Raw genomic sequence first — 112,120 nt, 5'->3', positions numbered from 1 at the left:
AATCTTCCATGTCGGAATACTTTTTCACCGTCCGCCGATCTACCCCCATCTGCCGTGCTACTTCTGCATAGCTGCGACCTTTTGTATTCGTTTCGTATCTGATATAATTAACTTCAGCCATTGCTAACATCTCCTATACTACCTCCTGTAAAGATATGCCCAAACAGGAGTGTATGTATTTTTTCGGATGTTGGCAAGTGGCCTTTTTTATGTACATAAATTAGCTGCCGTTTCCTACATTTCTAGTGTGCCATAAACATATTACGGGTCGATATGAATTAGCAGATGGACTTGGTACAAGTTTTACGATTGAAAAGGATGGACAATTTATCATTTCATTTGAACATCAATTGTCTGTGCCACTTTATAAAATAGATGAGTCATATTATTGGGTACGCAATACAATGAGTTATGTAGATGTTGCGAATCATTTATTTATCGATGAAGGTATCGAAGTACCCTATCAAAAAGTCGATTGATATAGTCAGGAAAAACCATTTTGATCAATCTTTTTTCAAAATGGTTTCTTTTATTTAATTTCATTCAACTTACATTCACTTACTTTTTTTTCAAATAAAAACAGGTTGTCCCATCAAAATGAAATAGCCTGTAAAAGTTGGTAGGAATCGTGAATGATACGGTCTAAAATGGCTTCAGTGATGGTCCCATTTCCTAGCTTTAAGTGCTATCCACTTGGATCGATTTGAGAACAGTAATGGTTTGATCAAATTTTCCTGTAGTCGGAATAACGTGAAGCCCTTTGTAAAAGTGGATATAAATTATTGAATGTCATGATAAAAAGCTTTTCTTTAAAATCCTAAACTGTAATATTGAAGCAAGAAAAAGAAAACTACCTAAAAAGAAAAATACAAAACTACTTGATATGATACTATACAATCCAGTCAGCATGCCTCCAATTGTCATACCGAAATAACGGATAAAATTAAAAAGACCTAAAGCTGTTCCCCTATTTTCGATGTATTCATTACTTATAATAGTTGAAAAAAGCGGAGCAGAAAATCCAACTGTCATACCATAGCAAAATAAAATGATACTTAAACCAATGATGGATTTGGTGTGTAGTACACCAAATAATACCACTTGTAATGGCATGAAAAATAAAATAGCCATAAATAATACATTCAATGATATTTTTTTCTGTAAGTTTTTGAATAATGTACTTCCTAAAATCATACTAACAGTTAACGGTAAGTATAAGAGACCTACGATTTGCACAGATATGTGATAATAATCATGAAGTAATACTGGCAAGTACACAAGGATAGCAAAATAGATGAAAAACACAAAAAAACTTATAACCATTGTGCTTATACCTATATAATTTGAAAAAACAGCTATATAGTTTTTAACAAAGCAGCTTGTCTTTCTTCGAGAATTCTTTCTTTCATCGTTTGGAAGTATGTAAGCAATAAAAACAAACAATGCAGCAGAAATAACAGAGAGGAATAGGAAAATTCCTTGATAGCCATAATATTGCCCGAGTAATCCCCCTAAAATAGGAGCAATCGCTGGAGCAAGTGTAAGCAATATTTGATAAGTTCCCATTGCACTGCCTCTAGCTTGACCTTCAAATAATTGTGAAATCATGTTGATCGTTACTAAAGGGATAATTCCAGCACCAATAGCCTGAACTAATCTAGATATCATAAAGAGCATAAAATTAGTTGTAAAAGCGCAAATTATAGTTGAAATACTGATAAAAACGAAGCTGACCAATAATAATCTTTTTTGATTTTTAGCCTCAATAACCATTCCTAAAACGATTTGAATCATAGCAATAATAAAAATAAAACTACTCACTGTAAAATTTACCCAATTTATTGAGACGTTGAAAGAGTCCCGAATAAGAGGGATGGCGGGTGTGTAAATGTTCTGATTTAAAGAGGCAAAAAATGTGCATATACTTAATAAATACAACACAAATACTTTGATTTTAGATGTTCGACATTGCATATTCAACCTCCTTTTATAGATGGTCTTAATGGTGCTTCAGATTTTCCGTAAGGGCGTTTAAAAACCTAATAATAGTCTCCAATTCGACTGTGTTAAAATTATCCAAGATACGCAAATAGCTATTTCTTGCTTGTTCATGTAATCGGTCATGAATTAAAGCAAGCTCTTCCCCTGATTCTGTAAGAAGATAATAAACTTCTTTTTTATTATCTTCTTGTTTTGTTTTTACAAGGATATTATGGTGTAACAACTTCCTCACTGCTTTAGTAATAGCTGGTTTAGATAACTTTAGACATTCAGAGAGAGAAGTATTATTAGCCATTCCTTTCTCTTTGATTGTTGCAACAATGTGTAATTGAGTGAGTGTCCAATCTAAAGCGAGCGCTTCTTCCTGACCTACTTTATTGACTCTTCCCTTCTTCTGCGATGCTTCTCTTTCAGTAATAAAATGTTGTAGAGCCTTCAAGGCATCTTCTTTTTTATTCATATGATCCATTAATCTTTACACAACCTTACTTAATATTTCTTACAACATCCATATTGTTAACTAGTTAACAATATTATATGTCATTGATTTTTTGTATGTCAATCTAAATTTACAATGAAAGTGGATAAGGATTAAACGTCATGATAAATAGTGAATTTATATAGTATTCCAGTAGTGTCACAACTTCGCTTGTTATACGAGATCTTAGTCCCAACGAGCCTCGATCAAGTTTCTACAATAGAGGGATAACAATAAAGATGTTTAAACGATCCAGATCATTGAATAACATCCGGTATACAAGCAGGGTGTGATGACGTAAGGCTTAACAAGATACGATCTAGAGATCAAATAAAATTAGCAGTTTATAATTATACCAAGTTGTTTTTCCAAGTGTTCCGTAGCATCAGCTCATTTGCTTAAAATAAATTGAAAAGATTTGATTATTTGAGTTTAATGGAATATAGGAGCATATGATAAGGCTTAGCAAGCTAATAGATTGCATTTAGGCTGGTGAAGTAAATGAAGCAATTTCCTAACGGGATTAAATTTTGTTATCCTTGGCGAAGTTATCAACACGAAGTATTGGAACATTTGGATGGACATTTAGAAAACAATCATTTACACCTTGTCGCACCGCCAGGGTCAGGAAAGACGGTACTTGGTTTAGAGGTAATGCTACGGTTAAATAAACCAACGCTCATTGTGTCGCCGACGCTGGCGATACGAAACCAGTGGGTGGATCGTTTTACGGAGTTGTTCTTACAACAGTCAGAGCCACCAAATTGGATGTCAACCGATTTGAGGAATCCGAAGTTTGTAACGGTGACCACTTATCAAGGGTTACATGCTTTACTGGAAAGCAGAGTGAAGGAATTAGGTAGTGACTCCGATTTAGATGATATCGAACAAGAACAACATGAGTTTGATGCTTCTTCGAAAGAAGAGGCATTAGAAAAGTTGCTTCAACAAAATTTTCAAACGCTGATTTTAGATGAAGCACATCATTTAAGGACGAGCTGGTGGGAGACAACAATAACGTTTCGTGACCAATTGAATCATCCGGCTGTCGTTGCCTTAACCGCAACCCCGCCATATGATGTAGGTCAAGCAGAATGGGAAAAATATATTAAATTATGCGGGCCAATTGATGAAGAAATTGATATGGCTGCATTAGTCCGAGAAGGGGATCTGTGTCCGCATCAAGATTATGTCTGGATGTCTACACCCACCCCGAAGGAAGAAGGTCCAATTCGTGCATTTCGTGATGAGGTAAAGGCGTATATTCAAGCGTTAAAACAAAATAAAGACTTGATACGCCTATTAGAAAATCATCCGTGGATTAAATCGGAAGCATATCTTGAGGAAAGGTTGGCGAAATACGGTTATTTTATTTCAATTATTTTGTTTTTAAAAGAGGTTGGAAGCGACTGTTGGCAATTGCCATTTCAACAAATGGATGAAAAACATATTGATTTGCCGAAGTTTACTACTGAGTGGATGGAAGAATTGCTAGGTGGGCTCCTCTATCGTGATCCGCATATGAATGTGAAAGGCGAGCCGTTACAAAGTATCAGAAAAAAATTATCAGGAATCGGAGTACTTGAACGAAAGAATGTTCGTTTAACAGCAACGAAGGCGATGCAGCGAACTTTATTGCAGAGTGCTTCGAAGCTACAAAGTATAACGAATATCGTTTCCTTTGAAAAACAAGCGCAAGGGGATGATCTCCGACTTGTTGTATTGGCTGACTACATATATAAAGAAGATTTACCAAAAGCAGATCAAGATATGAAAATACTCAATCGGCTAGGTGTCATTCCAATCTTTGAAATGTTAAGAAGGCAATTAAAAAATCGTTGCCAGCTCGGTGTTTTAACCGGCTCTATCGTGATTATTCCAACTCATGCCGTTTCTCATTTGGATGCATTCGGTTTGAATTTTTCAGTTCAGCCATTACGGCATGATCCGGCATACAGTGAAGTGAATGTTGCTGGAGCATCTAGGCAAGAGATGGTTAAAGTCATAACAGCTATCTTTTCAGAAGGGCATATTGATACGCTAATAGGAACGACAGCTTTACTCGGAGAAGGTTGGGATGCGCCAAGCGTAAACACGCTTATTTTAGCGTCTTATGTCGGATCATTTATGTTAACTAATCAAATGAGAGGTAGAGCGATACGATCGGATAAAGCCAATCCCCAAAAGTGCGCAAATATTTGGCACTTAGTGTGTGTGGATGCAAACACGTGGGATGGAGGATATGATTATGCTTCATTATTTAGGCGGTTTCAATCATTGAGCGGATTAGATGAGGAATTGCCGATTATCGTCTCTGGAATAGAGCGTCTCCGCTTTACGTCTCCGCCATTTTCCTCTAGAAAAGTAGAAGACGTAAATCATCTCATGATGAAGCGGGCAACGCGTAAGGCAGACCTGTTCGAAAGGTGGCAAGAAGCAACAAATCTAGGAGAAAAGAAAAGAGAACAAGTGGATGTTGGAAAGGAATTTGTACCGAGACCATTTTTATTCGAGCATACATTGAAAACGCTGCTGATCATAACTGCATCAATCATCATAAGCATACTGTATGAAGCTGGAGTGCAAAGCAGCTATAAAGGGTTTGATAGCTTTTTGCCTCCGTTAATTTTTGCACTTGTTATCGGAGTGATCTTTTCTGCACCTTATTGGTGGAAGGCTCTCCGAATTTTTGTTGGCAACTCGTCGATTGAATCAAGTTTACAAACGGCGGGACAGATCATTTACGATGTTCTTTTTGAGATTGGGAGTATCGAAACACCGCCAAATCAAACCAAGGTCGTGGTAGAAGAATTATCAAACGGTATGGTCTGTTGTTCTCTTGAAAGAGGGACGCCCCACGAACAAAAGCTGTTTTTACAATCGTTACAGCAGTTTCTTGATCCGATAGATAATCCAAGATATATTCTTCATCGGACTTCTGGGAGAAGGTGGCATGTCCGCCATGATTACCATGCCATTCCTGATGAAATTGGACGCAAAAAAGAGTATGTGCAACTTTTTGAAAAAAAGTGGAAAAAGAAAATCGGGCGGGCATGCGCCATTTTTACAAGGAATGTTGAAGGCAGAAAGCTATTGTTAAAAGCACGGGTTAAGGCGATGTCGGGGAAGTTTGTCAAGCGCTCGGAACGAAAAAGTATCTGGAAGTAATAGTTGCCCTAAAAAAGCAGAATGGTTCATGGGAATATATAAGATGGTAAAAGAATATACATCTATTAAATAAAAGAACGTAAGAAGTACGGACTTAAAGGGCGTACGTCGTGCACCAAGTTCGAAGCGATAATCTTAATAAAAACATTGATATATCAACGTTTACAGGCTATCTCATTTTTGATAGGATAGCCTGTTTTTGTTTGGAAAAAGGTAAGTGAGTGTCATTTCTGTTTATGTTGGTATTTAGTATCGTGGTGTTGTCAGTTTTATTACTAATTGATAAGAGGGAAAATAAGTTATAAAAACATTTAGCTAATTAGCTAAATGTTTTTATAAAATTCAATGGCTTTCCGGATATATTTTTCCTCTCCCTCTGGCACTTCTTCTTCGTGATAAATTGCCTCAACAGGGCATACTGCTTGACATGCACCGCAATCAATACAAATGTCCGGGTCAATATAAAATTGGTCTGTTCCCTCGGCAATGCAATCCACAGGGCAGACATCTACACATTCTGCAGCTTTTTCTTGGATACAAGGAGATGTTATGACGAAGGACACTTGAAAAATACCCCTTTCTCATTAACACAGTCTCTATGCTCTTGTTTCCCATTATCAAGACCTTATACTAAGTAATACTTCATTCATCCGATTTAAGTTTTCCCGGATCTTTGCGGCACTTAAGTAATCAATTTTATTATGGTAGCTCTCGGTTTGCTCTAATTGCTCCTCAAGGGACATTTGTTCATATTGTTTAATATCATTTCCCGTTGAATGTTTATAATTCTCTATTAAGTTTGCCTCTAATTGTTGTACCAAGTTGTTTATTTTATTCAAATTTATAGTCATTGAAACAGCTTTATCTATCCGTTCCTCAACGGTGTTATTTGTAAACTCTGTAATTTTTGTATTTTCCTCATTTAACCCATTTTTTATATGCTGAAGCATTTGACTATGTTTCGGATCTACTTCCATGTGGTCAAGAATTTGTAATGTATCGCCCATTAATATTTGCAATCGTTTTAAGGCGTCTTGCATTATAGACTCCCACCTTTTTGAACATATGTCTTCATAATATGTATCAATTCATTGCATAATATACGGGAGATGAACAGTCTTCGTTGTCAACAGGGGTATTAACCAGCTCTACTGCCGCAAGATGATATCGGTAAATAGGCCTTGATATAACGAAGTTCACTAACTCTCCACCCGGCCAGAAGAAATTGCACATCTTGTCACCTTCTTAAGTAGTCCTCTTTCCTCGGCCATTAATGGTTCCTCGTTACGAATAGATGGGGGATTAGTACGTAGTGTGTTTTAAACAGCAAAAAATGTTAATATAATACATCAGCAAAGGGTAATGGCCCACTAATAAAAAATCACTCTCCATTTTCTACTTAAAATATCCAAATGAGTCTTGTTGTTATGAAAAAAATGAGAAACGATTATTTTGATCAAACTTCAATTTAAAGCTATGTTGGCAATTAATTTAATCTTAAAAAATTCAAAAGCGGAAGATATATTAAACGGTATAACTCCGTATAAAGAACAAGCCATTAAACTCAAAAACCTTATACTATTCATGGAAATATATTAGTAAAAAATACAGTCTTAAAGGCGCACGTCGTGAGAGCGTAAAATATTTTGTGTAAATGAATAAATAGAAAAAGGAAGACCTTTTCTTGTAGAATTAAGTCACCACAACCAATCCAAAGAAAAGAGGTCTTCCCTATGAACCAGTTTACAACAGATATTGTCGAGGCTCTAGTAAAAAAACAAGATATTACCGAGGTTTTTCGTTCACATTTAGAAACTGCGGTCAATTCGTTGCTCACGATGGAGCTGACTGCCTTTTTAGATTATGAAAAATATGACCGGATTGGCTTCAATTCAGGGAATTCACGAAATGGCTCGTATATACGCACGCTACACACAGAGTATGGCGATTTGAACATTTCGATTCCACGTGACCGCAATGGCGAATTCAAACAACAGACAGTGGCGCCTTACAAGCGCTCCAATGATACGCTAGAAGCCTTTGTCATTCATATGTTCCAAAAGGGTGTGACCATGTCCGAGATCTCGGATTTAATCGAAAAAATGTATGGACATCACTATACGCCACAAACGATTTCAAATATAACTCAAGCGATGAGTGAACAGGTGGAAGCCTTTCGGTCACGAAGACTTTCCTCTCGCTATGCTTGTGTGTATTTGGATGCGACATATATTGCCATAAAGCGCGAGACAGTTTCTAAAGAAGCTGTCTATATAGCTGTAGGTATACGGGAAGATGGATCAAAAGAGGTGCTTGCCTATACGATTGCACCAACAGAATCAGCTTTCGTCTGGAAAGAACTTCTGGAAGACATAAAAGAACGCGGTGTAGAAGATATTCTTTTATTCATCTCAGACGGCCTGAAAGGCATGACTGACAGTATTTCTTCAGTCTATCCAGAGGCTAAATATCAAGCGTGTTGTGTTCACATCTCACGTAACATTGCTCATAAAGTACGAGTCTCTGACCGGGCAGAAATCTGCGCGGATTTTAAATTAGTTTACCAGGCAGAAAGCCTTGAGATTGGACAGGAGGCTCTCCAATCATTTGTGGAAAAGTGGAAAGCATCATATCCTAAAGTGACAAAATCAATACTCGATAATCCCTATATATTCACTTTTTATGGCTTTCCCAAATCCATCTGGAGAAGTATTTATTCAACAAATTTAATAGAGTCCTTTAACAAACAAATCAAGAAGTATAGTAAACGCAAAGAACAATTTCCAAATGAAGAATCCCTTGAAAGATTTCTTGTTTCACAGTTTGAAAGCTATAATCAGCGATTCACTACGCGTTGCCATCGAGGATTCGATCAAGCACGTTCAGAACTGGCAGCAATGGTTTAAAGAGAAAAAATAAAGAGCGTTTATAAGAAAAGGAATTTCTTTATTTACACAAAATTATTGACGGTCCCCACGTCGTGCATCACAGTTCTCCAAGCAATCAATATTTAGAGAATAACTTAGCCCATTTACACTTATCGTAAATGGGTTTTTTTTATTAAAAACGGTTTTGAATCTTTTTTACTCGGTTATTGAGTTTTATTTATACCATTTAATATTTCTAGTTTGGAAGCTATTCCATCCGTTACTTCATGCATCTACTTAACAAATTTATCGGTTATTGTTTTCATTTGTGGTTTTTATAAAGTTTATAGAATGATTATTTAAAGTAAATAATCCATTTTATGAGCAGAAGACTTTAGCCCTTGCTACAATAGAATGGAATTGTCCAAACAACATTCTGAGAAAAAATCTAAAAATACCCTGGTTCTGTCCATAACTAAGCATACAGGAAACAAAGTAGCAGTCGCGTATCCAAGTATGTTCCGGGTTGTTTTACTTTTACGTAACTAGCAGCATTAAAACAAACGAACACAAAAGGACATGTTTCAACCTATCTCCAATACGACTTGCGTTCCCTGGTCCCATGAACAACTGCAACGCTGCACGGAGAATCCTTTCTTTTTTCCGTTCTTTCCGCTTTCTAATCCATTCATGATATACATCTCGAATTCAGCATGCTAAAAATTCTGTATCTATCAAAAAATCTCAAGGAGTGTGATAGAATGCCGACATGTGAAGTGAATAACGTGAAATTGTATTACGAAGTTCAAGGAAACGGTCAGCCGATTGTGTTCACGCATGGCGCTTCGTGGAATCACAAGCAATGGGAGCAACAGGTGGATTATTTCTCTTCGTTGTACCAGACGGTTGTATGGGATGTACGGGGTCATGGGTATTCAACTCTACCGGCTGGAGAAGTTGATTCGAACGAATTCAGTCAAGATTTGATTGGATTATTAGACCATTTAGGAATAAGATCAGCCGTATTATGTGGGTTGTCCATGGGCGGTCACATTTCATTGCAGACGGCGTTCACATATCCGGAGCGAGTAACAGGATTAATTTTGATTGGAACGCCGTTTACGAACACATTTAATTGGTATGAAAAACTGCTTGTTCCCTTTAACCGCTGGTCGTCGCGCTTAATTTCGATGAAACAGTCAGCTAAACTATCGGCCAAGATGTTGTCGAAATTCAACCCGGATAACCAAGCGTACATTGAAGAAGCGATGCAGATGATCCCGCACCATAACTGGGTACGCCTGTGGGATGCTATTACCAGAATGGAAAGCCGGGATGGCTTGCATAAGGTCGTCTGTCCAACTCTACTATTATGCGGCGATCACGATACGATGACTTTACGACAGCAATCGTACATGGAAACCCATATTCCTGGAGCTGAATTGAGGATAGTGAAAGACGCTCATCATGCTACCAATCTAGACAACCCTCAAGAAGTAAATAGGTTTGTGGAGCAGTTCCTTAAACAAGTCGGAAAGAATCTACTGTAAAGTTTTTTGAATGGTACTCCATTTTGATCCATCTTATTTCAAAATAGAGATTCTATATTTGCTGATAAAAGGTGGTTGCGATAAACCTTTTGATTCAAACTCTATTCTTTATTACTACAACAGGATAAGAGGTTTTATTCGATGATACGATGGGACAAACATTCTGTCTTTGGGAAAACTTCTGGAAAGTACTCGTAATACACTTAAGTGGCTTCAACCCTTTTTTACAATCCGTACCTCTTCGAAACGCTTGCATTGTAAGGCTCTTAACCATTTGGTTGGGAGCTTTTTATATTTAAGAGTAAGAAGTGAACTGGATGTATGAAATGAAAAGCAATAATATACAAGAATTCCTCAGATGTTTATTGTATTTTAGCTTGGATTATCGGTTGTAATTGCGAAATCAGTTATGTTGTTTTCCATTATAAAATATACAGGGGCGGCTTACTTGGTTTACTTAGGGATCCTCGCTTTTTTTACTAGGAATACACTTTCGATCGGGCAGATTCAAAAAGGGGATAAGCAATCATTTTCAACGAGAAAATCTTCAATATATAAAGAGGCTTATTTACAAGGAATGGTCAGTAACACGTTAAACCCGAAAACAGTTCTTGTCTATATTACGTTTATGCCGCAATTTATTCATTTAAGTGAAAATGTAAACAATCAGTTAATGATCCTTGGCCTGCTTTTAACGGGTATTGCAGTCAGTTGGTTTTTATTTGTTGTTTATTTATTGGATTATGTTAAAAAGTGGCTGCACAACTCACTTTTACAAAAGGTTTTCCATAAAGCAACGGGAGTACTTCTTATCGGGTTCGGTGTAAAAACTGCAGTTTAATGTTATCGAGGGGAATATAAGTTGAAAAAAGTGGGGGAGTCCGAAACAATCCAATTAAGGCTACACCTTGCTTTCTGAAGTTTTGGTAAAAAATCGAAAGTGATGGATGATTGGATGTACGATTATCCTTTTGTGATTTTTCTCTGGATAGCGATTTAGGTTCAGTGAGATATGATTGAATTGGGTGAAGGAGAACCTGATGAGGTTCCCAGCCTGAGTTGACGGAATTGGAAGGGGGAAAGACCATCGTCATATAGATGGTCTTTCCTGTGGGTTAGAGTTAGAGTACTAGCATTCTGGATTGGTCCTGATTAAAGCACTGATACTTATTCTTCATTTCACTTGCAGCAGACGAGGTGCCGTTGTGACAAGCAATGCAATCACAATAAAGCAAGTTAAGGAAGAGGCAATGCAAGAAGTGCCGTTTGCAATAAGTGAGTATAGAAAAGCTGATTGACCCGGAGGTGCGTATTGCCCCCAGAAAATGATTCCGGCTATGAAGTGCCAAATATACCTTGCAGCGCCGCCAATCAATATAGCCGCTAATAATAACAAGACCAGCATGACTTTTCCTTCAGATTTCAAAACATTTTTTATAGAAGGTGCAAGCAATCCTGCTGCACCAATAAAGCTGAATGCAATAAAATATTCAATTAACCCTTGAAGAGGGGTCAAAATTTGTCCAGCAGCATCCCCGGTTACAATTTGCAGCAGGCCCCACAAAAATCCTGAAGCAAACCCCGCCTTTATACCCCAGCGAAGCGATACGATAAAAATGGGTACCATGGAAACTGAGAACTTGATCGCTGGCGTTATTTGAATGGATGGAATCATATCAAGCATCATCGCAAATGCCGCAAAAATCGATACCTCCATCAGTGCACGTAATGACATCTTTTTACTTCCCATAAAAAAATCCCCCTGTGATGTGATGACCGATCGTAACCATAGGGGAACAACGGCAATGAAAATCTCATTGCCGTTTCATATACCATCCCTGCGCTAGCATTATCTAACAGGTTCAAAGGGTACGGAACGAATCCACTCTCAGCAAAAAGCTCCCCTTGGTACGCCGATTCAAATTTCTACCTTTTATTGTAGTAGATTTTGAAAAAAATGCAATCTCTATTATTGAAAGCTAGATACCTGGCCAATTATAAAAGGAGATATACTCGAAATATGAAATGGAGATAAGAAATGCAGATAAAGAGGGCCATTCTCTATTTCCCCATTGGAACCAAGATTAATCATTAGAGGGCTAACCGCTTACTAGAATGACTGAGGGATTGAAAAATAGACCGAAGGATTTCTTCTAGAGTTCCAGTAAAGTTTTGACCTATCACCACCTAAAGTTCTCTCTTTTGTTATAATAGATTAACAGAAAACTCGCACATTGGTGGAGGTAGGTAACCATGAGTTCGATCCAGTTTTTCAAGAACGGAAAGATTTTTCCGGCGGATGGGCAAAACAAGGAAGCGGATGCCATGATTGTCTGTAACGGCAAGGTTTCATGGATTGGAAAAGAGGAAAATATCCCTCCCGTTGAGGGAGTGAAGATTGATCTGGAAGGACGCCGAGTACTTCCGGGATTCATTGATGCCCACCTTCATCCATTGATGTTGGCGGAGACATCCAAGCAGATTTCATGCACGCCGCCAGGTGTGAAATCCATTGCAGACATGGTTCAAGCGTTGAAGAAGCTGATTAAAGGGCAAGGACCTGATTCATGGATGGAAGGCTGGGGGTATGATGAAGGGAAATTGGATGAAGGCAGGACGCCTGACAGGCATGATTTGGACCAGGCGGCAAAAGATGTTCCGATTGTTTTGACCCGGACATGCACCCATATTATTTCAGTAAACAGCAAGGCTTTGGAAATAGCAGGGATAACGAAAGCTACCCCGGATCCGCCAGGTGGAAAAATTGAACGTGACGAACAAGGAGAGCCGACGGGTGTACTGCGTGAAAGTGCAGCTGATTTGGTAAAAAGTAAAATCCCCGTAAAAAGCCTTGAAGGAAAGGCCGCATTGTTGGCGGAATACAGTGACACATTTCTTGCCAAGGGAATCACGGGAATTACTGAGATGATGGGAGACCATAACCCTATCGATTATTATGATATTTATAGAGCAGCTGTGAATAAGGGGATGAAGCAAAGAGCTGCCCTCTATTACAATTGGGGTGAGTTCCAACGGCTTGAGCTGAATGATCCATCCATCTTTGACAGCGAGCGGCCAGTTTATATTGCTGGAATTAAATTATTTGCGGACGGAAGCATTTCAGGCCAGACAGCTTGGGTCAATCCTGCGTTTGTAGGAGATGAAAAAAACTATGGAATTTCCACGACCAGTCGAGAGGAACTGCTGGCAGCGGGAAAAGCGGCGAAAAAATACGGTATTCAACTGGCTGTTCACGCAATGGGGGAACAGGCAATTGACCAGGTTGTTGACACTTTTTATAAAAAGGCTGACTGGTTGGCTGGCGCACCTTCTGTCCGGGTTGAACATGCCTCGCTTCCGACAGAGCGGGCACTCCGGCGTGCGGCTGAATCCGGAATTGCCTTTGTGACCCAGCCCATTTTTTTATATGCCGAAATAGAAAGCTACCTGAACCATTTGGGTGAAGAGCGCTCGAGAAAATCCTATCCGGTCAAAACAATTCTGGAGAAGGGGATTCAAGTGGCTTTTTCATCAGATGCGCCTGCAACTGCATGGGGTGATCCCGTGAACCCGTTTGTTGGTTTGGAAGCAGCTGTAAACAGGAAGGCTTATGACTGTACGGATATCGGGCGGGAACAGAGCATTCCAATAGAAACAGCGGTAGAGCTTTATACGAAAGCTGCACAGGCGGTCACCCGGATTCCTTGTGTTGGCCGACTTGCTCCGGGATACCATGCTGACTTCATTGTCCTTGAAAAAGATATCTTTGAGGCGGACAAAGCGGAGATTAGCAGCATGATTGTAGAAGAGACGTATATGGGCGGAAAAATGGTTTACAAGAAAACGAAAGTTTGAACAGGCTCCTTGCGATAGGGGGCTTTTTTCTGTATTTGGTCAAACATCATCGGACTTTCTTTTAAACCGATTCCCGGTATTTACATAAACAATAGCAAAAGTAACGATGATAATAAATAAAATAAGACCAATAATGAACAGCAACTCGTACTCCAATACTTCACTCAATCCCCACAACAAGATACTGAAACAAATGCCGTACATAATTTTGCCCATGAATTTGCACAGTGCTTTTTCATCATATTCGGCTTTTTCATGATCAGTCTTCGTATTATAGCCGGCAATCAAAAATGCGCCTTTCCCTTTTGACAGTATGACAGCAAAAATCAAAAATGGAATTAGAATAATAAAATTGACAATAGCTTCATTCATTACAGTGACCTTCTTTTCAAAAAAATAGACTTTAACCGATAAGTTTCATAGATTACTTTCGTAATATGATTATTATATCAACAATTGGCACAAGGTTGGGCTAACGGAGAAAAATGAATTGGGGAGATGTAGTAGAATCTGCAAGCTCTAAACAGTCGGGGAAAGAAAGACAGGACAATATCTTCAGTAATGACGTCAATTTACACAAGTGCTATGAACCAACACTTCTGCAATGATCCATATAGGGTTTTGATTGGTTTTTTCAATCTTCTATTATTGCGCTATATATATTCAATGAAATCCATGATGGCAGGTGGGGGATATTCTTCCATTCAGTTGAATGAAATGTGATATATTATGAGTATAAAAATAAAGTGGGAGATTAGAACCTCATGAAACACCAACTTTCTCAAGTGTCACCTTCCAGCACTCAAGTATTAGAAGAACATGCTGTACTGGCCGCTTTGGAACAAAGCTTGGCCATGATTGAATTTGACCCTCATGGGAAGGTGCTTTGGGCTAATGAAAACTTTGCACAGGCAATGGGGTATAGAACGGAAGAACTGCCAAATATGCATCATCGGAATTTTTGTACGCCAGATTTTGCTCAAGGTCCAGAATACCATGCTTTTTGGAGCAACTTTCGAAACGGACAATCTTTTCAAAGAAAGGTGCAAAGGGTGACCAAACAAGGGAGATTGATTTGGCTTGAAGCCACGTATACTCCAGTCTTTAATGACGAAGGGAAAGTCCAGGCAGTGGTTAAAGTAGCAACCGATATTACGGCTCGTGAAAATGCAGCTGCCAAGGTTACACATGACTTGCAGCATATGGCAGAAAGTTTGAAGTCGCGCGCGGAGGCAGGAATGACCCGAAGTTATGAAATTGCTTCTGCCATGAAAGAAATCACTGAAAAAATTAAAGCAAACATGGACATTTTGCAAACCCTTAATGTTCAAACGGAGGCTATTAGAAGTATAGTGGAAACTATCGGCAATATCTCTTCGCAAACTAAATTATTGGCCTTGAATGCGGCTATTCAGGCTGCCCATGCCGGTGATTATGGAAGAGGTTTTGACGTTATTGCGAAAGAAGTACAAAAGCTGGCGAATCAGGCAGAAAAGTCGACTCAGAAGGTCCATTCGAATGTGGAGGAAATAACAGGACAAGTGCACAATATCAGCTCTGGGACTATACAATTAGAGGAAATCATTTCTGAAAGCTATTTCCGTACTGAAAAAGCAGTTCATGAATTTAACGGCATTGATGAAGCGGCCCAGCAACTGGATAGACAAGCAAAAACTTTAGTAGAACAGCTGCAGGGAGATAATGTGAAAAGGGTTTAAAAATATACACCTCAGGTATAAAACTGATCTACTAAATCGTAAAAATTGTTGGTGGAATTCAATCAGGTTTACGTAAAAAAACAGAGGACATGGTCCTCTGTTACGGTTTATTTATTCTCCATTTCAAACACCTGTTGAACGTCCTTATCCCCGCGGCCGGAGAGGTTGACGATGATGATGTCATCCTTGTTCATTGTAGGCGCCAGCTTTAATGTTTGCGCTATAGCGTGGGCGCTTTCCAGTGCCGGTATAACCCCTTCTTTTTTGGACAGCAGTTTGAAGGCGTCCAGAACTTCTTCATTAGTCACTGTATAGTATTCTGCCCGCCCGGATTCCTTCAGATGGCTGTGTTCAGGGCCGATTCCGGGGTAGTCCAGGCCGGCTGCAATTGAATACGTCGGTTTCGGGTTTCCGTCTTCGTCAATGAGAGCAAGACACTTGAATCCGTGAAGTTCAGCGGGAACACCTTCCGTTAATGAGGGTGCTTGATCCGGTTCGACGCCGATCAGGCGGACATCAGGTTCATCGATATAATGGGCAAACGCCCCAATCGCATTGCTTCCTCCGCCGGTACAGGCGATGACGGCAGTAGGCAGTTTCCCTTCTTTTTCAATGATCTGCTTTTTAGATTCTTCACTGATCACCGACTGAAAATGTTTCACTATGGTCGGATAAGGGTGAGGGCCTACCGCCGAGCCAAGTAGATAAAAAGTGTTTTTATAATTCTGCACGAGGTCATTCAGTGCTTCATCCACGGCATCTTTCAAACGTCCCTGGCCTTTATCGACAGCAACGACCTTGGCACCTAACAATTCCATCCGGAATACGTTCAAAGCCTGCCTTCTTGTATCTTCAGCCCCCATATAAATGACGCATTCCATGTCGAACATGGCACAAGCGGTGGCAGTGGCCACGCCGTGCTGACCTGCTCCGGTTTCAGCGATTATCCGTTTTACTCCCATTCGTTTGGCTAGTAAAATTTGGCCGATGGCATTGTTGATTTTATGGGCGCCGGTATGGTTCAAATCCTCTCGTTTTAGATAGATCTTCGCACCACCAAGCTCCTTTGTCAGTCTTTCGGCAAAAGTTAACGGGTTTTCCCTGCCTATATATTCTTTTAAATAATAATTATATTCCTTAATAAATTCCTCGTCATGTTTATACTTCTCAAACTGCTCGTCTAAATGATCCAATACCTCTTGCAAGCCCGGAGGGACAAAGCTGCCTCCAAACTGTCCAAAATAACCTTTTTCCTGAACTATGCTCATCTCTTCTCAACTCTCCTTTATTCTTTTGGTAAATGTATGTAAAGTTTAACAGGAAGATGATGCGCATGTACAGAATAAAAAGCGGAAAGAGGGAATAGGTTCCTTCTCAATTGCTTACCGCGTCTTCTTTTACCCTTCCTAACAACAGGCGCTTACTCTGATAAATAAGCATTTTTGCAAATCTAAGACTTAGGGCCGAATATAATTTATGCTTTCGATGATATCATGAGTAATATTGTTTAGGATCAAGCAGCCTAGATGGGAAAGGTGGATAACATGAGAATTTTGACCAGATATTTTTTGCTCTTTATTTTGGTTGTGTCAGCGCTGGTTGGCTGTAATACATCTAATTCTTCTGAAGCGAAAGATACTGTAAATAGAGAGAAAAATCAGGAATCGGGTATGCAAGAGAATATTAAAGACATCGCAAAAGCTCAGAAAGTCGAGGTTCATTCTGCAGACAACGGCACCGTATTAAAGACCATGTCGGAAAAAGCGGATATCGAAGAGTTTATAGAGAGTCTAAAATTAGACGGATGGGAATATGCCTCTGATTTACCTAAAGATGCCGAAAAACAATATGAATATGTTTTTTCCATTGAAGATACCACCAAGCTGGGTGAGAGAAAAGAGAAAAAGCCCTCGTTACATGAAGTTGCACGGCTCATTACATTCAAAGATATACCTTATGTGACATTGAAGGTCTCTTTGATCAAAATAGACATGAAAGTCCCGGACGATGTTGCTGAACAATTGAATAGTTCATTTTCCAAGCAATAAGTAGAGGAATCTTAATACTCGCAGGTTGTATGGTGAGATTTAGTAATTAACATTCTTCTTATTGTTAGAGAGGGATTTTCAATGGAAGAGGAACGGCAGTAGAACATTCTGCCCATCAGTTGAGCTCTCTACAGTCCAGAGTATTTGATGACCGGCGAGATGCTTTAAAGTTACCAAAGATGTTTACAACTCAGTTCATTGTATTGTGATTTTACGTAGTTACAGTATCTGAATCTCGGAAATTTAAAGAAGCTGTTACGGAAACTTTCCGTAACAGCTTTTTGTGAGTTATTTCAGTTGAACAATGATATCTTCCAATACAAATGCTTCATTACCTTTACCAGACTTTGAAGGAATCTGGACCTCCGTCGTTTCCTCCGCTGTAACTTCTGACCCGCCAAAATTCTCAGAAGTATATTCATGCATCTCCACATGAGGTGTAATAATCAGCCTTGTTGCATTTGGATCGAGCTTTTCGAACGTCTTGTTCCAGTTCATATGATAGCCTTCGCTGTCACCTAATCCTCCATTCCTTTCACCGGAATAATGATTGCCTAGATCATCTTTTATGGTAATATCCGCGTCTACTGTATGCCATTTCTTTCTCATTTCTTCAGAAACTATCTGATCGTAATAAACGGTAAAGGATATTGGTGTGGCGGAAACTTTTCCTACACTTACCTTTACTCCATCTTGTTCAACGCTTTGACCGATAATTTGTGTGTCTTTTGCAAGAGCATCTAACGTAAGAGCAAAATTCCAATTGCCTTTTATATCTTTGTTAGTGGGAAGCAGGATACGATCAATCTCCCACTTTACCTTTATGTGATCTTTTTCCTCTTTGTCAAATATACTCGAGGTGATTAAACCTACATACTGATTTTCGTCCACCTTTGAAATTTGATAAGTTCCTGTACTGCCGGACGTTCCTTTTATATCGAGGGGGCCCTCCAGGAAAGGATCATCGCCCAGATCGCGGCCACTTTCCAGTGAAAAGGTTAATGACACTGTTTTTCCGTCATATACGGCATCATTGATGGTTACTTTAATGCCGTTGCTTTCCTGCGATAGGTTCATCTCGGTGGAGTACTCCTTATAATTTTCATAAAGGCCAGTTCTTCCATTATCCAAGAATCTGAAAATATCACCTATTACTGGAATGTTGCTAGCATAGGTAGGGAATGTCAATCCAAAAATTGTAACTGATAAAACGGTAACAATGGCAGCAGCCCCAACATCCCTTATCCACTTTTTCGTTTTTTTCTTTTGTCTAATGGATTGCTTAACGGCCTTTTTGATTCGAGCCTTTTCCCATTCACTGACTTCCATTTCCTCAAATTCATTTACATCTATATCGACATCATTCAATAATTCATAAATATCCTTCATACGGTACTACCTCCCAGGTTTAAATTGGCTGCTTTTGTATGAAGTTTCTTTTTCCCGCGATAAATCCGGTTATCAACTGCCGCTCTTGACAGGCCAAGTCTTTTGGAAATTTCATCTGTTTTGAAACCGAGGAAAAATTTCATGACAAAAATGTCTCGGTCTACAGGTTCCAATTGATCGATTAACTCAATTATTTCCTTTTTGTTTTCTGCTTCGATCAATTCGTCCTCAACGGATTTTTCCTTGTTCAAGTCCAAATGAGTGGAAGCAAACTCTTCTTTTTTTCGTGCTTTTCTGTAATAATCAATCGATTTATACTTGGAAATGGCACAGACCCATTTTTGGAAATCTGTTGCGTCTCCATGGAATTTCCCGGAATGACTCCATATCGACAGAATCACATCATTGATACATTCTTCCATGATTCCGTCGTTTCCAAGTGGAGAAAGAACGTTATAAGTGATCCCCTTTATTAATGGTAAATATTTATCAACTATAAACTCTAATGCATCTTCTTTTTGACGTTGCAATCTTCGGATGAAATTATTTTCATTTGACTTCATCTCTGATTCTCCTTACGTTTTTGTAAAAGCTTTTACACCTTATACAACGTATGTAAAATGATTTTCTCTCATTTTTAAATAATCTGCCATTAAATAAGTAAATCACACAAAAAAACGGACCCATTATTGGTCCGTTTCTCTAAAAACTCTCCACTTCCTTTTCTTTAATGGCGTCCGCCGCTTTTCCGCCTTGTTTATTTGGCTTTAAAATCATAAGCAATATGAATACACAGCAAACGAGCGCACTGGAAATCAAATAAATCGATTGATAGCCATTGGCTGCGGCGATGATTCCGAAAATGTACGATCCTAAAGCGATTCCGCCATCAAAGAAAGTATAAAACGTTGCTGTGGCATATCCGCTTCGTTCTATAATGGTGGACTGGATGGCAAGCGTCTGCATGCTCGGTACCAAAGAGCCGTATCCAAGCCCGATGAAGCCTCCGGCGATCAAAAATGTAGCAGCTGAATGAGTATATGCCAGAATGATTAACCCAACGATGAATAAAATCAATCCGGGATAAAGGACGTATTGAGGTCCTTTCAGATCAAACAATCTGCCTGTGAACGGCCTTGCAAGGAGCATGACAGCCGCAAAGACGAGGAAGAAGGCACTCGTCATACCTAATAGATTTTTTCCTTGGGCATAGATGGATAAATAAGATAAAATGCTCGCATATGAAAGTCCGGTCAGGCATGCGAGAATCCCGACAGGAACGGCTTTTTTTTCAAATAAGTCATTAAAAGATAATTTTCTCTTGGTTTTGTTTCCATTCTGTTGTTTATGGGCAGGCACCATCAAAGAAAAAAGTGCTCCTGTCACCATTAAAAAGCTAAGAATGATAAACAGTAAGTCGAAGGAGTAGGCCTGTATAAGCGAAAGGGCAATCAGCGGTCCAAGAACAACCCCAAGGTTTGTCGACATGGTAAAATAACCAAGACCTGTCCCTCGGCGTGCTGCCGGTACAAGATCGGCCGCAATAGCCCCACATGCTGTCGTCACGATACTGAATCCGATTCCGTGCAGAAAGCGGAGGACAAGAAGCCAGCTAAACGGATCGATAAAAAAATAAAGAATGGTGCAAAGCAAATATAAGACGAGGCTGATCCGAAGCATCCTTCTTTTTCCTGCCAAGTCCAATATCTTTCCTGTAAACGGGCGTATGATGATGGCCGAGAGCAGAAAGATCGACATCAGCAGGCCGGCTTCCTGATCTGTCTTGTTTAAGAGGCCTGTAGCATAAAGCGGTAAGGTTGCAGTTAATCCATAGAACACAATAAAAACGGATAAATTCGTACAAAACAAACTCATGAATGATTTCGTCCAAATTGGCTGCATTTTTTGCAACTATCATCATCCTTCCACATCTAGTTTCTTTAGCAGCTCCATTAAGAGAGTTTGCTCTTCTTCGGTCAAATTTTCCATTGACCTCTGTTCAAACCGTTCAATTGATACTTTAATATGAGGCAAGCGGGTTTCCGCATATTCGGAAAGCCGGACCATTTTCTCCCGGCGGTCTTTTCCTAAATCAGTTTTTAACCAGCCAAGCTCTTCCAACCGTTTCACTGTTCGCGTAATGGTCGGAGCCTCTACGTTCAAATATTTCCATATATCCGTCAGCGTCATTTCTCCATGTTGATGAACGCAATATAAAACTGTCCACTGGGATGTGAACAGGTCATGATCTTTTAATACGTTGTTCAACTGTTTGCTCAAAAGACGCGTCCTTTGAAAAATCTCGTGAATCACGGGATTCACCGAAATGCCCCCCTCTTTATTTACCTAGGTAATTAACTTAACCATTATACTTCGTAAGGCGAAATATGTAAAGGGCTCAGAAGGTGTTTCTCCGCTTTGTCAATTTTTTGAAACAAAAGTGGCAATCCAAAACGGATTGCCAGATCTCACGATAAGGATTTTATTTTCCAAGCCTGGAGTTCTGTACCATTTTCTTAAGATTTACGTTATTGGAATCTTGTTCTACTTGTGTAATCCGGAAGGGAAGGTGGTAGGGCTCAAGGGTTTGCTCAGAAACGGAAACAATTAAATTCTCAACCATATTCCTTAATTCCCGAACGTTTCCTGGCCAATGGTAGGCTGCCAAATATCTGATGGTTTCTATTCGCTTGTTCCGTAATACGATTGTCTGGTTCTTCTCAAAATCTGTATCGACGGCGAAGCGGTTCGAGTTTAACTCGGCTGTTTCCATTCCTTTTGTCAATTCACTCTTTATTTTACCGATTGATCTATAAATTCTTCCCCAACCTGCGAGGGTCTACATTAAAAAGACTCCCAACACTAGCTGTCAGTTTTCAGAGGTGAAGGTGTGCATTTTATTCAATAAAAAACAGACAGCGAGAACTTGAATCCTCGCTGTCTGTTTTATTGAAAAGGGGCTTATAGTACCCTTCTTGCTCCTGCATATTTGGATTTCCAATAATACGGATCATTGATGGATGTAATAGATACACCTTTTCCTGCAGAATGGATAAATTTATTTTTTCCTACGTAAATTCCAACGTGTGTAACTTTTTTCTTAGAAGTTGTTTTAAAGAATACCAGGTCTCCGGCTTTCAAGTTCTTTTTGCTGACAGATTTTCCTTTTTTAAATTGCTCAGCTGCCGTTCTTGGAAGTTTGACGTTCTTTTTCTTAAAAGTATAGGACGTAAAGCCTGAACAGTCGAACCCTTTTGGCGTCGTTCCACCATACTTGTATTTAACGCCCAAGTACTTTTTACCCTCTTTTACAATAGCTGCCCCTGATGGTTTGCTTGCTGCACTAGCGGTATCTATAGGTTGAGTGATCACTGCAGCGAATGTGATAACGGCGAATAATGAAATAATAGCTTTTTTTAACATCGTCATTCTAGCACTTTCCCCCTGGCACTCCAACATTTTCTTGTTTATGTAGATATAGCATATCACGACAAATTGTGACTTTGTTTTTCAGTTGTGTAACAAATGTATTACGAGATGTATCGAAATAGGTGGAGTGTATAAGAAATAAGACTTATTTGATTGAGTGACTATCGACGTTAGCAACTTTTGTTTCATTAAGCTGTATATTAAAAAAATATTGACTATTTGTTAATAAGTGTTAATATGTTGTTAATTAAAAACATTTTATATCATTAAAAATGTTTTTATATGTTTTTAAATGAAAAAGTTTAGTTATTTTGGATGAGTTTCCAAAGTGAAGGAGGTCATTGATAGTCAAAAAGTCTAATGAAGTCGGACAGATCATCACTATTCATATAATTGAGGGGGATAATTAGGTGAGGAAAAATTTCTTGTTATTTTTATTGTTGGTATTAGTGATAGCAGGCTGCGGCAGTAAAGAGAACACACAGTCCAAGCCAAAAGAAAAAATTGAAGGTGTACCGGAGAGTGTTCAGGGCGACGTTAAAGTAGCTGTAATCAGGAACCTTCCTTCAGATGACCATACAAAGCAATTCTTAGATGGAGCCAGAAGTGAAGGAGAAGGTTTAGGTTTTAAAGTAGACACATTTATTTCTGACGGAGATGATGCAAAGTTTCAAAATCTTGTTTCACAAGCCATTCAGAAAGGTTACGATGGGCTCGTTATTTCTCACGGTAAAGAATCGTATTCATACGACATGATTAAACCAGCCATAGACAAAGGCATAAAAGTAGTAACATTTGATACCGTTGCTGTTAAAAACGGTGAAAAATTGGAAGGGGTTACATACACTGCTCAAAATGACCATAAGCTGGCCGAGCTTAGCCTCGACGAGGTTGCCAATTATTCAAAAGATGGGAAGCCAGTTAATGTCATTAAATTATGGTTTGGAGGATTACCTCCTCTTGATAGCAGAGAAGAGATTTATAAAAAATATGAAAAAGAAGGCAAGATTAAAACGTTAGAAACGATTGGGCCGTCCAATATGCAAAATGTTCAAGGGGATATTGCCTCTGGTGTTAGCTCAATCTTAAGCAAGTACCCAGAAGGAAAAGTGGATGTTATTTGGGGATCTTGGGATGAAATGGCAAAAGGAGGATTCAAAGCGCTTAAAGATAATAAACGGTCTGATATTAAATTGGTCTCAATCGATATCTCCAATCAGGACATTAACATGATGTTGGAAGAGGGGAGCACGTGGGAATCTACAGCTGCTGTTGACCCCTACTTAATCGGTGTAATGAATATGCGTTTGTTAGCAAAGAAGATTGCAGATGAAGATACACCGGAAACATATGCGCTTGAACCGAAATTGATTAAAAAAGAAGATTTGTCGTCTGAAACGACGATGGATAGTTTGGCTGAAGTGATCGAAGGTTGGGGAGAGTCCGATGATTTCAACGAAGATTGGATGAAAAAGCTCAGAGAAAATTAATTATTGGAAAAGGAAGAATAAGCCATTCTTCCTTTTCTGCAGCCCACAGACTTAGAATCAAATCTGAATAGGTGAGTGTATGGCAAAAGCTGAAAAAATATTATTGAAAATGGAAGATATCAATATAGAGTTTCCAGGAGTAAAAGCATTAACAGATGTTCATTTTGAAATGGAAACAGGTTCCATCCGCGCATTAATTGGAGCAAATGGGGCAGGTAAATCAACCTTAATGAAAGTTTTGTCAGGTGCCTATAATCATTACACCGGTAAAATTTTCTTTAATAATGAAGAAGTCACTATTAAAACTCCAAAAGACGGAAAGGATCTTGGGATTGATATTGTTTATCAGGAAGTGGATACAGCCCTTATCCCCCATTTGACAGTGGGTGAAAATATAATGCTAGATATGATCGTTAATGACATGGGCAAAAGACAAATAGTCAATTGGAGAAACATACATTCTGAAGCCAATGAGATTTTAGAAAGGCTGAATATAAAGATTGATACGAAAATAACCGTATCCGAACTAGGTTTATCAGATAAGCAAATGGTTTTAATAGCAAGAGCTATTGTAAATGAAAGGAAATTTTTAATCCTTGATGAGCCGACAGCTCCTTTGAGCAATAGGGAAACAAAAGAACTTTTTAGGATTGTAAGGGACTTGGCTGAAAATCAGAATATTGGTGTAATATTCATCTCTCACAGGCTTCCCGAGCTTTTTGAAATCTGTGAAGACATTACCATTATGAAAGATGGAAAGGTTGTGACAAGCCAGCCTATTAGCAATTTAACGACCCAGCAAGTTGTTGAACTGATGTTAGGTAAGACATTTGAAGAAGAATTCACCAGGGCTGACAGACAAATAGGAAACGAGATTTTATTTGAGATAAATAGTTTGAATGATAAAGAAGGAAAAGTAAATGACGTAAGTCTCCATGTAAGGAAAGGTGAAATTGTCGGGATTGCCGGTCTAGTGGGCGCAGGAAAAACTGAGTTGTGCAAAACAATTTTTGGTGCCCGTCAAATAGAATCCGGATCTGTCAAGCTATATGGCAAGTCTTTGAACATAAAGGCACCCCATCATGCTGTAAAACAAGGACTAGCATTGGTTCCGGAAGAGCGGCGAAAGGAAGGGGTTCTTGTGGATGAGCCCGTCTACACGAATCTCACTGCGGCAAGCTTGAACAAATATACAAAGACCACGGGTGTTTTACAACCGATGTTAGAAAGAAACACGGCTCAGAAAATGATTGGATCGCTAGGTATTAAAACCCCGAATGAGAGACAGAAGGTATCTTTGCTCTCCGGAGGGAATCAGCAAAAGGTTGCTGTCGGTAAGTGGTTGTTATCGAATGCAGAAATCTATATTTTTGATGAACCGACAAAGGGGGTCGATGTGGGCGCCAAAAAAGAGATTTTTGATTTGATTAGTGACCTGGCAAATGATCAAAAAGGCGTGATATATGCTTCTAGTGAACTATCAGAAATAATGGCCATTACAGACAGAATCTATGTCATGTATGATAACCGTGTCGTTAAGGAATTAGAAACAAGGGAAACGACTGAAGAAGAAGTTATGTATTATTCAACTGGGGGAAATTAATCAATGGAAAAAAGTTTAAAGAAGAGACCCCTTTCCGTTCTTCAATCCATAAACAAATGGGGTACTATCATTGCCATTGTAGTTTTACTTGCCTTTTTTACGGTAATTATGCCGGATATATTTTTAACGAGTTCTAATATTATCAATATATTAAGAAGCATTTCTATCGTGACTATTATTGCGATCGGCTTGACCGTGTCATTATCAGTTGATGGTTTCGATCTATCGATAGGATCGTCTGCCACACTCTCCAGTTCCTTGATTGTTTCATTTTTTGTATGGTACAACTTACCGGCAGGTATTGCCATTCCTCTAGCCATTGTTCTTACATTGATCGTTGCACTGATTAATGTGTTGTTGATTGTAAAAATAAAAATTCCAGATCTGTTCGCTACATTGTCGACAATGTTCATTTTTGAAGGCGTTGCCATGACATATACTGGCGGCGGTTCCATCAGTGAGGGGATGCCAAGACTGGACGGCTCCCCAACGGAAGGGAAGCTTCCAGTTGTTTTTGACAAGATGGGCGAGACTCCGTGGATAATCATCATCATGATTTTGGTCGTCATGATTGTTCATGTGTTTTTGAACCATACAAAGCACGGCCGCTATATGTATATGATCGGAGGAAATATAGAAGCTGCACGGTTATCCGGAATTCCGGTCAATCGGTATAAAACTTTGGCATATGTCATCTCGACTTTATTTGCTGCTCTTGGAGGAATTATATTAGCTTCCTATCTTGGATCTGCACAAATTAACTCAGGGGCTGGATACTTGATGCCGGCAGTTGCTGCAGCATTTATTGGATCCTCTTTCGCCGGGAACGGGAAACCAAATGCTATTGGTACTTTTATAGGTGCTGCTTTGGTAGGGATTCTTGAAAATGGACTCGTTATGATGTCAGTCCCATATTATTCTCTCAACATAGTAAAAGGTATGGTATTGGCTCTTGCTCTTGCTTCAACTTATTACAATCGTAAATAAAACGAAGGGGAGGAACTGTGAGGATGTCCCGGTTCAATCAATATTTCTTAATGAAGGAAAAAGATGTAGTGGATTTTGTTTTAGAGAAAGTTGATTTTTTTGATAGTAAAAGTCATTTAACGTGTGCTGAAATTGGAGACGGGAATCTAAATTATGTGTATCGCGTCTCAGACAAACAATCAGATAAATCATTGATAGTAAAGCAGGCGGGGCATACAGCCCGAATCTCGGAAGACATTACACTTTCCACAAACAGGAACAAGATAGAATCAAACGCCCTTATCATCCATGGAAAGTATGCTCCCGGACTTGTTCCGAAAGTATACCTCCTCGATGAAGTGATGAGCTGTTGTGTAATGGAAGATTTATCCGATCATCTCATTTTAAGAGAGGGCTTTTTAAAGCATGAGATATACCCATTATTTGCAGAACATATTACCTCATATATGGTAAAGACACTTCTTCCCACAACCGATGTTGTCATGGAACATAAGCAGAAGAAACTTCTGGTTAAGGAGTTTATTAATCCGGAACTTTGTGAAATTTCCGAAGATCTTGTTTATACAGAGCCGTTTAATAATTACCATCACCGAAATGAAATCATCGTTGAGAACAAAGATTGGATTATCCGGGAAATCTATCATGATAATGAATTGCACCTTGAGGCTGCTAAACTGAAATTTGAGTTCATGAACCATGCTCAAGCTCTAATTCATGGAGATCTCCATACCGGGTCGATTTTTGCAAAAAAGGACTCCACTAAAGTGATTGATCCTGAATTCGCCTTTTTTGGACCTATTGGATATGACACTGGTAATGTCGTTGCGCACCTGATTTTTGCCTATATCAATGGAGATACATATCACAAAGGGGAATTTCTTGACTGGGTAGAAAAGACTATTATAGAGGTAATAGACTTATTCAAGGTAAAATTCAGCCAAGAGTGGGATGGTTCTGTAACTGAATTGTTAGCGAAGGAAACGGGATTCAAGGAATGGTATCTGGACCATATTTTAGCAGATACAGCCGGAGTTGCCGGACTTGAAATCATAAGAAGGATAGTGGGGCTTGCCAAGGTAAAGGATATCACTTCAATTGAGGATACTGACAGCAGAGTGCGGGCTGAACGCATTTGTTTAATTTTAGCAAAAAATTTAATAAAGAGAAGAAATGAATTTAAAGCAGGCAGTGATTATACAGAAGCATTGCATCAGGCTATTGGCGAGGTGAAGGTGAAAAATGAGTGATCAGCTTTTAACGATTGAATGGAAAAATAATAAACTTGTTCTTTTAGATCAAACAGTTTTGCCCAATGAAATCATATATAAAGAGTATGATTCAACGGAAGGTGTCTGGGAAGCCATTCGGACAATGGTGGTCAGAGGAGCTCCTGCAATTGGCGTAACCGCTGCCTATGGGTTATATCTGGGAATTAAAGATGCGCCTGAATCCTCTTTTGAGGATTTCCGGAAGACCCTAAAGGAAAAATCCGAACTATTGGCTACTTCAAGACCCACAGCTGTAAACTTGTTTTGGGCTCTTGAACGAATGGAGAATATCGCAGAAACAAATAAAGGTTTACCTGTAGCTGCACTTAAAGAGACTCTGCTTAAAGAAGCGAAAGCCATTCATAAAGAAGATGAAGAAATCAATAGAAAAATTGGAGAAAACCTTTTATCTTTACTAGAGGATGGCATGGGAATTCTAACACATTGCAATGCAGGTTCTTTGGCTACAACTAAATATGGAACAGCAACGGCTCCCATCTATTTAGCTAAGGAAAAAGGATGGAACTTTAAAGTATATTCAGATGAAACACGGCCAAGACTTCAAGGATCTACCTTAACAGCATTGGAACTCCAAAAGGCCGGAATTGATGTTACAATAATTACGGATAGTATGGCAGGTGTAGTAATGTCCCAAAATAAAATTGATGCCATTATTGTTGGTGCGGACAGGGTTGCTGCAAATGGAGATGTAGCAAATAAAGTGGGAACATTAGGAGTCTCGATTCTTGCCAAATATTATAATATTCCATTTTATGTAGCAGTGCCAACTCCAACTATTGATTTAAAAACTAAATCGGGAAAAGATATTCCAATTGAGGAACGGGATCCCGAAGAAGTCATCAATTTATTTGGAAAGTGGACAGCATTAAAAGACAGTAAAGTATATAATCCTGCTTTTGATGTCACTCCTGCGGAAAATATTACTGCCATTGTCACCGAAAAAGGAATTGTGAGAGCTCCTTATAAGGAGAACCTGCTAAAAATATTTAATGATTTTTATTGATTATCTAACCAAGATAGGATGAGCAATAGAAAATGGTAACTTTACCTAGTGCGCGCAGAGACGAGATTGTAAACATATTAAAATCAAAAGATTATGCAGAGATATCCTACTTAAGTCAAAAATTCTCTGTTTCAGAAATGACTATTCGCAGGGATATAGATAAATTGGAGAAGGAAGGAAAAGTATTAAAAGTTTATGGCGGGGTTCGGTTGAAAGAAATCCGGGAAAAAGAACATGAAGGATCCATTGAGGAGAGGAAAGGCAGAAATAGTCTTGAGAAAAGATTCATTGCCTTGGAGGCTGTAAAATTTATAGAAGATGGAGATGTCATTGCTTTTGATGCGAGTACAACCGCTTTGGAATTAAGCCGTCATATCAAATTCAAGAAAAAGGTGACGGTAGTTACGAACAATATCAATATAGCGGTTGAGTTATCCAGTGATCCGGATATAACAATCATATTACTCGGAGGGTTTCTAAGAAGGACATCCCTGTCAGTATTCGGCTCTTCAATCTCCAAGTATTTGGAATCTATATACATTGATAAGGCATTCATCTCCTGCAAATCTTTAAATTTTAATGATGGAGTTACAGACAGCCTCATTGATGAAGGAGAAGCGAAGCAAGCCATTATTATGCGCTCCACCTATCTATATTTATTGGCGGACCATACTAAAATAAATACAATTGCTTTCTTTAAAATTTGCCCAGCAGAAAGTGTAAATACGTTAATTACGGATGAAGTCGTTCCTTTTAACGAGGAGCAGCAAAAATGCCTAGAACAATACCGGGAAAATGGTACAAACGTAATCATAGCAAAACAATCCAATTAAATACTTGTATAGGGAGGCCGCCCAATTGATTATGGAACAAGAGAGGCGGGACATCGTCGAATACTGTAACAGACTGTTATCCAGCGGTCTAACAAAAGGTACAGGGGGTAACATCAGTATCTTTAATCGACAGAAGCAATTGATGGCTATTAGTCCCAGTGGAATCGAGTATGACACAATGAGGCCTGAAGATGTTGTGGTTCTTGACCTGGAGAATCGGATCGTTGATAGTCAACGAACGCCGTCAAGTGAGTTAGAGATGCATTCGATCTTTTACAGAAAGCGTACAGATATAAATGCTGTTGTACATACACATTCTGTGTTTGCCAAAACTCTTTCAGCACTGAGATGGAGTCTTCCGGCAGTGTCATATCTTGTGGCTTATGCTGGAAAAAATGTCAGGTGTGCCGAATACGCGAGTTTTGGAACAAAAGAACTGGCAGAGAATGCCTTTAAAGCAATGGATAACAGAAAAGCGGTTCTTTTGGCAAACCATGGCTTATTGACCGGAGCACATGATATTAAAAATGCTTTTAATATTGCGGAGGAAATTGAATTTTGCGCCGAAGTATACTATCGTGCCAAATCGATAGGGGACCCTGTAATATTAGAGGATGAAGAGATGATGCATATGGAAGAGAAATTTCAAACGTATGGCCAAAAGTATTAATGGTGCCTATTAGAAACCGTAGAGGAACGATGTTTTCTCTACGGTTTTTAATATATCTATTGAACAATTTTTTAGCTTCCATAGGCACTTTCCAAGCCGCATTTCGGAAAAAGAGCAAGCAATATAGCCCTAAAGTGCCACGAACTGCCTCATAAGACAGATAATACTATAATTTGAGAAATATAGGCACTTTTCTAAAAAGATAAACTTTGATATAGTTAGCATAATCATGAAAACACTTACAAGACGGAAAAGGGGGAGTACGGTCATGGAAATAAAGAAAAGAAGTCTCTGGGGAATTTTGTTGATTGCTATGATGTTTGTCCTAGCCGCATGCGGCGGTGGAGGGTCTGAAAGCACAAGCGGAGGTTCAGACAACGCCGACAAGGAAAGTGAAAAAAGCGGAGATGGCGGTTTGAAAGATACATATACGGTTGCAAGTGACACCTCTTTCGTACCTTTTGAGTTTAAAGAAGATGGAGAATATGTCGGATTTGATATCGACTTGATCAATGCAATCGCTGATGAAGTCGGTTTTGAAGTCAAGCTGGAGACAACAAATTTTGACGGAATCATCCCAGGTTTGCAGACGGGATCTTTTGATATTGCCATTGCCGGCATCACTATTACGGATGAACGTAAGAAAACAGTTGATTTCAGTGACCCGTATTACGATGCAGGCCTCAGGATCGGTGTTGCCGTTGATAATAAAGATATTAACGGAATAGAAGATTTAAAAGAGAAAACGGTTGCAACAAGGCTCGGGTCTACAAGTGCGGATTATATAAAAAAGAATATCGAGGGAGCGAAAGCCAGCCAGTTCGAACAATTGGACCAAGCGTATTTGGCTGTTGAAAATGGCAGTGCCGATGCAATTCTCTATGACTCTCCCAATGTAGCTTATTATATCCGGACCAAAGGGGAAGACAGCCTAAAGATGGTTGGAGATCTGTATCAAGCTGAGCAATACGGAATTGCCTTCGCTAAAGGGCAGGACGAACTTGTAAGCAAGGTCAACGAAGCTTTGGCTTCATTAAAAGAGAGTGGAAAATATGATGAAATCTATGAAAAGTGGTTTGGCGAAAAACCTGAATAAGACGTGATTCTGCAGTAAAAAGGGTGTAACTGCTATTGTTACACCCTTTTACTCATAGAAGTAAAGAACGTAAAACCAAGTTTTCTTTTGAGTTCTTTTGTGTTATGTCCAGCTCCGACGGCGCCAAGACGTGACGCTTTAAGTCGGCAGGCACATCGGCTCATGGTTACAAGGCAGCTAGAAAGCACATTCAGGATGTTTCGCTTGACGTGAGTAAAATCTTCTGCTTCTTTTCTGCGGTGGCTTAAGGCCTCCCACGTCTTGATTTAATTTGTGCTTGTCCCAAGGCTGTGTGTCTTACGCTTTTCTATTAAGAGGTGAAGTGATGATTGGTAGATTTGATTGGGCAGGAGTCATCGAGTTCCTGCCGGATTTGACAAAAGGATTGTATTACACGCTGCTCATTTCAATTGTCGGACTTTTAATCGGTTTTGCTTTGGGGGCTCTCTTCGGCATAGGAAGAGTGGCCAAGAATAAGGTTTTTTACTTTATCTCTACCGTGTACGTGGAGATAATCCGCGGAACTCCCGTACTGGTTCAGGCAATTTGGATTTTCTTTGCCCTTCCTTTAATTATCGGGAAAAATTTGGATTCCATTACCGCGGGGATTATTGTAATCGCAGTCAATTCGGGAGCATACATAGCGGAGATTGTCCGTGGAGCCGTCCAATCGATCGATAAAGGCCAGATGGAGGCCGGGCGGTCTCTAGGACTGAATCATCAGCAGACGATGCTACATATCATTTGGCCGCAGGCATTTAAACGGATGATCCCGCCGCTTGGAAACCAATTTATTATCAGCATCAAGGATACGTCTTTATTGTCTGTCATTCTCGTACCCGAACTGATTTTCCAAGGACGTTTGATTGCAGCCAACCATTTTAATGCAGTGGAAATATATACGACGGTAGCTCTCTTTTATTTAGTCATTACCTTCAGTTTATCAATGGTTTTACGCTTTTTTGAAAGAAGGTTGGAAACAGAATGATACAAGTTAACAATCTGCATAAAAAATTCGGCGATCTTGAGGTGTTGAAAGGAATAACATGTGAAATTGATCCGCAGGAAGTCGTCTGCGTCATCGGGCCGAGCGGCTCAGGAAAAAGTACTTTCCTCCGCTGCTTGAACATGCTGGAAGAAATGACAGACGGGGATATTGTGATCAATGGCCATCATTTGAATGATCGAAAAACGGATATCAATACGGTGCGCACGGAAGTAGGAATGGTTTTTCAGCAGTTTAATTTGTTTCCTCATAAGACGGTTTTGGAAAACATTACTCTGGCCCCTAAAAAAATACGAAAAATAAATAATGAGGAAGCAAAAGCCCTTGCGGTTGAACTGTTGAAAAAAGTAGGTCTTTCCGATAAGGCAAACAGCTATCCAAGGCAATTGTCAGGGGGACAGCAGCAGCGTGTGGCGATTGCCCGTGCGCTTGCAATGCAGCCAAAAGTCATGCTATTCGATGAACCGACTTCGGCCCTTGACCCCGAGCTTGTCGGAGAGGTGCTTGAAGTCATGAAACAGCTGGCACTTGAAGGCATGACAATGGTTGTTGTCACCCATGAAATGGGATTCGCACGGGAAGTGGCTGACCGCGTCATATTTATGGACGGGGGCGTCATTGTGGAAGCGGATGTCCCGTCTCAAATTTTTACGGAACCCAAATCAGATAGAACCAAAGCGTTTTTGAATAAAGTGTTGTAAGAAAAGCTCCTGCTTTTCCGTTCCATTTCTTATGATCCCGCTTAAGAAACTGATGAAGGGGAATAAATAAGGAAAAGTTTGAACGGAAGGAGCTTTTTGTTATGCATAAGGAGTTTTCAGAGACATCGCACCGTCCGTTTCCTGTACCTCGGAGGCCCTGGATTATGACGCAAGAATGGCATCATCTATTGTTCAGCCATTGGAGGGTCCCGGTTGAGGCACTAAGGGAATATGTGCCAAGCGAACTTGAAATTGATCAATTCGACGGTACTTCATGGCTTGGCCTTACTCCTTTTCTTGCTTCCCGGTCAAGGGTGAGAGGACTTCCGCCTATCCCGTTTCTGCATTCCTTTTTGGAGTTAAATGTCCGTGTCTATGTATCGTACAAAGGGACGCCCGGTATTTATTTTCTGAGTCTGGATGCGGACAGTTGGCCTGTTGTCCTTGGGGCGAAGACTTCTGCACTGCTCCCTTACAAGCATGCATCCATGAACCTGAATCACGAAGAGGATAAAATTCATTTTAAAAGTCGAAGGAAACACCCTGGTTGTCGGGACGAAAGTTTTTCTATCAGTTACAAGCCTAAATCTGAATTTTTCATACCAGCCAGAGGTACTTTGGAGTTTTTCCTTTATGAACGGTATTGCTTTTTTACAAAACAGGGAAAACATCTATATCGTGGAGATATTCACCATGATCGCTGGCGTATCTGTGCCGCAGATTTTTTTATTCATCATAATACGATGGTGTCATTTTTGCCAAGAACTTATTTTCAAGAGAATCCAATTGTTCATATATCCAAGGAAAAGCAGGCCTTTGCGTGGGCATTAAAAAAACAGGTATAACTGGTCAGGGCATTGTGTTTCTGGCCTTTTCCTTATTTGACGAGATTGTGAAAGGAGCTTTCATTTTTATCTCAAGGGACTAGGAAAAAGTATCTGGCATCCTCCTATCGTGCTATGATAGAAGTAATGTAAAAATAGAAAATTAAGGAGTTTTATATAGAGATTTAGTCATTTTTAGTAGGTATGGAGGAGAAAGATATGGGAAAAGCAGACAGGACGGTGGAAGAAGTGTCGAAGCTTCATCTTCATGACTATGAATTGTCCGATCAGACGGATTTGGAGCAAGTTCTGAAAGAACTGGCCGATATCAAGTATGCATTGGATCAATCTTCGATTGTTGCGATCACAGATCAGCGGGGAAAAATACTTTATGTCAACGATTTATTTTGTAAAATATCCAAATACAGTCGCGTTGAATTGATCGGGCAAGATCACCGGATTCTAAATTCCCATTATCACCCAAAGAGCTTTTTCAAGGATATGTGGGCGTCAATTGGCAATGGACATGTCTGGAAAGGAGAAATCCGCAACAAGGCAAAGGATGGTTCATTATATTGGGTGGATACGACGATTGTCCCTTTTTTAAATGAAAAAGGAAAACCATACCGTTATATCGCGATTCGGAATGATATCACTTCACGGAAGGAAATGGAAGAGAAAATCAGAAAAAGTGAAGAAAGATACCGCCTCATTACGGAAAACTCCTCTGACCTTATCTCAACCGTAGATGCAGGAGGGAACTTCCTGTACGTATCACCATCACACGAACCGTTGCTGAGGTATGGGGCGGCAGAGATCAAAAAGGGAACCATCTTTGATTTGATTCATGAAGATAGCCGGAATGCACTGAAAGAAGAAATAGAACAGCTTTGGGAAAAGAAGAAGGTCGCTTCCCAGCTTGAGTTTCATTTAAGGACAAAATCCGGTAAGTATATTTATGCAGAGGCCAAGATGAATTCTATCTTAAACGATATGGGCGATGTAAGAAAGGTAATGCTTGTCACAAGGGATATAACAGAACGGAAAAAATCGGAGCAGAAAATATATCATCTTGCGTTTCACGACACGCTGACTGACCTGCCAAACCGGAGATTATTTATGAATGAGCTGCAAAAAAGGATTGCAAAGGTAAAAGGGTCTTCAAAAGTGGCGGTCATGTTTATTGATTTGGACCGCTTTAAATATGTGAATGATTCTTTGGGTCACGATACCGGCGATTTTATTCTCATAGAAGCGGCAAACCGCATCAAACAATCACTTCGTTCAACAGACTTCGTCTCAAGAATCGGTGGGGATGAGTTTACGGTTCTTCTTGATAATATCGAAAATGAAGCGGATGTAAAATCGTTGGCGGAAAGAGTTCAAAAGGGCTTTGAGGGGGCGGTTCACATTCCGGGAAAAGAAATTTTCCTTTCATCCAGCATAGGGGTCGCGATATACCCCGATCATGGAAAGAACCCCGATGAATTATTAAAACGGGCCGACACCGCTCTTTACGCGGTGAAAGAACGGGGAAGAAGCGGCTATGCGCTCTTTAACGCTGATATGGAAGAAAAATCTTTAGAGCGGATTTTGCTGGAAAATGAACTAAGAAAGGCCATGGAGCTTGAGCAATTTTATTTGGATTACCAGCCAAAGATTGACTTCTCCAAAAGGACGTTAGTTGGTATGGAAGCACTTGTCCGCTGGAATCATCCGGACCTGGGGAGAATACCGCCAAATAAATTCATTCCGATTGCGGAGGAAACAGGCTTAGTCATTCCGATCGGAGAGTGGGTGCTGCGTGAAGCCTGCAAACAGAATAAAAGATGGCAGGAAATGGGTTACCCGCATGTCGCTGTATCAGTAAATGTTTCAGTTCGCCAACTTGAACAAGCGGACATGCTTCAGCAGGTGATTGAAGTGTTAAATGAAACGGGGCTTGATCCGAAATGGCTGGAACTTGAGGTAACCGAAACCGTCTTTGCGGACCTTGAAAACGCCGCATCCATATTGGAGGAAATCAGGGGTTTTGGTGTTCAAATTTCCGTAGATGATTTCGGCACCGGCTATAGTACCTTCAGCTATGTTAAACATCTGCCTGTTGATACGATAAAAATTGACTCTTCTTTTATAAGGGATGTCCATAAAAACGTTGAAAGCAAAGCGATTGTCAATGCCATTTTAACACTTGCTGAAACATTGGATATCAATGTGATCGCTGAAGGGGTTGAAAGTACGGAACAACTTGAACTTCTGAACAGCGGCGGGTGTATTCAGGGGCAAGGATATCTGTTCAGCAAGCCGGTATCCAAAGATCTGTTTGAAGATTATTTCCGTAATTCAAATTTGTTGTTCCCGCAGGAAGTTTTTTAAAAGGAAAGTGCGCATTGATGCACTTTCCTTTTTTAGGTACTCGGATAAATATGTGGAAAAACTTACAGTTAAATACCTGTTATACAGACCAGATTTCTTACCCGTGTGCGGGCTCATTTTGTTCTAAATAAACATCTTGTCCCATATGCTATTGTGAGGAAAGCATTGCAAAGGGGAAGATCGCATGCGAAAAAAGACAAAAGTCACTTTTTTCATCATCGGTACGACACTTATATTTTTAATTGTACAATACCAATTCATTCCACGGGATTCATTTGATACATGGAACCTGCCATTGACAGGGAAAATTATATACTTGGATCCGGGACATGGCGGCCCGGACGGAGGAGCGGGTGACAGTGAAGCGCTCGAGAAAGAAATCGCCCTGGAAGTGGCATTTAAACTGCGGGATTACCTGCAGAGTCAAGGAGCACTAGTTCTGATGACAAGGGAAGCTGACACTGACCTGGCGGATCCGGAGACCAAGGGGCTCAGCAGGAGGAAAACAGCCGATTTGAAGAAGCGGCTGGAATTGGTCAATGAATCTGAAGCGGACTTATTTATTAGCATCCATTTAAATTCTATCCCTTCCCCAAGATGGAGAGGCGCGCAGACCTTCTATTCGCCCCATTTGGCTGAAAATAAACGGGCAGCCAAATTGATCCAAGAAGAACTGATTACAAGTCTTGAGAACACGGATCGTAAAGAAAAAATTATCAACAATATCTATTTGATTAAGCACTCTAAGAAGCCCGGAGCCTTGGTTGAAATCGGCTTTCTATCGAATCCGGGTGAGCGGGCATCTTTAATGGAGGACAACTATCAGGATAAAGTGGCTGCGGCCATCTATCGGGGAATCATGAGGTATTTTACAAAGGAAACATTAAAAGACTAAGGGGAATGGCCTTCGCTGAACAAGAACTTTCTGAAAGGCCCTCCTCATCTGTCTTAACGGAGCGTCTTTTCATAGAAAATAACTTGAATATGTTATACTGAAACTTAAGTTCAAATCGATAAAAGGACGGTGCAAAAATTGGTTACTGAACAACAGGCGTTCGACATTCTGAAAGAATTAAAAGATCCGCTTTTACATAAGAAGTTAGAGGAAACAAATGGGATTACAGAGGTGAAGGTCAAAGAGGAGAAGGAACATGTCAGTGTAAAAGTTGCACTGGCCAAGACAGGAACTCCGGAACAGATGCAACTCCAATCTCAAATCGTTCAGCTTTTAAAAGAGGCTGGTGCTGCTACGGTTGGAATCCGATTCACAGAGCTGCCGGAAGAAGAGTTGGAGAAACACCGCGCAGCAGGCGATCTGCCTGATGAAACGGCAGGGGGTCTGCTTTCACCTGACAGTAAAACAACGTTCATTGCGATTGCAAGCGGAAAAGGCGGCGTTGGAAAATCAACCGTCTCCGTCAACTTGGCTGTTGCGCTGGCACGTCTGGGCAAAAAGGTCGGCCTTGTTGATGCGGATATATACGGATTTAGTGTTCCGGATATGATGGGAATTACAGAGCGTCCGGTTGTCAGAGGGAAAAAGATCCTTCCAGTGGATCGGTTTGGCGTGAAGGTCATTTCCATGGCTTTCTTCGTGGAAGACAATGCTCCGGTGATATGGCGTGGCCCGATGCTTGGAAAAATGCTTAACAACTTCTTTACGGAAGTGGAATGGGGAGACTTGGATTACCTGCTGCTTGACCTCCCTCCGGGAACAGGGGATGTGGCGCTTGATGTCCATACCATGTTGCCGAGTACGAAAGAAATTATCGTGACGACACCGCATCCTACTGCTGCTTTTGTTGCAGCCCGTGCAGGAGCAATGGCACTTCGTACAAACCATGAAATCTTAGGTGTAGTTGAAAATATGTCCTATTTTGAAAGCAAACTGACAGGTGAAAAAGAATACGTTTTTGGTCAAGGTGGAGGAGAAAAACTTGCGGAAGAGCTTCGTACGGAGTTGCTAGGGAAGCTGCCGCTGCAGCAGCCTGACTGGAATGAAGATGACTTTGCCCCGTCCATTTATGATGAATCGCATAAAGTTGGACAAGTTTATCATAGTATTGCAGAAAAAGTCCTTCATGAGTTGGAAAAATAAATTAGTGTTTTGGAGGGTGGTCATCCGCCATCCGAAAAGGGGCAATAAGTAAAAATAATTGAAATGGGTATAAGCCCCAAAAGTAAAACCGCAAGAAATCAAGGTTTTCCAAATTTGATTTCTCGCGGTTTTTGATTTTCACCGGGTTATCCCAGCCTTACAATAAGGATTCAAATAATGGATTCGTGCAAATATTTAACTATTTCAGTCACACGCACTTGGATTGGGATACAAACCATGAATAAAAGCAGGTGGAGCAAAAATTTATTCCACCTGCTTCATTTAATATTTCCAATACTTGGAGTTTGGACATTACATGCATAGATAACTAAGTTGGGGAAATTATCTTTCTGGGCAAAACCAGCCTTCCAAGCTTATTCATTCTTCTTTTCATCCATTTCTTCTATTTTCTTCAATCCTTCTTCTTCAAACTTTTTATACTGTTTAACGCCGCTGTCCGTACTTTCTCTGAAGGCCTTGCTTCCTTCTTCCGAAGCATAGTTGTATTTTTCGCTTCCGTATTTAGACACCATGGAAAAGACTTCTGAAATCGGATGCCCCGGTTCAGTGAATTTCTGTTTTAAATAGAGCTGCGCCTGCTCCATTCTTTGTCTTTCACGGATAGCTTTCTGTATCATGTTCTGTTTAATGTCAATGGCGAGCAGTCCCTTTTCCTGTCGCGTATGGATCGACTGTAGTTTTCCTTCTTCTTTCCATTTAATCCATGCCCTTTTAATTTCTTCGTATTGGGCTCTCATATATTCTTTCAGATCCCGCTCGGAGTGAACGTACATAAACTCCCCATTGCCTGCACTGGCCACTTCTTTCAGCAGCTTTTGGCCTTCATTGTCCACATCAAAGCCAATAATATTCACAACGGTTTCGATTTCATCGGACACCAAATCTTTGGCGGCTTTTACAGGATCTCCGCCGCATGTTTCAATGCCGTCGCTCACAACGTAAACGACCACATCATCGGCATCTTCGGGGATGTCTCCCTTTACTTTTTCAAGGGCAAGCCCAATCGGCGTCCAGCCGGCAGGCTTCACCTGCTCAAGAGCTGAGCGAAAGTTCCCTTTGTCAAAAGTATCGTTGTAAAATGTTTCTGAACTGCTGCACGACAAATTCTTGTCCGCATCGCTTCCTGAACCTTTATGGCCATACACCCGCATGGATATGGTTGCTTCTTCCGGAACCTGTTCCGCAAACTCAAGCACGGCCTCTTTGGCGGCTTCCATACGTGTTTTATTTCCCGCTGCTGCCTTCATGCTTCCGCTGGCATCAATTAAAATGGCAAAATGTGCCTTCTTTAATACAGGGGCGTCTACAGATTCATCGGGCCGGTCAATATTCACTTCAACATTGGGATCAAAGTGAAGGAGGGGTTCCAGCTCTTCGTGATAGTCTTCAGTAAAAAGATATTTAAGTTCGTCTGCATATTGTTCCGGGGTCAAATTGTCCGGCAGCTGGTCAAGTGTTTCTTTTACTTTTTCTTCATCATACTTGTCGCCGCTATATATACCCGGGTAGCGAAGCATCTCTTTTTCCAGGTCAGTAAGCTCCCGGCCCGGATCTTTGATATCATAATACTTTACTTCTTTTGGCTGATATTCTTCCTCAGGCTGTACGGATGTTTCTGCTTCTTCTGCCTGTTTTTCAGGAGCTGCCGATTGTTTTTCCTCTTTTTCAGCCGAACTGCATCCTGCGAACAGAAAAACTAAAACGAACAATGCAAACCAATATCTTTTCATCAAATTCAACTCTCTTTTTTAGTAATGATATATGAAAACTTTGCCGATCATCAATAAAACGTGGACAGAATAGTGCTTTTTTCACAGATGTATTGAGAGGAGTAGGGAGAGTATTAATGCATTGCCGTTTAAAAATGTGAAATTGTATAACACAGTGTTGGAAACAAATTCCATTACTTTGGCCAGCCTTCGAGCTGCGGCAAAAAAATATGGTCCTATAAACATTGGCATGGGTCTACGTTTATTCGAACATACGAAGAAAGCCTGCTTAATACTGGAAAAGTATTCCGAACCGGGAATTGGCGTTTCGATGCATGTCCAACCGGACAGACAACCATGAACAACCAGTGTTCTTTTAGGTAAAAATAACCTTAAAAAAAGTTCCAACCATCAAAATTCCGATGATTGGAACCATTTTTTATTATTTTAGGTTAGTTATGCCCAGCCTCTTTTTATGTGAGGTAAGGAAAAATAAAATGAGACTAAGTTTTATTTTGGGATAGATGCATGATATCCAGCTCCAGGCCCAAGCGGCATAAGGGTCTAAGCGTATTACCCGGGCCCTGTTGAACACCCCGATCAAAATGCTACTTGCGCTTTTTAATAATGCTCAGCATGTTTCTTTAATGGCTTATTTTTTCTCATCCCCGCCGCCTTTATCGCCTTTTTTTTCGGAGGCGGCTTTTTTGGCCATTTCCTCCAATTTGGCTTTATAAAGCGGACTTTCAAGTGTATCCGTCACAACTTCACGCATTTGTTCCCTGAATTCTTTGCTTTTCAACGCTTGAGACAAATCTTTCTGAAAGGCAGGGTCTTTTAAAATATCCATGACCATTCCCTGGTATTCGGGATCTTTCATTAACGCTTTCAACAGTTCTTCATTTTGCTCTTTCATGCTTTTGGCCATGGATTCAGCAAATTTTGGATCCTCAAGGGAATTCTTCCAGAATTCCTGTCCTTTTTCCGATGTAAGTGTTTTTTCCACTGTATCTCTGACAGCAGCTTGATCCATTACAAGCTGCTGTTTTATTTCTTCATCTGCCAAGACATCCTTGACAGCTTTCTTGCCTTCATCCGTTTTTAAAATATCCACCATCATTTTTTTCGTCTGGTCATAATCGGGCTGTACAGCATCAAGATCTTTTCCGCCACAGGCGGCAATCAGCAATGAGCAGACGAGGAGCAGCAGGAGGATTCCCTTCTTCATAAAAACGCTCCTTTCCTAATGTTTCACCTATTTTTAATATGGGACTTTGTGAAGAATTTATGCACATTTACACGAGTAATGGCTTTTTTGAAAAAAGCTTGATAAAATCGGGTAGATAACATAATAATTGGAGGATTAGGTCAGTGACAATCCGGAATTGGCTGCGTTTTTTCTTTTCGACTCTTTTTCTTGGTGGGATCATCACCGGCATTTTAGGTTTTTTGATCCGATGGAGTGAATTTCAGCCTTATTTTGCAGAAATGAATATAGGAGCCATTTTTTCAACATTTATTTGGCTGGTAGGAGTAGGGTTTATATTCAGCGTGGTAAGCCAGGTCGGCTTTTTCGCTTATTTATTTATCCATCAGTTTGGTCTTGGGATATTTCGTTCCATTTCTTTATGGAATGCTGTTCAGATTTTTATTATAATCGTTGTTCTTTTTGATCTTGTTTATCTTCGCTTTCAAAAATTTGCAGGTGAAGGGGAGAGCATCCTTCCATATGTCGGTCTTGCCATTTTCATTTTGGTTGCTGGTTTGGTCACGGCTATTTTCAAAGCCAAAACGACATCGAGAACAACCTTTGTTTCCGCATTGTTTTTCATGGTAGTCATTACTATTTTAGAATGGTTGCCGGTTTTGAGGATAAATGAAGAAAGTTGGCTTTTTCTCATGATTTTCCCTCTGATTGCCTGTAATGCATACCAGATATTGGTACTTCCAAAATATAACCGCTTGTCGGAAGAGGACAGAGCCCGAAGGCTCGAAGCCAAAAAAAATATGCAGGCAAACAAGTCGACGAAAACCGGAAAATCAAAAGCGTAAGTGCCGTTTAGCGATGAACAGACTGGAGAGCCTTTGATATGAGAGGGCGAAATAGGGAGTTTGCCTTCTGCCAGTGATTGGCTTAATCTTGGCAATTCAAGAAAGGCTGCTACCTGACATTGGTCTCGTGTTTCTTTGTATCGAGGTCCGCCAGTCGATAGACGCAAGACTGGCGTTATCGCAACTTGAGCATTTTCTTAATAAAAAAGCGAACCGTAGGGGTTCGCTTTTTTAAGGGATAAGTTTTGTTTTTACTCTTCCGTTTGCGATCATGTAGGAAACGGTCACTAAATTATCCTTGTTTTGAAGGACGCTAAGCACCTCAGGCAGTGCTTTAGCTGTTTGGGTTGCGGCATCTGATGCATGCATTAAAATAATATCCCCTTTTTTTACCTTTCTGACATTTTGGATGATCGTCTTGACACCGGGATTTTTCCAATCCTGAGAATTTAAGCTCCAATGGATGAGGGTCAATCCCATGTCATCGGCTATTTTCAGTGTCCGTTTGTCAAAATGACCAGTAGGGGATCGAAGTAGCTCCACTTCTTTGATATCGAGCTTTTTAAAAACTTCAAGGGAACGGTCTATGTCCCGCCTTATTTCCTCATCTTCGAGTTCGGTGTAATCTTCGTAAGCATAACCGAGACTTCCAATTTCAAAGCCCATCTCTTTTATTTTTTCAACAACTTCAGGATGCCTTTCTGCCCAAGCACCGGATAAGAAGAACGTCGCCGACCGGACTTCTTTTTCTTCCAGCACTTTTAAAACAGGCTCCGCTTGAACATCTCCCCATCCAATATTAAACGTAAGGGCGACTCCTTCTTCCCCTTTATAAATCGCTTTTGGTTCACCTTTCGCAGATAGGACGGGAAACTGTACAATTGATTGGGAAAAGTAAAAGAGCGCAGTGAAAAATGAAATAATCACAATGAGGATCCCTTGTTTGATTCTTCTTCCGCTTAATGTAACAAAAAAATTCATCTCATCACCTTCATTCTCCATCCTTGTACAATCTATGCTCGAACCATTATGTCATATGCCTAAAAGACCCAATTGAAATGGTGTATGAAGCCATGCAATTTGGGGATAGCTATGAATACAAAAGTCTGAATGAGGTGTAGTCATGTATGGGATGCTGATGACCGAGCAGGAGAAAGAGGAGATCGTTTACCTGCTGAAACGTGAGATGGATGAAATTTTATTCGATTTAAAAAACGAGCATATTGAGCATATTGTCAAAAGAGCGATGGAGGAAAGATACAAAACGCTTTTTTCACTGTTCAAGCGCGTTGCGGCTCATAAGGACTGCATGAAATATATACTCCCTGCCGGGGGAATCGATCGGGGAAAATCATAACAACATATTGACATACACCGATCGGGCTTGTTATATTTACCTCATCCATTTTTTTATAAAGACCTCTTGAATAATTTTAAAAAATGATTATAATAAGAGTTGGCTTTTCTATATTTTAATATTCCGCAGTAGCTCAGTGGTAGAGCTATCGGCTGTTAACCGATCGGTCGTAGGTTCGAATCCTACCTGCGGAGCCATGCTTCCATAGCTCAGTTGGCAGAGTGCATCCATGGTAAGGATGAGGTCGCCGGTTCAAGCCCGGCTGGAAGCTTACCCTATAAACGTTGATATAAAGCGATTCCTGATATTTCCGGGAGTCGCTTTTATCTTTTTCATGGGCCCGAATGCCTTTTGGGGGCGAAGCGAGTAACTTGATGATTTTTAATGAATTTCATTGCACTTTATTAGTTCGAAACAGAGTATCGTCTAATTTTGCCGTAGCATGTACATCGGCCTGTTTTAAAGCATGTTCATACACATTCATTGTCATTTTTATATCCGAGTGGCCCAAACGCTCAGTTGCATGGACTCCCTCATTGATCAACAGGGTGGCCGATGTGTGGCGGAGGGCATGAATATTGATAAATTTTAGTTCGTGGCACCTAATAAATCTTTCCCAATTTTTCATTGTATTGTTCCGTACTATTTTAACGATACAAATGGTAAAGTATGACATTGGGAGTGAACAGAACCATGTACTTGGACAAGAAAACTTAAAAAATAATTTCTTTCTCAAAGAAAGGGGTTATTTATTTTTTCCTTAAAAATCTTCTTCGCCTTGACCAAATTAAATCATCCTCAAAGTCAGAATGAACATGCTATATTTCCATTTTGATACAGTGTAGAATTATACCTAATCTTGCAAATTTATTGGGAGGAAAGGTTCATGAGAATTTTTGTCGCTGGAGCTACTGGAGCTGTCGGACGTTTTTTGCTTCCAAAATTGATCCGTGCTGGTCATGAAGTAATTGGAATCACGCAAAACGAAAGTAAGAAATCCAACATCGAAAACACGGGTTCAAAAGCATTAATCTCTGATGTTTTTGATCGCGAGGCACTACGATCAGCATTAGAAGAATCCCAACCAGACGTTGTAATTCATCAATTGACTTCATTGAGTAGTCGCAATTTCTGGGAGAATACTAGGATACGTATAGAAGGTACACAAAATTTAGTAGATGCCGCCCTAGCGGTTGGTGTCAAGCGCATCATTGCTCAGAGCATTTCTTGGGCGTATGAACCGGGAGAGGGAACTGCAACAGAAGATGTACCTTTAGATGTGTTAGCAGAAGAACCCCGAAAAACGACGATTGATGGCATATTAGCACTGGAGAGAGCTGTGACTGAAATACCACAACATGTAATTCTGCGCTATGGAATGTTCTATGGTCCAGGTACTTGGTATGAGCCTAAAGGATTTATGGCAGAACAAATTCTTCAAAGGCAGGTTCCTGCAACCGATGGGGTCACTTCTTTTCTTCATGTGGAGGATGCCGCGGAAGCAGCACTTTTAGCTTTGCAATGGCCATCTGGTCCAGTGAACGTCGTGGATGACGAACCGGCAAAAGGATTAGACTGGCTACCGTTTTTCGCACAATCGTTAGGAGCACCTATGCCAGTAACTCTTTCAAACAGAAACGGTTGGGAGCGAGGGGCATCGAACAGGAAGGCCCGTGAGGAATACGGCTGGAAGCCACTATACCCAACTTGGCGGACGGGCTTTACCGATAGTCTGCGATTGTTCAACTAACATGCAGTCTGACGAAATAACCGTGTCTAACTTTTTGGGATCACTTCAAATTGAGAAGGGTTTTTTCGTACCGGCAGTCTGCCGGCAAAATGACGGCGAATATTTTGGTTCATGATATTTTAAATTGGTGTATAATGATTTCATATTGTTGGTAAAACAACCTTTTTGCATATAAATATTTCATGTGAATTCCTACATTGAGTCCATGGTAAGGATGAGGTCGCCGGTTCAAGCCCGGCTGGAAGCTTAATATAACTCTTGATATAAAGCGATTCCTGATATTTCCGAGAGTCGCTTTTATCTTTTTCATGGGCCCGAATGCCTTTTGGCGGCGAAGCGTGATTAACTTAATGAGAATAAAGCAAAAAAGGTTCATTAATGATATGGATGGCTTGAATTGGTCATTATGATTCTGGTAGAGGTGACAGAATAATGAAAAAGAGGACAGTGGGAATTTTGCTCTTTGACTTTGTAGATGTTTTAGACTTTGCTGGTCCGGCTGAAGTTTTATCATTAACCGCCAATACTAAAGCTGAGCAATTATTAACCCTTTACAAAAAACATTTGTTGCCTACAAGACCGTTTGAAGTATTTACGATTACGGATACGGGAAGGCCGATAAAAACCCATTCAGGGATAAAAGTAGAACCTGATTATAGCATTGACGATTGTCCAGAATTAGATATTGTAATCATTCCAGGTGGGCCTTTAAGAGCGGTACAATCAGTGGTTAAAAATAAAAAGATAATAGACTGGGTGAAGGAACACAGGGACATTGAATATATCTGCTCAGTCTGTACTGGGGCATTAATATTAGGCGAGACTGGTTTGTTGAATGGCAAAAAGGCAACGACTCATCACTTAGCATTAAAAGTATTACAAGCAAAATATCCTGATATTCGAGTAGTATCAGATAGTAAAGTTGTACACGATAGTAACCTCATAACTTCTGGAGGAGTCTCTTCAGGAATTAACCTGGCCCTATATCTTGTTAAACAAATTTTGGGGAAAGCTATAGCTGAACGAATAGCTAAAACGATTGAATTTGGAAATGAATAATTTTACCGACCGGGTGCACAAGAAAAAGACACACTTCCAAAGAAATGTGCCTGGTTTGATATTTACTTCTATATTCCTTCTTTAATTTTTCGAATGTATTGAAAGCGAATAAAGAGGAAATAGACAAGTTGGATAGCAGCGAAGCTTCCTAATACTGCTGACGAACTCTTGAATAAATTAAAATGGAACATATGCTGTAAAGCTGTGAGCGCTACAGCTCCATGGATAATCGCTACAAGAATTGGCACAAAGAATAACAAGGCCAATTGGACAGTCACTATTTTCGATAATTCTTTATCTGTAAGGCCGAGCTTGCTGATGGCAGAAAATTTCCGTTTCTCGTCCTCTATGTCTGCATATAGGCGGAAATATAAGAAACTGCCTGCTGCGACAAAAAAGACGGCACCGATAAATAACCCGATAAACAGTACAGCTCCAAATCCTTGATTCATCTGATTCCAATCATATGCCAGAGAAGAAATCTTGAAATGTCCATCTGGGTCCTCCCCAAAGGATTGATCTACCTTTAATTTTTTTAGAAGGTTTTCCCCTGTAGTGATTGTATCTTTCCAATCTTTCAAAAAAAATCCGTAATAGGTTTCCGTGTTATCAGTTTGCATGTCCTTATACAAGTCATCAGAGACCACCAGATAATCCTCAAATGTTCGAATCAAGTTCATTGGCTGGACCTCAATTTGTTGAATGGCATGCTCTCCAAGCTGGTGGCTTGTTTGTTCCTCTATATTTGGCATCTCTCCTAGAGCATTTTTAAAATAAAGGAGAATGGCTTCGTTGTCCCGAAGTGTGACTTGTTTATCCAATTGTCCAGCCACCTTAGCCAAATGGTTATACTCAGACTGTGAAACAATTGCTCGTTCAAAATGCTCCCCTTCAGGGCTGCCTGCGGATACATGTTTAATCGTTATGACTGCTTCCTGATAATTCTTCGAGGCCAATTCTTTTTCAATTTCTTGGATATGTTCTACTTCCTGTTGATTTCCTTCCCTCGACACATATTCAAAGGCAAATGGCCTTTCTTCTACCAAGTTAGTTGTAAAAATATACCGAAAGCCGACAAGTGACCCTATTGCAGAAAACGCTACAGTCGAAACAATCGCCACGAAGAAAAAAGCACGCGCATTATCCTTCATGCGATAAGCAAGATCCGATAAAAGAACAAGATTTGTTTTTTTCCAAAATATATTCTTGCGTTTTTTTAACCGATTAATGGTAAATACACTAAGCTGGGTAAACAGAAAGTATGTGCCTATAATGACAATAATCGTTACTGGGATCATCGCTGCGATAACCATTACATCACGAACAAGCAAGGCAACAGCATAGCCAACACCGAGTAAAAGGGCAGCTAATATGGACAGTACGATGGATGCCTTTGGCTCTTTTTTTGGAGCCGAGCTGCCTTTAATTAAATCAATCAATTTATTCCCTTTTAAAATAGACACGGTAAAAAAGGAAATGACAATAAACAAAATCAAAAAGGCGCTGAATGTTAACACTGTGGCTTGCCACGGTAAATAAAACGGCAGGGCCTCCTCTAGCCCCAAAATGTTTTCGGCTGCCATTAAAATCAATTTTGCAAATACCACACCAACAGCTATCCCTGAGACTGTAGCAAAAAATCCAATTATTACATTCTCTAAAAAGACCATGCGCCGAAGTTGCTGATTGGTCATTCCCAACATAACCATTAAGCCAAATTCTTTTTTTCGGGATTTCAAAAAGGCACTCATCGAAACAAGTACAAAAATGAAGGAGAACACATAAATAATGCTCTCAGCAAAATGCAGACCAATGCTTACATTAGAACTAATCTCAGCCAATCCTGGGTGAAAGGCAAAGATTGCATAGACAAAAAAGACTAAAACGGAAAATACACTGCTTAAAAAGTAAGCCGCATAGATTCGCTTATTACGGAAAACGTTGTTAAACGCGAATTGACGAAAGGTCACTTGAATCCCCTCCCAACAGCGATAACACGTCTATGATTTTTTGGAAAAAAGCTTGACGATTATCTCCACGGTAAATTTCGTTAAATAACTTGCCGTCTTTGATAAACACAACTCTTTCAGTATAACTGGCGGCAATCGGATCATGGGTAACCATCATCATGGTCGTTCTGTCTTCTTTATTTACTCTTTCCATCATTTCCATCGCCGACTTTGATGCCTTGGAATCTAAGTTTCCAGTTGGTTCATCTGCCAGTACCATTTTTGGTTTGTGAATAATGGCCCGAGCAATGGCGGTCCTTTGCGCCTGTCCACCCGATATTTCATAAATTCGCTTTTTTAAAATAGAGGAGATGCCTAGTTTTTCCGCTACAGCCGCTACCTTTTTTTCCATTTCTTTAACACTTACACCATCCAGCGTTAACGGTAAAACAATATTTTCCTCCACTGTAAGGGTAGGGAGTAAATTGAAGTCTTGAAAAACAAAACCTAAATGTTTGCGCCGAAATAGTGCCAGTTCGTTATGTTTCATGCGCAATGGGTCTTTCCCATCCACAATAATTGACCCCGATGTTGGTTGGTCAATGGTAGCCACCATATTCAGCAAGGTCGATTTCCCGCTCCCGGATGGTCCCATAATGCCAACAAATTCCCCTTCTTCTATGGTTAAATCAATGTCTGACAGTGCTTTGTAAGCCACTTTTCCATCGTAGACTTTACTTAAATTTTTGATTTTCAAAATCTGCAAAACAAAAACCCCTTTCTCTGTTTTCCAACTAACTTTAGTGTAAGAGAAAGGGTCGGGTTAAACCATCGCTGTAGCTTTCATTTAGCTTACACTCCTGTAAGGTTATCTTCGGAAGGAGAGGTGAACACTTGTCCCTTCTCCCTGAACAGAGGTAATTTCAACTTTATGCCCTAATTTATCACATACCTCTTTTACTAAATATAAGCCCATTCCGGTTGATTCGCGATAAACCCTGCCATTTTCTCCTGTAAAGAAGGGATTGAACACTCTTTTTAAGTCGGTTTTGGAGATCCCGACGCCATAATCCTGAACGGTGACAATCGTTTCATATGGTGTATTCATTTCCGAAACCAGGACTTTCTGTCCTTTCCCGGCAGAATACTTCACCGCATTGGTAATGAGCTGATTAAAAATAAATTTTAACCATTTTTCATCTGATTCCACGATTGTTTGTGATACCCGGTTTTCGGGATACACATGATTTTTTATAAAAAGGCGCTTATTTTCACGGATTGCCTCTTCAATAACAGTTTTTAACATAACGGGCTCTATTTGAAAATCTTGTTCAAACACTTCTAATCTCGCAGCATATAAGACCATTTCCAACCCTTTTTCCAGCTTATCTTTCTCTTCACGAATACTTTCCAAACGCTCGTCTTCACTTTCTTGCGTTATTAATTCAATGACGGATAAGGGGGTTTTCATCTGATGAACCCATTGATTAATAAAGGTCAGGTGGTCATTACGCTTTTTTTCCTGCAGGTGCAATTGATTTAAATAGAGTCGATGCTGCTTTTGGAGTAACTTTCCAAGTGCTTGGGAAAGCGGCGTAGTATCCAACGTTTCAAACGCTTCATCCATTTTATTGACCGTAACTGTCAATCTTTCATAAAACTTACGGTTGGAAATATAGCGAAACACTAAATAAACAGTGAGAATTAAGCATCCCAAGAAAAGGGAATAGACTATCAGTGAAAGCTTATGATACCCATCAAGCCAATAAACTAATAAAATCACTGCCATCTGTACAACATTCATGACAATCAGTGGGAAATGGTCTTTTATAAATAGTTTCATGATGAAAGCTCCCAATTGGGGACCAGCCGGTACCCAGCTCCTCTTACTGTTTCAATCGCATGCCCAATACCCAATTCCTGAAGCTTTTTCCGGACACGCGTAATATTCACGTTCAATGTATTTTCATCTACAAAATTTTGATCATCCCACAATTTTTCCAGGATCGCTTCGCGAGAGACAACACGAGGTGAACGCTCCATTAACATTTCAAGCAGAACAGTTTCTTTTTTTGTCAGAGATATGATGGACTCTTCTTTGGCAACTTCCATTCTTTCCACATAAAGAGTCAGCCCCTTCAAGTCAACCATGCGTTCTTTACCCTTAAGCGCATATTCCCCATAAGCTCGGCGGAGGCTGCTGCGAATCTTCGCCATCACCACTTCATAGTGAAAAGGTTTTGTAATAAAATCATCGCCCCCATTCTCCAATGCCATGACTTGATCCATTTCGCCTGATCGAGCGGAAATAAATAGAATCGGACAAGTAGAGATTTTCCGAATCTGCCGACACCAATAATACCCATCAAAACTGGGTAAATTAATATCCAGTAGGACTAAATCGGGGTTTGCCAATTCAAAACACTCAATGATTGCATCAAATTGTTCCGTGATCACAGCTTCATAACCGTATTTTTCAAGATAATTTTGCAGCAGTTTTGCAATTTTTGGATCGTCCTCTATGATTAGAATTTTTGCCATTTTCATTCATCCTTCTTAAAGTAAAGAAATGATTCGATCAAGAACATAATAAATATTATACATAATGAACAAGCCTATTATTAGCAATAAGGATAACCGGACTTTCTCTGAGCCCATCAGGTATTAAGCAGAGCTAAGTGTTGTTTTGCAGGATCCTGTTATAATCAGGCTCTACAAAGGGGATTTCGCAATAAACCTTACATGGCGGCCGTTGTTCATCCGCTTTGAACAAATCATAAATTGAAACGGGGCTTCCACATTGTTGGGAGCCCCGTTTAACCCTAATTTATTTCCTTTGCTCGGAAACTGATGTGAATCCCTTACCACCAGCCATAGCCGCTAGTAAAGGCCGTACCTACAATGATCAAGAGAATGAACAGAACAACAACAAACGCAAATCCACCACCGTAACCTACACCTGCACTCATGTAAAGGCACCTCCCTAGATATATTGTTTAATATTTTATGTAGTAAAAGATCCCAAGTGCAAACTAGTTAGGGTGCAATTAAAAAATGTACTATTTCACTAGTTGATCGGGAAAAGATGAGTCTTTTATTTGTATAAAATGACAAAACAAAACATTTTCTAGAAAAATATTTAAAAATGTGTTGACAAGCCTGCCCGCTTTAAATTATACTCTGTAATGTGCTTAACAAACGGCCCCTTGGTCAAGCGGTTAAGACACCGCCCTTTCACGGCGGTAACACGGGTTCGAATCCCGTAGGGGTCACCATTTTTAATGGATATGCTAACGCGGAATTGCGCCGCTCATCGCAATTGATCTAAAATTGGGAGGAGCAAGCAGTTCAAGGAAGCGATTGAGAGCAGGAAGGAGCGTACATCAGTACGTGACTGACTGAACGAATGAAGCTGACGCAGAAATGCACCGCTCATCACAATTTTAATAGCGGATGGCATGCTGAGAGCGCGAAGAATGTACATCCTATACTTTGGAGGATTAGCTCAGCTGGGAGAGCACCTGCCTTACAAGCAGGGGGTCGGCGGTTCGAACCCGTCATCCTCCACCATTTAAATTATGGCTTGCCGGCCTAGCTCAATTGGTAGAGCAACTGACTTGTAATCAGTAGGTTGGGGGTTCAAGTCCTCTGGCCGGCACCATTTTTTATTTTGCCTTTTTTGAGGTGGGGTAGCGAAGTGGCTAAACGCGGCGGACTGTAAATCCGCTCCCTCCGGGTTCGGCGGTTCGAATCCGTCCCCCACCACCATTTACATAAAGAGGAATATAAAAAAGATTTATCGGGTAATATACTTAATGTGTTTAAACGATGGGCTATAGCCAAGCGGTAAGGCATCGGACTTTGACTCCGTGATCGTTGGTTCGAATCCAGCTAGCCCAGCCAAGAGCCATTAGCTCAGTTGGTAGAGCATCTGACTTTTAATCAGAGGGTCGCAGGTTCGAATCCTGCATGGCTCACTTTTTTTATTTTTATATTCCTAGGGGCCTTAGCTCAGCTGGGAGAGCGCCTGCTTTGCACGCAGGAGGTCAGCGGTTCGATCCCGCTAGGCTCCATCCTTTTCAAAACCTATGCTGGAGCGTAGGTTTTTTTATTACAAAAAAAGCCTAGTATTTTCAGCGGAACCGAATGTCAATTCCAGTACCTCGCTCTTCAAGGTCAGATTCTTCCGTGTTGGCTGTAGGACGATTGTCTTCTTTGCAAGCCGTTTCTGCATTTCCAGCTCCAGGCTCCAGCGCCTAGCCCCTCGAGGTCATAAGCCAATTCCCTGTGGTGGCTGAAAAGCTGCCTCCTCGGGAATCGTCTTATGCTTGTCGGGGCTAAACAAGGCGCTTCCGCATTTCTGGTGTCCAGCTACGGGCGGCAGGGGCTCGAGGTCGCTTCAGGCAAGCCAATGAAGTCAAAGAACGCCTTCACTGGCTTACCCTCCAGCGCTTGTCGCCCCTAAGAGGCCGCCCTCCGCTTTTCCGGTGTCCAGCTCCGGTGCCTATCGACTAGCAGCCTTCGCGCCTTCTCCTACGATAAGTCAACATCGCTCCGCGTGTTTCCTTTATCTCGTCGAAGGCACTCCAGCCTGTACGTCGATGGACAGGCCCCTCCCCTTTTCTGCATATATATTCACTTTTTTGTCCAGTTGAGTCATTTGTCACTCTCGCGATAGAATATAGGCATTATATTGGCGAAGGGGGAGAGCGTATGAGAAAGAGACTTTCAATTGTTGGGGTCCCCATGGATTTGGGACAGATGCGGAGAGGCGTCGATATGGGGCCAAGTGCAATGAGATATGCGGATGCCGTGAAACGCTTGGAACGCTTAGGATATAATGTTGAAGATTTGGGAGATATTGATATAGATCTTATAGATGATGACAAAAATGTCCCGCCTTCTTTGAGGAACTTGAAAGCGATCACAAAAGCAGCGTTAAAATTGGCTGATTGTGTGGATTCCATTATTAAAAAAGACAGTTTTCCGCTGGTTTTAGGAGGCGATCACAGTATTGCAATCGGATCGCTTGCTGGTGTGGCAAAGCACTTTCGAAATCTGGGGGTGATCTGGTATGATGCCCATGGAGATTTAAACACGGATGAAACATCTCCTTCTGGCAATATCCATGGCATGCCATTAGCCGCCAGCCTTGGGTTCGGACATTCCGAGCTGACCGGTGTCGGGGGCTTCCATCCGAAGGTGAAACCAGAGAATATCGTCATCATTGGTGCGCGGGAACTTGATCAGGGCGAAAGGGATTTGATCAAGGAGCAATGCATCAAAGTATATACGATGCATGAAATTGACAGGCTGGGAATGACAAGGGTCATGGAAGAGACAATTGATTACTTAAAACACAGAACAGACGGTGTTCATTTATCCCTTGATTTGGATGGTTTGGATCCCCATGATGCTCCGGGGGTAGGAACGCCGGTGCTGGGCGGTATCAGCTATCGTGAGAGCCATTTGGCGATGGAAATGCTTGCGGAGTCAGAGATCATCACCTCTGCGGAATTTGTGGAAGTCAACCCTATTTTGGATGAAAAAAATAAGACAGCGGAAGTCGCTGTCGCATTGATGGGTTCTTTATTTGGTGAAAAACTATTATAGATCGCCCTATTTAGAACATATCCGTAAACGAGCAGCAGCTCATTAATAACTGCTGCTCGCCTGTTTCCGCTCAATAAAATGATATCTATTTAACAACTGGTCCAATTGATCGCTGAGATATATAACGCGTTCATCCGCAAAGGAAAGTGATAGTCCCAATTCGACCATTTCTTTTCTTCTTTCCTCGATTTTCTTTAACAGCACTTCCTTTTCCCTATTCATCATCTATCCCTCGCATAGTGATTATTAACAACTGTTTAACCGTTTTTTCCAAAGGTTAAACCCATTCCACCTCGCTCTGTAAAAATTTGTTATGATAGAAAAGATGATTAATTTGAAACCTTTTTTTGAATGGGGCGTATATAAAGAGAACCGCGCAGGCGGGAGGGTTAAATGAGATGGATAAGCTGGTGAATCAAAGAATCAGGCAGGTTTTAAAAGGCGATCAGGAAGCATTTGGTGAAATCGTAGAGATATATAGAGATAGGATTTTTTCCCTTTGCTACCGGATGCTTGGAAATCGGCATGAAGCGGAAGATATTGCCCAAGAGGCATTTGTCCGGGCCTATGTCAATATTGAAAGCTTTCAGTTGAACCGTAAATTTTCCACATGGCTATATAGGATCGCCACAAATCTTTGCATTGATCGAATCAGAAAGAAAAAGCCTGATTACTTCCTTGATGCTGAAATTGCAGGAACAGAAGGCTTGACTTTATATTCACAATTGGCAGCAACAGGAAAAACGCCTGATGCAGAAGTTGAAACTATGGAACTTCAGGAAATTGTGCAAAATGAAATTTTGCGATTGCCGGACAAATACAGGTCGGTCATTCTACTCAGATACATTGATGACCTTTCCCTAAATGAAATCGCAGAAGTGTTGGAAATGCCGCTTGGCACGGTGAAAACAAGAATTCACCGAGGCAGGGAAGCACTTCGCAAAAGATTGCACAATATGTGAGAAAGGTGAGAAGGAAATTGAAGGCTTGTTCAGAAGAGATCGTTCTCTATATGCAGGAATACATGGACGGGGATCTGACACAAGATAAAGAACGTGTATTGAAAGAACACTTACAAAAGTGCCAGGACTGTCAATCACATTTTCAGGAATTGAAGCGAACAGAAGCATTGGTGAAAAGTGTCTCTCGAATTGCAGCTCCGGCTCACTTTACAAATCAGGTCATGGCCCGCCTCCCGAAAGAAAAAAATATAGTGGGAGTTAGACGCTGGTTTAGGCATCATCCTATGCTGATCGCCGTGTCAGTATTCTTTGTATTAATGGCAGGAAGTCTTGTCAGCGGATGGAATGATGACCAAAAGTTTGCATTTACAAAAAAACCTAACATAATTGTGGAAAATGATACAGTGATTGTTCCTGAAGGTGAAGTGGTCGACGGGGACCTAGTTGTGAAAAATGGGAATATCAGGATAGAAGGCCAGGTAGATGGGAATGTCACCATCATCAATGGGGATAAATACATGGCTTCTGCAGGGAACGTGACTGGTAATATAGATGAAATAGACGAAATGTTTGAATGGATTTGGTATAAAATGAAAGAGGGAGGGAAAAAAATAGGTCAATTATTTAAATGAATGTAACATGACTGCACACGCAGTCTTTTTTTGTAAGGAAAAGAACATTTTTAGTAAAAAGAGACGGCCTGTTTCAACGCCTTGGCCCTCCGCTTTTCTGTAGCGGCTGAAGAGCTGACTAAACAAAATATGTATTGTTTACCGCGCAGCACAAGGCGCTCGAGCTTTTATGAAATTTCCTTGGCTTTTCCAAAATAAAACTTTATTGGGTTATTGTCGGCAAATGCCTCCGGAATATTTTTATGTTATAATAAGTTAGTTAAAAATTGGTTTGTCTACAACATTTGATGTCAGCGCTTAAAAATTAGATGGAGGAAAGATTATGTCGTTTGCCGACCTTTCTATTATGGACTACTTGTCCCGCATAGTGGATATTTTCCTCGTTTGGTACGTTATATATAAGCTGCTTATGATTATACGCGGTACAAAAGCGGTACAGCTTTTAAAGGGTATTTTTGTCATCATCATCGCCAGGTTTGTCAGTGAATACCTTAATTTGTATACGCTGAGCTGGATTCTGGAAAATGCCATTACTTGGGGGTTCCTTGGCATCATTATCATATTCCAGCCAGAACTGAGGCGAGCCCTTGAACAACTTGGACGCGGAAGTATTTTTACAAGAGGCGGCATCCAGGAAGAAGAGGAATTGAAACAAAGGGTGACCGCGATCACAGACGCCATCAGTTATATGGCGAAGCGGAGAATCGGTGCTTTGATTTCAATTGAGCGTGATACGGGCATGGGCGATTACATAGAGACCGGGATTCCGCTCCAATCCAAGTTGACTTCGCAGCTGCTGATCAATATCTTTATCCCTAACACGCCATTGCATGATGGGGCCGTCATTATACAAAAAGATCAAATTGCCGCCGCGGCTTGCTATCTTCCTCTATCTGAGAGCCCATTCATTTCTAAGGAGCTTGGTACGAGGCACCGGGCAGCGGTGGGAGTCAGTGAAGTGACGGATGCTTTGACAATTGTCGTTTCCGAAGAAACAGGACATGTATCCGTGACACAGAACGGTGAACTTTTTAGAGATCTAACTTCTGAAGAATTCCAGGAATTTCTTGAAAAAGAATTGGCCAAACAGACTTCCTCAACACTTTGGAAACGAAAGGGGAAGAAACAAAATGGATAAATTCATGGATAACCCCTGGTTTGTAAGAATTGTGGCCATGGCGCTTGCACTTCTTCTGTTTCTGTCAGTTCAGGACTTAGGGAATAAAAACGAAGCATCCAGGCCAAACGGAATGGAGAACAGTGAAGTGGAAACTATCACTGATGTTCCGCTGGAGAAATATTATGATTCCGAAAACCTTGTAGTGACCGGAGTGCCGGATACGATAAATGTGACGATCGAAGGACAAAGAAGGTTTGTGGAAGCGACAAAGCGTCAAAGAGATTTTACCGTCTATGTTGATTTATCTGATCTAAGCATTGGAAACCATCGTGTTCCGATTTTATATAAAGATTTTTCAGAGAAACTGAAGGTGAAAGTAGAGCCTGTTTACGTGGAAGTTTCCATTCAGGAGAAGGTGACACAGGAATTTCCAGTGGAACCGGAATTCAATAATAATATACTTGCTGAAGGATTTGAGGCGGAGCAGCCAATCGTTGAACCGAATAGAGTCCAGATTACCGGCGGAAAAGAAACGCTTGAAAAAATTTCCTATGTTAAAGCATCGATCGATGCAAAAGGGTTGATTGAAGAAACTATTAAACGGGATACGAAAGTGACTGTTCTGGATCGTGAATTAAACAAGCTTGATGTCATGGTCGAACCTGAGTATGTAACAGTAACCGTCCCGGTAAATAATCCGAGAAAGACGGTTCCGCTTAAGATCAAGCAGGTCGGATCACCTCCTGAAGGGACTGTCATCAAGCGAATGGAAAGCGATATTGATGAAGTCATGATTTTTGGCTGGACAGATAACTTAAAATCGGTCAATGAAATTGAAGTGGAAGTGGACGTCAGCAAAGTGAGCAAGGATGAAGAATTGGACGTACCGATTAAGAGGCCGGATGGGATTAATAAAATTACTCCTGAAATAGTCAAGGTGAAAATCGTGACGGACAAGGCTAAAAAGAGTGAGGAAACAAATTTGAGTGAAGTACCAATCGAAAGCAAGGGCTTAGCGGAAGGCTTGGATGTTGAGTTTTTGTCACCTGAGGATGGAGCAGTATCCATTAAGGTCGAAGGCAGCAAGGCCCAGTTGAAAAAGGCTCAAGAGAGCGCGTTTGAAGTGTTTATGGACATGGAAGGGCTGCAGGCGGGTGATCATGAAGTGAACCTGGAAGTGAAAGGGCCGAAAGACATCAAGTGGGAACTTTCAACAGACAAGGCAAGGGTACGGCTTAAGGAAAAAGAAACTGTTTAAACATGGCAGAAAAGGTTATACCAATATTTATGCTTAATTTCTGTTAGATGACTGTTTAAACATAGGTGAAAGAAGGAGCGATACAATCGATATGGGTAAATATTTTGGAACAGACGGAGTAAGGGGAGTGGCCAACGCGGAGCTTACTCCGGAGCTGGCGTTCAAATTGGGCCGTTTCGGAGGTTATGTTTTAACAAATAGCACGGAACATCCCAAAGTTCTGATTGGACGGGATACCAGGGTTTCCGGACATATGTTGGAAGGTGCGCTTGTGGCGGGGCTTCTTTCCATCGGAGCGGAAGTCATGCGTCTCGGCGTTATTTCAACTCCGGGAGTGGCATATTTGACAAAAGCTCTCGGAGCTCAGGCTGGGGTAATGATCTCAGCATCCCATAATCCGGTTCCTGATAACGGCATTAAATTTTTCGGCCCGGACGGTTTTAAGCTTTCAGATGAAGAGGAGGCCAAAATTGAAGAGCTCCTCGATTTGGATGAAGATAACCTTCCTCGCCCTACAGGAGCGAATCTTGGAATCGTGAATGACTATTTTGAAGGCGGTCAGAAATATTTACAATTCCTTAAACAAACAGTGGATGAGGAATTTACCGATATTCACGTGGCTCTTGATTGCGCGAATGGTGCAACATCCGCTCTTGCAACTCACTTGTTTGCAGACCTTGATGCCGATACATCCACAATGGGTGCGTCGCCAAACGGATTAAATATTAATGATGGGGTGGGGTCTACTCATCCGGAAAGCTTGGCAGCTTTCGTAAAAGAAAAGCAAGCTGATATAGGCTTGGCATTCGATGGTGACGGCGACCGTCTTATCGCGGTTGATGAAAACGGAGATATTGTTGATGGAGATCAAATCATGTACATATGTGCAAAACATATGAAAGAAGAAGGCCGCCTGAAACAGGATACCGTCGTCTCCACTGTCATGAGTAATCTAGGCTTCTATAAGGCCTTGGAAGCAAACGGCATGCACAGCGTACCGACAGCTGTAGGCGATCGCTATGTCGTGGAAGAGATGAAGAAAAATGATTATAATTTGGGCGGAGAGCAGTCCGGACATATTATTTTCCTAGACTATAACACGACAGGGGACGGTCTTTTAACGGGACTTCAACTTGTAAATATTATGAGATTGACGGGTAAGCCTCTCTCAGAATTAGCAAAAGAAATGAAGACATACCCGCAGAAACTTGTGAATGTCAAGGTAAAGGACAAACATCACGTGACAGATAATGAAATAGTGAAAGCTGTCATAGAGGAAGTGGAAGCGGAAATGAACGGAAATGGCAGAATCCTTGTCCGGCCTTCCGGAACAGAACCGCTTGTCCGAGTGATGGCAGAGGCTCCGACAGAGGAAGCTTGTGAACAATATGTACAGCGAATTGCTGATGTTGTAAAAAGGGAAATGGGATTGGACGAATAATAAACTTGAAAAAATGCATGGGCAGCGTAGAATAAAGCCCCCATGCATTTTTTGTAAGATATTGTTCTTTTCGAAAAGATGTAACAAAAAGAAAGGTATAGATTAAAAATGAAGCTGTACGGGAAATACTTTTTGAAAATTCATCCCTTCGATCTTTCATAGTCGGGCCATCTTGTTAAATATACAATTCAATAAAACACCTCGCCATTACGGAGGCATTAGTAATGAGAAAGTTGATAGGTTCAATTTTAAAAACAGTTATCTTTTTTATTGGATGGGCAATTTTGATTTCTATTATTCCTGATATACAAACAAATAACCAGGCATATATGCGATTATGGTGGGAATTTAAACCACTTGCTTTAGTAGTTTTATTGTCCGTTATTTTTGTTTCAGTAATAGAAAAGGGTAATATTAAGATCCCCATAACTTCAAGATTTTTAATAAATACCCTAAAAGGTGTTGTAATAGGTGTCTTATGGTTGGGAAGCGTGGTATCTGTCCTATTTCTTACAAAAACAATGACTATACAAGGTCAAAACAATATTGATTATATATGGATTTGGATTTTGGCATCACTATTAAATGTTGCAATGCAAGAATTGTTGCTGAGAGGTTATCTATATCAATTATGGAAGCAAAAGTATAATGTAATTGTGGCAACCATTTTGACTACTATTTTATTTACAGCGATGCACGGTGGCGCATTTGAAGCAGGTATTATCCCAGTGTTTAATGTTGTTTCAATGAGTATAGTTGTAACATTGCTATTAGAATACACAGGTACTATAGTAGCATCAATCATTGCTCATTTCATTTGGAATACAATTGGAGCGATTATTCTTGGTAGTGTTTCTTTGGCAAGTGATTATCCAAATCTTTTAAACAGCACGTTTCAAGGAAATCCATTAATATCAGGAGGCATCTACAAAATTGAAGGCAGTATTGTCGTTTTACTTGTTAATTTAATTCTTATTACATACTTGTTTATATTAAATAAAAGAATGTCTAGCTCAAAATTATATGAATAAGTGTACTTATACATTAATCCGCTGATCCTTTCGGACAGCGGATTATCTTTATTTCTTCATCTGTTCTTGAGCCATTTTAATCATCTCTTTGACCATGTTGCCCCCGATTGGCCCTCCGATTTTGCCGGCCTGCTCGGATGTCAATTGGCCATTGTACCCTTCTTTTAACGGGATGCCTTGCTCCTCAGCAACTTCGTATTTTACATGATCCGGTTTTTCAGGGTTCACCCGGTATCCTTTTTCCTTCATTACCCGGGCCTTTAGCTGATCCAATTCTGCTCTGGCTTCGGGTACCAAGATTTTATTGTTTCTGGCCATTAGGAAAACCTCCTTACGAGATAGTGTTCCCCTAATGACAGCAGCTATGCTCCGACAGGAATCGCATTTTTAATCAATTTGATAAAGGCCGTTGCAATACAGAGTAAGATCCCCGTGAATAAAAAGCCTCCGTTTGCAGAGAGCTCCAATAAGCCTGTGAGGCCAGAACCGGCCACGACCCCGATGGAAAAAAAGGCATAGAAATAACCGTAAGCTTTCCCCCGATTTTTGTCTGTTGTTGATTCAATGAGCAGTGAGTTGATGGAAGGGAAAAGGAAGGCAAATCCTATACCGTACAGTGCCATGAATACAAACAGAAGGGACAGGCTTTCAAAAAAGCTGATACAAATCATGCTGATTGCCATCGTCAACATACCGAATGCTAGGGTGTTAATTGGTTTTAAGTGATCAAAAAGCCGGTTGGTCGGAAGGATAAAAATTAAAACCGCGACGACCCCGAACGTACTTAACAGCATTCCGCTTGTCTGTGCATCATTTCCAAGAGCTTCCACTTTCAAAGGGAGCATATAAGCAAGCACTCCCTGAGAAAACATAAGGAAAAAAGCTCCTACGAATGCTTTAAGAATTGGACCTCTCAAGGATAACTGGTGAACCGGGCTCTTTGTTTTCTGGAATGCGGGACTGGAGGCAAGGTTTTTTTTCCTCAGGATAAAAAAAGCGAGTATTCCCAGTACGAGTATCGCAATGCCGGTAACCTGCAAGACTGTTACTTCAGTTGTTCTGCTGGCCAAGATGCCACTGAAGGCAGGCCCCAAGATAGCGGCGAGCCCTATGAATGCCCCGGAAAGGGCGACGCCTTTGCCTTTTTCACTCTTGACAGCTGTGTTTGCCATGAAAGTGAATGCGGCCGGTACAATTAGTCCGGCATGCAATCCATGAATAAAACGGACAAACAACAATAACAGAGGGTCAAAAGCAAGTTGATACAAAAACAGGGAAGCACTGGTCAAAAGCAAGCCTGCAAGCAGTATGAGGAAAGGCCCTTTTTTATCTGTCAAAAAACCTGAGACTATATTGCCGATCATATTTGAGAATGAAAACATCCCGACAACGAGGCCGGTCACAAATGGTGTGGCCCCAAGTGAACCTGCTAGCGGTGTCATGATGGGCAATTGGGAAAATAGATCAAAAAAGGAAAAGAAGATAATGATATAAACAAAAATGCGCATTAAAAATAAACACCTCAATAATGTTATCAAACTCTATTCTCTCGTGTTCCTACCAATTAGGCAAGAAGTTAGGCTTTCGCATATGACGCCTATATATAATATTTTTTAAGTCCTGCAGTGAAAAACAGTATAAAATCAACCTTTCGACAATATTAAACAATAAGTCACAAATGTTTGGCATTTTTGTAAATGGCTCTATTATTTACAGATAATATTGTGTATTATTAATAAATGTAAGATTTTATTAAATTAGGGGGAAGAAAGATGTCTTTAAAAAGAACATTCTTACTTGTCGCACTTTTTGGCACCTTCTTGCTTGCGGCATGTGGGGGAGGAAACTCTGCGAGCAATGAGTCAGAAAATAATGACAAAGGAAACGGAGAGACGATAGAGGCCAAAGTCGGGGTCATTTCATGGTTAACCGGTTCCGGAGCAAGTTATGGAGAGGCTATCACAAATGGGCTCAAGCTGGCTAACGAAGAACTTACAGAAAAGGGAGAAGTAAAAATCGACCTTTTGATAGAGGACTCTGCGGGAGCCCAAGATCAAGCGTTGTCTGCAGCACAGAAATTGATGAACAATGAAAACGTCTCAGCTATTATTGGGCCGACGTTAAGTACAGAGATGAATGTTGTAGGACCGGAAGCTGATTTGAACGGTATTCCGATCTTGGGGACATCTACAACTGCAGATGGCATTCCGCAAATCGGGGAATATGTATTCCGCGACTCTATTCCTGAGGCTGTCGCAATTCCGGCTTCTGTCAAAAAAGCTGTTGATGAATATGGTGCGAAAAAAGTTGCTCTTATTTATGGAAATGATGATGTATTTACGAAATCCGGTTATGACACCATGAAGAAAACAGTGGAAGACATGGGGCTTGAAGTTGTAACAACTGAAACTTTCCAAATTGGACAGTCCGATTATAAAGCGCAATTGACTAAAATTAAAAACCTTAAGCCTGATTTAGTTCTGGCCTCCGCTCTTTATAATGAAGGAGCCGTGATTTTGGACCAGGCAAGAAAAATGGGTATTGATGTACCATTCGTAGGAGGAAATGGATTTAACTCACCGGAGATCATCAATATTGCAGGCGATGCGGCAAATGGCCTCATCGTTGCTACGCCATGGTTTGCCGGCAAAGATAATGAAAAAGTACAAAACTTTGTTAAAAAATACAATGAAGCTTATGGAAAAGATCCTGACCAATTTGCTGCGCAAGCCTACGATGGACTTTATTTAATGGCAGAAGCGATCAAAGCAGCAGGTGAAGAGGATCCGGATGCCATTCGTGATGGTTTGGCAGGAATCAAGGATTTTGAAGGTGTCCTTGGAACAATGTCCTTTGATGAAGATGGGGACATCGTTATGGAGCCGACGGTATTGATCATTGAAGATGGAGAGTTTAAAGAGTTTAAGTAAAACATTCACGGATTTGATATCAAGCCTCCGTTCCTGAACGGGGGCTTGTATGCCGAAAATCAAAGTAGATTTGAAAACGGGAGGAAAAATAATTTGTTACTTGAACAGATAATCAACGGTCTGACTCTCGGAAGCATATATGCGATCGTTGCTCTCGGCTATACTCTCGTGTTTGGTGTGTTGAATATCATTAACATGGGCCATGGAGAAATATTCATGTTCGGTGCCTTTATGGGAGTATTAGTTACAAGTGTACTGGGTATGCCCCTTTATGTCGCTTTTATCGCGGCTATCATCGTGACCGCGGTGTTAGGTTATTTAATGGAGCGCTTGGCACTCCGACCGCTGCGAGGAAAAAAGGGAGTATCGCACTTGGCGCCGTTAATCAGTACAATTGGTGTATCCATATTTTTGGAAAACCTTGCACATCATTTATTTGGAGCCGGAAATAAACCGTTTAGAACGCCGCTTTCCGAAATGAGTATTCAGATTGGGTCAGTTTCCGTATATTATGTGCAAATTGTTATCTTTGTTATCGCTATTATTTTGATGGTGGGGCTATCATTCTGGCTATCCAAAACAAAAGCGGGCAAAGCATTGAGAGCAAGTGCCGAAAACTTGGAGATTGCAAGCTTGCTTGGAGTAGATACGAAAAAAATGATCACACTCACTGTTGTCATTGCCTCGGCAATGGGAGGGATTGCCGGCGTACTCGTTGGACTGGCATTCAACTCTGTTGCACCTCAAATGGGCTTATCTATCGGATTAAAAGGATTGGCCATCATTATTCTCGGAGGAATGGGAAGCGTCAATGGTGCTATGGCCGGCGGACTGATTTTGGGTCTTTCAGAAACAATGGTTGTAGCTTTTGGGGATTCAGGATACAGGGATGCGATCGCATTTGTTGCCATTATTGTTATTTTAATCGTACGGCCGCAAGGAATCTTTGGCAAGGCTGCTTCGGGAGATAGGCGGTGAGGACATGTTAGAATTCATTAATCCATATTACTTACAAGTTGGGTCTTTTGTATTAATTAATATTTTATTGGGCGTCAGTATGTACGTGACTCTTTCAACCGGCCAGCTTTCACTCGGGCATGCGGGATTCATGAGTATAGGAGCCTATACAACAACCATACTGACATTGAACTATGAAATGCCGATGATTGTCGGAATTGTTGCAGGAGCGGTACTCGCATGTATTATCGGTGTGATAGTGGGCTTTCCGGCGCTAAGATTAGAGGGCGTATATTTGGCGATTGCCACTCTTGGTTTTGGTGAAGTCATCCGGGTACTCCTTATCAATTGGGAATCTCTTACTAAAGGAGCAGTCGGTATATCCGGCATTCCGCATCTGGGCCGGGAAGTGCTTGCTTTTAGTAAAGACATTGGTTTTAAACCAGACATGCTTGGACTTAGAAATAACCAATTTATCAGTCTTGCAGTCTTTCTCATTTTATTAATCATCGTAGTGGCGGTCATCGCCTTTTTTATCAGACAAGAACATTCTAGGATCGGCCGTGCCTATGCATCGATCAAGATGGATGAAAGAGCCGCTGAAGCAATGGGTGTAAACATTACGTATTATAAAATCCTGGCATTTGGGCAAGGCGCCTTGATTGCAGGGTTTGCCGGCGCCCTTTATGCACACGTAACCGCTTATATAAGCCCGTCTGACTTTGCTTACCATCGTGCGGTGGAAATATTGATTTTTGCTGTATTTGGAGGAAGTGAAGTTATCTGGGGGCCAATTTTTGGCTCGATCTTTTTGACGTCCATGCCGGAAGTGCTTAGATTCATCAGCGATTACCGTTTTATGGTATATGGTGCACTTTTGATTGTCATGATGGCATATCGTCCACAGGGCCTTATTGATGCAAAAGTGATCAATTGGTTCAAAAAGAGGGGACGGGGGCAAAGGAGGAAAGCTTCATGATACTGGAGATCGATCAAATAAGTAAAAACTTCGGTGGTATCCAGGCATTGACAGATGTATCGTTTTCCATCGAAAAAGGCGAAGTGTTGGGCTTGATCGGCCCGAACGGAGCAGGGAAAACGACGATGTTTAACATGATTACTGCCATGTATCCTCCTTCTGGCGGTCAAATATCTTTTCATGGGGATCAATTGACAAATTTGAAGCCCCATCAAATTACCAAAAAAGGAATCTGCCGCACATTCCAAAACATCCGGCTGTTTCCTGAAATGACTGCTTTGGAGAATGTGATGGTAGGCAATCATTGCCGTCTGGATTCGGGCGTTTTCAGGAGTGTTTTCCGGACAGGATTCCAGAAAAAAGAAGAGGTGGCATTGAGGGAAAAAGCGAGGCAATTATTGAAGACAGTTGATTTAGCCGAGCATGTGGATACTTTGGCGGAAAACCTTGCTTACGGACAGCAGCGACGTCTTGAAATTGCCCGCGCGCTGGCAAGTGATCCGTCACTCCTTCTCCTTGACGAACCTGCTGCAGGAATGAATGAAAGAGAAACGAATGAGTTGTTCGATCTGATTCAAAAAATTAAAGAACTTGGTATTACGATTTTATTAATCGAACATGACATGCCGCTGGTCATGCGTGCGTGCGACCGGATTGTTGTATTGAACTTCGGAAAGAAAATTGCGGAAGGATTGCCTAAAGAAATCCAGAACAACCAGGAAGTGATTGAGGCATACCTCGGGAAAGAGGAGGATGACCTTGCTTAAAGTAACAAATGTCAGTACTTACTACGATAATATACAAGCTTTAAAGGAAATCAGTTTAGAAGTGGAGCAGGGGAGCATCGTAACGATTTTGGGAGCAAACGGAGCAGGAAAAACGACAACAATGAAAACCATAGCAGGGTTATTAAAACCCCGAACAGGCTCCATTCAATTTTTAGGTGAAGATGTAACCAAGCTTCGTCCCGATCAGCTTTTACGCAGGGGATTGGCACTTGTCCCCGAAGGCCGCGGGATTCTAGCGAATATGACCGTTTTTGAAAATCTTGAAATGGGCGCCTACCATCGGAAGGACTCCGGGGTAGCGGAGGATTTGGAAATGGTGATGGAGCGTTTTCCCATTTTGCGTGAAAGGAAGTCTCAGCTTGGCGGTACAATGTCCGGCGGTCAGCAGCAGATGCTGGCAATTGCACGAGCAATCATGTCAAAACCCAAGCTGCTTCTTCTGGATGAGCCATCCATGGGACTAGCCCCGCTCATCGTGGCAGAGATTTTTAAAATCATCAAAGAAATCAGCGAATCCGGTACAACTGTACTTCTTGTAGAGCAAAACGCTCGCCAGGCTTTGCGAATAGCAGATTATGGGTATGTTTTGGAGTCTGGACGTGTGGTGGCAAACGGTGCTGCGCAGGAACTGCTTAGCGACGAGCGGATCAAAGCCGCCTATTTGGGATATTGATGAAATAACTTGGACGAGATTTTTTAAAAGCCCCGGGGATTTTTTCCGGGGCTTTTCCGTTGGATAGTTGAGCGTAAAGTGATAATCTTTTCAAAAAAGGGTTTTTCTTTAAGTAGGTGTGTGGTCTAGCTCAAGGCAAATCGTCGGAAGGGGGGGAATGGCAGGGAAGTTTATTCGGATGGAATGTTAAAGCATTCGGCAAATTTCATAGCAGAGCTGTTTATACCTCTCACGATTAATTGAAGTCAGCAGCTTCGCTGTAGTGGTTGAGAACTGCCTTTCAATTTTCTTGTCATCTAGTACTGTGCGCCTTGAATTTTGCTTGAACTTATAATGCTATATGATGATTGGAGGGAAGAGGATGAAGGTATCATTATTTATTACATGTTTGGCTGATGTTTTTTACCCGGAAGTCGGGATGGATGTCGTTGAAGTCCTGGAACGGGCGGGCTGTGAAGTGGATTTTCCTGAAGGGCAGACTTGCTGTGGCCAGCCTGCATACAGCACTGGATATCTCGAAGAAGCCAAAGAGGCCATGAAGCAGATGATCACGACATTTGCTGATTCGGAATATGTAGTTACACCATCCGGATCCTGTGCCTATATGTTCAAAGAATATCCTGAATTTTTTAAAGGAGATTCTTATTGGGAGGACAAAGCAAAGAAGTTAGCTGATAAGACATACGAATTTAGCCAGTTTCTTGTAGAGGTATTGAAGGTGGAAGATGTGGGAGCCTCTTTTGAGGGACGTGCAACCTATCATAAGTCATGCCACATGACCCGTCTGCTCGGTGTGAAAGACGCTCCTATGACTCTATTAAAAAATGTAGAGGGCCTGGAGCTTGAACCTTTGCCAAGAAGCCAGGACTGCTGCGGGTTTGGCGGAACATTTTCAGTAAAAATGGGTGACATCTCGTCAGCGATGGTTGATGAAAAAGTGGAGCACATCAAGGAAACTGGAGCAGATGTCCTAATTGGCGGAGATTGCGGATGCTTGATGAATATTGGAGGAAGGATAAAGCGGGAAGAACTACCAATCAAAGTGATGCATCTTGCTGAAATGTTAAATAGGACTAAAGCATAAGCGTCAGTTTAAAGATTGGCCGGCAAGATTCGGAAAAAAGTTTCCGTCTCCCTTCAATTTTTTTGGGTGTTGGGCTATCTTGCAGGGCGACAGGCTCAAGCAGCGACGTCCTGTCCGTCAAAGCTGGAAAATGATTCATATCTTTTAAAGAAAGGGGAGAGGCAAATGGGAATTAAAATTGGCAGTGCCGCATTTGATGCGCGTACAGATGAAGCGCTTCGGGATCCGGATGTACAGAGGGCAGTTCCTCCTGCACAAGAACGGCTTCAATCCGTCCGATTAAAGGCGGTCGATGAGCTGGGCGACTGGGAACGCTGGCGGGATCTAGGTGAAAAAATCCGCTCACATACGATAGAAAATCTTGATTACTATTTGACTGAGTTAAGCGAAAATGTGGCGAAGAGGGGCGGACATGTGTTTTTCGCCGAAACCGCAGAAGATGCCAATCAGTACATTGAAAAGGTTGTCCGCCAAAAGCAGGCAAAAAAAATTGTAAAATCAAAGTCGATGGTCACAGAGGAGATCGGTTTGAATCCAATTTTAGAAAAGGCCGGCTGTGAAGTAGTTGAAACGGACCTCGGCGAATATATCATTCAATTGGATAATGACCATCCGTCTCACTTCATCGGTCCCGCCCTCCATAAAACGAAAGAACAGGTAAGGGATATTTTTACAGAAAAAAGGGGGTACGCCGGTACCGAAAAGCCGGAGGAGCTGACACAGTTTGCTCGCGAACAGCTTCGGAAGGAATTTTTGTCAGCTGATATCGGCATAACCGGATGCAACTTCGCAATCGCAAATTCAGGTACTGTCGGAATTGTGACGAACGAGGGGAATGCGCGGCTTTCGACTACGGTGCCGAAGACGCAAATTACCGTCATGGGAATGGAGCGGCTTGTTCCGACATGGGCTGACTTCGAAGTGATGGTTTCTCTGCTATGCCGGAGTGCAGTTGGACAAAAACTTTCAACGTATGTAACGGCCTTGAGTGGTCCAAAGATGGAAGGTGAAGCAGATGGACCAGAGGAATTCCATTTGGTGATCGTCGATAACGGCAGGTCCAGTATCCTTGGAACGGAGTTCCAATCGGCATTGCACTGCATCCGCTGTGCGGCTTGCGTCAATGTATGTCCGGTATACCGCCATATCGGCGGTCATGCATACGGATCGATTTATCAGGGGCCGATTGGCGCTGTCCTCACGCCGCTTTTAGGCGGATATGAGGAATACAAGGAGCTTCCATATGCATCCTCATTGTGTGCGGCATGCACGGAAGTCTGCCCGGTGCGCATTCCGCTGCACGAATTGTTGTATAAACATCGCCAACGAATCGTCCAGGATGAAGGTCTTGCCCCTGCTGGAGAAAAGATGGCGATGAAAACGTTTCGTACAGTCACATCATCCAGCCGGCTTTATAGGATTAGTACAAAATCTGCAACAGTTGTACGCGGAATGATTACCGGCATGTCGAAGGGCGGACCGAAACCGATCAGGGGCTGGACACAGTCGCGCGACCTTCCTTCCGTCGGGAAAAAAAGATTCCGGGACCTGTATAAGGAACGGAAAAAGGGGGCGGGGAAATGAGTATTCATAACTCTTTGTCGCAGGTGGACGGATCCGCTTCTGAAAAACTTCAGCATGGTAGCTCTTCACAACCACAGGGAGAAATATTCAACCGTGACAGCTTCCTCAAACGCTTGGCGAAAAATTTTGGCCGGGAACGTGTAAAAGAAAAACCTGTCTGCCCCGATTGGGGTTCCAAGCCGCAATGGGAAGTTCTTTCCGGCCTATCGGGTGATGGACTGGTTGAAGTCTTAAAGAATCAGTGTCTGCTCGTTCACACCGAAGTGATCGAAACAGATAAGGAGAGGTTGGGATCAGCCTTAAACGAAGCTCTTGAACGGAATAAGTGCCAATCAATTGTAAAATGGAAGGATCCCAGATTTGTAGAGTTCGGACTGGACAAAATATGGGAACAGGAAGATTATGATGTTTATGAGTGGGATTCGCAAGATCGGGAAGCGGCCATAGCCGCAGCTGAACGGGCCGATGTCGGTATTACCTTCAGCGATATAACACTGGCTGAATCCGCAACAGTCGTCCTTTTCTCAGGAAAAGGTAAAGGCCGTTCCGTGAGCCTGCTGCCGAGGGACTACATTGCAGTCATTCCGAAAAGCACCATCGTTCCTAGGATCACCCAGGCCGCTGCTGAAATCGACAGACGGATTGCGGACGGAGAGGACGTTGCATCCTGTGTCAACTTCATTTCCGGACCGAGCAACTCCGCCGACATCGAAATGAGTCTCGTTGTCGGTGTGCACGGACCTGTCCATGCCACCTATATCATTGTGGATGACGCTTAACCGAAATGGGTAGGAGCGCGTCGATTCCCTGTGGGGATGACTGGCGCGCTCCAACTCACTTATAAAGTTGCGGTTCTCTTATGGAAGCTGCAACTCCTTTTATAAAAGCTACCACTCTCTTATAGAAGTGTCACTCTCGTATAACAGTTCCAACTCACGTATAGAAGGTGCCACTCACTTATAACAGCTCCAACTCTCGTATAACAGCTGCCACTCTTTTATAGCAGCTCCAACTCTCGTATAGAAGGTGCTACTCACTTATAACAGTTCCAACTCTCTTATGAAAGGTGCCACTCACTTGTAACAGCTCCACCTCTCGTATAACAGCTACCACTCACTTATAACCGCTCCACCTCTCATATAGAAGGTGCCACTCACTTATAGCAGCTCCACCTCTCGTATAAGTCTTTTTAATGAAAATCTAAGGTATATCTACGATAGCGGCAGGAACCGGTTCTGTTTAAATCCATAGAATTTAATATTCTAGAAGCAATATTCATATCAACTCCAAGAAACTCTCTGCAATCCTTATTTGTCATTTCGCGCCCCATTATAAGAAACCACTCCCTAACCCCGCGTTCATGTGCTCTATGATCAAGGCATCCGCATGAACGACAGAGCCAGCTCCTTTTGATTTTAACCATCCCGATTGCCCCGCAATGGAGGCAGATGACCCCGGTTCGAATGTCCTTTCTTGGAATATTGTAAGTTTCACAGACAGGCCTTGGAACATAATTGATGTGACGATCTAGAAATTCTCCAGCTAGCCAATTGAATGTTTTCTGATCGAGTAACGTTTCTTTACGGGGCAAATCCATAATATAGAGAGGAACATGATTGGGGAATAACACTGGGGTCTTTGCTGGGGCCCGATCCAGAATCTGCTTTGGATACGCTAATACGACAGCTCGGAAAACGGGAATATCGATACCATTTGACTTAAGCCAGCCTTCAAGCAGTTCCCATTGCGTTCTACTTGGGCTGCCGGGCTTTCAAATCCATCAACTTCTCCAGTCTCCCGGGTACGGATCAATTGGGAAGGGTTGTCCCTAAATTCCAATCGTCCTCCAATATTTTTTACTTCAAGAACAAGAGCATAAAATGGGGTTAGAAACAGAGAGTCTATTTGAAAAGGAGCAGTCGATACTAAGGAAAGGTCATGAATCACTCTGTGTTCAAATGGAGATGAGTGTTTGTGAAGTGTTTCAGTCAGCTTTATTTCACCAGAAATGCCAGCTTCGAGGGAAAATTCTTTTGCAGTTAAAATAGGAATTGCTGCATGTCTCGGGTGCAGCCGTTTGATAGAAGCCTGTACACCTTCTAAAGGAAGTGACCTTCCTCTATACTTGATAACGATATATTCCACCTCCAAATTAGTTTACAAGTATCCTAGCATAATTTGTAAGCGCATTCCATAGAAAGTTTATCCCAGTATCCAGTCCATCCCCTCACCGGCAGGCCCCTCCCAGCGGAACTTATTCATATCAACCCGTCCTCGTCCATCTACTTCTACTCCTTCCAGCTCAAGGAGCTGCCTCTGCCTGTCCGCTTTAAACACGACAATCTCTCCCTTCGCATTAACTATCCGGTGCCACGGCAACTTATATTTGGCACTCATGGAATACAGAAGTCTTCCGACTTGCCTGGCGCCTCTATGATTACCGGCAATCGTGGCGATTTGCCCATAAGAGGCAACTCGTCCAGAAGGAATTTGCAATATGACATCTATTACTTTTTCTGTAAAATCATCCATCCAAACCACCACCCATATATATAATAAAATTTTTATATAGTAAAGGGGAACCCATCACTTGTCTGTCAGAGTTGCCTTGTTCAACCCGACTGTTTAACTGAATCGAACTACCTTTCCACGAAAACTATGCGCACTTATCTTGTTCTAGTGCATGAACCTTTTACCGGAATTTGATTCCCTGAGTCACCGCTCCTGTTCCTAGTAGTCAACCTTGCTCTCAGTATAGCAAAATTTCTCTGATATAATGATTTCCCGAATCACACAAGATTCCCATGTTACAAAAAGCCCAGAATTTCAGAAGTTTAATGAGGTCCGCTTTATCAGGCTGTCTCTATTAAAGACTACTGCCTTCGTGCTGAATTTTCTACCGGGCCAATCGATTCACCGCATCCTCATCTCAATGCAAATATGTACGTAGTCTAAGGGAAATTTTACCACTGGTGAAAAAGAACATTCCGTTTCAGAAAAATACGTTGTACACTGTACAGATCATGAAATGCTTATGATTGAAATTACTTGGGACAGGCCTTTTTCGCATCTACGTTCTACTTGCGAAGGATTAATCATTTTTTTCTGTCGTTCATAAAAGTTCCACAATTGACTCTATTTTGCCAGGTAAAAACTATTTCTTTATACTCACAATTGTTTTAAAATAGAGCTAGTGCGTTTGGAGCATATCCGGCGGACTGTTTTTTTCTTGCTAGTACGCTGCAACAGGTCGTCGCTGCATGGAGCAAGCCGACAGACAGGACGTTCTAGTGTATGTGATGCGACAGGGCATTTTCTGCCAAAGAGGCTGGCGACGTGATGCTTTGGCAGGCCACCAGTGGCGGCTTAAATTAGCGCTTTATGCTTTTTTAATGGCCTGTTGACACCCGTATGCTTTAGTATGGTAGAGTAAAAAAGTATTTTGAAAACGAGGGGGAAGTCAAAATGAAGTTTAAAATTTTGGCCATCAGCATGGCGATTTTCATGCTTATTGCTGCTGGATGCTCTAATAGCTCCAATGGAGCAAAGGAAAAAGGCGACGGAAATAAAGAAGATACACAAACGATCAAAGTGGCTGTTCAGCCATGGGTTGGCAATGGACCTTTCTGGATTGCGGAAGAAAAAGGGATCGATGAGAAACACGGCATCAAAATAGAGACCGTTTCTTTCGAGCAGGATTCCGATATGAACGCTGCTTTTGCATCTGATAAAGTGGATGTGGCGAATCTTGCAACTCATACAACCATCCGGATGAAAGCCAACCAGGATTTGGACATGAAAGCGATCATTTTTATGGATGAATCTCATGATGCAGATGCTATTTTAGCTGCAAAAGACATTAAGTCAGTAAAAGACCTCAAAGGGCAAAAGATCGCTTTTGAAGAGGGAGCGACATCGGAACTTCTTCTCCAGCAGGCTTTAAGCGAAGAGGGCATGACGCTGGATGACGTTGAAACAGTATTTATGCCGGCGCCGCAGGCAGGCCTTTCTATAATTTCCGGCGATGTAAAAACAGCTGTTACTTATGCTCCATACATTAAAGAAGTGTTGGACAAGAAGAAGGATGAGGGAGTGCATCTTTTATATACAGGGGATGACTCACCCGGTTTGATCAGTGATATTGTAGTAGCTAAAACGAAGTTCTTTGAAGATAACCCTGAAGCGAAAGAAAAGCTCCGTGCGGTTTGGGACGAGGCCCTTCAATATTGGAGAGACAATGAAGAAGAAGGAAACGAAATCGTAGGTAAAGGGAGCGGTATCACCGCTGATGAATTGCCATCCATTTTGAGCGGATTGAAATTTTACAACAGTGAAGAGCAAGCAGATAAAGTCAGCTCCGGTGAGTTGAAAAAAGCAGCGGAAAACATTCAAACGCTTATGTTGGAAAGTGGAAGTATGAAGAAAGAAATCAATCTAGACGAAATATTTGATATGGAATAGTTGGTAAAGATGAAACGATATTCAATCATTTCAACAATCAGTGTATTTTTCATTTTTGCAATATGGAGCATTGTAACGTACGGGGGCTACGTAGATCCTCTCTTTCTACCATCACCGAGTGACGTGATTCGCGCAGCAATGGAAGAGATTGAAGAAGGCATCTTTTTTAAAGACATCGGCGTCAGTTTTTACCGGATCTTTATGGGCTTTTTTATTTCTACCTTGTTCGCTCTGCCGATCGGAATTATGATGGGGACTTCAAGGGCGTGGCAGTCCGTCTGGGAGCCGATAGTCGGCCTGGTCCGCTATATGCCGGCGGTCGCTTTTATTCCACTGTCCATTTTATGGTTCGGCACAACAGATATACAAAAATTCTTCATCCTGTTTCTGGGAGTATTTTTCCAGGAAGTAATCATGGTTGCCGACAATTGTAAAACCGTCAATCGTTCACTTGTTGAAGTCGGAATGACAATCGGCTTGAAAAAGTTTGAGATTGTCAAAGATATCGTGTTCAGGGCGGCTTTTCCGGGTATCATGGATACGTTCCGGACGACATGGGGATGGGCATGGACCTATCTCGTTGTGGCTGAACTCGTCGCCGCTTCTGAAGGGCTCGGATTCCGGATTATGCAGGCGCAGCGTTACCTTGCAACGGATAGGATCATTCTCGGAATCCTTGTGATCGGGCTTCTCGGTCTGATTACAGATATGCTATTCAAGTTGTTATATCACCGTTTATTCCCGTGGAAGGAATCAGCCAAGGTAAAAGAATGATGGAGGGGATATCGTGGAAGAAGTTCGTTTAGCAGCCAAGGATATCAATAAAATTTTTATAAGCAATAAAAAAGAAGTGGTAGCCCTCCAAGATGTTAACCTGCATATCAAAACAGGTGAGTTTGTTTCCTTACTGGGGCCGTCTGGATGTGGGAAATCTACCTTTTTAAGACTTGTGGCCGGATTGGACACTTATACGGAAGGCGATCTCCAATTGGACGGCAAACAAATAACAGGAGCGGGAAGGGACCGCGGGGTTGTTTTTCAGCAATACAGCCTGCTTCCTTGGCTTCACGCGTGGGAAAATGTAGCTTTTGCATTGAAAAAAGACACCACACTAAACAAGGCCCAAAAGAAAGAAATGGCCTTGCATTTTCTAAAGCTAGTCGGCCTTGATGGATTTGAAAACCATTATCCATCCCAAATGTCAGGGGGGATGCAGCAACGGGTGGCTATTGCGAGGGCGCTCGTTTACAAGCCAAGTTTGCTGCTCATGGATGAGCCGTTCGGTGCGCTGGATGCCCAGACAAGAAAAGAAATGCAGGACCTGCTTCTAAGTGTATGGGAGGAAGAAAAGTGCAGTGTATTATTCGTCACCCACGATGTGGATGAGGCGGTATATCTGTCGGACCGGATCTATGTCATGTCAGCCCGGCCCGGAAAAATTGCGAAAGAAATCCAAGTTGAACTGCCGCGGCCCCGTGAATGGGATATGCAGTTAACGATAGAATTCATAGAATATAAACGTGAAATCATTTTAGAATTGCAGGGTAAACAAAATGCCCCTTTGGCCAACCAGGCTTAAACCGTCCGTCAGGGCGGTTTTTTTAAGAGGTGATCATAAGGGGGTCTGACCCCCACTCAATTAACGCGTTACAGTAAAGAACTGCTCCAGATGTTTTTCCCGATTAAGCAGGAGTACGACATGGTGTGATCGAAGAATATGATGATGAGGGAATATTAATCAACCGTTTGGATTGAAATTTGGTGTGTTGAAGCGGCTGCCCAATCAAGGCTGATTAAATGTAGCAGTGCTCCCACTAATCAAATGTTTGATTAATAAGTGGCAACTCCAATTTATCAGAGGAGCGATAGCATGAAGACAGAAAGTGATTTTACCGAAATAGTAAAACGAAAATTATGGACCACAGTCTTTACTGCTTTGTTTTTCTCTTTTGTCATGGGAGCCATTTTCTTAGGCGTGGATGGGCCTTACCATAAAGGGAATCAATTCATAGGGTGGTCGTACGTGGTTTTCACTTTTAGTGGACCCGTTATTTTGGTTTATGGAAATTTGGTTTCTCTTGCATTGGAGCATGCGCAAAAGAATTGGTTTAAAGGGAACCAATGGTTGTATATTCTATTACATGTTGTATTCGGCTCAGCTAGTGGTTTATTGTTTCAACAGGCTGGATTTGCCATTATAGGAATGGCGGCTGCTTTGCTGTATGCTCTCATCGACCGCTTATTGTTACTATACAAGGGTCCCAAGCGAAAGAAAGTTTATTTGTTTACTTCGATTCCTATCCTGTTCTCCTTAATAGCTTGGATTACTCTCGAATACACTTCACCTAAAATACCGCCTTTTACAAAGGAAGAGGCAGTAAAAATAGCCGCTTCAGATGAGGGAAGGGTTTTGGGCACATTTCCGGATAAAATTGGAAAAGTGGAAGGCACCATTAATGATTATCGTGTAATCATGGCGACTGAGGCATCTGAATTAGAAAAAGAGAAATATTTGGTTGTTTTTACCGAGACATAGGAAGGTAATGGAGAAAAGGGTGTACGGTCGGTATCTTATGTGGTTGAGAGACATACATTACTATCTCAAGGTGAGAAAGGGAAAGTCCCTCCCTACTATTTTGATAGTGAAAGAAAAGAGCACTGGATTAATCAAACGTTTGATGAATGATCCGTTATGAAGATATCCCTCTCTTTTCTAAATCCTTGACGGTTTTACTTGTGTCCACTCTCTTTTCATCCTTTAGCGTACCAAATAACATATCTGCAAAAGGTGTTGAGACGCCGTACCAATAATTCTCATTTTTGAAGTGGTGCAGCAAGTGAAGTTTTTTCACCCATACTCCGAACTTAGTGATCGGTTTAATGGGACGGTGTGCAACGTAATGCTTCCACTCGTAAATAAGCAGCATGACAATGATTCCCATGAGGAAGGAAAACGTCCCTATGAAGGTTTGTTCGATCAGATAAAAGATCCCGCCTGCAATAGAAAGATTTGGAATGGTGTACCAAAGTGGCAGAAAAAGAAGTTTTAAATCATTCGGGTCTTTATGATGATCGTAATGGATGCGTTTTAGAAACTTTAAAAATAGCCGGTTTTTTGGTGTTTTCAGATGAAACAGGAATCGATGGGTTGCATATTCCGTAAACATATACGCAACAAATCCTAGCAAAAAGTAGATGGCCAGAATCCACCTATCGCCCTTTAAACATACAAAAATACTCAAGGCAGCTAATATGATAAGCATGACAGTAATATCGAAAAACAGGAAAAAGTCGCGGTACAATTTTTTCTCCATGTTTGACCATCCTCTTCCTTTGTCATTTCTTCAGCTTAACACCTAGCATAGGGGCGCCAGTCATAAAACTGTGGATCGGTTTTGCGAAAGGTGCTTCACATGTCACTGTAAATCCCGATCAACTGAGCCTCACCCTCAATTTTTCAACCTGGGAAAGCAAACTTTTAGAAGTTCATGCGTAATAACATCTCCTTGTGAATTACTATTTTTCCATCCGCTGTAAGTCTTCCTACGTTAAAAGCTTCCCTTCCCGCAAAGAATGTCCGCTTTAGGGCATGGTATTACCAATATATTAAGAGATTTATACGTAGATGTCTATATTATCGGAAAATTGGGCAATGAATTCAAACCGTTGACTTATTCAAACATCATCGGTTTTCTTATTGCTATTTTTAATATGGTATCATATACTACATTACAACAGTAATGCACCCATCCAGAGAGGAGGATGTGTATGTTGATTGATCCAAATGATACGAAGCCGATTTATCTTCAGATTTCGGAATCGCTGGAGAACGAGATCATAGGCGGCCGTTTTAAAGTGAATGACAAAGTGTATTCCCAATATCAGCTGGCAGATATGTTTAATATTAATCCGGCAACTGCCGCAAAAGGGCTGAATGTATTGGTGGACGAAGGTATTTTATATAAAAGGCGGGGACTCGGTATGTTCGTTGCAGAAGGAGCGAAAGAAAAAGTTATAAGCAAACGAAGAAATGAAACGTTAAAACGATTGATTCAGGAGCTTGTCCTTGAAGCTGAAAGATTGAATGTTTCGGAGAATGATCTCATTAAAATGCTTAAAGAAGTGAACAAGGGGAGGGGCAGAGAGTGAATATTATCGAATGTACGGATCTGACGAAAAAATATGGACGACACCAGGTGTTGGATCAACTGTCATTGACAATCAATGAAAATAAAGTAACCGGACTTGTCGGCAGGAACGGGGCTGGCAAGACGACGTTGTTAAAGTTGATTTCCGGCTTGATTCATCCAACTTCCGGAACGATCAAAGTTTTTTCCGAAGATCCTTTTAATAGTCTGAGGGTCTCAGCCAACAGTATTTTCATAGATGATCAGATGGGGCTGCCGCCTGCTCTTACTTTAAAAGAAATATTGGAAGAAGCAGGGCGTTTTTATGAAAAGTGGGATGAGAAACTGGCAAAAGGCCTATTCGATTACTTTTCTTTCAATCCCAATTTTCACCATGGACATTTATCAAAAGGGATGAAGAGTACATTCAATATGATTTTGGGGCTGGCGTCCCGATGTGCTTTGACCATTTTCGATGAGCCCACGACAGGGATGGATGCTGCAGTCCGCAAAGATTTTTACCGGGCTTTGCTAAAGGATTATCTCGCTCATCCGCGGACCATCATTGTTTCGAGCCATCATTTGAGCGAGATAGAGGATGTGCTGGAAGATGTCCTTTTGATTAACAATGGGAAAGTTCGTTTGCACTTGTCTGTTTCCGATCTGAAGGAGTGGGCGGTCGGTCTTACTGGAAAGATGTCAGCCGTTGCGAAATGGAGCGAAAATAAGGAAATCATCCATGAGAAGGAAGCAGGACCCGGCCGTACTTTTACCGTTGTAAAAAATGACTATTCCGAAGATCAAATCTATCAAATGAAGGTGGATGGAATAAAAGTGTCCCAGGTATCGGCAAGTGATGTGTGCGTTTATTTGACGAGCAGACAAAAAGGGGGAATCGACGATGTCTTTAACCGAAATGAGTTTGTCTGACGTAATAAAGAGACAGTATGAATTCAAACTGAGAGCCTTTTTGGGCGTTTTTAGCTCAATGGCCGGTGTTCAGCTGATCAGCTTTCTGTTTTCGCTCGGGGGCGTGAGTTCAGTCGGAACGAGTTCGAGTACCGGAATGTCGATTAATATTTCCTATTACTCTGCTGATATGGTTGTTGTTTTTACGATGATTTGGATATTCATTACTGGAATACTCATTACAACAAAAGCAGTCAGATATGACGATTTCAGCTTTGTGGCCAATCGATTGAGCAGCAATTTGGCAAATATATTATTTTTACTGACAGCCAGCGTCATCGGCGGGGCAGCGGCCGTGTTGGCTGGTTTCATGCTTAGGATTATCGCCTTCTTTTTTGGCGATGTTCAATACGGCTTGGGCAACAGTTTTCTTGAAGCTCCGGGGGAATTTTTTATTAGTGTGGTGGCGGCCATTTTATATATGATATTGTTTGCATCTCTTGGTTATTTAACAGGGATGATTGTTCAGGTGAATAAAATTTTCATCTTTTTGCTGCCTGTTCTTTTCACCGGCATTGTCGTTTATTTGGGTATCCGCAATGTGGAGGTGGCAAAAGCCATTTTTGATTTTATTTTTGCCGAATCGTCTTTGTTATTATTTGCTGTTAAAGCCCTCGTTTTATCAGCTCTTTTTTTCGCAGGATCAGTGGTCTTGTCGAACCGAATGGAGGTCAGAACATAATGGCTCTAACGGTTTTAATAGTAATTGTAGGGGTTGCCGGCCTTCTGATCTGGGGGATTAAAGGCAGCATGAGCATGCAGCAAGGCGTTTTAAAAAATAAACGTATCGTTAAAATATTGTTAATGGGATATGGACTTTTGCTCATTGCTTCAGTATTTGTTTTTGAAGCTTTGCCAGTCAGTAAAAAGGAACCTGGCTTCAATCTGTCTTCTGATGACCAGCTGGATAACGAAATGAGCCGCATGGATGATGCCATTTTTGATGGGCGTACAAGTGAAATTGAATCTCGATTTATCCTGAATGAATGGCAATGGAAATACAGTGGAAAAGAGCTTCGCATAAAAGATCAGGATTGGTTTGATGGAACAGTGATCGTAGAAAGGAAGCCCGATAATGATGGGTTCATTGAGGGTACTTATTATGCAAGTTCGGTTATCGGAGGATTTGACCTTACGGATGAATACCAATCCCGTGATGTGAAGCTGGAAAATGATACATTGCATTTGAAGGGGAAATGGGAGGAAAAAAACCTTGAATTTGCGGTGTTCGAAAAAGAATTTGTCATTACCCAGTTTACCGGAGAACGCAAAGGCGCGATGGATTTCGGGGGATTCCAGGATATAAACTACCTTTATTTAAAGGTGCCCAAAGACCTGGTGCTGAAATCGGAAAACGAAGATTTATATATACATTATATAGGGGAAGATGATTAACAAATATTCAAGCAGAAGCCGTGTGGATGGCGGTTTGGAAATCGAAGCGGGTTGTCATTCAGAAAGGAATATAATGTTTTTTAAGAAGTTGTTAGCTTTTGAAAAGTGGTTACATTTCCAAAGAGCTGATCATATTTTCAAAACCCCGGACAGTATCACACCGAAAAAGAGTCGAATTTATCTTAAACAGACATCTCCCCAGCTTCATTTCATAAATATAATTAAGAGAAAGTGATTGGGTCCAGATTTGCAGGGCCCAATCACTTTCTGCTTTATTTATTTTTATCAGCGAATACAGCCATCGCATCACACATAAATTGTGCCAAGCCTTCACCGAATTGGTCAATATTTTTCGTGAAGCGCTCATCAGCAACATACATCTGTCCCAAGCCTTTAAAAGCCTCAAGCGAGTAGTTTCCAAAGTTGTTATTTAAGAAGTCATACCATTCTTTAATGGCAGACTGGGCTTTCTCAGAAGCTGGTAATTCTTGGCGGAGTCCAGCTAACTGTTTATATATGTCGTTCATCTTTTTAGTCATCGCCTCTTGCTCCTCTTCCGACATACCTGCAAGCTTCGCATTGGATCGGTCGACTGCCTTGTTTCCCCAACGTTCTCGTGCCTCTTTTTCATATGGGTTATGGCTGAAATCAAAGCCTTCGAACTTCTCTTCATTCGTCATTTTAATCTCTCCTTCGGCGTGTTGAATCGATTTTTCGACCAAGCGGATCATTTGATCAAGCCGGGACCGCTTTTCCAACAGCATCTTTTTCTGCATAAGCAATGCCTCCCGCCGATCGAATGCCGGGCTGTTCAACACGTCTTTTATTTTTTTTAAAGGGAAGCCGAGCTCTCTGAAAAACAGGATTTGCTGAAGGGTTTCCAAATTTTCGTCTGTATATTCGCGATAACCTGATTCATATTGTCGCTCGGGCGAGAGCAAACCGATCTCATCATAATGGTGTAACGTCCGGACGCTGATCCCTGTCAGCTTTGCCACTTCTTTCACTTTCATTGATCTTGCCTCCCTTCAATCACAATATAAAGGATCACGTTGCGTGAGGGTCAATAGGTTTTTTATAAAATGGCAGCCAGGCTTGGTGAAGGAGTGCAATCCCGTCAACGATCTGTTTTTCTGATAAGCCTCCGAATCCCAGTAATATAAGTGGTTTTCCTTTTTCCTGTCCGGATATCCAATTGGCTGTTGTACTATATACTTTTATCCCTGATTGCTCTGCAATTTGCACAAGTTCATCTGCATTTTTTTTGCTGTTTACTTGAATTGCGATATGTAAGCCTGCGTTTTGGCCGGTGATTTCCACATGCGCATTCATAACATTTTTAATGGTTTGTAAAAGAAGGTCATGCTTCCTCTGATAAATTTTTCTCATTCTCCTTATGTGTCGCTCCCATTCACCGCTTTCCATGAACGCCTGCAATGATTTCTGATGAAGCCGTGAAACGGTTTGATCATACATAGACATATTTTCTTGATAGATGTCCAAAAGCCGCTTTGGAAGAACGGTATAACTCATTCGGATGGCTGGCATGAGTGATTTTGAAAAAGTGCCGGTATACACAACATGTCCGTGGGCATCCAATCCCTGCAGAGAAGGAATGGGTTTTCCGTGATAGCGGAATTCTCCGTCATAGTCGTCTTCAATAATCCAGCCGTTATTCTCTTCCGCCCATTGTAAAAGTTTCATCCGCTTTGAAATCGGCATGACCATTCCTAACGGATATTGGTGGGATGGAGTTATATAAACGACTTTTGCACCACTCTTCGCCAATTCATCCAGATCGATCCCGTCTTTTTCCAGTTTGATAGGTACAACCTCAAACCCATGCCTATGGAAAACGTGGCGCACTCCTTCATACCCCGGCTCCTCCATGGCAATTTTCTTTTCATTAAACACAATCAATTCGCACAAAAGTCTCATGATGGTTTGTGTCCCAGCACCAATGACAATTTGTTCTTTTGTGCAGTTTACCGCACGTGCTTGCCGAAGGTAATGGCTGATCTCCAAACGAAGGCCAGGCTCTCCTTGCCTGTCGCCATATGATAGAAACTCCGTACTCAGGCTATGATTAATGCATGTTTTCCATTTTTGAAAAGGGAAATGATCCACGTCTATACCAGACATATAAAAATTAAAAAGATTCTTTTTCTGGACTGGGAGCTTATTCTCAGGATTCGTTTGAGGTATTTGAGGGAGATCCCCAAAAGGGTCCCTATCTATGTCAACAACAAAATATCCGCTGCGTTCTTTGCTTTCAATATAACCTTCTGCAAGAAGCTGCTGATAGGCCATCTGGACAGTTGTTCTACTCACGTGTAAATCATTGGCCAGTTCACGGATAGATGGCAGTCGTTTATAAGACGAAATACCACCAGTTTGGATGTTGTCCTTGAAGTATTGATAGAGCTGTAAGTACAACGGTTCGCTTGATTGATTTTCCAATTGTGGACATATTTCCATGAAATCACCTCGTATCTGTACTGGTTGAATTTTAATTAACTGTATCTTTCTTAGTGTACAAATTTACTATAACCTTTTATGTAATACATTGGAATGGGGGAATGATCTATGTCAATCAATGTAAGGGCAGCTGAGAAGAAAGATAGAGATGAGTTAACAATGCTTATGTATGAGTATGTTGTGGATTTTTACCAAAGGCCAAGGCCGGAAGTTGAAAAAATGCACTATATCATTGAACTACTGCTTGAAAAAGAGGAAGGGATCCAATTCGTAGCCGAAAAAGGTGGAAAGCTGGCAGGTTTTGCGACTCTGTACTTCACATACAGTACAACAAGGGCGGATAAAATAACGGTTATGAATGATTTGTATGTTGTTGAAGAGGAGAGGGGAGCAGGCGTTGCACAGGCACTGTTTAAAGCCTGCGAGGACTATACCAAGGAGAATGGTTATTTCCATATGTCTTGGGTGACCGCCCCTGACAACTACCGCGCACAGCGCTTTTATGAAAAAATGGGTGGAAAACGCGCTGATTGGCTGAACTATACGATATGAGCAAAGAAGTCTGCGGCCAGCAGACTTCTTTTCATGGATGCAATTCCCATGGTTCAACAGTGCCAACAACATGAAGCGGGGCATCTTTTTGAATGCAGTCGATGATGCCGTGTGATATTTCTTTATGGGTCAGCCACCGAGAATGGCCATGTTCAATGACAAATCCTAGCTGAACTTGGCGATAATCACATCCGGACGGTATGTCTACCTCTTGGACTGCCTTTTTCAGATCCGTACTGCTGCCCAGTATATGAAAGAGCTTCCACTTGTTTTTGCTGTTTTTTGAAATGACCTCTGCGATAACGGGCAAAGCATTTTTTCCTATAGAATGGACCCAGGCCACAACCAATTTGATCTCCCCATTTTCGTGAATAATCCTCTTGATCTCATTGCGAAGATCTATTTCATTACAGTAATCGACGAGCACAGGGATAATGGCAGAAGGTTTTTTTGATTGGCCGATCAATTTTTCCATCCGCCTACGGTTTCTTGCTATCACAGATACTCGGTAATGTTGTTGGGCAAGCCAGTGAACGGTATCTGACAGCATTCCCGTTCCACCAATGACAAGAGCATGAGCCAACTTATTCGCCTCCTCGTTCTAAAGTAACAAAATAAAAACATATGTTCGCATTTGTTGAAAAAATGGTATAATATAAGAACAATAGAACAGGTTTCTCAAGGGCGGTCCGTGCACACTTCTCGCGGGGGAGGTGGTGCCATGACAGTATACGAATCTATCACGTCTATGATTGGTTTTGCTGTTTTGATTGTGGCCATTCTGTCATTTAAAAAAGACTAAAGCCGCCTTTGAGATGACCCTCCAGGCGGCTTTAGTACACACTGTGCTGATCCCCGGCGGGACCTGCTATTGTAGGATCGTTTCGGTGTTCCCAGCGCCGAGACGATCATTCTATCTTATAGAGCTTCTCCCATCATTATACCTTAATACTTCTTATGTGAAAATACCTCAAAGGGCCGGAATCCGATATTAACACTTCTAATTTTAGTAAAATTCGTTTATAATAAAAAGTGAGTAATCACTCACCAAGAGAAGGAGTGAAAAATTTGAAAGATTCCTGTGTTTCAATCCGCAGTGTCTCTAAAAAGTTTGGAACGATGGAAATTCTGAAAAACATTGATCTCGAGATTCAACAAGGGGAAATTTTTGGCCTGCTTGGACCTTCAGGGGCAGGGAAAACGACTTTAGTTAAGGAAATCGCTGGTCTGGAAGTGCCCACATCCGGTGAAATTGAAGTTTTTCATGAAAGGATGCCTTCCTTGCATTTGATTGAAAAGCTGGGATATATGGCTCAATCGGATGCGCTATATATGGATTTGAGAGCCCAGGAAAATCTTGAATTTTTTGCAGCCTTATATGGCCTGAAGAAAAAAGATCGAAAGCAAAGAATCATGGAGGTGATGGAGCTTGTCCAATTAACCGGCCATCTTGGAAAGCAGGTTTCCAATTATTCGGGCGGTATGAAAAGAAGGCTGTCCTTGGCCATTGCCTTGTTGCATCAGCCTGAATTGTTAATATTGGATGAACCGACGGTCGGCATTGATCCAGTTTTGAGAAAAAATGTTTGGGAAGCTTTCCATCTTTTAAAAGAGGAAGGAAAGACGCTGATTGTAACAACTCATGTCATGGACGAAGCGGAAAAATGTGATCGTTTGGGCCTGATTCGTGAAGGTCAACTTATCGCCGTAGGAACTCCGGAGCAATTGAAGCAAGATACGAGTTCAAGCTCGATAGAAGAGGCGTTCCTCATATATGGAGGTGCATCCTGATGAGAGTTATGGCACTGGTGAAAAGGATCCTGCAGCAAATCGGCAGGGATAAAAGAACCATCGGTCTTTTAGTCTTTGCGCCTATTCTTGTTTTGACGATGCTTCATCTTGTTTTTAACGGGGATGACTATACACCAAAAATTGGGCTAGTGAATGTTCCGGAACAGATTGAGGATAAAATGAATCTTAAGGGTGCTCATATAACCCAATTAAAAGGAGAGAAGCAAGCCAAGGAATTGTTATCTTCCGGTGAATTGGACGGCTATCTTCTATTTGATCAGATGCGGCCGTTGGTTTATCTTGAAGGTAGTGACCCGCTCATTAATGGGGCGGCGATGAAATGGATACAAAGGGCGTTCAAGCCACTCCAAGAACAAAACGGATCGGCAGATATGAATATCCATTATCTACACGGATCTGCTGGCATGAGTCAGTTTGATTATTTCGGGCCTGTCCTTCTCGGCTTTTTTGTTTTTTTCTTCGTGTTCCTCATTGCAGGGGTATCTTTTATAAGAGAAAGGACGACAGGGACATTGGAGCGCCTGTTATCAACACCGCTCAGAAAATGGGAAATTGTCCTGGGGTATGTGGTCGGCTTTGGTCTTTTTACACTTGTGCAGGCAACAATTATTGCTGCCTACAGTATTTACGCGTTGGGTATGTTGATGGAAGGCTCGTTTTGGAACGTGCTTTTGATCATATTGCTGCTGTCATTGACGGCTTTGACTCTCGGAATTTTACTCTCTTCGTTTGCAAACAATGAACTGCAGATGATTCAATTCATTCCGATTATTGTCGTTCCGCAAATATTTTTTTCAGGTCTGTTCAATCTGGAAACCATTTCGGATTGGTTAAGCTGGGTAGGCCCGCTTACACCACTTTATTATGCAGCAGATGCTTTAAGGGATGTCATGGTCAGAGGAAATGGACTGGGCGAAATTGCTCTGAATCTGGCTGTACTGCTGGGCTTCGCACTATTATTCATGATCTTGAATATTGCTGCCCTTAGAAAATATCGGAAATTATAGAGAGGAATCTAATATGTTTGAGCAAAACCAGATTTGGGATGAATTATCTTTGGATGAGGAAGAATTCACACCTAAACAGAAAAAAATTATTACCGCAGCTGTTGAAATTTTTGCGGAAAAAGGATATGCCGCCACATCAACGAGTGAAATAGCAAAAAAGGCAGGTGTCGCTGAAGGAACCATTTTTCGGCACTATAGAACGAAGAAAGAACTGCTATTGTCCATTGTGGCGCCGATGATGGCCAAGATGATTGCTCCATTTGTCATAAAGGATATCAACCGGGTGTTGGATAAAAATTATGATTCTCTGGAAGATTTTTTGAGAGCAATGATTAAAAACCGAGAAGTTTTTTTAGAAAAAAATATACAGTTATTCAGGATTCTTGTGCAGGAGCTGCCTTTTCATCAGGAACTTCAGGGACAATTCAAGGAGCATATCGCGGCTAAAATATACACTCGTATGGAAAAGGTTGTCCGGCATTACCAGGAGAAAGGAGATATCATTGATATGCCGCCTGAAAGCGTCTTCCGCCTATTTCTTTCAACCATTTTTGGACATCTGATGGCCCGATTTTTCATCTTGCCCCCTGATCAGTGGGATGATGAAAAGGAAATGGAAAGAACGATCCAGTTTTTGGTCAAAGGATTAAGCCCCAACGAATAAGGGGCTGGGACATAACTAGCCCAAAATAATAAAAATGGTTCCAACCATCGGACTTTTGATGGTTGGAACCATTTTTATAGGTTATTTGAATCGTTGATATACAAAGGATATTCCAATAACTTGAGAAGTTTTCCTCCTTTGGATATATTTTTCTAAAGGTTTTTTATGGTGAAATAACCCAATATTACCTAATGTTCTTCCAAAAATTGGGCCAGATTGTTGAAGATCGGCAAAAAAATAGCAATCTGGAAGAAACGGAAAACAGTAACAGCTGGTATAGTAAAGATAAAAATAAATGTTTGGAAATGGCAAGAGGAGAATTCAAAGGTGGAAATAACATTGCTCTAAAGATTCCTAAATTCAAATACAGCGAGACGGTGCACTTTTATAAGGAAGTTATAAAGTTGCCATATTTGGGCTTCATGTCTGAGTCACATGCTTTTCAGTTTGGCGATGCCACACTCTGGTTGGATTGTATGGATAATTATTCTCAACAAGATGTATGGCTGGAGATTCAGACAGACAATGTGAAGATAGCAGCAGAGTATTTACAAGAGAATCACATTAATAGAAGAGACGAAGTGGAGGTACACGAGAACTCAGAGGGTTACTGGATTTCGGATCCCTGCGGAACTATCCTCAGAGTCAATCCACGAAAATAGGAATTAAATAAACCCAACCTAAAACAAAGAGTGGCATGGTTACCAACTTGTGTTGGTGGATGCCACTCTTTTTCTATTTACTGGGTTTTGTCCCAGGCTCTTCTCATTATCTGTCGCTAAACATATTAAACAGTCCGCCGATACCGCCTTCATCCTTCGATCCTCCGCCTGCAGGCATGGCTGCAAATACGCGGCTGGCCAGCCTGCTGAATGGCAGTGACTGTACCCAAACAGTCCCTGGTCCCTTTAATGTGGCAAAGAAGAGCCCTTCTCCTCCGAACAATGCTGTTTTCACGCCGCGGACAAACTCAATGTCGTAATCCACATCATGGGTCATGGCCACTAAGCACCCGGTGTCTATTTTCAAGGTTTCTCCCGGTCCCAGTACCTTTTGGTGAATCGTCCCTCCCGCATGGACGAACGCCATTCCATCGCCTTCCAGCTTCTGCATGATGAATCCTTCTCCCCCGAAAAAGCTTGTCCCCAATTTACGCTGGAACTCAATTCCTACAGATACGCCTTTTGCTGCGCATAAAAATGCATCTTTTTGGCAGATGATTTTTCCATTCAGTTCACTTAAATCCATCGGAATGATTTTTCCGGGGTAAGGTGAGGCAAATGAAACATGCTTTTTTCCGCTTCCTTCATTCGTAAACGTCGTCATAAACAGGCTTTCTCCTGTCAGAACCCGTTTGCCAGCGCCAATCAGTTTGTCCATCAGTCCTCCGCTTTGGGAAGAACCGTCTCCAAAAACTGTTTCCATATGAATGCGATCATCCATCATCATCAAGCTTCCGGCTTCTGCAACAACAGTTTCACCAGGATCCAATTCAACTTCTACAAACTGCATGTCATCGCCAAAAATTTTATAGTCTATCTCATGATTATTCATTTTTCCACCGTCCTTTTAACCTAAGTACGGATAGACTGGACTATTGGATTCATAAAAATTTTCAAAGAAACTCATACTATTTGATTTTTCTTTAGCCTACTGCGACAATTAACGCGACTATGCATTTTTGGTAAAAAGGAGGATCCTATGATTACATTCGATGGAGTGTCGAAGCTATATGAGCATCGGACAAAGGCTGTCGACAAGCTTGATTTACACATACAAGAAAATGAGTTTTTTGTATTAATCGGTCCGAGCGGCTGTGGAAAAACGACAACCCTGAAGATGATTAACCGTTTGATTGATGTCTCAGAAGGCAGCATTTTTATAGATGATAAAAAGATTACTGAATATGACATACATGAATTGCGTTGGAACATCGGCTATGTACTTCAGCAGATTGCGCTTTTTCCCCATATGACGATCGCAGAAAACATCGCAATTGTGCCGGAGTTGAAAATGTGGGGCCGAAAACAAATTCAAGACAGGGTGGACAAACTGCTGGAAATGGTTGGATTGAACCCGGCTATTTATCGAAACCGAAAGCCGGCGGAGCTTTCAGGAGGCCAGCAGCAACGTATTGGAGTCGCCAGGGCATTGGCGGCAGATCCTCGTATTATTCTAATGGATGAGCCATTCAGTGCCCTCGATCCAATCAGCAGGGAAAAGCTGCAGAATGATATGCTGCATTTGAAGCAGACAATTAATAAAACAATTGTCTTTGTGACGCATGACATCCGTGAAGCACTTAAACTTGGTGATAGGATCTGCATCATGAAAGAAGGAAAGGTCCTTCAAATCGGATCTCCGGATGAAATCTTACATCATCCAGTAAACAACTTTGTGCGTGATTTTGTCGGAATACATAAACCGGATGGTAGAATCAATCTTGAGCCGCTTGTCCTTCCTTTGGACGAATCAGATGTTCCACTCCGTCTCCCTACGGTTGTTTCTCTGGCTGAAGTTCTGGAAAGTTTATCGCAGCATGAAAAGGTTGTCGTGGAAAAGGGCGGAAAGTCCATCGGTTTAATAGACAGACGCAGGATCATTGAATATATGGCAAGCCATTTGGATGAGAGAGGCTATGAAAATGAGTGATTTTGTAAAGGTTTTCCAGGATAGAAAAGGAGAATTGGTCTCGGCATTACTGGAACATATCGAGTTGTCATTCATTGCACTGTTTTTTGCCGTTTTGATAGCGATCCCGCTTGGGATTTTTTTAACAAAGAATAAAAAAGCGGCTGAAAGCATCATCGGCATCACCGCCGTGTTGCAGACCATCCCGTCATTGGCGTTGCTTGGATTGTTGATCCCGCTGCTCGGAATAGGGAAAATCCCGGCAGTCATTGCTCTGGTCGTTTATGCGCTTCTTCCCATTTTACGGAATACCTATACGGGCATCAAAGAGGTTGACCCTTCATTGACGGAAGCAGCCAGAGCAATGGGAATGAATAAACGTCAGCAATTGATGAAAGTCGAACTTCCGCTTGCGATGCCCGTCATCATGGCTGGAATTCGGACAGGTATGGTCCTCATCGTCGGAACGGCCACCCTTGCAGCGTTAATCGGAGCAGGCGGTTTAGGTGATATCATTTTGCTTGGAATCGACCGAAACAATTCAGCTCTTATTGTGCTTGGTGCGGTCCCGTCAGCTCTTTTGGCCATTCTATTCGACATTCTTCTCCGTCGATTCGAACAACTTTCTTTTAAAAAATCAGCCGGTGTGATCGGAGTCATAGCCGTTGCTGCCTTGTTGATCATTGTCATTCCATTTACGGTCGGCGGCAAAAAAAAGGAGCTGGTCATTGCAGGGAAGCTTGGTTCCGAACCTGAAATTCTAATTAATATGTACAAAGTACTGATTGAAGAAAATACTGATCTCCAAGTTGAGTTGAAGCCGGGGCTTGGAAAAACCTCTTTTTTGTTCAATGCCTTAAGGAGTGAAAGTATTGATATTTACCCTGAATTTACTGGAACGGCCATCTCCGAGTTTTTAAAAGAGGAAGCGGTCAGCACCGACAGGGAGGAAGTATACGAGCAGGCAAGAGATGGGATGCTGGAGAAGTTTGATCTCTTATTGCTGGAACCGATGAATTATAATAACACGTATGCGTTGGCCGTGCCTGAGGAGATTGTCGATCAATTTGGCATTTCCACTATTTCGGATCTGGAAACTATTTCTGATAAAATCAAAGCCGGCTTCACATTGGAGTTCTCCGATCGTGAAGATGGGTATGTCGGAATACAAAAGCTGTATGGATTTCAATTTCCTTCCGTGAAAACGATGGAACCGAAGCTGCGATATACTGCGGTTGAATCCGGTGATATCAATCTGATCGACGCCTATTCAACAGACAGTGAAATTGAACATTATAAGCTTGTTGTACTGGAGGATGACAAGCATCTATTCCCGCCATACCAGGGTGCTCCGCTTATGAATCGCGAAAAAAGTGAACAATACCCGGAAGTGGTGAAGGCCTTAAATCAATTGGCCGGAAAAATTACAGATGATGAGATGCGTGAGATGAATTATAAAGTGAATGTTGATGGAATGTCGCCAGAAAAGGTTGCGAAAGATTTTTTGAAGAAAGAGGGACTCTACTGACAATGGGGGAAGGTGACTGTTGGCAGGAATGCCCTTGTCATTGCGGGAGGATTCGTAACAGGTTTTGATCAGCGCTTTATTAATTAGAGTTTTTATGTAGGAATTTAATCTCAATTCCCTCAGAAAAATGCGTTGGTTAATAAAATGAACGCAGGAAATTAAACCTGTGGCTACAAAAGTCTGCCATCAAACCGAAAGGCCAAACATAAATGGTGATGATCTTAAATCTAAGACTCGTGCCCGTCATTTTCAAACAGCAAAAACCAACTTGCTGCAAAATACGTTAATAAAATGACATCGGTACGTCTTAAAATAAACAGTTACTCAAAAAGTTGCGTGATTAAGCGTATGTTATAATTAACTTATGAGGGCATCAAGTGCCTAAGAGAGCGACCTACCCTATTATGGAAGGGTCGCTTTTTTGTTTTATGTTAAAATTAATGATCTAAAATTGATAAGAGGATGGAAAAAGTTAATCCAATACTTAAAACACAGCCCAGTATTTTTTGAGTTTGGATGTTTTTATCTAGTTTTAGGTTTTCTAATAGTTTCACTAAATTTAAAAACCATAAAATAGAAAACAATAATGGTAAAAAATAATAAACTAAAAATAAATCCATAAAAAGTCCTCTTTAAAAGCTTTTTCGTTTTTTGTTAAATAAAAACTGGCCCGGCGTTAACCGGGCTTAAGTTTTCATGGCGTATGATAAAGTTATTTAATTCTTCGGATTCTTCCACAATAGAGCCCTTTTGTTGAAGAGCGAGGCTAAGCTTTTACCCCTTTTATAGATATTCATCATAAATACTATGTGTTTATTCTGCGTTGCTTGAATGGGCTTACTGGTGATCTGAAGAATATCCTCGTAATTCATCGTACAATTTAGTTTGAACATCATTTAATACATCAATCATGTCAATGTGAGCATTTAAGTGAACACTTCTTAATTTGCCATCCAAAACGGAAATTTGATTTGTCATGTTTTCTACATCTTCCTTTGTAAGGTTTTTTGACTTGAAGGCATTTTGAAGTTGAAATTCTAAATCAACCATTTATATATGAAAATCTTTAATCGATTCAATTGTGTTACAATATTTAACAATACATTCTATTTTGCTGAAATAAGGAGATATAATGAAACTAAAACATTTTTTATTATGGACTGTTTTCGTTTTCCTCCTCACTGCCTGTGGTGAAAAAGCCCATGATGACAAAAATTTAGTCCCAAATGAACCCATTGCCCTGGATGATGGAGAAATATCCGAGAAAGAAAAAGAATCCCAAGCCGAAAGCGAGACTGAAAAACAAACTATAGCTGAAGACATTGAGCCTGCTCCACTTCCGCAAACATTAGCTGAATTAGCTGCTTTACCCCCCGGATATACAGGTCCCCAGCTTTTCGGAATTCATGAGGACGACCATCCTAAGCTGGATGAATTGACAGCGCACCTGCCTGATATTTCGGGTGATCCTACAAAGGCACAGCTTGATCACTATTATAATGAAATATTGGCAGTTTTTCAGCATGATTTTAAAGGGCCTGAGGAGCTACTTGCCAAGATGCGCTTTCAAGCGATCGGCAACCCGAATATTGACGATCCTCGGATGCAGTTCAAAGAAAATTTAAATGTCCTTGTTTTACTCGATGCTTCTGGAAGCATGGGAAAGGATCTTGGCGGAGAAACGCAAATGGCAGCAGCGAAAAAGGCAATCACTAATTTCGTGGAAGGCCTGCCTGCCGAAGCCAATGTGGGACTTCGAATATACGGACATGAGGGGACAGGTAGTGATTCTGACAAAGCACGTTCATGCGCAAGCAGTGATCTTATCTACCCGATAGGAAAATACGACAAAGCCGACTTTCGAACTTCTTTAGAAAAAGCTCAGCCAGCAGGATGGACGCCGATTCAATTGGCGATCAACGAAGCTCAAGAAGATTTAGCAGAATTCAAAGGAGACCAAAACACGAATATAGTTTATTTGGTCAGTGACGGGGTTTCAACCTGTGATGATGATCCCGTTGCCGCCGCCAAACAGCTTTACGGGTCTGATATTACTCCAATTGTCAATGTTATCGGTTTTAATGTCGACAATGAAGGCCAAAAACAGTTGAAGGAAGTGGCCAAAGCTACAGAGGGTACATACGAAGACGTGCAAAATGCGGAAAGTCTGCAAAACGAGTTAGATCAAATGAAGGAGATTGCAAAAAGCTGGGAAAAGTGGAAAACGCAGAAAGAAACGAGTCTAGAACATGACAAATTAAGAAATTCGCTCGATATCTTTGGCTATGGAGTAGATGAGTACAGAAAAAGGCTTGATGAAGGAAGCCAAGTTGGAACGGCCTTACAATATTTATATCAGCAACGAAAATTGATGTCGGGTGAAAGCTACAACTATTTAAGAAATAGAAATGCTGAATACCACAGCTGGATTGAAGAAGAATATAATAAATTAAAAAAGGAGTTAAAAGCACTTAACGAAAAGAAGATTGATGAAGCGTTACAAATACTCGAAGAAAAGTTTAATCAAAATGTACCAGGAGATTCCTAAATATAGGAGTCTCTTTTTTACGGAATCACTCACTCGGAATGGAAAGGCCTTTTCTTAGATAACACATCAAGATGATTGGAACAATCACGTGCCATCCGCTGAGGTTCTCGATATCCGCTCACTAATGTTAGATACGGTTGAAGCCCAGCCTCGATTTGTCACTTGGCATGAAGGTATCCACCTCGGCATCATCGAATCATTGATTATTCCACTCAAGGAAAAGTAAATTTATTTAGAACAATGTAGTTTATTCCTATCTTATCGGAGCAAATGTTAGATGGCCTAAGTATAATATTCTGGATTTCACATATGAATCGATCGTGGAAATTGAATATGCAAATTAAAACCCTTCTCAATTGAGAAGGGTTTTTTCGTGCCGACATTTTGACGGCGAAAATCTTATTTCGTGTGGTTTTATAATGTTTCCAAATGACTTTAAGGCGTTGCTAAATCAAAGGTTTTGTATCGGGATGACAGGATTTGAACCTGCGACTCCTAGCACCCCATGCTAGTGCTCTACCAAGCTGAGCTACATCCCGTAAATAACGACATTTTCATTATACGAGATTCATTCGCATAAGACAATGGTAAAAATCCGTCTTCCCCGGTAAAAAAACAGGCGGAGAGATGCTCCGCCTGTCATCTATACATTATGCCTTTGGCTGCTGCTGAGTAATGCAGTGGATGTTTCCTCCGCCGAGGGAAACTTCACGAGTGTTCACTGTAACAATTTTCCGGTCAGGGAACATCTTCTTGAAGATTTCAACTGCTTCTTCATCCTTTGGATCGCCGAATGATGGAATGACTACTCCACCATTGCAAATGTAGCAATTGACATAGGTGGCAATGAATTCAGTTTCACCAGAACGGTCGAAAGCATCAGCGGCAAAATCGATCTCGCTGCTTTCGGATTCTGTAATGGCAATTTGTTTAGGCATCGGGATTTTATAGATTTTCAACTTTCTCCCTTTGGCGTCTGTTTCCTGTTCCAATTGCTTGTAAGCCTTTTGAAGGACTTCATAATGAGGATGTTCAGGATCGTCTGTCCAGCCGATGGCCACTTCCCCAGGGCGCACATAAAATAATACTTCGTCTACGTGTCCGTCAGTTTCATCGTCAACAAGACCATCCTTGATCCAAATGATCTTTTCGATATTCAAATAATCTTTCAGCTTTTTCTCGACTTCTTCTTTTGACATGTGAGGATTCCGGTTTGAATTTAATACACATTGTTCAGTGGTTATGAGGGTTCCTTCACCGTCAACGTGGATGGCTCCACCTTCCAATACGAAATCTTTTGCATTATATCGATCTATGTTTTCAATCTCCATTACTTTTTGTTTGACAAGCTGATCCTTGTCCCATGGGAAGTATAGTCCTTCGTCCAAACCGCCCCAGGCATTGAATTGCCAGTCTACACCGCGTATCTCACCCTTGTCATTTTTTACAAATGTGGGTCCGATATCACGCATCCAAGCATCATTGGATGAAATTTCAACCACTCTTATATTATCGTTCAATAGAGCGCGGGCGTTTTCAAATTGCTCCGCATTGACACATACCGTTACCGGTTCAAATTCCGAAATCGCTTTCGCCACCTCTGCAAAAGCTCTTTGAGCAGGTTTCGCTCCGGATCTCCAAGTGTCTGTTCTCATAGGCCATAGCATCCATGTGCCTTCGTGTTCCTCAAATTCTCCGGGCATTCTGAAGCCGTCTTTTTTTGGTGTACTATCTATCGTACGTGCCATAAATGATCCCCTCCAATTATGTTCATTATAATATCATGCAATTTTCATGCCATAAAAAAGATGCCCCGTAAGGGGTTAAAAAGAGTAGGAAAATACATCGCTAACTAAAGGTATGAAAATCTAGTTTGACGGACTAAAGATTACCCTATTGTTCATAAGATTATCCTGAATTTCGTGCAAATCCAAGCTTCACGCCATAATTTGTCTCGCTAATCTCCATACTTTTTCAATCTTCTTAGATAAGAAGATTGAGTCAACCCTAGAGATTGTGCTGCTTTTCTCGTAGAAGGATATTTCATTTGGGCTTCCTCTATCAATCTTTTTTCTATTTTTTCCAGGTATTCAGGAAGGCTTTGGTTATTCAATTTTCGGATTGAATGCTCCATAAATTCCTCGTATAAGATCTTATCCGGAAGGTCTGAAACAGTGATAGTATCCGACTTTGCCGTTACGATTAATCGTTCAATCATATTCTCGAGTTCGCGGATATTTCCAGGCCAGCTGTAGTTCTGAAGATGTTCCAGCACCCCTTTGTCCAAGGATGATTTTTTCATATATTTATCATTAAATAGGTTTAAATAATGATAGACCAGTGGCGGAATATCCTCATTCCGTTCCCTAAGCGCCGGTATTTGGATGGACACTACATTCAAACGGTAATACAAATCCTCGCGGAACCTCTTCTCCTCGACCATTTTCGGCAAATCTTGGTTGGTGGCGGCGATAATCCTGATATCGACTTTTCTAAGTTCTGTTCCCCCAACAGGAATAAACGACTTGTCCTGGACCAATTGAAGCAATTTTGGCTGCAGAGACAAAGGAAGCTCAGCGATTTCATCTAAAAACAAGGTGCCGCCGTCCGCTTTTTCGACAAGCCCTTTTTTTCCGATTTGGCTTGCCCCGGTAAAAGCTCCTTTCTTATATCCGAAAAGTTCTGATTCCAAAAGGTTTTCCGGAATGGCTCCACAGTTGATTTGGACAAAATTTTTATCTCTTCTCGTGCTATGTTTATGGATTTCACCGGCGATCAAGCTTTTTCCTACACCGGATTCTCCCGTTAATAAGATCGTCGCATCAACGCTGGAAACTCGGTTTACTAAATCTAATAATTCTTCATTACTTTTGCTGTTTCCGATGATTAACTGGCTCGTTTGTTCCTTTTGTTGGGTTTTTTTCATCTCCTGAAGCTCTTCCCAATATTGCTTCATCAACGCTTCCGCTTTTTCCAGTTTAAATGAATTCTTCACCGTTTCGGTAATATCTTTTACTTGGACGAGGATGTATTCTGCATCGTCCTCATGAATTTTTACAAGATATCCGGTCGCCAAAAATTGTCGGTCTTTGGAAGTTTGGACTTTTGTCACAACTTCTCTGTTTTCCAATACAATCTTAGTCACAGAAGGGGTGAAAAAACCGTTGTTCTCCATGTCATTCACATGCCTGCCGATGATCCTGGAACGCGGTGCACCGATCTGCTTTGTGCTTGTATCATTACACCATAGAGCAACGCCATTTTTGTCAGCTATGAATATACCATCCTTTAAATGATTGAATACTTGATGAAAGTGTTTATCGTTAAAAAAATGATTTTTCATGAAAAGGCCCTCCTGATATTAACAAATCGATTCGTTTTCGCATCATTCTTTTCAATTTCGGTGCAAATCTATTATATATTACTATCCTACTACGTGAAAGGTTTTTGTTTTTTAAGGGATTTAAGTTTTGGTACAATTCTTGCACTTGTGAAAAAATGACGGGGATATGGTGAGGTTATTGGGGTTTTATATCAATAGGTATCTGTTGTAGTCATTCAAGTAATGCGGTATTTACTGAACTTTCCGACTGGCCAAGAACTGCTTCGATTTCAAATTGGGACCACAAAAACTTGCAAACTCGCGTGACGGGTTTCCTAAAATTCGTTTTCCAAATTAATTGTGAAGGAACGTGAAGTGAATGGGGATAGAGGTATGGCTCTCGCATAAACGACTCACACGGCCCTGCTTACGATACATTCGAAGTAGGTAATTTTACTGATATTGCTGTATTGGAACGAAGTATATTTGGAAATACCCGTTGAAGAAGTAACGGTTGTTGATGGAAAAGTTGATTTTGATCATATGGGGCATTTATAAAACAAGAATAGTTGAAAACAGAGGGATTTCATGAAAGAAGTCATTATGGCTACCTTTATGAAGCCGAAATCTCATTTAACTTTAACAGTTATCTTTTCCCAAGCTGAATTTTAGCTTTGTGGAATTTGTGACTATTATCTCCCGAGAGAAGACTTCTGCTTTTATTTCGATGTAAAGTAACCAGTTTCCTATAGATTTAGTTTAATAGAAGATTAAAGTGCAAAATCGAAGACGATGAAATTATTCCGTTTTTTGACATAGAAACAGCCGCCAAGTATGGTAGGAGTGGTATTTAAACATTATCTCTAAGGAAGGCTTAAATTAAAACAGAGGACCATGTATAATGAAGAGCGTAAACCCAGTGAATTTTAGGAGGATTGAGAGATTCTTTTTTAGTAATTTGCGAAATCGAACCGAATTCGCACCATTCAATGTCGAATTCGGTTCAAAGTTGTTTAAAAAGAATTTAATGTTATAAGTTTAGCAAGGAAAAATTTTTGGCACGCTTCTTGCATTAATAAAATGAATGAGGAGGATGCGTATGGAGAAGACATTATTAAAAGTAAACAAAGAACGTTTGCTTGAAACACTAAAAGTAAGCTCTTCCATTGGCCCATCCGGTAATGGAGGGTTAAATCGCCTTGCATTGTCGGAAGCCGATAAAAATATGCGCGATATATTTGCCGACTGGTTAAAAGAGGAAGGACTTGAAGTAAGAATAGACGATTTTGGAAACATATATGGAAGAAGAAAAGGCAAGAAGGACGATGGTCCATCTATTGCTATTGGTTCCCACTTGGATACGCAGCCTTGCGGTGGAAAATATGACGGCATTTTAGGTGTTCTATCTGCTTTGGAAGTCATCAGGGTTTTAAATGAAAACAACATTGAAACCGAATACCCTATTGAGGTTATCAATTTCACCAATGAGGAGGGAGCCCGCTTCTCACCTCCAATGCTCGGATCCGGAGGAATTACCGGAAACTTTTCAAAGGATTTTATTTACGGCATCAAAGATGATGAAGGAATATCCTTTGAACAGGCTTTAAATGAAATTAATTATTCGGGATCTATTCAAAACCGAATAACAAACGTGAAAAATTTCATTGAATTGCATATTGAGCAGGGGCCTATTTTACACGAAAAGGATATAACAATTGGTGTTGTTCAGGGTATCCAAGGTAATGATTTGTACACGGTAAAGGTGACCGGAAAGACAAATCACGCAGGCCCAACGCCAATGGAAAACAGGCGTGATGCACTTGTAGCTGCGTCCAAGATGATTGTAAAGGTAAATGAGATTACAGATGAAGTCCAAGGTTTAAAAACAACCGTTGGAAAAGTGAATGTAAGCCCCAACGTGACAAATGTTATTCCTGGCGAGGTGGAATTCACAATCGATATCCGCCACGAGGACAATGATTTAAGGTCCCACGCGTTCGAAAGATTAAAGGAACAGCTTAGTGCCATTGCGTTGATGAGCGAAGTGGAATTGACGATTACAACTGATTGGAACTCTGAGACAACCTTGTTCTCATCGGTCGTTAAGGATGCTATCCAAGAGGCGGCAGATGAATTTGGATATTCCACAATGGATTTGTTCAGCGGCCCAGGCCATGATGCTAAATATATGGCAGGCGTGTCGGATACCGGCATGATCTTCGTTCCGAGCGTTGATGGCATCAGCCATAACGAACAGGAATTGACGTTAGATGATGATATTGAAAAAGGAGCAAACGTCCTTTTATATGTTGTTCAAAAGCTGGCGGAAGTAAAATAGGTTTCTGGGCGCTCGGCGCCTTTCCAATAAAAAACATAATTTAAGGAGAGATTTATAAATGAGCCAAAATGAAGCATTATTCAACGAACTATCTGCACTGGATAAAAAGCATATTATTCATCCGTCCACTAATCCAAAGCTGCACTCTGAAATTGGACCAAAATTAATTTTTGAAAGCGGAGAAGGCATCTATTTAAAAGATATGAAAGGCAAAACATACATCGACGGAGTTTCCATGCTTTGGAATGTGAACGTGGGACACGGTGTGAAAGAATTGGCTGAAGCTGCTTATGAACAAATGGAAAAAGCGGCTTACACAACCACTTTCTATGGTTATTCGAATGAAGCGTCCGTACGTTTGGCTGAAAAGATCGCACAAGTTACACCTGGTGACTTGAACGCGATTTTCTATACTTCTGGCGGATCTGAATCCAACGATACAGCTTTTAAATTGTCCAGGTCTTACTGGGATATAAAAGGCAAAAAAGACAAGAAACTCATTATTTCTTTAAGAAGAGGCTATCATGGCGTTACAATTGCAACCCAAAGGGCAACTGGAATCGATGCTTACCGTGAATTCTCCGGATCAGGGGACCCTAATATCGTAAACGCGAAACCTCATTTGACTGAATGTGAGCTTGGCGACAAGAGCCATCCTGAGTATGAAGGCTCCATCAGAAGCATCATTGAAAGAGAAGGTGCTGATAAAGTTGCGGCTGTCATCGTAGAGCCGATCCAGGGTGCCGGCGGGGTACACGTTCCTCCAGAAGGTTACTTGAAAGCAGTCCGTGCACTTTGTGATGAGTATAATATCCATATGATTGCTGACGAAATCATTTGCGGATTCGGGAGAACCGGAAAAATGTTTGGTGTAGATCACTGGGATGTTGTTCCTGATTTCATTTGTGCGGCAAAAGGGATGACAAGCGGATACGTACAGCTTGGCGGCGTCATCATGAGAGAAGAAATCAGAGACACATTCTTCACATATGATGGCATGCTTCCACATGGATTTACTTACAGCGGACATCCAACAGCATGTGCCGTCGGTTTGAAAAACCTTGAAATTCTTGAGCGCGACGGATTGATTGAAAACGCAGCTGCCATGGGAGAAGAGCTGCAAAAAGGTTTAAATTACTTGGAAGACAAGTATTCATTTGTTGGAAATACTCGAAGCAGAGGACTTCTTGCCGGATTTGACTTGATGGAAGATCCAGCAGCAGGCAAACCATTTGAAACAATCAAAGCTGCTGCAACAGTTGTTGAAGAAGCCTATAAACGTGAACTGTTAATCAGACCATTTGACTTCACTCCAGGCATGAACATCGTAGCAATTGCGCCACCACTCATCGTACAAAAAGACGAAGTGGAAAAAATCATCACAATTGTTGACGATGCGTTGGGAGCATTTGCAAAAACGCTATAAAACACAATAAGATGAAAAGCGGAAACGCATAAGGAAATATAATCCTTAAAATACTGGCTGGGATGCCCAGCCAGTCAACTTTTTCAAAAAAAGGGGATGGAATGATGACAACTGGTGAAACTTTAACACTTCATCCGAAAGTAAATGAATTTTTAAAGGGTCCAAAAAAATTATTTATAGATGGCGGCTGGCATGAAGCGCTAGAAGGCCAAACATTTGAAACGCATAACCCGGCTACAGGGGAAGTTTTGGCTCATGTGTATGAAGCACGCGAGAAGGATATTGAAAAAGCAGTTGAAGCCGCCGCAAAAGCTTTTGAAGATGGACCTTGGTCCAGAATCAGCGCATCAGATCGTTCTAAGCTGATGCACAAGTTGGCTGATTTAATGGAAAGAGACTTTGAAGTTCTTGCTCAGTTGGATACATTGGACAACGGTAAACCGATCCAGGAAATGAGAAACGCCGATTTGCCTGGAGCAATTGAACAGCTCAGGTATTTTGCCGGATGGACTACAAAGATGACTGGACAAACCATTCCGGTTTCCCATTCGTTTTTTAACTATACCCGTCACGAACCTGTTGGTGTTGTAGGCCAAATCATTCCTTGGAATTTCCCGATCATGATGGCACTTTGGAAAATTGCTCCGGCGCTTGCCACAGGCTGTACCATCATTTTAAAACCGGCGGAACAGACGCCTCTTTCAGCGCTTTACTTAGGAAAGCTTATTGAAGAAGCAGGATTCCCTGACGGAGTTATCAATATTGTTCCTGGTTTTGGAAAATCAGCAGGAGATGCACTTGTTAAACATCCGAAGGTAAATAAAATTGCCTTCACCGGTTCTACACCTGTCGGAAAATCCATCATGAAAACAGCTGCAGATACTATGAAGCGTGTAACACTGGAGCTCGGCGGCAAATCACCGAACATTATCTTGCCTGATGCGGACTTGGACAAAGCCATTCCTGGCGTATTTAATGGCATCATGGCAAATCAAGGGGAAGTATGCTGCGCAGGTTCCAGAGCATATATTCCAGAACAAATGTATGATGAAGTCATGGAAAGGCTTGCTGATTACGCGAAAAAAGTAAAACTTGGAAACGGCCTCGCGGAAGATACTCAAATGGGTCCGCTCGTTTCCAAAAGGCAGCAGGACATTGTTACATCCTACATTCAAAAAGGTATTGACGAAGGTGCAAAACTTTTAGCTGGCGGAGAAAGCCTTGACAAAGGGTATTTTGTTCAGCCTACCGTCTTTGCAGCAGAGGATAACATGACGATCGCAAGGGAAGAAATTTTTGGCCCGGTTGTTGCCTGCATGCCGTATAAAACAATCGATGAAGTGGTTGAACGTGCAAATAATAGTCCTTATGGCCTCGGAGCGGGACTTTGGACTGAGAACCTAAAGAACGCCCACCTTGTTGCCGGTAAGTTAAAAGCTGGCTCCGTTTGGGTCAACTGCTACAATCTCACGAATGCGGCCATGCCGTTCGGAGGATACAAACAGTCCGGAATTGGACGTGAAATGGGTTCTTACGCATTGGAAAACTACACAGAAGTCAAAAGTGTTTGGGTTAATTTAGACTAAAGGTGAATTAGCCTGGCATTCCAATATGCCAGGCCTAATTCTTGATAAAAGAAGAATGTCCACACCCTGAAAACGCATTCAACAGTTACTGTTTCTCCTTGGCTACCATTTAAACTTGAGGGGTATGATTTTTTTTATGGAACAAACCAATCAAATTGAACGAAGACTAAAACTAATACACGTTGTTGCCATCGGTCTGGCGTACATGTCTCCCATGGCTGTGTTTGATACTTTCGGAATCGCATCTGATGTCTCTTCCGGACACGTACCAGCAGCTTACATCGTCGTTTTTATTGCCATCCTGTTTACAGCACTCAGTTATGGAAAGCTTGTCAGGCAATTTCCTAATGCGGGTTCCGTCTACACGTATACGCGGAATGTTATCAATCCTTATTTAGGAGTCATTGTCGGTTGGGTCACTTTCATTGCTTATATAGCGCTTCCAATGATTAATGCCCTGCTGGCCGATATTTACCTTTCTGCCGGATTTCCAGAGGTGCCGGGATGGGTATGGATTGCAGGTTTACTTGCGATCATTAGTTTTTTAAATATCTTCGGTGTGAAACTTGCTGCTTCCGTCAACCTGCTTCTTGTAGTATTCCAAGCGTTGGTCGGAATCATTTTTACGTATCTAACAATCCGTTCCATTGTCAACGGGCCTGAGAGCTTTATTCCTATAAGTGAAATTTTACCTTCAGGAGATGAATTTTCGGGACTGTTTGGCGCAGCGGCGCTATTGGCTTTGTCTTTTATAGGATTTGACGCAATTACAACTCTATCGGAAGATACGATTAATCCAAAAAAGACAATACCGAAAGCGATTCTTCTTGTCGCAGGGATTGGTGGCATTTTCTTTTTCGGAGTGACTTATTTTATGCAGTCACTATTTCCTGATGTTTCGATTTTCAAAGATATTGAAGGAGCCTCTCCTGAAATTGCCATGATGATCGGGGGGAACTTATTCCTGTCGTTCTTCCTTGCCGGAGCGCTTTTTTCCGTTTTTGCCTCAGGCTTGGCTGCGCAGGTCAGCGCATCAAGGCTGCTTTATGCAATGGGAAGGGACGGAGTGCTGCCGAAACGTTTCTTTGGATATTTGCATCCAAAATATAATTCACCAGTAGCCAACATCCTGCTGATCGGTGTTTTGTCACTATCGGCTATTTTTCTGAGCTTGGAAGCTGCTACTTCACTGATCAATGTAGGGGCCTTTACTGCATTTTCATTTGTGAACCTTTGTGTTATTATCAACTTTTTCAGACATAAGGGCCCGCGTACGTTCGGTCTATTTGTAGGAAGTTTTATTTTCCCATTAATCGGATTGGCGTTTGTCGTATATCTATGGGCCAACCTCGATACCTTTTCGCTAATAGCAGGAGGAATCTGGGCTCTATTGGGTACAGTTTATCTTGCGTTCACAACTGATTTCTTTAAAAAGGAACCGCCTCAGATTGCCTTTGATGAATTGGAGGCTTAATACACTGTAATGATGACGGGGACGTTTGTATCCCTGTTCATCATTTTTTTGTATGGAGAAATACTTCTCTAAACTGGTTGTATTGGAAAACCTAAGGATGATAACATAATATTTATTGTAATTTTAAGGATATTTTTCATTTCTGTGCATAGGTTTTTTCAAAGTCAGGGGGGGAGTACAGTGTTTGTCCATGTGGTAGATGAAGAGATCTATTTGAAACTCGTCGATCAAAACGATGCGGAGAGGCTCTTTAAGCTGACAGACCGATCAAGATGTCATTTGAGACAATGGCTGCCATGGCTTGACTATACGAACAGCGTCAATGATACAAGACTTTATATTAGGGAAAGCCGGAATAGTTTTGCCAGGCATAAGAGCATGAATACTGCGGTTGTTTATAAAGATAAGGTAGTAGGAGTGGCAGGGTTTAACGAATTTGACTGGAATAACAGATCCGGTTCTATTGGATATTGGCTTGATAAACATTATACAGGGAGGGGAATCATCCTCCGTTCGGTCAAAGCGCTGACTCAATTTGCCTTTACGGAAATGAAATTGAATCGTGTAGAGATTAGGGCAGCCAAGGAAAATGTTAAAAGCAGGGCTATCGCGGAAAGGCTCGGGTTTCAGTTGGAAGGCTACCTAAGGGAATCGGAATGGCTGTATGACCACTATGTGGACCATGCAGTTTACGGGATGCTGGCCAAGGATTGGAATAGATGAAATCATCTACTTACAATTTCAAAAGAAATCCCGTAAAATAAATGGCAAGTTTGTTAAAGGAGGCGGCAGCTTTGGAGTGGACAAAAGATCAATTCGTCTTGAGTGACCAACAGGAATTACTAGATATGAAAGCGGTTTATCAGTTGCTTTCAACAACGTATTGGGCAGGGGACAGAGCAAAAGAGACTATAAAAAAGAGTATTGAAAACTCTATTACTTTTGGAATTTATACGGGGGACAGGCAAATTGGATTTGCAAGAGTAGTCACCGATAAAGCTGTTTTCTCTTGGTTGTTGGATGTTGTGATTGATGAGGCATACCGGGGAAACGGCTTGGGGAAATGGCTGATGGATTGCATCTTGGTACACCCGGATATAAGGGAAACCAATATGAGTCTCTCAACAGAGGATGCTCACCTATTTTATGAGAAATATGGTTTTAAGAGAAATGAAACAATGAGAAGAGTTAGTACGGTTTAGGGTTTAGGCGAGGTTAAATGAATAGAGTGTTCCTTATGGATGAAAGACATCTTTTGATGCCCTTTCTCTCTTCCTAGAATATTTTTGTCGTTAAATGGACGCCTGTTCGCGCGGGCTCGCCCTGCGCCCAATACGCACATATTTCTAATCTAATCCCAGCTAGGTCGGGCAACTTCTACTATCCGGCCTAGCTGGCTTGTTCAGTCGATATAATGCTACCACTTCATCAAGTATCCGGATCATCCAAATGATCCAGTATCTTGATGCCTTTTAATAAAAATGTTTATGTTCAACGGAAAAACCGCATCCTTGATAGGAATGCGGTTTGCCTGGAATTACTCGGTTAAAAGGTGAAGTCGACCTCTTTTTCCTCCTGTTCCTCGTATCCCTTCATATATTTAATCCTTCTTTGGGCGGATGCGGCGTTTACCTGCTCATCTGCGTGGTAGGATGAGCGGACAAGCGGCCCTGCTTCACAGTGGCTAAAACCTTTGGACAAAGCAATTTGTTTCAGTTCTTCAAATTCATCCGGATGATAATAGCGTTCAACCTTCAGATGTTTTTTTGTAGGCTGCAGGTACTGTCCAATCGTCATAATGTCCACATCATGTGCAAGCAAGTCATCCATTGTTTCAATGATTTCTTCTTTTGTCTCCCCAAGTCCTACCATGATGCTAGATTTTGTTGGTGTTTTTGGAGAAATCTCTTTTACGCGTTGCAACAGTGTCAGCGAACGGTCGTACATGGCGCGTGCGCGGACACGGCGGGTCAGACGCCTGACTGTCTCGATATTATGGTTGAAAATATCAGGTGCGCTTGACATCAACGTGGTGAGGCTTTCGTAATCACCTTTCATATCGGAAGGAAGGATCTCGATTGTACACCCCGGATTGACTTCGCGGATTCTCCTTACCGTTTCCGCAAAAACGGCAGCTCCCCCGTCTTTCAAATCATCCCGTGCCACAGCCGTCACAACAACATGCTGCAGGCCCATGATTTGTACTGATTCCGCTACACGTGCAGGCTCCCCCCAGTCCAGCTCTGTCGGAAGTCCGGTTTTGACTGCACAAAAACGGCAGCCCCTTGTACATGTATCACCCAAGATCATGAAGGTGGCCGTCTTCCGCTCGCTCCAGCATTCGTGGATATTCGGACAACGCGCTTCTTCACAAACCGTATTCAAACTTTTGTTGCGCATCAATTTCTTCAAGCCTGTATAAGATTCATTCGTGTTAATCTTGATTTTCAGCCAATCGGGTTTTCTTATGTATTCTTCATTTTTTGCCATGAGCCAACACCCTCTTTCGATAATGTAAATTCCAATCATCTGAACGGTATTTCGTTTCTGCCAGTTCATGTACCTCGTTCCACTGTTCTTCTGTAAGTTCAAAAGGAACCAACTCTAAATTCAAACCCTTTTCAAAGCCTTTTTGAAAAGCTTTTTCAGCCATTTCATAAGTGACAGGCTGATCGGACGCCTCGTTGATCGTTATTGCTTTTTTTGAAAAAGCTGCACGTTTCTTTTGCCTTGTTTCTTCATCTGAAAAAAAGAAAAGGTCAAACAACATCTGTTTATCCATGGTGAAAGGAATGGAGCCGTGCTGTAAAAGGACCCCCTTTTTCCTTGTCTGGGCATGTCCCGAAATTTTCTTGCCATTTACCAGCATCTCATAATCTGATGGTCTTTCAAAGCAAACAGCCGTCCGATCCCTGAAGCGTTCTTTCGGGATGGAGTAGTCCGCTTCGATTCCCAGTTGTTTGAATCCTTCCATGATCCCTTTCGATAATTCAAAGTACGCTTCCCGTATTGATTGGGAAATGTAAGGTCTGGATTCTGAGACGATGACACTGTAGGTGAGCTCATCGTCATGTAAGACAGCGCTTCCGCCTGTCTGTCGACGAACAAATTGACAACCATGCCGTTTTATACCTTCAAGGTCGATTGTCCGGTCGACTTTTTGGAAATGACCAATAGAAAGCGTCGGGGTAGACCAGCCATAAAAACGGAGGACGGGAGGGATCTTCCCTTCGCTGTGCCAGTTCAGCAATGCTTCATCCATGGCCATGTTGATAGCGGCATCATCATGGCCTGAATGTAATAACGCCCATGTATCGTTCATTTGATCAACTCCTAGAGGAATACAATGAAATATTGATTTTATCTTAACGAACCCTGGTATATAAGTAAAGCCGACAGGCTTGAAAGCTATTAAAGGTTTGGAAAAAGTATAAATAATAGGATGATGGTAAATACAGGTAATAACTTTTAAAATTGGAGGTACCTTATGCTGAAAAAAATAATGGGTCCAATGATTCTGTTGCTTTTAATCATAAGTGCATGCAGTGGAAATAAAGACACCGCTGAACAGGAAAAACGCGAGGATACGGCAATGGTCAATGCGGAAACGCCTATCAATATTCCTCTGATCAATACAGAAGGGGAGAAGGTTGGAGAAGCGGAGCTCTCGGAAAACTCAAAAGGTGTGGCTATTCATGTGAGAGCCGAAGGACTGGAGCCAGGGAAAAGGGCCATCCATATTCATGAAACCGGAAAATGCGAGCCGCCTGATTTTAAATCGGCGGGCGGACATTTTAACCCCGGACATAAAGAACATGGATTTCATAATCCAAAAGGATATCATGCGGGAGATATGCCGAACCTGGAAGTGAATTCTGAAGGCAAGGTGGATGAGATCATAAAGACGGCAGACGTTACTCTGGAACGGGGCAAACCAAATTCTTTATTGGACAAGGATGGAAGCGCCCTTGTCGTTCATGCCGGTGAGGATGATTATGTCACAGATCCAGCGGGGAATGCAGGCGACCGGATTATATGTGGAGCCATTGTGAAAGAAGGCAATTAAGTGATTCCGGGCTTCTGCAAAGAATCTTAGTACCTCAAATATAAAAATGTATGATTAGAAGTAAGAAGATGGCTGATTCAGCCATCTTCATTTAGGCCGTTTTTTCTTTCGGTCTTTTTTCTTTTGGTCTTCCATTAAAAGAAAAATGGGTCCAAATTCTGTTTAATTTTTCAATTGGCCCATAACGGAAATATTTTAAATAATAGTGACTGATCCACATTTGTAGGCCGAATATAGCGAATCCTAAAATGATAGATGCTCCTACACCCATTTTTCCGAACTGTCCGAGCCCATAGCCATAAAAAATAGTTGTACAGATGACAGTTTGCATCAAGTAGTTGGTCATTGATAATTTCCCGACACTTTCTAACATCTTTAGAATGGGCCAATTCAAAGCACGGCTATATAAATAGGCAATAGCAAATATATAACCAACTGAAAGGAGTGGACCGCCTAAAGTATTAGAAACCTCCGTCCAACTATATTCAGGGAAGATATGATAGATTGCCTTTAATCCAAGTCCTAGAGGGATTAACCAAGCAGCCGCATATTGATATAGTCTTTTTTCCTTCAATGGATTGAGAAAAATCTTTTTCTTCGCTACATACATACCGAATAAAAACATAGGAGCTGTAAAAAAAGGTGCAAATAAAACAAGGAAGAATAATAGGTAGGAATCTTCTTCGATCGGAGCTTCATTATTTCGGTGATGCATGATTTCCAAATAAGTACCTTCTCCATAAACATCAATCGTTTTTTCCATATAAGGACCCAGTTTTTTAGCATCCACAATACCTGTATTTCCCTCATCTATAAAGGCTCCGATGCCTAAAAGTAAAGCCATTAGCGAGAATAAAATGATTCCCCAAACAAGCAGTGTCGTTTTCTTTCGATTTAAAAAGAGCAGCAGGAAGAACCCCATTAGGCCATAAAAAAATAATATATCTCCTTCCCATAAAAATGTGCTATGAATCCAACCGATCACGAGTAAAAAAACCGACCTTCGCACAAAATACCGCTTTACTTTTAACCCTTTGTTTTCCAGGCTTTCTTTCATCATGATCATAGAATAGCCAAATAAAAAGGTGAAAATGGGCATAAAACTCTCTTCAACGGCAATATGAAGGATAATATTGAAGAAGGAATCAGCTGATGATACAGAATAAAACTCCAATTCGTCTTTACCCCATATTCCGTATTGGAAAATCAGCAAATTGGCCAGCAAGATCCCCAAGAGACTAAAACCCCTTATACCATCAATCGCGTTTACTCGCTTTGTCATGTTTGTCATTATAAAAACTCCCTTACTTCATGCTTATTAAAAAGCATATAGGGAGAACTTAACTTTATCGGCACTAAAACCTTACCATAACCTTAATTTTTAACGATATCTGTTTAGCTGTATGTAAGGTTGCTGTGCTAAATTAAAAAGTAAGTACTGTTAGGATAATGTGTAATATGCCAATACGGATTCTTAAAATACAAAAGAATTTAGGGTGACGTAAAGAGAGGAAACGGATAAAGGGGGAAATCATGGATACTTCATCGACTTTATTAGGCCCGACTAAAAACCAAAAAAGTATCCTATATCTAAGCTTTGCCACGATCGGACTCATTGGCGGTTATTTTGCTACTGGAATTGTGAAATGGATAATAGGACTTTCTTGGATACCTTATCATCAATCATTTGAATTAGTGAATAAGGTGCTTCTTAAAATCCAGTCATTAAGCGGTGATTGGTCTGCAATAATATTGGCGATCATTGGCGCTTGTTTAGGGCTCTTTCTTGCTTTTTTATGTATCGAAGAAATATTGCGTGCCAACATTTCCGATCAGGAAATCGTCATATACAAAGACGATCATACGTATGCAATTTCAAAGGATGAAATACAGCATGTTTTTTTAGATGAAAAAGAGCTGGTTATAGTAGATTTGAACGGACATGAATTATTACGCGAGACTCATCATCATAAAGAAAAGGTTGTTGAAGATGCTTTCGTCTTTCATCGTTATCCGTGGGAACAAGGCGATCCGTATGAGAAGGAATTCCAGCTCTGGACTGCTAAGACAAAGGAAGTTTCTAATGCCGTTCACGCACTTATGAAAGCCCGAGAAAAAGCTTTGGAAGATAAAAATGATGAGGAAGCCAGGGAGTTACGGAAGGGATTAGCTGATTTGAATATAGTCGTTCGAACAAGAGGTACAAAACAATATTGGCGCTTCGCCATGAGACATACGGAACATTCGGCGTAAGAAATAGGAAGTAAATTCTCTTAAGGAATGTTCATAAAGGACCGGATTTCATGCGAATTTATAGATAGTTAGTACAGTGGAAAGGGTTAAACGATAAAATAAATGAAGGATGGCAAGAAATATATTTTGAACCTGCAATTTGTGCGGATATCTGTTATAAATTCAGAGAATGCAATACTGACTGATCATTCGCTTTATGAAAGATTGCTTTATTAATATCTTTTTAAAAAAGGGTGTCTTTAATGCAAGAATGCCAGATTTTATTGGTGGATGATGAATGCGCGATTATGCAAATGGTTGAAATGGTTTTAAGAAAAGAAGGTTTTTCACATATCTTTAAAGCAGAGAACGGGAAAGAAGCAATGGAAATCATTCGGCAAGAATCGATTGATTTGATTGTTCTGGATGTCATGCTTCCTGATATAAATGGCTTTGATTTATGTGAGAAGATTCGTGAATATACAGATGCTTACATTCTATTTTTAACAGCGAAAGTAACCGATTTTGACATTTTAACAGGATTTGAAAAAGGGGGAGATGATTATGTTACTAAACCCTTTAATCCTCTAGAAATTGTAGCAAGACTAAAAGCACAATTAAGAAGAAACCAAAATGAGCAGCAAAATACTGTGGTGAAAAATAAAAAAAGATATGACTTCGGACGTTTTGTTTTGGATGAAGAAACAGGAGAATTATTTGTTGAAGGAGAGTTAGTGCCTTGTCCTGCTCAAGTTTTTTTGTTATTACTTTATTTTTGTAAACATCCCAATCGAATCCTTTCGAAAGAACAGTTGTTTACAGCCGTTTGGGGTTATGATCATATGGCAGATGATAATACAGTGATGGTTCACATTCGCAGAATCCGTGAACGAATCGAACCTGACCCTGGGAATCCGGTTTTTCTTCTGACTATCCGCGGACTTGGCTATAAAATGGTGAAGGAAAAACAAACATGAGGTTACAAAGAAGAATCACTTTGCACTTTTCCATACAGTTTGTGATGTTATTCGTATCTGTTTTTATCTTTTTTATCTTTTTGCTTGTGTTGGTAGCTAATCTATTAACTAAGGTGGAATTAAACGCTAATACGGTTGACGGTTTAGTTGAAACGATTCCATCCAGGATGGTCATAAAGGACAATGAAGTTGAGATTGATGAGAAATGGTCTAAATTATTGAATGAAAATGATATGTGGATGCAAATTATCGATAAAGAGGGTCATGTTATTTATTCTAAACATACACCTTCGGCATTAAAAGAATCGTATACAATAAATGAGCTTCTTCAAATTGAGGAAACAAGAGAAGTGGAACATTATCCTGTCCACACCTATTATGATTCATGGATGAATGGAGAATATTATTTCTTATTTGGTTTTCAGCATAATTATCGAGACACTTTGGGGAAATGGTATACATCATATAATGATCAAGGGTATGTAGATGAAAAAGCTCTGCCAGCCTTAGAAAAAAAATTACAGCCCTTTAACGGTTATATTCAAATTTTTGAGAAGGGTGAGCTCATCCAATCGATTGGCACAAATGAGGAAGAACAACTCGGGCATCTGGACATAATAGGCCGAATTTATGAGCCGGGCAAACATCCAACCCGGGTGGAGGTCTATAATGATTCAGAAACGGGTATTTCATGGATACTTCATTTGCCAGGGAAAGAAAGTCCAAAACCAACTTGGATTTTTTCCTCTCAAGAGACACAGATTTTATTAATTGCCATTTTAATCAGCTTATTTTTAACGATTATGTTTTCTATATGGAATGGATATCGCTATGGTCGGCCTCTATTATTGTTTGTTAATTGGCTGGAGCGGATGGGAAAAGAGCGTTACGATGAGGTATTAACGGAAAAAGAGAAGAAGAAAGTGTTTAAAAAGAAAGGGAAGACACGCTATCGTTATCGATTATATCAGGAAGTCTTTCAATCTTTTTATCATATGGCGGATAAATTAAATAGTGCTGAACGAGAGAGAGTAAGACTTGAACAATTAAGAGAAGAGTGGATGGCGGGAATTTCTCATGATCTGCGTACTCCACTTTC

107 protein-coding genes, 10 tRNA genes, 2 pseudogenes and 1 riboswitch (1 of these 120 running past the window's edge) are annotated in these 112,120 nt (G+C 41.2%); of the genes and pseudogenes, 79 read left to right on the top strand and 40 right to left on the bottom strand.

The annotated features are described in order from the left end of the window. Positions 1 to 245 precede the first annotated feature (245 nt). Positions 246 to 479: a hypothetical protein gene (locus tag C509_RS26750; RefSeq protein WP_245542469.1), complete on the top strand. Its 234-nt coding sequence runs from the start codon at positions 246 to 248 to the stop codon at positions 477 to 479. A 310-nt stretch (positions 480 to 789) separates the two neighbouring features. Here the strand turns inward: C509_RS26750 and C509_RS0111825 are convergent, their stop codons facing one another. Together C509_RS0111825 and C509_RS0111820 are read right to left on the bottom strand one after the other, a co-directional pair. Next, positions 790 to 1,974, bottom strand: a complete 1,185-nt coding sequence (locus C509_RS0111825; RefSeq protein WP_018707145.1) for an MFS transporter — start codon at positions 1,972 to 1,974, stop codon at positions 790 to 792. Between the two features lie 25 nt (positions 1,975 to 1,999). Then, complete coding sequence (locus C509_RS0111820; RefSeq protein WP_026319822.1) at positions 2,000 to 2,461, bottom strand: MarR family transcriptional regulator; 462 nt, start codon at positions 2,459 to 2,461, stop codon at positions 2,000 to 2,002. Between the two features lie 519 nt (positions 2,462 to 2,980). On the opposite strand from C509_RS0111820, the gene C509_RS0111815 reads away from it, so the two are divergent. Next, entirely contained in the window at positions 2,981 to 5,647 is a 2,667-nt protein-coding gene (locus tag C509_RS0111815; protein ID WP_018707143.1) for a DEAD/DEAH box helicase family protein, read from the top strand. Positions 5,648 to 5,970: 323 nt separating this feature from the next. Here the strand turns inward: C509_RS0111815 and C509_RS0111810 are convergent, their stop codons facing one another. Beyond that, a complete protein-coding gene (locus C509_RS0111810) occupies positions 5,971 to 6,210 on the bottom strand; it encodes a ferredoxin family protein (RefSeq protein WP_018707142.1) in 240 nt (79 codons plus the stop codon). Between the two features lie 54 nt (positions 6,211 to 6,264). After that, complete coding sequence (locus C509_RS0111805) at positions 6,265 to 6,687, bottom strand: hypothetical protein (protein WP_018707141.1); 423 nt, start codon at positions 6,685 to 6,687, stop codon at positions 6,265 to 6,267. A 172-nt stretch (positions 6,688 to 6,859) separates the two neighbouring features. Between C509_RS0111805 and C509_RS25555 the strand changes: the two are divergent. From C509_RS25555 to C509_RS24785, 4 genes and pseudogenes are all read left to right on the top strand, one after another. Continuing rightward, positions 6,860 to 6,970: pseudogene (locus tag C509_RS25555) on the top strand (SDR family oxidoreductase); the annotation flags it as partial. 410 nt (positions 6,971 to 7,380) lie between these two features. After that, entirely contained in the window at positions 7,381 to 8,553 is a 1,173-nt protein-coding gene (locus tag C509_RS0111795; protein WP_018707139.1) for an IS256 family transposase, read from the top strand. Between the two features lie 722 nt (positions 8,554 to 9,275). Further along, the gene (locus tag C509_RS0111790) at positions 9,276 to 10,064 is read left to right on the top strand and encodes an alpha/beta hydrolase (protein WP_018707138.1); all 789 of its coding nucleotides are present in this window, start codon (positions 9,276 to 9,278) and stop codon (positions 10,062 to 10,064) included. Positions 10,065 to 10,440: 376 nt separating this feature from the next. Next, a pseudogene (locus C509_RS24785) lies at positions 10,441 to 10,905 on the top strand (LysE family transporter); the annotation flags it as partial. A 333-nt stretch (positions 10,906 to 11,238) separates the two neighbouring features. On the opposite strand, the gene thiT reads toward C509_RS24785, so the two are convergent. Continuing rightward, positions 11,239 to 11,814 (bottom strand): energy-coupled thiamine transporter ThiT, encoded by a 576-nt coding sequence (thiT, locus tag C509_RS0111780; protein WP_018707136.1) that lies wholly within the window; start codon positions 11,812 to 11,814, stop codon positions 11,239 to 11,241. 68 nt (positions 11,815 to 11,882) lie between these two features. Further along, positions 11,883 to 11,980, bottom strand: a riboswitch (TPP riboswitch). Positions 11,981 to 12,317: 337 nt separating this feature from the next. Here thiT and C509_RS0111775 point away from each other — a divergent pair. Next, entirely contained in the window at positions 12,318 to 13,919 is a 1,602-nt protein-coding gene (locus tag C509_RS0111775; protein WP_018707135.1) for an amidohydrolase, read from the top strand. Between the two features lie 39 nt (positions 13,920 to 13,958). Here C509_RS0111775 and C509_RS0111770 read toward each other — a convergent pair whose 3' ends face one another. Continuing rightward, positions 13,959 to 14,291 (bottom strand): DUF3784 domain-containing protein, encoded by a 333-nt coding sequence (locus C509_RS0111770; protein WP_018707134.1) that lies wholly within the window; start codon positions 14,289 to 14,291, stop codon positions 13,959 to 13,961. 392 nt (positions 14,292 to 14,683) lie between these two features. Between C509_RS0111770 and C509_RS0111765 the strand changes: the two genes are divergently transcribed. Further along, positions 14,684 to 15,637, top strand: coding sequence for a methyl-accepting chemotaxis protein (locus C509_RS0111765; RefSeq protein WP_018707133.1), 954 nt, complete (start codon positions 14,684 to 14,686; stop codon positions 15,635 to 15,637). Positions 15,638 to 15,744: 107 nt separating this feature from the next. Here the strand turns inward: C509_RS0111765 and trpB are convergent, their stop codons facing one another. After that, positions 15,745 to 16,905 (bottom strand): tryptophan synthase subunit beta, encoded by a 1,161-nt coding sequence (gene trpB / locus C509_RS0111760; RefSeq protein ID WP_018707132.1) that lies wholly within the window; start codon positions 16,903 to 16,905, stop codon positions 15,745 to 15,747. A 276-nt stretch (positions 16,906 to 17,181) separates the two neighbouring features. Here trpB and C509_RS0111755 point away from each other — a divergent pair, with 276 nt between their 5' ends. Continuing rightward, positions 17,182 to 17,685, top strand: coding sequence for a hypothetical protein (locus tag C509_RS0111755; protein ID WP_018707131.1), 504 nt, complete (start codon positions 17,182 to 17,184; stop codon positions 17,683 to 17,685). Between the two features lie 288 nt (positions 17,686 to 17,973). Here C509_RS0111755 and C509_RS0111750 read toward each other — a convergent pair whose 3' ends face one another. The 6 genes from C509_RS0111750 to C509_RS0111725 all read right to left on the bottom strand — a co-directional run bounded on the left by C509_RS0111750 (position 17,974) and on the right by C509_RS0111725 (position 22,503). Beyond that, complete coding sequence (locus C509_RS0111750) at positions 17,974 to 19,074, bottom strand: DUF4179 domain-containing protein (RefSeq protein ID WP_018707130.1); 1,101 nt, start codon at positions 19,072 to 19,074, stop codon at positions 17,974 to 17,976. Continuing rightward, positions 19,071 to 19,637, bottom strand: coding sequence for a sigma-70 family RNA polymerase sigma factor (locus C509_RS0111745; RefSeq protein ID WP_018707129.1), 567 nt, complete (start codon positions 19,635 to 19,637; stop codon positions 19,071 to 19,073). Before C509_RS0111745 ends, C509_RS0111750 begins: the two co-directional genes overlap by 4 nt. Positions 19,638 to 19,776: 139 nt before the next feature. Then, entirely contained in the window at positions 19,777 to 20,976 is a 1,200-nt protein-coding gene (locus C509_RS0111740; protein ID WP_051088694.1) for an MFS transporter, read from the bottom strand. Between the two features lie 15 nt (positions 20,977 to 20,991). Further along, the gene (locus tag C509_RS0111735; RefSeq protein ID WP_018707127.1) at positions 20,992 to 21,396 is read right to left on the bottom strand and encodes a MarR family winged helix-turn-helix transcriptional regulator; all 405 of its coding nucleotides are present in this window, start codon (positions 21,394 to 21,396) and stop codon (positions 20,992 to 20,994) included. A gap of 160 nt (positions 21,397 to 21,556) precedes the next feature. Further along, entirely contained in the window at positions 21,557 to 21,859 is a 303-nt protein-coding gene (locus tag C509_RS0111730; protein ID WP_018707126.1) for an AAA-type ATPase lid domain-containing protein, read from the bottom strand. 176 nt (positions 21,860 to 22,035) lie between these two features. Further along, the gene (locus tag C509_RS0111725) at positions 22,036 to 22,503 is read right to left on the bottom strand and encodes a C40 family peptidase (protein WP_018707125.1); all 468 of its coding nucleotides are present in this window, start codon (positions 22,501 to 22,503) and stop codon (positions 22,036 to 22,038) included. Positions 22,504 to 22,913: 410 nt separating this feature from the next. On the opposite strand from C509_RS0111725, the gene C509_RS0111720 reads away from it, so the two are divergent. From C509_RS0111720 to C509_RS0111650, 14 genes are all read left to right on the top strand, one after another. Further along, positions 22,914 to 23,993, top strand: coding sequence for a sugar ABC transporter substrate-binding protein (locus C509_RS0111720; protein WP_018707124.1), 1,080 nt, complete (start codon positions 22,914 to 22,916; stop codon positions 23,991 to 23,993). Between the two features lie 109 nt (positions 23,994 to 24,102). Further along, positions 24,103 to 25,596 (top strand): sugar ABC transporter ATP-binding protein, encoded by a 1,494-nt coding sequence (locus C509_RS0111715; RefSeq protein WP_245542468.1) that lies wholly within the window; start codon positions 24,103 to 24,105, stop codon positions 25,594 to 25,596. 3 nt (positions 25,597 to 25,599) lie between these two features. After that, complete coding sequence (locus tag C509_RS0111710) at positions 25,600 to 26,583, top strand: ABC transporter permease (RefSeq protein WP_018707122.1); 984 nt, start codon at positions 25,600 to 25,602, stop codon at positions 26,581 to 26,583. Positions 26,584 to 26,606: 23 nt separating this feature from the next. After that, a complete protein-coding gene (gene mtnK, locus C509_RS0111705) occupies positions 26,607 to 27,830 on the top strand; it encodes an S-methyl-5-thioribose kinase (protein ID WP_018707121.1) in 1,224 nt (407 codons plus the stop codon). Beyond that, positions 27,823 to 28,875 carry an S-methyl-5-thioribose-1-phosphate isomerase gene (mtnA, locus tag C509_RS0111700; RefSeq protein WP_018707120.1) on the top strand — a complete coding sequence of 351 codons (1,053 nt, stop codon included), beginning with the start codon at positions 27,823 to 27,825 and terminating at the stop codon, positions 28,873 to 28,875. Before mtnK ends, mtnA begins: the two co-directional genes overlap by 8 nt. Positions 28,876 to 28,907: 32 nt before the next feature. After that, on the top strand, positions 28,908 to 29,708 hold the full coding sequence (locus C509_RS0111695) for a DeoR/GlpR family DNA-binding transcription regulator (protein WP_018707119.1): 801 nt from the start codon (positions 28,908 to 28,910) through the stop codon (positions 29,706 to 29,708). A gap of 25 nt (positions 29,709 to 29,733) precedes the next feature. Beyond that, positions 29,734 to 30,378 carry an L-fuculose-phosphate aldolase gene (locus C509_RS0111690; protein ID WP_018707118.1) on the top strand — a complete coding sequence of 215 codons (645 nt, stop codon included), beginning with the start codon at positions 29,734 to 29,736 and terminating at the stop codon, positions 30,376 to 30,378. 268 nt (positions 30,379 to 30,646) lie between these two features. Continuing rightward, entirely contained in the window at positions 30,647 to 31,474 is an 828-nt protein-coding gene (locus C509_RS0111685; RefSeq protein WP_018707117.1) for a glutamine ABC transporter substrate-binding protein, read from the top strand. 325 nt (positions 31,475 to 31,799) lie between these two features. Beyond that, positions 31,800 to 32,462, top strand: coding sequence for an amino acid ABC transporter permease (locus tag C509_RS0111680; protein ID WP_018707116.1), 663 nt, complete (start codon positions 31,800 to 31,802; stop codon positions 32,460 to 32,462). Beyond that, positions 32,459 to 33,181, top strand: a complete 723-nt coding sequence (locus C509_RS0111675) for an amino acid ABC transporter ATP-binding protein (protein WP_018707115.1) — start codon at positions 32,459 to 32,461, stop codon at positions 33,179 to 33,181. The genes C509_RS0111680 and C509_RS0111675 overlap by 4 nt, the downstream gene beginning before the upstream one ends. Positions 33,182 to 33,345: 164 nt before the next feature. Then, on the top strand, positions 33,346 to 34,026 hold the full coding sequence (locus C509_RS0111670; RefSeq protein ID WP_018707114.1) for a YqjF family protein: 681 nt from the start codon (positions 33,346 to 33,348) through the stop codon (positions 34,024 to 34,026). A 198-nt stretch (positions 34,027 to 34,224) separates the two neighbouring features. Next, positions 34,225 to 36,381, top strand: coding sequence for a bifunctional diguanylate cyclase/phosphodiesterase (locus tag C509_RS0111660; RefSeq protein ID WP_018707112.1), 2,157 nt, complete (start codon positions 34,225 to 34,227; stop codon positions 36,379 to 36,381). Between the two features lie 184 nt (positions 36,382 to 36,565). Next, positions 36,566 to 37,276, top strand: a complete 711-nt coding sequence (cwlD, locus tag C509_RS0111655) for an N-acetylmuramoyl-L-alanine amidase CwlD (protein WP_018707111.1) — start codon at positions 36,566 to 36,568, stop codon at positions 37,274 to 37,276. Between the two features lie 138 nt (positions 37,277 to 37,414). Continuing rightward, positions 37,415 to 38,479: an Mrp/NBP35 family ATP-binding protein gene (locus C509_RS0111650; RefSeq protein ID WP_018707110.1), complete on the top strand. Its 1,065-nt coding sequence runs from the start codon at positions 37,415 to 37,417 to the stop codon at positions 38,477 to 38,479. Positions 38,480 to 38,853: 374 nt separating this feature from the next. Here C509_RS0111650 and C509_RS0111645 read toward each other — a convergent pair whose 3' ends face one another. Then, entirely contained in the window at positions 38,854 to 40,230 is a 1,377-nt protein-coding gene (locus tag C509_RS0111645) for a vWA domain-containing protein (protein ID WP_018707109.1), read from the bottom strand. Positions 40,231 to 40,351: 121 nt separating this feature from the next. Here C509_RS0111645 and C509_RS27515 point away from each other — a divergent pair, with 121 nt between their 5' ends. Beyond that, positions 40,352 to 40,570 (top strand): hypothetical protein, encoded by a 219-nt coding sequence (locus C509_RS27515; RefSeq protein ID WP_018707108.1) that lies wholly within the window; start codon positions 40,352 to 40,354, stop codon positions 40,568 to 40,570. 291 nt (positions 40,571 to 40,861) lie between these two features. Here C509_RS27515 and gerD read toward each other — a convergent pair whose 3' ends face one another. Beyond that, a complete protein-coding gene (gene gerD / locus C509_RS0111635; protein WP_018707107.1) occupies positions 40,862 to 41,437 on the bottom strand; it encodes a spore germination lipoprotein GerD in 576 nt (191 codons plus the stop codon). Positions 41,438 to 41,580: 143 nt separating this feature from the next. On the opposite strand from gerD, the gene C509_RS0111630 reads away from it, so the two are divergent. Next, positions 41,581 to 42,261, top strand: coding sequence for a KinB-signaling pathway activation protein (locus tag C509_RS0111630; protein WP_018707106.1), 681 nt, complete (start codon positions 41,581 to 41,583; stop codon positions 42,259 to 42,261). Positions 42,262 to 42,492: 231 nt separating this feature from the next. On the opposite strand, the gene C509_RS0111620 is transcribed toward C509_RS0111630, so the two are convergent. Beyond that, a complete protein-coding gene (locus C509_RS0111620) occupies positions 42,493 to 43,242 on the bottom strand; it encodes a polysaccharide deacetylase family protein (RefSeq protein WP_018707104.1) in 750 nt (249 codons plus the stop codon). 142 nt (positions 43,243 to 43,384) lie between these two features. Here C509_RS0111620 and C509_RS0111615 point away from each other — a divergent pair, with 142 nt between their 5' ends. The 3 genes from C509_RS0111615 to C509_RS0111605 all read left to right on the top strand — a co-directional run bounded on the left by C509_RS0111615 (position 43,385) and on the right by C509_RS0111605 (position 43,889). Next, entirely contained in the window at positions 43,385 to 43,618 is a 234-nt protein-coding gene (locus C509_RS0111615; RefSeq protein WP_018707103.1) for a hypothetical protein, read from the top strand. Positions 43,619 to 43,740: 122 nt separating this feature from the next. Further along, positions 43,741 to 43,815 (top strand) — tRNA-Asn (locus C509_RS0111610). Between the two features lies 1 nt (position 43,816). Then, positions 43,817 to 43,889, top strand: a tRNA-Thr gene (locus C509_RS0111605). Positions 43,890 to 44,009: 120 nt separating this feature from the next. Here C509_RS0111605 and C509_RS25550 read toward each other — a convergent pair. Beyond that, positions 44,010 to 44,294, bottom strand: coding sequence for a tyrosine-type recombinase/integrase (locus C509_RS25550; protein ID WP_083934583.1), 285 nt, complete (start codon positions 44,292 to 44,294; stop codon positions 44,010 to 44,012). A 210-nt stretch (positions 44,295 to 44,504) separates the two neighbouring features. Here C509_RS25550 and C509_RS0111595 point away from each other — a divergent pair, with 210 nt between their 5' ends. Both C509_RS0111595 and C509_RS0111590 read left to right on the top strand, forming a co-directional pair. Beyond that, positions 44,505 to 45,368: an NAD-dependent epimerase/dehydratase family protein gene (locus tag C509_RS0111595; RefSeq protein WP_018707101.1), complete on the top strand. Its 864-nt coding sequence runs from the start codon at positions 44,505 to 44,507 to the stop codon at positions 45,366 to 45,368. 432 nt (positions 45,369 to 45,800) lie between these two features. Further along, positions 45,801 to 46,427, top strand: a complete 627-nt coding sequence (locus tag C509_RS0111590; protein ID WP_018707100.1) for a DJ-1/PfpI family protein — start codon at positions 45,801 to 45,803, stop codon at positions 46,425 to 46,427. Positions 46,428 to 46,495: 68 nt separating this feature from the next. Here the strand turns inward: C509_RS0111590 and C509_RS0111585 are convergent, their stop codons facing one another. The 5 genes from C509_RS0111585 to C509_RS25545 all read right to left on the bottom strand — a co-directional run bounded on the left by C509_RS0111585 (position 46,496) and on the right by C509_RS25545 (position 51,345). Further along, entirely contained in the window at positions 46,496 to 48,397 is a 1,902-nt protein-coding gene (locus C509_RS0111585) for an ABC transporter permease (RefSeq protein ID WP_018707099.1), read from the bottom strand. Continuing rightward, positions 48,372 to 49,142: an ABC transporter ATP-binding protein gene (locus C509_RS0111580; RefSeq protein WP_018707098.1), complete on the bottom strand. Its 771-nt coding sequence runs from the start codon at positions 49,140 to 49,142 to the stop codon at positions 48,372 to 48,374. Before C509_RS0111580 ends, C509_RS0111585 begins: the two co-directional genes overlap by 26 nt. A 102-nt stretch (positions 49,143 to 49,244) precedes the next feature. Then, positions 49,245 to 50,219, bottom strand: coding sequence for a sensor histidine kinase (locus C509_RS0111575; RefSeq protein ID WP_018707097.1), 975 nt, complete (start codon positions 50,217 to 50,219; stop codon positions 49,245 to 49,247). Continuing rightward, the gene (locus C509_RS0111570) at positions 50,216 to 50,917 is read right to left on the bottom strand and encodes a response regulator transcription factor (RefSeq protein ID WP_018707096.1); all 702 of its coding nucleotides are present in this window, start codon (positions 50,915 to 50,917) and stop codon (positions 50,216 to 50,218) included. The genes C509_RS0111575 and C509_RS0111570 overlap by 4 nt, the downstream gene beginning before the upstream one ends. A gap of 320 nt (positions 50,918 to 51,237) precedes the next feature. After that, complete coding sequence (locus C509_RS25545) at positions 51,238 to 51,345, bottom strand: YjcZ family sporulation protein (RefSeq protein ID WP_018707095.1); 108 nt, start codon at positions 51,343 to 51,345, stop codon at positions 51,238 to 51,240. Between the two features lie 231 nt (positions 51,346 to 51,576). Here C509_RS25545 and C509_RS0111560 point away from each other — a divergent pair. The 8 genes from C509_RS0111560 (at position 51,577) to rocF (ending at position 53,989) form a co-directional block, all read left to right on the top strand. Then, positions 51,577 to 51,651: transfer RNA gene (locus C509_RS0111560), tRNA-Glu, on the top strand. 219 nt (positions 51,652 to 51,870) lie between these two features. Then, a tRNA-Val gene (locus C509_RS0111555) sits at positions 51,871 to 51,946 on the top strand. 15 nt (positions 51,947 to 51,961) lie between these two features. Then, positions 51,962 to 52,037: transfer RNA gene (locus C509_RS0111550), tRNA-Thr, on the top strand. 22 nt (positions 52,038 to 52,059) lie between these two features. Further along, positions 52,060 to 52,144 (top strand) — tRNA-Tyr (locus tag C509_RS0111545). A 61-nt stretch (positions 52,145 to 52,205) separates the two neighbouring features. Continuing rightward, positions 52,206 to 52,279, top strand: a tRNA-Gln gene (locus C509_RS0111540). 1 nt (position 52,280) lies between these two features. Further along, positions 52,281 to 52,353, top strand: a tRNA-Lys gene (locus tag C509_RS0111535). Between the two features lie 23 nt (positions 52,354 to 52,376). Beyond that, a tRNA-Ala gene (locus C509_RS0111530) sits at positions 52,377 to 52,449 on the top strand. 640 nt (positions 52,450 to 53,089) lie between these two features. Next, positions 53,090 to 53,989 (top strand): arginase, encoded by a 900-nt coding sequence (rocF, locus tag C509_RS0111525; protein WP_018707094.1) that lies wholly within the window; start codon positions 53,090 to 53,092, stop codon positions 53,987 to 53,989. A gap of 42 nt (positions 53,990 to 54,031) precedes the next feature. Here the strand turns inward: rocF and C509_RS0111520 are convergent, their stop codons facing one another. Then, complete coding sequence (locus tag C509_RS0111520; RefSeq protein WP_018707093.1) at positions 54,032 to 54,211, bottom strand: aspartyl-phosphate phosphatase Spo0E family protein; 180 nt, start codon at positions 54,209 to 54,211, stop codon at positions 54,032 to 54,034. Positions 54,212 to 54,387: 176 nt separating this feature from the next. Between C509_RS0111520 and sigW the strand changes: the two genes are divergently transcribed. The 6 genes from sigW to C509_RS0111490 all read left to right on the top strand — a co-directional run bounded on the left by sigW (position 54,388) and on the right by C509_RS0111490 (position 60,433). After that, entirely contained in the window at positions 54,388 to 54,951 is a 564-nt protein-coding gene (gene sigW, locus C509_RS0111515) for an RNA polymerase sigma factor SigW (protein ID WP_018707092.1), read from the top strand. A 5-nt stretch (positions 54,952 to 54,956) separates the two neighbouring features. Continuing rightward, on the top strand, positions 54,957 to 55,583 hold the full coding sequence (locus C509_RS0111510) for an anti-sigma factor family protein (RefSeq protein ID WP_342664520.1): 627 nt from the start codon (positions 54,957 to 54,959) through the stop codon (positions 55,581 to 55,583). Positions 55,584 to 55,905: 322 nt separating this feature from the next. After that, entirely contained in the window at positions 55,906 to 56,721 is an 816-nt protein-coding gene (cdaA, locus tag C509_RS0111505) for a diadenylate cyclase CdaA (RefSeq protein WP_018707090.1), read from the top strand. After that, a complete protein-coding gene (locus C509_RS0111500; protein ID WP_018707089.1) occupies positions 56,714 to 57,961 on the top strand; it encodes a CdaR family protein in 1,248 nt (415 codons plus the stop codon). Before cdaA ends, C509_RS0111500 begins: the two co-directional genes overlap by 8 nt. Before the next feature lie 91 nt (positions 57,962 to 58,052). After that, positions 58,053 to 59,402 carry a phosphoglucosamine mutase gene (gene glmM, locus C509_RS0111495; protein ID WP_018707088.1) on the top strand — a complete coding sequence of 450 codons (1,350 nt, stop codon included), beginning with the start codon at positions 58,053 to 58,055 and terminating at the stop codon, positions 59,400 to 59,402. A gap of 224 nt (positions 59,403 to 59,626) precedes the next feature. Continuing rightward, positions 59,627 to 60,433, top strand: a complete 807-nt coding sequence (locus C509_RS0111490) for a CPBP family intramembrane glutamic endopeptidase (RefSeq protein ID WP_018707087.1) — start codon at positions 59,627 to 59,629, stop codon at positions 60,431 to 60,433. 48 nt (positions 60,434 to 60,481) lie between these two features. Here the strand turns inward: C509_RS0111490 and C509_RS0111485 are convergent, their stop codons facing one another. Beyond that, on the bottom strand, positions 60,482 to 60,751 hold the full coding sequence (locus C509_RS0111485; RefSeq protein ID WP_018707086.1) for an alpha/beta-type small acid-soluble spore protein: 270 nt from the start codon (positions 60,749 to 60,751) through the stop codon (positions 60,482 to 60,484). Between the two features lie 44 nt (positions 60,752 to 60,795). Beyond that, positions 60,796 to 61,959, bottom strand: a complete 1,164-nt coding sequence (locus tag C509_RS0111480; RefSeq protein WP_483852523.1) for an MFS transporter — start codon at positions 61,957 to 61,959, stop codon at positions 60,796 to 60,798. Positions 61,960 to 62,205: 246 nt separating this feature from the next. Between C509_RS0111480 and C509_RS0111475 the strand changes: the two genes are divergently transcribed. The 8 genes from C509_RS0111475 to C509_RS0111440 all read left to right on the top strand — a co-directional run bounded on the left by C509_RS0111475 (position 62,206) and on the right by C509_RS0111440 (position 70,207). After that, on the top strand, positions 62,206 to 63,363 hold the full coding sequence (locus C509_RS0111475) for an ABC transporter substrate-binding protein (RefSeq protein WP_018707084.1): 1,158 nt from the start codon (positions 62,206 to 62,208) through the stop codon (positions 63,361 to 63,363). Positions 63,364 to 63,456: 93 nt separating this feature from the next. After that, on the top strand, positions 63,457 to 64,341 hold the full coding sequence (locus C509_RS0111470) for a branched-chain amino acid ABC transporter permease (RefSeq protein WP_018707083.1): 885 nt from the start codon (positions 63,457 to 63,459) through the stop codon (positions 64,339 to 64,341). Between the two features lie 4 nt (positions 64,342 to 64,345). Further along, on the top strand, positions 64,346 to 65,299 hold the full coding sequence (locus tag C509_RS0111465; RefSeq protein WP_018707082.1) for a branched-chain amino acid ABC transporter permease: 954 nt from the start codon (positions 64,346 to 64,348) through the stop codon (positions 65,297 to 65,299). Continuing rightward, complete coding sequence (locus C509_RS0111460; protein WP_018707081.1) at positions 65,296 to 66,066, top strand: ABC transporter ATP-binding protein; 771 nt, start codon at positions 65,296 to 65,298, stop codon at positions 66,064 to 66,066. The genes C509_RS0111465 and C509_RS0111460 overlap by 4 nt, the downstream gene beginning before the upstream one ends. Continuing rightward, positions 66,059 to 66,760, top strand: a complete 702-nt coding sequence (locus tag C509_RS0111455; RefSeq protein WP_018707080.1) for an ABC transporter ATP-binding protein — start codon at positions 66,059 to 66,061, stop codon at positions 66,758 to 66,760. Before C509_RS0111460 ends, C509_RS0111455 begins: the two co-directional genes overlap by 8 nt. Before the next feature lie 361 nt (positions 66,761 to 67,121). Next, positions 67,122 to 67,844 carry a (Fe-S)-binding protein gene (locus C509_RS0111450; protein WP_018707079.1) on the top strand — a complete coding sequence of 241 codons (723 nt, stop codon included), beginning with the start codon at positions 67,122 to 67,124 and terminating at the stop codon, positions 67,842 to 67,844. Between the two features lie 165 nt (positions 67,845 to 68,009). After that, a complete protein-coding gene (locus C509_RS0111445; RefSeq protein ID WP_026319817.1) occupies positions 68,010 to 69,428 on the top strand; it encodes a LutB/LldF family L-lactate oxidation iron-sulfur protein in 1,419 nt (472 codons plus the stop codon). Then, positions 69,425 to 70,207: a LutC/YkgG family protein gene (locus C509_RS0111440; protein WP_018707077.1), complete on the top strand. Its 783-nt coding sequence runs from the start codon at positions 69,425 to 69,427 to the stop codon at positions 70,205 to 70,207. Before C509_RS0111445 ends, C509_RS0111440 begins: the two co-directional genes overlap by 4 nt. Before the next feature lie 895 nt (positions 70,208 to 71,102). Here the strand turns inward: C509_RS0111440 and C509_RS27015 are convergent. Both C509_RS27015 and C509_RS0111425 read right to left on the bottom strand, forming a co-directional pair. Next, positions 71,103 to 71,573: a nuclease-related domain-containing protein gene (locus C509_RS27015; RefSeq protein ID WP_245542466.1), complete on the bottom strand. Its 471-nt coding sequence runs from the start codon at positions 71,571 to 71,573 to the stop codon at positions 71,103 to 71,105. A 57-nt stretch (positions 71,574 to 71,630) separates the two neighbouring features. Then, positions 71,631 to 71,960 carry an MGMT family protein gene (locus tag C509_RS0111425; protein ID WP_018707075.1) on the bottom strand — a complete coding sequence of 110 codons (330 nt, stop codon included), beginning with the start codon at positions 71,958 to 71,960 and terminating at the stop codon, positions 71,631 to 71,633. Positions 71,961 to 72,893: 933 nt separating this feature from the next. On the opposite strand from C509_RS0111425, the gene C509_RS0111420 reads away from it, so the two are divergent. From C509_RS0111420 to C509_RS0111405, 4 genes are all read left to right on the top strand, one after another. Continuing rightward, on the top strand, positions 72,894 to 73,889 hold the full coding sequence (locus C509_RS0111420) for an ABC transporter substrate-binding protein (RefSeq protein ID WP_018707074.1): 996 nt from the start codon (positions 72,894 to 72,896) through the stop codon (positions 73,887 to 73,889). A 9-nt stretch (positions 73,890 to 73,898) separates the two neighbouring features. Continuing rightward, complete coding sequence (locus tag C509_RS0111415; protein ID WP_018707073.1) at positions 73,899 to 74,663, top strand: ABC transporter permease; 765 nt, start codon at positions 73,899 to 73,901, stop codon at positions 74,661 to 74,663. A 13-nt stretch (positions 74,664 to 74,676) separates the two neighbouring features. Continuing rightward, on the top strand, positions 74,677 to 75,468 hold the full coding sequence (locus C509_RS0111410) for an ABC transporter ATP-binding protein (protein WP_018707072.1): 792 nt from the start codon (positions 74,677 to 74,679) through the stop codon (positions 75,466 to 75,468). A gap of 291 nt (positions 75,469 to 75,759) precedes the next feature. Continuing rightward, positions 75,760 to 76,425 carry a hypothetical protein gene (locus C509_RS0111405; RefSeq protein WP_018707071.1) on the top strand — a complete coding sequence of 222 codons (666 nt, stop codon included), beginning with the start codon at positions 75,760 to 75,762 and terminating at the stop codon, positions 76,423 to 76,425. A gap of 154 nt (positions 76,426 to 76,579) precedes the next feature. On the opposite strand, the gene C509_RS0111395 is transcribed toward C509_RS0111405, so the two are convergent. Continuing rightward, the gene (locus tag C509_RS0111395) at positions 76,580 to 77,203 is read right to left on the bottom strand and encodes a sterol desaturase family protein (protein ID WP_018707069.1); all 624 of its coding nucleotides are present in this window, start codon (positions 77,201 to 77,203) and stop codon (positions 76,580 to 76,582) included. A 454-nt stretch (positions 77,204 to 77,657) separates the two neighbouring features. Between C509_RS0111395 and C509_RS0111390 the strand changes: the two genes are divergently transcribed. The 4 genes from C509_RS0111390 to C509_RS0111375 are packed head-to-tail and all read left to right on the top strand — an operon-like array spanning position 77,658 to position 80,380. Beyond that, complete coding sequence (locus C509_RS0111390; protein WP_018707068.1) at positions 77,658 to 78,038, top strand: GntR family transcriptional regulator; 381 nt, start codon at positions 77,658 to 77,660, stop codon at positions 78,036 to 78,038. Beyond that, complete coding sequence (locus C509_RS0111385) at positions 78,035 to 78,946, top strand: ABC transporter ATP-binding protein (protein ID WP_018707067.1); 912 nt, start codon at positions 78,035 to 78,037, stop codon at positions 78,944 to 78,946. Before C509_RS0111390 ends, C509_RS0111385 begins: the two co-directional genes overlap by 4 nt. Beyond that, the gene (locus tag C509_RS0111380; protein WP_018707066.1) at positions 78,918 to 79,667 is read left to right on the top strand and encodes a hypothetical protein; all 750 of its coding nucleotides are present in this window, start codon (positions 78,918 to 78,920) and stop codon (positions 79,665 to 79,667) included. Before C509_RS0111385 ends, C509_RS0111380 begins: the two co-directional genes overlap by 29 nt. Further along, on the top strand, positions 79,667 to 80,380 hold the full coding sequence (locus tag C509_RS0111375; RefSeq protein WP_018707065.1) for a hypothetical protein: 714 nt from the start codon (positions 79,667 to 79,669) through the stop codon (positions 80,378 to 80,380). The genes C509_RS0111380 and C509_RS0111375 overlap by 1 nt, the downstream gene beginning before the upstream one ends. A 272-nt stretch (positions 80,381 to 80,652) precedes the next feature. Here the strand turns inward: C509_RS0111375 and C509_RS0111365 are convergent, their stop codons facing one another. Beyond that, positions 80,653 to 81,393: a MerR family transcriptional regulator gene (locus C509_RS0111365; RefSeq protein ID WP_018707063.1), complete on the bottom strand. Its 741-nt coding sequence runs from the start codon at positions 81,391 to 81,393 to the stop codon at positions 80,653 to 80,655. A 34-nt stretch (positions 81,394 to 81,427) separates the two neighbouring features. Beyond that, on the bottom strand, positions 81,428 to 82,858 hold the full coding sequence (gene pdxR / locus C509_RS0111360; RefSeq protein WP_018707062.1) for a MocR-like pyridoxine biosynthesis transcription factor PdxR: 1,431 nt from the start codon (positions 82,856 to 82,858) through the stop codon (positions 81,428 to 81,430). 108 nt (positions 82,859 to 82,966) lie between these two features. Between pdxR and C509_RS0111355 the strand changes: the two genes are divergently transcribed. After that, positions 82,967 to 83,410: a GNAT family N-acetyltransferase gene (locus C509_RS0111355; protein ID WP_018707061.1), complete on the top strand. Its 444-nt coding sequence runs from the start codon at positions 82,967 to 82,969 to the stop codon at positions 83,408 to 83,410. Positions 83,411 to 83,441: 31 nt separating this feature from the next. Here C509_RS0111355 and C509_RS0111350 read toward each other — a convergent pair whose 3' ends face one another. After that, positions 83,442 to 83,993 carry a short-chain dehydrogenase gene (locus C509_RS0111350; RefSeq protein ID WP_018707060.1) on the bottom strand — a complete coding sequence of 184 codons (552 nt, stop codon included), beginning with the start codon at positions 83,991 to 83,993 and terminating at the stop codon, positions 83,442 to 83,444. Between the two features lie 138 nt (positions 83,994 to 84,131). Between C509_RS0111350 and C509_RS27510 the strand changes: the two genes are divergently transcribed. From C509_RS27510 to C509_RS0111325, 5 genes are all read left to right on the top strand, one after another. Beyond that, complete coding sequence (locus C509_RS27510; protein WP_373315280.1) at positions 84,132 to 84,212, top strand: putative holin-like toxin; 81 nt, start codon at positions 84,132 to 84,134, stop codon at positions 84,210 to 84,212. Between the two features lie 266 nt (positions 84,213 to 84,478). Beyond that, positions 84,479 to 85,201 carry an ABC transporter ATP-binding protein gene (locus C509_RS0111340; RefSeq protein WP_018707059.1) on the top strand — a complete coding sequence of 241 codons (723 nt, stop codon included), beginning with the start codon at positions 84,479 to 84,481 and terminating at the stop codon, positions 85,199 to 85,201. Beyond that, entirely contained in the window at positions 85,201 to 86,229 is a 1,029-nt protein-coding gene (locus C509_RS0111335) for an ABC transporter permease (protein WP_018707058.1), read from the top strand. Before C509_RS0111340 ends, C509_RS0111335 begins: the two co-directional genes overlap by 1 nt. 13 nt (positions 86,230 to 86,242) lie before the next feature. Beyond that, positions 86,243 to 86,893, top strand: a complete 651-nt coding sequence (locus C509_RS0111330) for a TetR/AcrR family transcriptional regulator (protein WP_018707057.1) — start codon at positions 86,243 to 86,245, stop codon at positions 86,891 to 86,893. Between the two features lie 191 nt (positions 86,894 to 87,084). Next, complete coding sequence (locus C509_RS0111325) at positions 87,085 to 87,555, top strand: hypothetical protein (protein WP_018707056.1); 471 nt, start codon at positions 87,085 to 87,087, stop codon at positions 87,553 to 87,555. A gap of 106 nt (positions 87,556 to 87,661) precedes the next feature. On the opposite strand, the gene C509_RS0111320 is transcribed toward C509_RS0111325, so the two are convergent. Then, on the bottom strand, positions 87,662 to 88,447 hold the full coding sequence (locus C509_RS0111320; RefSeq protein WP_018707055.1) for a TIGR00266 family protein: 786 nt from the start codon (positions 88,445 to 88,447) through the stop codon (positions 87,662 to 87,664). Positions 88,448 to 88,594: 147 nt separating this feature from the next. Between C509_RS0111320 and C509_RS0111315 the strand changes: the two genes are divergently transcribed. Both C509_RS0111315 and opuFB read left to right on the top strand, forming a co-directional pair. Then, positions 88,595 to 89,545 (top strand): ABC transporter ATP-binding protein, encoded by a 951-nt coding sequence (locus C509_RS0111315; protein WP_018707054.1) that lies wholly within the window; start codon positions 88,595 to 88,597, stop codon positions 89,543 to 89,545. After that, on the top strand, positions 89,538 to 91,052 hold the full coding sequence (opuFB, locus tag C509_RS0111310) for an osmoprotectant update ABC transporter permease/substrate-binding subunit OpuFB (RefSeq protein ID WP_018707053.1): 1,515 nt from the start codon (positions 89,538 to 89,540) through the stop codon (positions 91,050 to 91,052). The genes C509_RS0111315 and opuFB overlap by 8 nt, the downstream gene beginning before the upstream one ends. A gap of 437 nt (positions 91,053 to 91,489) precedes the next feature. Here opuFB and C509_RS0111305 read toward each other — a convergent pair whose 3' ends face one another. Then, on the bottom strand, positions 91,490 to 91,672 hold the full coding sequence (locus C509_RS0111305) for a hypothetical protein (RefSeq protein WP_018707052.1): 183 nt from the start codon (positions 91,670 to 91,672) through the stop codon (positions 91,490 to 91,492). 217 nt (positions 91,673 to 91,889) lie between these two features. After that, entirely contained in the window at positions 91,890 to 92,102 is a 213-nt protein-coding gene (locus C509_RS0111300; RefSeq protein WP_018707051.1) for a hypothetical protein, read from the bottom strand. A gap of 82 nt (positions 92,103 to 92,184) precedes the next feature. Between C509_RS0111300 and C509_RS0111295 the strand changes: the two genes are divergently transcribed. Beyond that, positions 92,185 to 93,600, top strand: a complete 1,416-nt coding sequence (locus tag C509_RS0111295; protein WP_018707050.1) for a VWA domain-containing protein — start codon at positions 92,185 to 92,187, stop codon at positions 93,598 to 93,600. A 465-nt stretch (positions 93,601 to 94,065) separates the two neighbouring features. On the opposite strand, the gene C509_RS0111290 is transcribed toward C509_RS0111295, so the two are convergent. From C509_RS0111290 to C509_RS0111280, 3 genes are all read right to left on the bottom strand, one after another. After that, positions 94,066 to 94,139 (bottom strand) — tRNA-Pro (locus C509_RS0111290). A gap of 111 nt (positions 94,140 to 94,250) precedes the next feature. Next, a complete protein-coding gene (aguA, locus tag C509_RS0111285) occupies positions 94,251 to 95,348 on the bottom strand; it encodes an agmatine deiminase (RefSeq protein ID WP_018707049.1) in 1,098 nt (365 codons plus the stop codon). A gap of 209 nt (positions 95,349 to 95,557) precedes the next feature. Beyond that, positions 95,558 to 96,943: a sigma-54 interaction domain-containing protein gene (locus tag C509_RS0111280; protein WP_018707048.1), complete on the bottom strand. Its 1,386-nt coding sequence runs from the start codon at positions 96,941 to 96,943 to the stop codon at positions 95,558 to 95,560. A gap of 1,078 nt (positions 96,944 to 98,021) precedes the next feature. Here C509_RS0111280 and C509_RS0111275 point away from each other — a divergent pair. From C509_RS0111275 to C509_RS0111250, 6 genes are all read left to right on the top strand, one after another. Continuing rightward, positions 98,022 to 99,260, top strand: a complete 1,239-nt coding sequence (locus tag C509_RS0111275) for a Zn-dependent hydrolase (RefSeq protein ID WP_018707047.1) — start codon at positions 98,022 to 98,024, stop codon at positions 99,258 to 99,260. A gap of 58 nt (positions 99,261 to 99,318) precedes the next feature. Continuing rightward, on the top strand, positions 99,319 to 100,686 hold the full coding sequence (locus tag C509_RS0111270; RefSeq protein ID WP_018707046.1) for an aminotransferase family protein: 1,368 nt from the start codon (positions 99,319 to 99,321) through the stop codon (positions 100,684 to 100,686). Between the two features lie 104 nt (positions 100,687 to 100,790). Then, positions 100,791 to 102,272: an aldehyde dehydrogenase family protein gene (locus tag C509_RS0111265; RefSeq protein WP_018707045.1), complete on the top strand. Its 1,482-nt coding sequence runs from the start codon at positions 100,791 to 100,793 to the stop codon at positions 102,270 to 102,272. A 136-nt stretch (positions 102,273 to 102,408) separates the two neighbouring features. Beyond that, positions 102,409 to 103,746 (top strand): APC family permease, encoded by a 1,338-nt coding sequence (locus C509_RS0111260; protein ID WP_018707044.1) that lies wholly within the window; start codon positions 102,409 to 102,411, stop codon positions 103,744 to 103,746. 180 nt (positions 103,747 to 103,926) lie between these two features. Further along, entirely contained in the window at positions 103,927 to 104,469 is a 543-nt protein-coding gene (locus tag C509_RS0111255) for a GNAT family N-acetyltransferase (RefSeq protein WP_018707043.1), read from the top strand. A 71-nt stretch (positions 104,470 to 104,540) separates the two neighbouring features. Beyond that, positions 104,541 to 104,948, top strand: a complete 408-nt coding sequence (locus tag C509_RS0111250; RefSeq protein WP_018707042.1) for a GNAT family N-acetyltransferase — start codon at positions 104,541 to 104,543, stop codon at positions 104,946 to 104,948. Between the two features lie 343 nt (positions 104,949 to 105,291). On the opposite strand, the gene lipA is transcribed toward C509_RS0111250, so the two are convergent. Together lipA and C509_RS0111240 are read right to left on the bottom strand one after the other, a co-directional pair. Further along, on the bottom strand, positions 105,292 to 106,236 hold the full coding sequence (gene lipA / locus C509_RS0111245) for a lipoyl synthase (RefSeq protein ID WP_018707041.1): 945 nt from the start codon (positions 106,234 to 106,236) through the stop codon (positions 105,292 to 105,294). Continuing rightward, on the bottom strand, positions 106,223 to 107,068 hold the full coding sequence (locus C509_RS0111240; RefSeq protein WP_018707040.1) for a lipoate--protein ligase family protein: 846 nt from the start codon (positions 107,066 to 107,068) through the stop codon (positions 106,223 to 106,225). The genes lipA and C509_RS0111240 overlap by 14 nt, the downstream gene beginning before the upstream one ends. A 165-nt stretch (positions 107,069 to 107,233) precedes the next feature. On the opposite strand from C509_RS0111240, the gene C509_RS0111235 reads away from it, so the two are divergent. Continuing rightward, positions 107,234 to 107,812, top strand: coding sequence for a superoxide dismutase family protein (locus C509_RS0111235; RefSeq protein WP_018707039.1), 579 nt, complete (start codon positions 107,234 to 107,236; stop codon positions 107,810 to 107,812). 91 nt (positions 107,813 to 107,903) lie between these two features. On the opposite strand, the gene C509_RS0111230 is transcribed toward C509_RS0111235, so the two are convergent. Then, positions 107,904 to 109,103, bottom strand: coding sequence for a DUF418 domain-containing protein (locus tag C509_RS0111230; protein WP_018707038.1), 1,200 nt, complete (start codon positions 109,101 to 109,103; stop codon positions 107,904 to 107,906). A 242-nt stretch (positions 109,104 to 109,345) separates the two neighbouring features. Here C509_RS0111230 and C509_RS0111225 point away from each other — a divergent pair, with 242 nt between their 5' ends. The 3 genes from C509_RS0111225 to C509_RS0111215 all read left to right on the top strand — a co-directional run. Then, the gene (locus C509_RS0111225; protein WP_018707037.1) at positions 109,346 to 110,065 is read left to right on the top strand and encodes a YqeB family protein; all 720 of its coding nucleotides are present in this window, start codon (positions 109,346 to 109,348) and stop codon (positions 110,063 to 110,065) included. A 242-nt stretch (positions 110,066 to 110,307) separates the two neighbouring features. Continuing rightward, positions 110,308 to 111,021 (top strand): response regulator transcription factor, encoded by a 714-nt coding sequence (locus C509_RS0111220; RefSeq protein ID WP_018707036.1) that lies wholly within the window; start codon positions 110,308 to 110,310, stop codon positions 111,019 to 111,021. Continuing rightward, on the top strand, positions 111,018 to 112,120 hold the 5' portion of the coding sequence (locus C509_RS0111215; RefSeq protein ID WP_018707035.1) for a sensor histidine kinase. Its footprint extends 661 nt past the window's final position; the window shows 1,103 of its 1,764 coding nt (coding positions 1-1,103); its start codon is at positions 111,018 to 111,020; the stop codon falls past the right edge of the window. The genes C509_RS0111220 and C509_RS0111215 overlap by 4 nt, the downstream gene beginning before the upstream one ends.

The organism is Siminovitchia fordii DSM 16014 = CIP 108821, assembly GCF_000374565.1.
GTDB lineage: Bacteria > Bacillota > Bacilli > Bacillales > Bacillaceae_C > Siminovitchia > Siminovitchia fordii.
This window is presented reverse-complemented; position numbering and strand designations above follow the sequence as displayed.

Bases quoted from the DNA above. Each gene is read 5' to 3' on its own strand.
- C509_RS0111805 (WP_018707141.1), bottom strand. From the start codon at position 6,687: ATGCAAGACGCCTTAAAACGATTGCAAATATTAATGGGCGATACATTA.
- mtnA (WP_018707120.1), top strand. From the start codon at position 27,823: ATGAGTGATCAGCTTTTAACGATTGAATGGAAAAATAATAAACTTGTT.
- C509_RS0111380 (WP_018707066.1), top strand. From the start codon at position 78,918: ATGTCTTTAACCGAAATGAGTTTGTCTGACGTAATAAAGAGACAGTAT.
- C509_RS0111230 (WP_018707038.1), bottom strand. From the start codon at position 109,103: ATGACAAACATGACAAAGCGAGTAAACGCGATTGATGGTATAAGGGGT.
- C509_RS0111740 (WP_051088694.1), bottom strand. From the start codon at position 20,976: ATGCAGCCAATTTGGACGAAATCATTCATGAGTTTGTTTTGTACGAAT.
- C509_RS0111260 (WP_018707044.1), top strand. From the start codon at position 102,409: ATGGAACAAACCAATCAAATTGAACGAAGACTAAAACTAATACACGTT.
- C509_RS0111460 (WP_018707081.1), top strand. From the start codon at position 65,296: ATGATACTGGAGATCGATCAAATAAGTAAAAACTTCGGTGGTATCCAG.
- C509_RS0111645 (WP_018707109.1), bottom strand. From the start codon at position 40,230: ATGAAAAGATATTGGTTTGCATTGTTCGTTTTAGTTTTTCTGTTCGCA.
- C509_RS0111365 (WP_018707063.1), bottom strand. From the start codon at position 81,393: ATGAAAGTGAAAGAAGTGGCAAAGCTGACAGGGATCAGCGTCCGGACG.
- C509_RS0111330 (WP_018707057.1), top strand. From the start codon at position 86,243: ATGTTTGAGCAAAACCAGATTTGGGATGAATTATCTTTGGATGAGGAA.
- C509_RS0111270 (WP_018707046.1), top strand. From the start codon at position 99,319: ATGAGCCAAAATGAAGCATTATTCAACGAACTATCTGCACTGGATAAA.
- C509_RS0111325 (WP_018707056.1), top strand. From the start codon at position 87,085: ATGTTCTTCCAAAAATTGGGCCAGATTGTTGAAGATCGGCAAAAAAAT.
- C509_RS0111275 (WP_018707047.1), top strand. From the start codon at position 98,022: ATGGAGAAGACATTATTAAAAGTAAACAAAGAACGTTTGCTTGAAACA.
- C509_RS0111750 (WP_018707130.1), bottom strand. From the start codon at position 19,074: ATGAAGGATATTTATGAATTATTGAATGATGTCGATATAGATGTAAAT.
- thiT (WP_018707136.1), bottom strand. From the start codon at position 11,814: ATGGGAAGTAAAAAGATGTCATTACGTGCACTGATGGAGGTATCGATT.
- C509_RS0111225 (WP_018707037.1), top strand. From the start codon at position 109,346: ATGGATACTTCATCGACTTTATTAGGCCCGACTAAAAACCAAAAAAGT.
- C509_RS0111335 (WP_018707058.1), top strand. From the start codon at position 85,201: ATGAGAGTTATGGCACTGGTGAAAAGGATCCTGCAGCAAATCGGCAGG.
- C509_RS0111440 (WP_018707077.1), top strand. From the start codon at position 69,425: ATGAGTATTCATAACTCTTTGTCGCAGGTGGACGGATCCGCTTCTGAA.
- C509_RS0111280 (WP_018707048.1), bottom strand. From the start codon at position 96,943: ATGAAAAATCATTTTTTTAACGATAAACACTTTCATCAAGTATTCAAT.
- C509_RS0111490 (WP_018707087.1), top strand. From the start codon at position 59,627: ATGAGAAAGTTGATAGGTTCAATTTTAAAAACAGTTATCTTTTTTATT.
- C509_RS0111305 (WP_018707052.1), bottom strand. From the start codon at position 91,672: ATGGATTTATTTTTAGTTTATTATTTTTTACCATTATTGTTTTCTATT.
- C509_RS0111795 (WP_018707139.1), top strand. From the start codon at position 7,381: ATGAACCAGTTTACAACAGATATTGTCGAGGCTCTAGTAAAAAAACAA.
- C509_RS0111235 (WP_018707039.1), top strand. From the start codon at position 107,234: ATGCTGAAAAAAATAATGGGTCCAATGATTCTGTTGCTTTTAATCATA.
- C509_RS0111425 (WP_018707075.1), bottom strand. From the start codon at position 71,960: ATGGATGATTTTACAGAAAAAGTAATAGATGTCATATTGCAAATTCCT.
- opuFB (WP_018707053.1), top strand. From the start codon at position 89,538: ATGAGTGATTTTGTAAAGGTTTTCCAGGATAGAAAAGGAGAATTGGTC.
- C509_RS0111620 (WP_018707104.1), bottom strand. From the start codon at position 43,242: ATGAATTTTTTTGTTACATTAAGCGGAAGAAGAATCAAACAAGGGATC.
- C509_RS0111265 (WP_018707045.1), top strand. From the start codon at position 100,791: ATGACAACTGGTGAAACTTTAACACTTCATCCGAAAGTAAATGAATTT.
- C509_RS0111725 (WP_018707125.1), bottom strand. From the start codon at position 22,503: ATGACGATGTTAAAAAAAGCTATTATTTCATTATTCGCCGTTATCACA.
- C509_RS0111765 (WP_018707133.1), top strand. From the start codon at position 14,684: ATGAAACACCAACTTTCTCAAGTGTCACCTTCCAGCACTCAAGTATTA.
- C509_RS0111685 (WP_018707117.1), top strand. From the start codon at position 30,647: ATGGAAATAAAGAAAAGAAGTCTCTGGGGAATTTTGTTGATTGCTATG.
- C509_RS0111815 (WP_018707143.1), top strand. From the start codon at position 2,981: ATGAAGCAATTTCCTAACGGGATTAAATTTTGTTATCCTTGGCGAAGT.
- C509_RS0111775 (WP_018707135.1), top strand. From the start codon at position 12,318: ATGAGTTCGATCCAGTTTTTCAAGAACGGAAAGATTTTTCCGGCGGAT.
- pdxR (WP_018707062.1), bottom strand. From the start codon at position 82,858: ATGGAAATATGTCCACAATTGGAAAATCAATCAAGCGAACCGTTGTAC.
- C509_RS0111395 (WP_018707069.1), bottom strand. From the start codon at position 77,203: ATGGAGAAAAAATTGTACCGCGACTTTTTCCTGTTTTTCGATATTACT.
- C509_RS0111355 (WP_018707061.1), top strand. From the start codon at position 82,967: ATGTCAATCAATGTAAGGGCAGCTGAGAAGAAAGATAGAGATGAGTTA.
- C509_RS0111320 (WP_018707055.1), bottom strand. From the start codon at position 88,447: ATGAATAATCATGAGATAGACTATAAAATTTTTGGCGATGACATGCAG.
- C509_RS0111295 (WP_018707050.1), top strand. From the start codon at position 92,185: ATGAAACTAAAACATTTTTTATTATGGACTGTTTTCGTTTTCCTCCTC.
- C509_RS0111220 (WP_018707036.1), top strand. From the start codon at position 110,308: ATGCAAGAATGCCAGATTTTATTGGTGGATGATGAATGCGCGATTATG.
- trpB (WP_018707132.1), bottom strand. From the start codon at position 16,905: ATGAGCATAGTTCAGGAAAAAGGTTATTTTGGACAGTTTGGAGGCAGC.
- C509_RS0111315 (WP_018707054.1), top strand. From the start codon at position 88,595: ATGATTACATTCGATGGAGTGTCGAAGCTATATGAGCATCGGACAAAG.
- C509_RS0111745 (WP_018707129.1), bottom strand. From the start codon at position 19,637: ATGAAGTCAAATGAAAATAATTTCATCCGAAGATTGCAACGTCAAAAA.
- C509_RS0111375 (WP_018707065.1), top strand. From the start codon at position 79,667: ATGGCTCTAACGGTTTTAATAGTAATTGTAGGGGTTGCCGGCCTTCTG.
- C509_RS0111590 (WP_018707100.1), top strand. From the start codon at position 45,801: ATGAAAAAGAGGACAGTGGGAATTTTGCTCTTTGACTTTGTAGATGTT.
- C509_RS0111500 (WP_018707089.1), top strand. From the start codon at position 56,714: ATGGATAAATTCATGGATAACCCCTGGTTTGTAAGAATTGTGGCCATG.
- C509_RS0111465 (WP_018707082.1), top strand. From the start codon at position 64,346: ATGTTAGAATTCATTAATCCATATTACTTACAAGTTGGGTCTTTTGTA.
- C509_RS0111300 (WP_018707051.1), bottom strand. From the start codon at position 92,102: ATGGTTGATTTAGAATTTCAACTTCAAAATGCCTTCAAGTCAAAAAAC.
- C509_RS0111680 (WP_018707116.1), top strand. From the start codon at position 31,800: ATGATTGGTAGATTTGATTGGGCAGGAGTCATCGAGTTCCTGCCGGAT.
- C509_RS0111595 (WP_018707101.1), top strand. From the start codon at position 44,505: ATGAGAATTTTTGTCGCTGGAGCTACTGGAGCTGTCGGACGTTTTTTG.
- C509_RS0111770 (WP_018707134.1), bottom strand. From the start codon at position 14,291: ATGAATGAAGCTATTGTCAATTTTATTATTCTAATTCCATTTTTGATT.
- C509_RS0111820 (WP_026319822.1), bottom strand. From the start codon at position 2,461: ATGAATAAAAAAGAAGATGCCTTGAAGGCTCTACAACATTTTATTACT.
- mtnK (WP_018707121.1), top strand. From the start codon at position 26,607: ATGTCCCGGTTCAATCAATATTTCTTAATGAAGGAAAAAGATGTAGTG.
- C509_RS0111695 (WP_018707119.1), top strand. From the start codon at position 28,908: ATGGTAACTTTACCTAGTGCGCGCAGAGACGAGATTGTAAACATATTA.
- C509_RS0111670 (WP_018707114.1), top strand. From the start codon at position 33,346: ATGACGCAAGAATGGCATCATCTATTGTTCAGCCATTGGAGGGTCCCG.
- C509_RS0111475 (WP_018707084.1), top strand. From the start codon at position 62,206: ATGTCTTTAAAAAGAACATTCTTACTTGTCGCACTTTTTGGCACCTTC.
- C509_RS0111790 (WP_018707138.1), top strand. From the start codon at position 9,276: ATGCCGACATGTGAAGTGAATAACGTGAAATTGTATTACGAAGTTCAA.
- C509_RS0111520 (WP_018707093.1), bottom strand. From the start codon at position 54,211: ATGAATAGGGAAAAGGAAGTGCTGTTAAAGAAAATCGAGGAAAGAAGA.
- sigW (WP_018707092.1), top strand. From the start codon at position 54,388: ATGGATAAGCTGGTGAATCAAAGAATCAGGCAGGTTTTAAAAGGCGAT.
- C509_RS0111240 (WP_018707040.1), bottom strand. From the start codon at position 107,068: ATGAACGATACATGGGCGTTATTACATTCAGGCCATGATGATGCCGCT.
- C509_RS0111445 (WP_026319817.1), top strand. From the start codon at position 68,010: ATGGGAATTAAAATTGGCAGTGCCGCATTTGATGCGCGTACAGATGAA.
- glmM (WP_018707088.1), top strand. From the start codon at position 58,053: ATGGGTAAATATTTTGGAACAGACGGAGTAAGGGGAGTGGCCAACGCG.
- C509_RS0111675 (WP_018707115.1), top strand. From the start codon at position 32,459: ATGATACAAGTTAACAATCTGCATAAAAAATTCGGCGATCTTGAGGTG.
- C509_RS0111570 (WP_018707096.1), bottom strand. From the start codon at position 50,917: ATGGCAAAAATTCTAATCATAGAGGACGATCCAAAAATTGCAAAACTG.
- cdaA (WP_018707090.1), top strand. From the start codon at position 55,906: ATGTCGTTTGCCGACCTTTCTATTATGGACTACTTGTCCCGCATAGTG.
- C509_RS0111755 (WP_018707131.1), top strand. From the start codon at position 17,182: ATGAGAATTTTGACCAGATATTTTTTGCTCTTTATTTTGGTTGTGTCA.
- C509_RS0111660 (WP_018707112.1), top strand. From the start codon at position 34,225: ATGGGAAAAGCAGACAGGACGGTGGAAGAAGTGTCGAAGCTTCATCTT.
- C509_RS25550 (WP_083934583.1), bottom strand. From the start codon at position 44,294: ATGTCATACTTTACCATTTGTATCGTTAAAATAGTACGGAACAATACA.
- gerD (WP_018707107.1), bottom strand. From the start codon at position 41,437: ATGAAGAAGGGAATCCTCCTGCTGCTCCTCGTCTGCTCATTGCTGATT.
- C509_RS0111415 (WP_018707073.1), top strand. From the start codon at position 73,899: ATGAAACGATATTCAATCATTTCAACAATCAGTGTATTTTTCATTTTT.
- C509_RS0111450 (WP_018707079.1), top strand. From the start codon at position 67,122: ATGAAGGTATCATTATTTATTACATGTTTGGCTGATGTTTTTTACCCG.
- C509_RS0111615 (WP_018707103.1), top strand. From the start codon at position 43,385: ATGTATGGGATGCTGATGACCGAGCAGGAGAAAGAGGAGATCGTTTAC.
- lipA (WP_018707041.1), bottom strand. From the start codon at position 106,236: ATGGCAAAAAATGAAGAATACATAAGAAAACCCGATTGGCTGAAAATC.
- C509_RS25545 (WP_018707095.1), bottom strand. From the start codon at position 51,345: ATGAGTGCAGGTGTAGGTTACGGTGGTGGATTTGCGTTTGTTGTTGTT.
- C509_RS0111825 (WP_018707145.1), bottom strand. From the start codon at position 1,974: ATGCAATGTCGAACATCTAAAATCAAAGTATTTGTGTTGTATTTATTA.
- C509_RS0111715 (WP_245542468.1), top strand. From the start codon at position 24,103: ATGGAAGATATCAATATAGAGTTTCCAGGAGTAAAAGCATTAACAGAT.
- C509_RS27510 (WP_373315280.1), top strand. From the start codon at position 84,132: ATGACAGTATACGAATCTATCACGTCTATGATTGGTTTTGCTGTTTTG.
- C509_RS0111575 (WP_018707097.1), bottom strand. From the start codon at position 50,219: ATGAAACTATTTATAAAAGACCATTTCCCACTGATTGTCATGAATGTT.
- C509_RS0111420 (WP_018707074.1), top strand. From the start codon at position 72,894: ATGAAGTTTAAAATTTTGGCCATCAGCATGGCGATTTTCATGCTTATT.
- C509_RS0111710 (WP_018707122.1), top strand. From the start codon at position 25,600: ATGGAAAAAAGTTTAAAGAAGAGACCCCTTTCCGTTCTTCAATCCATA.
- rocF (WP_018707094.1), top strand. From the start codon at position 53,090: ATGAGAAAGAGACTTTCAATTGTTGGGGTCCCCATGGATTTGGGACAG.
- C509_RS0111405 (WP_018707071.1), top strand. From the start codon at position 75,760: ATGAAGACAGAAAGTGATTTTACCGAAATAGTAAAACGAAAATTATGG.
- aguA (WP_018707049.1), bottom strand. From the start codon at position 95,348: ATGGCACGTACGATAGATAGTACACCAAAAAAAGACGGCTTCAGAATG.
- C509_RS0111390 (WP_018707068.1), top strand. From the start codon at position 77,658: ATGTTGATTGATCCAAATGATACGAAGCCGATTTATCTTCAGATTTCG.
- cwlD (WP_018707111.1), top strand. From the start codon at position 36,566: ATGCGAAAAAAGACAAAAGTCACTTTTTTCATCATCGGTACGACACTT.
- C509_RS0111485 (WP_018707086.1), bottom strand. From the start codon at position 60,751: ATGGCCAGAAACAATAAAATCTTGGTACCCGAAGCCAGAGCAGAATTG.